Genomic DNA, 113,750 nt, shown 5'->3' with positions numbered 1-113,750 from the left:
CGCGGCGACCACACCCGCCTCCCGCTCCTGGGGGGTGAGCGAGTCGAGGAACAGGTGGGCACCGCGCAGCTTGTAGGAGCGCACGGACTGCAGGTCCTCGCGCTTGAGCCATACCGGCACCCCGGCGATGTCGCTGAGGCGCTGGCTCAGGTGCACGGGCGTGCGTCGCAGCACCGACTCCAGCCGCTCAGCTGCCTCCTCCACCTCGCCGGCGCTCAGGGGCAGTACGGGATCGACGGTCGTCATCAGGTCTCCTGCAACGTCAGCTGTCCTGCGGAATCACGAGCGCCGTGGCGATCGCCGCGATGCCCTCGCCCCGACCCGTCAGGCCCAGGCCGTCGGTGGTGGTGCCGGCCACCGAGACGGGCGCACCGGCGGCCTCGCTCATGCGAGCACAGGCCTCCTCGCGGCGGCGTGAGAGCCTTGGCCGGTTGCCCACCACCTGCACCGAGATGTTCCCGATCTCGAACCCTGCCTCGCGCACCAGGCGCGCGGCCTCGGCCAGCAGCGCGGCACCGGAGGCGCCGGCCCACTCGGGACGGCCGGTGCCGAAGTGCGTTCCCAGATCACCGATGCCCGCGGCCGCGAAGAGCGCGTCGCAGGCCGCATGGCAGGCGACGTCGGCATCGGAGTGGCCCTCCAGGCCGCGCTCGCCCTCCCAGCGCAGGCCCGCGATCCACAGCTCACGGTCACTGCCCTCCGGCGCGACGGCATGCACGTCCACCCCGGTGCCGACGCGGGGAAGGGCGGTCATGCCGGATCTCCGGGACGGCCCGGATCGGTCCCGTCCGTCCCTGCGGTATCGATCCGGTCCAGCAGCGTGTCGATGTCCTGGTACGTCTGCTCCGGGCGGGTACCCAGCAGCAGCGGCATCCCGGACACGCGAGGAATGCCGAGCGCGTCGGGCAGGTCCACGGTGGAGACCACCAGATCAGCGGTGAAGTCGGGCGAGAGCAGGTCCATCACGGTGGCCTGGACGACTCGGAGGTGCGCACCGCGCGGGGCCACGTGCTCGCGAACGCGTTTCGCGAGCAGGGCGGAGGTGGCGATCCCCGCGCCGCACACGATGGCGATGGTGAGCATGGCGGACTCCTGAAGGGAAGAGTAGGAAGAGCGGGCATCGGAGACTGGCGAGGCGGAACCACGATTCTGACATGCTTCGGGTGCGGCGACTACGATGCGGGGGTGACCCATCCGCGCCGACTCCGCTCACCGCGCCTGCGCGGGAAGGCCGCCGGCATCGTCCTGGCCGGGGGGTCCGGCACCCGGGTGGGTGCCGGGATCAACAAGGCGTTCCTGCCGCTGTCCGGGCGCAGCATCGCCAGCTGGGGGATCAACACTCTGGCCTCCGTGGAGGGCGTGGGGACGCTGGTGTTCGTGGTGCGACCCGAGGATCGCGAGCACGCCCGCTTCGTCGCCGAGCGCGAGACCGCCCACCACCTCGAGATCATCATTGGCGGTGACACCCGGCAGGAGTCGGAGCTGATGGCGCTGCGGCACCTGGCCGACCGCATCGACTCCGGTGCGGTGGACACGGTGCTGATCCACGACGCCGCCCGGCCCCTGGTCTCGCACGGTCTCGCTGCGGCCGTGCTCCACGCAGCCCGGGAGCACGGGGGAGCGGTGCCCGGCATACCGGCCGCCGATGTCGCCCCCGTGGGCGGCACCGCCCACCTGGCGACGGGGGCCTTCGACCCCTCCCGCCTGGTGCGGGTGCAGACGCCCCAGGGATTCCGGGCCGCCACCATCCTGGACGCCTACGAGGCGGCCGCGCGCGACGGCTTCGTGGGGACCGACACCGCCTCGTGCGCCGAGGAGTACACGGACATCCCCGTGAGCTGGGTGCGCGGCGAGGAGACCAACTTCAAGATCACCTACGCCCAGGACCTGCTCCTGGCCCAGGACGTCGTGGCCGCGCTAGGTTTGAGGACGGGGTGAGGAGGAGAGGATGGCTGTCCAGGAGAGCTACCTGCGCTGCACCGCCTGCGAGCAGGAGTCGGAGCACCAGGTCGTCTACGCCGGTCGTTTCGTCTCCGAGATCCAGTGCGCCGGCTGCGGTGCCGTCACCCGTCTCGACGTCAGCGAGGACTACCTGCCGGATCTGCGCCAGCGGATCTCCAGTAAGCCCGGTCGGCTGGCGCGCCGCCTGCGCAGCGACCCGGGCGAGCTCGCCGCCAGCCTCCCCGTGCGCACTCTGTCCAAGCCCGTGAGGATGCTCCAGGAGTTCCGCGCCGTGTGGCGCAGCCGCAGCTGAGCAGATCCAGCGCGGCTGCGAAGGACAGCTCCTGCCGAGCGACCTGGCTGCCGCTGCGCGCGTCAGCCGCGACGGGACAGTCCGTGGCGGTGGGAGGTGTCCCGCGCCAGGCCCAGGGCGATCTGCGCCTGCCACAGCCCCAAGCGGTCCACCACCGCGAAGCCGGCGTGGGAGCCGGGCACGGTGCGTACGCGAGCTCCTCGCGCGAGGACCGCGAGGATCTCGTCCTGGTCATCGTCGACGGCTAATCGCACGGCGTTCTCGAGCACGGTGCGACGCAGCAGCCGTGGACTCTGCAGCCCGGCCAGCGTGGAGCGGTCCACGTTGCGCAGACCGTCGTGGGTGACGAGCTTGACCGAATCGGTCATGGGGATCACCGGCACCACCGCATCGACGTCGTCGCCGGCAGCCGCGAGCACCTCGGAGATGACCGATGCGGGGGTGAGGGCGCGTTCGGCGTCGAGGATCAGCACGGAGGTGCCGTCGAGCTCCGCCAGGGCCGCGATGATCGCCTGTGCCCGGCCGCCCTGGCTCGCGCGCACCTCCGCCCCGCGGCCAAGCGCGCGGCGCATCCGAGGCACAGCGGCCTCCGTGGTCATCACCAGCGGGGCGGGCAGCCCGACCTCGGAGAGAGTGGCGAGGAGCCGCCCGACCAGGCAGGTCCCCCCGAGCTCGGCCAGCGCCGGCACGTCACCGGGGCGCCCTTCCGAGGCAGCCGGGGCCAGGGCGAGCACGAGCGGGCGCGGGAACGCGCCGGCAGTCCCCGCGAAGGGGATCGGGCTGATGTCCGTCGCAGGCGCGTTCAGGACGCGAGGACCTCGTCCAGGATCGACTCCGCGTTGTCCTCGTCGGTCTTCTCGGCGAGGGCGAGCTCGGAGACCAGGATCTGGCGGGCCTTGGCGAGCATGCGCTTCTCACCGGCGGAGAGCCCGCGGTCCTGATCGCGACGCCACAGGTCGCGGACGACCTCGGCGACCTTCTTCACGTCGCCGGAGGCGAGCTTCTCGACGTTCGCCTTGTAGCGGCGGGACCAGTTGGTGGGCTCCTCCGTGTAGGGCTGGCGGAGCACCTCGAAGACCTCGGCGAGGCCCTCCTTGTCCACCACGTCGCGCACGCCGACCAGGTCGACGTTGTCCGCAGGGACCTCGATGGTCAGATCGCCCTGGGCGACCTTCAGCTTCAGGTAGGTGCGGTCCTCGCCCTTGATGGTGCGGGTCTTCACCTCTTCGATGAGCGCCGCTCCGTGGTGCGGGTAGACGACGGTCTCGCCGACGACAAAGTTCATGTGGCTGGTCCCCTTTCCGCAGTACAGTCTATCAGGGTGGGGTCGTGCTACACTACGCCGCCCTCCCGTCTGCTGCGGGCTTGCACGATGCCGCCGTACGCGCGTCCTGACGGGTGTCAGGTGCGGTACCCTGGCAGGGCCCTCCCCGAGGAACCGAACAGGAGCTCCACGTGCGTCGTCCCCGTCTCGCACTCACCGCTGCCGCGGTGGGTCTGGCCTTCGCCGCCTCCGGCTGCAGCTACATCAACCCTGTGCAGACCCACAACTTCTACCAGGCGGCGGACGGCACCAACGCGAACCTCGAGGAAGCCGGCCAGCTGATGGTCGGCGTGCGCAACGCCATCGTGGTCGTGCAGGACGACGGCTCCGCGGTGCTGATCGGCGCTGTCGCCAACTACACCACTGAGGAGGTCACGGTCGAGCTCGAAGGGCTCTCCGAGGGCACCGTGGTGTTCGCCGGTCGGGTCGCCGTGCCCGCCGAGTCCACCGTGAACCTCGGTGTCGGTGAGGACGCCCAGCAGATCCAGATCGGTCAGATCGATGTCCCCGCCGGGGCCGCCATGGATCTGTCGATCACCGCCAACGGGCAGTCCACCGAGATCACGCTGCCGGTGACGGACACCACGCTCGAGTACTACGAGGACGCCGTCCAGGGCGGCTCCGGCGAGGGTGCCAGCGACGGCGGGGGTTCCAGCCAGGACGAGAGCACCACCGGCGCCTGATGCGCGCCCGGTGCGTCGGTCGACGCCCCCTCGCCGTTGCCCGTCGTATGAGCGGCGCGGTGCCGCCCCCGTCCGCTCCCTGAGCCCCGCCCCGTCAGTGGGCGGCGGATTCGAACTTGTAGCCCAGCCCGCGCACCGTCACCAGGTGCACCGGGTTCTTGGGGTCGTCCTCGATCTTGGCGCGCAGGCGCTTGACGTGCACGTCGAGCGTCTTGGTGTCGCCCACGTAGTTGGCGCCCCACACCCGATCGATCAGCTGTCCGCGGGTGAGCACCCGGTCCACGTTGCGCAGCAGCATCTCCAGCAGCTCGAACTCCTTCAGTGGCAGCGCCACCTCCTGGCCGCGCACCTGGACCACGTGGCGCTCGACGTCCATCATGATGTGCCCGGCATGGAGGGTGGTGTCCTCCTGGGCATCGGCCGAGTCCTGGCCCCGACGCAGCACCGCCTTGATCCGGGCCAGCAGCTCGCGTGAGGAGTACGGCTTGGTCACGTAGTCATCGGCACCCAGCTCTAGCCCCAGCACCTTGTCGAACTCGTCGTCCTTGGCGGTCAGCATGATGACCGGGACGCTCGAGGTGCGGCGGATCTCCCGGCACACGTCGGTGCCGCTCATCCCCGGCAGCATCAGGTCAAGCAGCACCAGGTCGGCACCGTGGGCGGAGAAGATGCGTAGCCCGTCCGTGCCGTTGTCGGCCACGGCGACCTCGTAGCCCTCCTTGCGCAGCGAGTACGACAACGGGTCCGAGAAGGACTCCTCGTCCTCGACGATCAGGATTCTGGTCATCTCAACCTCCTACTCACGGACCCTCGTCCACGTCCACGGTACGCGATGCGGCACCGCCGACGGTGACGGCGCCGGTGCTCCCCATCTCGGGGATGCGCAGGGTGAACGTGGACCCCTGGCCCGCCATCGACCAGGCGGTGACCTCACCCCCGTGATCGGTGGCGATGTGCTTGACGATCGCGAGCCCCAGCCCGGACCCCCCGGTGTCCCGTGACCGTGCGCGATCCACCCGGAAGAACCTCTCGAACACCCGCTCCAGGTTCTCCTTGGAGATCCCGATCCCCTGGTCCTTCACCGACAGCTCCACCATCCCGCCGTCCCGACGCACGGACACCCCGATCCGGGTGTCCGCGTCGGAGTAGGTGATCGCGTTGGAGATCAGGTTGGACACGGCGGTGGTGAGCATCGAGGCGGAGCCGAACACCCGCAGCCCGGTGGTGCCGCCGACGGCGACGGTGATCCGGGAGCCCAGCGCGAAGTTGTGGTTCAGCGCCACGGCCTCCTCGATGATCTCGTCGATCTCCACCGGTTCCGCATCGGGGAGGGCGGAGGTGCCCTGCACGCGGGACAGCTCGATGATCTCCTGCACCAGGTGGGAGAGGCGGCGGGACTCGGTCTGCATGCGCTCGGCGAAGCGGCGCACCGCGTCCGGATCCTCGGCGGCGTCCTCCATGGTCTCCGCCAGCAGGGTGATCGCGCCGACCGGGGTCTTCAGCTCATGGGACACGTTGGCCACGAAGTCGCGGCGGGTCTCCTCCACCCGCACCGCTCGGGTGAGATCGTCCGCCAGCAGCAGGACCCCGTTCTCACCCAGCGCCCCGATTCGCACGTCGATCACGGCGTCGGAGTCACCCTGGCTGGAACGACGCAGGGTGAGCCGTTCGTCGCGGTAGCCGCCGTTGCGGCCCACATCGGCCGCCAGCTCCATCAGCTCGGAGTTCGCCAGCCGCGGGTAGTCCCCACCCGTGGCGCGCACGATCCCGTACGAGTAGGCCAGGGGGGAGGCACGCAGCACGTCCCCGCTGGAGTCCAGCACCACGTAGGCGGAGGAGAGGATCGCGAGCACCTCCGCGGCCGGCTCGGGCACCACCGGCTCCGGGGCGCCGACCGGGCCGCGACCGCGCCGCTCCGAACGCGCTAGTGCCAGTGCCGCCGCACAGCCGATCACCAGGCCGATGGAACCGGCCAGGAGCAGGATGATCGTCGAGGGCACCAGACAAGACTAGGACGTGCCCCGGGTAGGATCGGACACCAGACCGGTGAAGGGCGGCACGGTGCCGAGGAGTTCACCTCGGTTCTTCCCTCCGTTCACCGAGGCGCAACAGCTGTTAACCCGCTGTCGCCACACTCGAGAGCTGACGACCCCTGCGACGAAAGAAGAGTGCGGACCATGCGCGAGGCCTATCAGAGCGACCTTCGGCATCTCGTCGACGACCTGGTCAATATGGCATCGATGGTCGAGAGCGCCCTGTCGGACGCCACCGACGCCCTGCTGGACGGCGACCTCGCCCTGGCGGAGAGGGTGGTGGCCGCGGACCCCCACATCGACGAGCGCCAGCTCGATCTCGATGCGAAGTCCGTCGAGCTGCTGGCGCGGCAGTCCCCGGTGGCCACCGATCTGCGACTGCTGGTGGCATCCCTGCGCATGAGCTCCTCCCTGGAGCGGATGGGCGACCTGTGCGCCCACGTGGCCCTGGTGGCGCGCCGCAGCCACCCGGAGCTGGCCGTGCCCGAGCAGCACCGCGAGCAGATCCGCCGCATGTCCGACCTCGCGCTGGCCGCGCTGCGCGACGCGGCCCAGGTGATCTCCGATCGCGACCTGGCGCTGGCCGCGCAGGTGGAGAAGAACGACGACGAGCTCGACGAGCTGCAGCAGGAGATCGCGCGGGAGATCGGGAAGGGCGAGGGCTACACGAACACCCAGATCGTCGACCTCACCCTGCTGATCCGCTTCTACGAGCGCCTCGGCGACCATGCCGTCTCGCTGGTGCGCCGCGTGGGCTTCCTGGTCACCGGGGATGCCGTGGACACCCTCGGCCAGGCCACGGACGTCACGGAGTTCTGAGCGCGAACGCATGAAGCAGGGCCCCGGTGATCCGGGGCCCTGCTTCATGCATTCGTCGTGGCTCGGCTGCCTCAGCCGCGGTTGGGGCGGGGACGGCGCCGGGTGAGGCGGTCGGCGCCCTTCTTGGTGCCGTTCTGCGCGGCCGCGCGCAGCCCCTGCAGCAGGACGCCGGAGACGATCGTCCACAGGATCGCCTTCCACCACGGGACGTCCTCGGCCGGATCGCGGATCTCTGCGATCTCCGCCTTGGACAGGCCGTCCTTCTTGGCCTGCTTGCGGCGCTTCTTGGTCTCCTTCGCGGAGTCCTTGGCGTACTGCTCGCTGGGCGGATCCTCACCGAAGACCGCACCCCAGCCTGCTGAGGCCAAGCGGCGGCCGATCATGGCGGCGGCGATTCCGGAGCCGGTCACGGCGAGCTTCACGAGCGGGTTGGCCACGGTGTCCTCCAGTGGGTGAGGCGGGTGCGGACGGGGATCGGCGGGGCGGGGCCGCCGGCGGCGGGGCCGGTCAGTACTTCCCGGCGTTCTCAGCGTAGTAGGTGCCCATGTCGTCCTCGCGCAGGGCCTGTCGGAGCTTGTCCATCTCCCCCTCCTCGGTGGCCACCACGCTGGCGCCGCCGCTGGTGGTGTAGGGGCCGCCGTGGGGGACGGACAGGAAGTACAGGTCATCGCTGCGGATCGAGCGCATCGACAGCCCCAGCTCGACCATCGCCGAGGCGGTCAGCCCCTCGTCGGTGGTGAGATACGGGGAGATGGTGCCCACGGTGTCCTTCAGCTTCAGCGGATCGCTCAGGGTGTCCGCGCTGATCAGCTTGTCGGCGATCCCCATCAGCACCGCCTGCTGGTTGCGGTTGCGCTGGAAGTCGCCGTCGGCGAACTGCTTGCGCTGGCGCACGAAGGTGAGGGCCTGCTCGCCGTTCATGTGCTGAGTGCCCTCGGTGAACTGGTGGCCGTCAGCCTCGAAGCTCTGCGGGACCTGCACCTCGATCCCACCCAGGGAGTCCACCAGACCCTCGATGCCGTCGAAGTCGATCAGGGCGACGTGCTCGATCGGCACGCCTGTGTAGTTCTCCACCGTGGAGACCGCCAGCGGCACCCCTCCGAAGGCGAGCGCCGCGTTGATGCGGTCCTTGCCGTGACCGGGGATGTCCACGTAGAGATCGCGGGGGAAGGAGGTCACGTAGACCTCCTGGTTGTCATCGCTGATGTGCACCAGCATCATCACGTCGGAGCGCTGGCCGGTCACGCCGGAGGCAGCGGCCTCCTCCTCGGACCTCTTGTCGGAGCCCAGCAGCAGGAAGTTGCGGCCCGTGCCCTCGGCCTGCTCGGGGCGCTCGCCGTCGGAGGCGCCGCGGGTGATGGACACGGTGCTGCGCTTCTCGTACTGGTTGCGGACGGAGAGCAGGTAGCCGCCCACCACCACGCCGGCAGCCAGTACCAGGGCGGTGATCACTCCCAGTCCGATCAGCGCCATGCGGCGCGAGGAGCGCCTGCCGGGCTCGGGCTGGTCGCCGTCCTCCCAGTCGGAGGGGAGGCGGACCTCGTCGGAGGGGTTCATCCGTGCTCGTCCTCCTGATGACGGGGAAGCCGGGTGTAGGCGAGATCCCATACTAGACGCCCCGCCGCCTGTGCCTTGGACTCGAAGCTGGTGAGCACCCTGCCCTCGAAGCGGGGAGCCCAGCCGGTCTCGGGCAGGTCCCCGGGCACCTCATCACTGGTGGTGCCCTCGGGGCGGGGGCCATCGGGGTGCAGGGAGGCGAAGCGGGGATCCGCTCCCATCACGTGGTGCATATGGGCGGCGTAGTGCGCCCAGTCCGTGGCCAGGCGCACCGTGGCGCCTTCCGTCAGCAGCGGAGCCATGGCGTCGAGGAACGGGGGGTTGATCAGGCGTCGCTTGTGGTGCTTGGACTTGTGCCAGGGATCGGGGAAGAACACCCACAGCTCGGAGACGGAGTGCTCGGGAAGCAGCTGGGGGAGGCTGCGCTGGGCGTCCAGCGGCAGCAGGCGCACGTTGCGCGGTGACCCCGCCCGCTCGATCCGATCCAGGGTCTGGGCCAGGCCCGGTACGTAGACCTCCACCGCCAGGTGGTCGCGCTGCGGAGCGGCGGCGGCTGCCGCTGCGATGTTCTCGCCCTGGCCGCTGCCCACCTCGACCACCAGCTCGGCGCTGCGCCCGAACGCCTCAGCGAGGTCCAGTCGTGCGCCGTCGGCCGGGACCGTGTCGCGATCGCCGCGGGGGAGGTCCAGGACGTAGGCGTCGGACAGGCGGTCCCAGGAGTCCTGGCGGCTGCGCGTGAGGCGGGCGCCGCGGCGCACGAAGGAGACCACTTCGCGCTGTCGGCGGTGCGGGCCGGAACGGGGGCTCATGGGATCGGTGTCCGTGCGGCGCGCGGTTCAGGCGGTGCGCCGCACGTGGCCGTCCTCGACCACGACCGGGACCTCGGGCAGATGGATCGTGGCCGGGCCCACCAGCACCTCACCGGTGGTGGCATCGAAGCGGGAGCCGTGGCAGGGGCAGTCCAGCTCCTCGCCCATCTCCCGCAGGGCGCAGCCGTTGTGGGTGCAGTACCCCGAGTAGCCGGTGACCTCGTCCCCGGAGCCCCGGACGAGCAGCACGAAGGGGTGATCGCCGCCGAAGTTCACGAGGGTGCCGGTGTTCTCGGGCAGGTCCTCCAGAGGTATCGAGCCGCCCTCCGCGCGCACCGGCGCGCCGTTGCCGAAACCCTCGTCCTCCGGGGCGCAGCCGGCGACTGCGCTCACCCCCGCAGCGGAGACGGGCAGCATCAGGGCACGACGACGGGAGAGGCAGGGACGATCCATCCATCCAGGATAGACACTCCGGCGGGAGCTCAGACGTCCTCGGCACTCGTGAGTCGGGGATCCCACGTCAGCAGCCCCCGGGAGCGCCACCCGCGGGCGGAGACCGCATCGAGGGCTTCGCGACGGCGGGCGGGGGAGAGCCGATCGATGTACAGCGAGCCCTCCAGGTGGTCCACCTCGTGCTGCAGTGCCCGGGCCAGCACCCCGCCCTCGTCCTCGACCACGACCGGCGCGCCCTCCAGGTCGATGCCGTGCACCCGCGCGCCACGGTGGCGTGCGGTGGGGTAGCCCTCGCCGGGCACCGAGAGGCAGCCCTCGATGGTCTCCTCGTCGAGTTCGAGCCCGCCGAAGCGCTCCAGGCGAGGGTTGATCACGACGCCGCGGCGCAGGGTGTCGGAGGCATCCGGACACGAGTACACGAACAGCCGCCAGCGCGATCCCACCTGGGGCGCGGCCAGGCCGGCGCCGTCGGCCGCGTCATTGGTCTCGAACATGTCGGCCACCAGCTCGCGGATGTCCTCGGTGATCTCGCGCACCTTGCGGGTGCGCTGCTCGAGGGCGCGATGGCCGATGATCGTGATGGGGCGCACGCTCATGCGTCGTTCTCTCCTTCGGGTCGGGGAGGCGGGGAGCGGCCCGGGGCGCACCGCGAGCGGCTCCGGACTCGACGATCCAGGCGCTGCGTCGACGGCGCAGCGGCTGTCGGTGCGCGCCGAGTCGGCCACCGCCCGCCCGATCTCCTCGGCGGCGACGGCATCGGCAGCGAGGTAGTCGAGGCTGTGGGTGGCATGGGGGTCGAGCTCGATGGCGTGCCAGGCCTCGAGCCCGGCCGCGATCTGCCGGGCGCGCAGGAATTCCGCGTCCAGGGAGGCGCCGGCCACTATCACGATGTTCCCCACCCACAGCATCAGCAGGATCGCGATCAGGCCGTTCAGGGCGGTCAGCACCTCGGTGAAGCGCGTGGCGTACACCATCAGCTGCCCCACGGTCAGCGCCGACCCGAACAGGACCAGGACCGTCAGCGTCGAGCCCAGGGTGATGAGTCGGTACCGCGGCAGGCGCACGTTGGGGAACAGGTAGTAGGCCATCGACACCCCGATGATCAGGATGAACAGCAGGATCGGCCACTTCACGAGGTTCCAGCTGTCGAAGGCGATCTGGGGGATGCCGATCAGTTCCCCCAGTCTCTGGGAGGCCTCACCGCCGACCACCACCATCCCGATCGACAGCAGCACCACCGCGATCAGCAGCACGGTCTCGCCGAGGACGATGGTGCGGAACCACAGGAACGGCCGCCCCTCGCGGGTGTCGTAGACGCGGTGCATCGCACGGTGGAAGGCCGCCACCCCGTTGGAGGCGGAGATCAGTGCCCCCAGGGTGCCCAGGGCAAGGCCCCAGGCTCCGCCGTCGGTGTCGGCGACCGCCAGGATCGCCCGCGTGAACGGGCGGGGGTCCAGGGTCGGGAAGATCTCGTTGAGCAGTGTGGAGACAGTGCGGATGGTCTGGGCCTCCACTCCGATCATCGAGACCAGGGACACCATCGCCACCGCGCCCGGGAACACCGACAGCACGGTGTAGAAGGTCATGGTGCCGGCCACGTCCCACACCTGGATGTCCAGCAGGCGCATCCGCACCCGGTGCAGCACGTACAGCACACTCAGGCGGGGCCGCTCGTACTCGACGACAGGTCTGCGCTGCTGTCGACGTGACTCGCTCACCGCCGTTCTCCTTCACTGCGCCCCCGGGGCCTTCCGCCGTGACGGCTGGGCGTCATCGGCGTCTCCTCGGGGTGGGTGTCCTTCCGTGCCCGTTCCTGGGTCAGACGGACTCGATGATGTCGTCAGGATCCGTGTAGACGGGATACTCCCACGGGTCATCGGGATCCTTCGGCACGAACGAGGTCACGATGGAGCCGTCGGCGCGCTCGTCACCCAGCCCCACCGGGGAGGACAGCACCGAATCGTCCAGGATCGGCCCCTGGTCCGCCAGCTCCACGGCTGCCCCGCCCTCGGTGATCCTCACCGTCTCGCCGCGCACCGTCACCTCGAGCTCCTCCCCCTCCTCCAGCGTGAACGCGATCTGCTTGCGGGTGATGCGGACCCGGAACAGCGAGCCGCGCACCGTCAGCGGGAACGACAGCTCGGGCCAGGACTCCGGCAGCCGCGGGTCGAAGGACAGCTGGCCGTTCTCCTGCCGCATGCCGCCGAAGCCGTGCACCAGGGCGTTCCACACCCCGCCCGCGGAGGCGATGTGCACGCCGTCGGAGGTGTTGCCGTGCAGGTCGCTCAGGTCCACGAAGAGGCCGGCGCGGAAGTAGTCCAGGGCGGCCTTCTGGTGCCCCACCTCGGCGGCCATGATCGACTGCACCACGGCCGAGAGCGAGGAGTCGCCGGTGGTGATCGGGTCGGAGTACTCGAAGTCCGCGCGCTTCTCCTCTGCGGTGAACTCCGCCCCGCGCAGGAACAGGGCCAGCACCACATCGGCCTGCTTGAGCACCTGGAAGCGGTAGATCACCAGCGGGTGGTAGTGCAGCAGCAGCGGGAAGAACTCCTGCGGGGTGCTGGAGAGGTCCCACACCTCCCGCTCCAGGAAGCGGTCCTCCTGCAGGTGGATGCCGAGCGCCTCGTCCTTGGCGATGTGCATGCCGTCGGCGCACGCCTCCCACTGCTCCAGCTCCAGCATGTCCAGCTCGAGCTCGGAGACCAGTGCCTCCAGGCCGCCCGGGTCCGCATCGCGCAGCTCGCGCACCGCCCGGGCTGCGCGGCGCAGGTTGTACCGGGCCATCACGTTGGTGAACATGTTGTTGTTCACCACGGTGGTGTACTCGTCCGGCCCGGTCACCCCGTGGATGTGGAAGCTGGAGTCGCCCTCCGCCGTGACGCGCCAGAAGCCGAGATCGGACCACATGCGGGCTGTCTCCACCAGCACCCGCACCCCGTCGCGATGCTGGAAGTCCATGTCGCCGGTGATGTCGGTGTACAGGGAGAACGCATAGGCGACGTCGGCGTTGATGTGGTACTGGGCGGTGCCGGCCGCGTAGTACGCGGAGGCCTCGTCGCCGTTGATGGTGCGCCAGGGGAACATCGCACCGCGCTGGTTCAGCTCGCGTGCCCGCTCCCGGGCCTTGGGCAGCAGGTTCGATCGGAACCGCAGCGCGTTGCGGGCCCAGGAGGGGGAGGTGAAGATCAGGAACGGGACCACGTAGATCTCGGTGTCCCAGAAGTAGTGGCCCTCGTACCCGGAGCCGGTCACTCCCTTGGCGGGGATCCCCCACTGGTCCGAGCGGGCCGAGGCCTGTGCCAGCTGGAACAGGCACCAGCGGGTGGCCTGCTGCTCCACCGGCTGGCCCGGCAGCTGCACGTCCGATCTGCGCCAGAAGTCCTCCAGGTAGGCGCGCTGGTCCGCGTACTGCGGGGCGAAGCCCTCGGAGCGGATGCGGTCCAGGGTCCGACGGCAGCGGTCGAACAGCTCGCGGTGGGGGACCGAGCGGGAGGAGTGGTAGGTGACGGCCTTGCGCACCGTGATCGACTGGCCCTCCTCCAGGTTCGCCCGGAACACGGCTCGGCCCAGATCGGGCATGGTGTCGATCAGCCGCTCCACCTCGGCCTCGGACTCCACCTCGTGGTCCGCGCCGACGGCCAGGGTCATCCCGGAGGCCGCGACCCGGTAGCCCAGCAGCATCCGGCGCTCGCTGTGCCAGTCCTGCTGCGGCTCGAGCACCCGATGGGTGAACGCCGTGGTCTGCCGCGGGTCGTGCTTGTCGGTGACCGGGCCGGTGCCGTGGCCGAACTCGTCGGTGGCGTCCTGCCGGTTGACGATCTGGGAGGAGATCGCCACCGGCGCGGAGCCGTCCAGCATCGTCACCTCCATCGTCATCAGCGCGAGATGGCGCTGCTCGAAGGAGACCATGCGGCTGGAGCGCACCCGCACGTGCTTGCCGGCGGGCGTGCGCCACACCAGGTCGCGCCACAGCACGCCCTCGCGGAAGTCGATCCACCGCTCGTACTCCACCAGGTCCGCGATCGACAGCAGCAGCGGCTCGTCGTCCACGTACAGCTTGATGGGCGAGGAGTCGGGCACCGAGATCATGGTCTGGCCCACCTTGGCGAAGCCGTAGGCGGATTCGGCGTGGTTGATGCGCCACGTCTCGTGGAAGCCGTTGAGGAAGGTGCCGTGGGAGCCCACGTCACGACCCTCCTCCGGAGTGCCGCGCATGCCCATGAAGCCGTTCGCGGTGGCGAAGAGGGTCTCCAGCAGCCCGAGATCCGCGCCCGGCCGGCTCTCGACCAGCCGCCATTCGTCCAGCGGCAGGTGGGCACGATCGACGGGATCGTGGGGGACCGAGCGCAGGCGGTTCATGCCAGCTCCTCCAGGTCCTGCACCACGACGGTGGCACCGGCACCGGCGAGGGTGTCCACGCCCACGCCGCGGTCCACTCCGATCACGGCACCGAAGTCACCGGCTGCCCCGGCCCGCACGCCGGAGACGGCATCCTCGTAGACCACCGACGCGGTGGTGGGCACCCCGAGCAGCGCGGCGGCATGCTGGAACGTGTCCGGGGACGGCTTGCCGGGCAGGCCCTCTGCGGCAGCCACGTTCCCGTCGACCACGAACTCGAAGCGGTCCCGCAGGCCGGCACCGCGCAGCACCTCCTCCGCGTTGCGGGAGGAGGAGACGATCGCCAGGCGGGAGCCGGCAGGCAGTGCGTCGAGGTAGCGGACGGTGCCTGGGTAGGGGGTCACGCCCTCCGTGCGGATCAGGGTGAGGACCAGGTCGTTCTTGCGGTTCCCCAGGCCCCGTACGGTCTCGGAGCCGGCGGTCTGGTCGCCGGGATCGGAGTCCTGACCCTCGGGCAGCTCGATGCCGCGGGAGGTCAGGAAGGTGCGCACGCCGTCGTACCGGGGGCGGCCGTCCACGTGCGCGAAGTAGTCGGCATCGGTGTAGGGCTCGCTGATCCCGCGCGCGGCGAGGAAATCGCCGAACATCTGCGCCCAGGCGCGCATGTGCACCTCGGCGGTGGGGGTGATCACACCGTCCAGGTCGAAGAGGTGGGCGGTGAAGTCGGCAGGCCGGAATGTCTTGTCGTCGCTCACGGCCGCCACTCTACGGGGCTCGGGTCCTTCATCCCGGATGCACGCTCCGAACCCGGCTGTGTGCTCCGAACGCGGCTGTACGCTCCGAACCCTGGTGCACGCTCGTACCCGCGCCCGGCACCGATGCCGGAGCGGCTCTCCGAGCGTGGCGTCGAAGGGCCGGGTCCGTTACGCTCAAGGCGTCCGCTCCCGCGCGCGTGCGCCGGTGCGGAGCAGTACGGCCCTTCCGAGGAGAAGATGACTGACACGGAGCCGCTGCCGTTCGTGGAGGCGGTGCGCCGCAGCCTCGAGATCGAGGAGCGGGGCGCGCATGTTCGCACTGCACTGACCCTCACCTGCAACCTTGCGCTCGCCCCTGCCCAGCTGTGGCCGCTGCTGGTGGACCGCTCCGAGCTGGCCCACTGGTACGGGCAGCTCAACGGGTCGCTGTCCGAAGGCGGTCGCTACCGCCTGGCCGATGGCACCCAGGGGCAGGTGCTCGAGCTCGTCGAGCCCCACAAGCTCTCCCTGACCTGCGAGAAGGATGGCGAGGCCGATCCTCTGCAGATCCGCCTGGACCCGGAGGACGACGGCACCACCAGCCTTCGCCTGACCCACACCACCCTGATCGACCGCGAGGACTTCGATCGCTACGGGCCCGGTGCGGCCGCCATCCACTGGGAGATCGCCGTGATGGCCCTGGCCTCTCGTACCGGCGGCTGGAGCACCTGCGGCGACTGCGTGCCGATGCCCACCCCGCAGTGGCTGGAGGGTCCTGACGGTGCCGCGCACCTGCAGGCGTGGTCGGTGCGTTGGGCCGCGGAGGCGCTCGCGGCCGGGGTCGACGAGGCATCGGCGCGCCGCGGCGAGCTGGCGACCTCCCGCGCCTGTCAGGAGGATCCCCCGGCCATGGCAGGCATGACGCCGGAGGGCTGAGCCCCCCTGGGGCCGCAGTTCAGGCGGTGACGGTGAGGATGCGCGGCTCCCTGCCCTCTGCGAGGGCCTGATCCACCAGCGCACGCGCCAGATCCTCCCGGGGCAGCGTCCGATCGCCCTGCTCCAGTGCGGATCCCACCACCTGCTCCCGGGTGCCCAGCAGGTCCGTGGTGCGGCCTGCGCGCAGCACGGTCCAGTCCAGTCCGCTGCCCGCCAGCAGTCGTTCCAGGCGGCGCAGATCCTGCAGCCCACCATGGTGCAGGCGCCGCCGCAGTGGGCCCCACAGGCGTGACGAGTCGGACAGCTCCGTGCTGGAGACCCCGACCAGGCGCTGGGCGCCGACGGCCCGCATGGCCCGCACGGCGGCGATCGCCGCATCGGTGGCCAGCATCGTCGCATCGTGCACCAGCTGCGGGGTGAGTGCCAGGACCACGCCGTCCGCGCCGCGCACGGCGGGTTCCAGATCCTCCTGGCTGCCGCTCTCGGCGCGCAGGACCTCCAGTTCGGGCGAGAGGCGGGGCACCCGACGCGGCAGCGGTGCGGTGGCACGCACGCGCAGGCCCCGCACCAGGGCCTCGCGCACCACGGCCTCGCCCAGGGGGTCGTCGGCTCCGATCACGGTGAGGGTCTGCTGTGCCATCGGGCCAATGTATCCGTCTGCTGGGCGGTGTGCGCTGCCCGCCCGCAGGCCACCACGGGGCGGCCGCGGGTGACCACGGGGCGACCGCTGGTGGCCATGGGGAGATCTGCCGGTACTGCCGTCCAGCAGAGGTGCCGACGTTTTTGGTGGGCCGGGTGACCGGTGGGAGACTCGATCGGTGACCGAGCCGCCCGCCACTGCCCAGGAGCAGCCCGGACGCAGCGCGTCCCAGGTGATCCGGGCACTGGCACCCTCGATCTACGTCCCCACCCTGCTGCAGTTCATCGGGCAGGCGGCCCTGATGCCCGTGGTCACCCTGCTGGCCCTGCGCCTGGACTTCAGCGAGGCGCAGGCCGCCTCCCTCACAGTGGTGTTCGGGCTGGCGGCGTTCCTGGGGCCCATCCCCTCCGGCAGGCTGATCGGGAGGGTCGGGGCCAGGACCGCACTGGTGGCCTCCGGCGGGCTCCTGGTGCTGGCGAGCCTGGCGGCGTATCTCGTGCTCACCCCGGCGCTGGAGGGCACCGGCGGAATCGCGCACAGGGCCACCCTGATCGGGATGCTGGTGGTGATGGCCGGCTGCTCCCAGGTGTGGATGCTGGGCAGGCAGTCGTACCTGGGCACCGCGCTGCCCGCCTCGATGCGGGCCCGCGGGATGACGATGTTCGGCGGCATGATCCGGGTGGGCCAGGTGATCGGCCCCCTCGGCGGCGCGGCGGTGCTCGCCGCAGGATCCATGACCGGGGTGTTCCTGCTGTACGCAGTGATGACCCTGGCCGCGACCGTGATGGTGGCCGTGTTCCTGCCCGCCGGTGAGAGGCGCAGCGCACCCGTGCGCCGTCATCGCGAGCACGTCCCGCGCAGCCCCACCCGGATCCGCCTCACCCGCGCCGTGCTGACGCGGATGCTGCTGGTGTGCGTGGGGATCGCGCCGGTGATGATGGCACGGGTGAACAATCCCGTGATCCTCCCGCTGCTGGGGGAGCGTCTGGGACTGGACGCCATGTGGATCTCGATCGTGTTCGGGGTCTCGGCCGTGGTGGAAATCCTGCTGGTGATCCCCGCTGGGGTGCTGATGGACCGCTTCGGCCGGGCGGCCGTGGCCGTGCCGTGTGCCGGGCTCATGGGCATCGGCTACCTCGCCCTGGCGGTCGCCGGTGGCGCTGCGGTGGGCGGCGGGCACACCACGGCACTGCTGGCACTGCTGCTGCCCAGCATGCTGATCGCCCTGGGCAACGGGCTGGGATCGGGCATCGTGATGACCCTGGGCATCGACGTGTCCCCGGTGCACGGCCGCACCCGCTACCTGTCCTGGTGGAACACCATGATGGGTGCCGGCGGACTGGTGGCGCCGCTGCTGGTGGCGGGGATCGTGCTGGTGGCACCGATGACCGCCGCGGCCGCAGTCACCGGTGCGCTGTGCCTGGGCGGAGCGGCGCAGCTGGCCCGGGTGCTGCCGCGGGCCACTCCGCCGGGGCGGGGGAGGGCTCCGGGGAAGGGCGATGGGCCCGCTCCCTGAGGAACGAGGGCACCGGGCGAATGCGGGACGTGGGGGGGCCGGGAAGCCCGGGTGCAGGTCTCCGGCGGTGCGCTCAGGCGGCCTGAGTATGCTCCGGAAGAGCGGCGTCGATCATGAGCTCGCGGGCTGATTCGATGTCGATGCCGCGGGCGATCGCGATCTCGGCTGCCAGAGGGGTGAGCGCGGAGCGCAGCAGGCGACGCTCGGACAGGCTCGAAGGCGTCGCGCCAGATTCGCGCAGGATCTGGCGCACCACGCCCACGCGCTCCGTGAGCGAGCGCGACTGTGCCCGCATCTCGAGCTGCTTCATCCGACGGGCCCAGGTCTCCTTGCGTGTCGGCGGGGGCGGGGACGGCTGGGCGAGCTGATCGAGCACCTCCAGGATCTGGTCCTCCGCCAGCAGGCTGCGCAGCCCCACGTCCACGGAGCGTCCCAGCGCGACCGAGATCCGCATGTCCTCGCCCACCACCTCCAGCTCGACGTAGGTCGTGGGTGTCCCGCGCACACGGCGCTTGCGCACGGAGAGCACGCGCACGGGTCCGTGCACGGGATGAGCGAGGACCGACCCCACCTCGAGGGAGGGGGTGTCGATGGGCTGACGGGCGGCGGTGGTTGCTGCGGGCACGAGAGAACCTCCTCGAAGGGACGAACGCTCCGTCGGCACTCCGGCTGCTGGGTCCGGGGCGGCCGATCGGGCTCCTGCGGGCGGCCCATGGGGCGGGGAGACAGGGCGGGATGGCGCGAATGTCTGTCGACCTGCGTGTTCAGGCCGACGACACTTGTGACGGAGCGTCATCATCATCCCATGTTTCTGACGTGAAATCCAGAGGGTGACATTTCTGAGTGCGCATGCACCCCCCTGGGGGCTGTCGACCTCGGTCGGGAATGTGTCGACCGAGGTCGGATCGCTCCGTGGACCGAATGGGGTGGAATGGGACCATGACCCCACCCAACCCCGACGCCGCCCGCCCTGACGGACCTGCCGTGCTGATCGACCAGGTCGGTGTGGTGTTCGACGGCGCGGTGCTGCTGGTGGAGGCCACCGGATCGGTCGATCCCGGCGGGATCCTCGCCGTGACCGGGCCGAACGGCGCCGGGACGACGCCGCTGCTGCGCACCATCGCCCGGATCCTCGAGCGCACCTCCGGGCAGGTGCTGGTCCGGGGCCGGGTGCCGGATGACCGGGACCGCTCTTTCCGCCGCAGCCTCGCCGCGCTGATCGGCCCCCCGCAGACAGCCCGGGACCTCACCATCGCCGAGCACCTGCAGTTCATCGCCGCGACCTGGGGTGTGCGGGCGAAGGACGCGAGCACCCGGTCCGAGGAGCAGCTGGCGGAGCTGGGCATCGCGCAGCTCGGCGCCCGGTACCCCCATGAGCTCTCCAGCGGGCAGAGCCAGCTGGTCGCCATCGCCCTCACGCTGGCGCGCCCCTTCGACGTGCTGGTGCTGGACGAACCCGAGCAGAGGCTGGATCCTGATCGCCTGGGACTGGTGATGGGTGCTCTGCAGCGGCGTGCACAGGACGGCGCCGCGCTGGTGATCGCCAGTCACAGCCCGCGCCTGGTGCAGGAGCTGGCCACCGAGGTGCTGGAGATCCAGGAGTGAGCTCCGCCGTCGACAAGCGCGAGCAGCGGGCCTCGCTGGAGGCGATCCGCAGCATCTGGGCCTCCCGCCGAGGGGCCCGTAGCCGCACCGACATCGCCTACCTGGTCTACCTGGTGGTGCTGAGCATCGCGGTGCTGGTCATCCCCGTGCTGAGGGCGATCGGCATGGGACTGGCCCGGCCGGACGTGGTCCCCGTGCTGCTTGCCGATGCCGCCCCGAGGACGGCCACTGCGGTGGCGCTGATGGCAGCGGCTGCGCTCCTGCTGGTCGGGGCCGTGCGCGGCCCGGCGCTGCTGGCGCCGTTCTTCACCACCACCCTTGCGGCAGGACCGATCCGTCGCCGTGCCGTGCTGTGGCGGCCGTTCGTGCGCTCTGTGCTGGTGCCGGTGACGGGGTGCACCACCGTGGCTGCGCTCATCGGCATCACCCTGCTCACGGTGGGGCGCACTGACCTGCAGGCAGCAGCCTGGTTCCTGCTCGCATCCGTGGGGACCGGTCTGCTGCAGGGCGCCTGCTGGTTCCTGGGGGAGCTGCTGAGGGGCACCCCGCGGCGGATCCTGGCGGTCGTGCTCGCCCTGCTGGGTGTGCTGTGCGCGGCGGTGCCCGTCCCCATCGGCCCCGGCGCCGCCTACCCACTGGCGGGCGGTGACTCCGCAGCCTGGGCGATCGGGCTGATCGCCATCGGAACCCTCGCGGTCGCGGCCTGCGTGCCGGGCCTGGACCGGCTGCGCGGCGCAGTGCTGCTGGAGCAGGCGATGCGCTGGGAGACGGCCTCCACCTCCGCCACCACCGGGGACCTCACCGCGGCCGCCGGCACCTTCCGGGCGCGGGCCAGCACCGGTCGTCGCCTGCCCGCGATAGGAGGGGGACCCATGGTCCTGCTCTACGCCCGACGCGACGCCGTCGCCTGGCTGCGCACCCCGGAGCGCTCGGTGATCGGCGTGCTCGGTGCGGGTCTGTCGGCCTGCGCACTCGGCTGGGGTCTGCTGGGGACCGGGCCGCTGGCCTGGACCGCGATCGCCGTCGGCACGCTCGGCGCCTGGGCCGCCAGCAGCTCCTTCGTCGACGGCATCCGGCATGCCGTCCACACTCTCGGCGCGCCGGCGCTGCTGGGGCAGAGCGCGGCGGTGCAGGCCGTGCTGCACTTCCTCGCGCCGACGCTGCTGCTCGGGGCGGTGGGCGCCCTGGGAGGAGTGGTGTCCCTGTGGTCGACCGGCGCTGCTGTCGGCAGTGATGGGGGCGGAGGCGCTGCGGTGCCGGCGGCTGTGCTGGTGCCGGTGGCGCTGGCACCCGTGCTGGTGGCGCTGCGGGTGCATGCCGCCGCCAAGGGGCCGATGCCGCTGCAGCTGGCCACCCCGATGCCCACTGCGCAGGGCGACCTCTCGGTGTTCCCGATGCTGGTGTGGCAGTCCGACGCGATCCTGCTGGCCCTGATGGCAGGCGGGCTGCTGGCGGTGGGAGGGACGATGGGCGCGCTGTGGCTGCTGCTCGGTGTCGTGCTGCTGGTGCTGGGGATCGTGCTGATGACCCGCTCCCGCTTCCGCGAGCTGCGCAGCTGAGAGGAGAGGCGATGGACCTCCGCACCACCCCGAATCCGTTGATCCGCGGTGCCGTCCGGTCGCTGAAGCGGCTGAACGACCGTCACCCGTGGGACCACAACCAGCACTTCCACCGGTGGATCCTGCGCGCCCTGCCGAGTCGGTGTGAGTCCGTGCTCGACGTCGGCTGCGGTCGCGGTGACCTGGTCGCAGTGCTCGCCGAGCGGATACCGAGGGTGGACGGCATCGACCCCGACCCGATGATGGCCGAGGTCGCAGATGCCCGTTTTCGGGGCGACCCACGGGTGCGCATCCACCGGGCGTCCTTCGAGGAGATCACCTGCGGCGGGGCGGGTGACAGCAACCGCGCGACCGCCCGCTACGACGCCATCACCATGGTGGCCTCGCTCCACCACATGGACCTGGAACGCGCTCTCGCCGCGGCTGATGGCCTGCTGCGCCCCGGCGGGCACCTGCTGGTCGTGGCGCTCACCGCCTCGCGCGGGCCCCTCGACACGGCCTGGGACGCCCTGAACGTTCTGGCGAACCCCGTCATCGGCCTGATCAAGCATCCCCGACCGGCCACAGCAGAATCGATCGACACCGACATGCCCGTTCGCGACCCCGCCATGGGGTTCGCGGAACTGCGCACGCGCACCCGTGCCGTGCTTCCTGGTGCGCGGCTGCGGCGCCGCGAGGGCTTCCGCGTGACGCTCGCCTGGCAGAAGCCACCGGAGCACCCGCATCGCCCTCGGGCGCGCTCGGGAGGTGGGGGACCTCGTTCTCAGAGGGGTGCGTAGAGCGCGGACGGAGCATCCGTGCGTGCGGCCCAGATCCGATCGCCGTAGGACCAGTGCCACCATTCCGGCTCGTAGTTCACGAAGCCGGCTGCGTCCATGGCCTCGGTCAGGATCTGCCGTGCCCGTCGGGCGCCCGGAGAGATGTTCTCGGCACTCATGACGCATGCGCCCGCGCTGTCCTCCGGCGTCTGGTTCACAGGGGTGCCCATGTCCACCTCGATGCCGTTCTCGGTCAGTGTCAGATCGACGGCGGCTCCGCACGGGTGCGGGGCGACCTCGACCGGCGAGATGTACTTGCTGGCCTCGATGCGGGCGGCGTGCTCGCTCAGGCCGGGATCCTGCGCCATGAGGTGGGACAGATACTCGCTGAAGTACTGGCTCTGGAGCCCGGTAGGGCGGTAGCCCTCGATGAACAGCAGGTCGAACCGATCGGGAAGCGCCCTGCGCGCGATCAGCAGTCGCTCGGCCACTTTCCGGCGGAGCCTGCGCCACGCGCCCTCCGGATCGGCCTTGCGGTCATCGATCCTCAGGTCGGAGACATCCGTGAGATCGATGAGCGGCTCACCGGTGTCCTCCACCGGTATCTCCAGCAGGCGAGGGTCTGAGAGGAGCAGCACGAGCCCACTATAGGTTTCGGTGCCCCTGGAGTGACTCCGTCCGCCGCGCGATGACCTCACCCAGGCGGGAGATCGCATCCGCGATCACCTCGGGGGAGTGCGTGACGAAGCTGAGGCGCATCGTGGAGCGGTCCGGATCGCTCGCGAAGAAGGACCAGCCCGGCAGGTACGCGACGCCGGCGTCGACCGCCTCGGCCAGCATGTCCTGGGCGTCGTACCCCTTCCCGAGGGCCGCCCACAGGAACATCCCGCCGTCGGGGTGGGTGATGTGCGCCCCGGCCGGGAGCAGTGGCGCGAGGGCCTGCGCCATCGCATCGCGCCGCTCCCGGTACACGGCGCTGACCTGCGCCACGTGCGCGTCGAGATCCGCGGTGGCCAGGTAGCGGGCCACGGTCAGCTGGTCGACCACGGAGGACTGCATGGAGATCGCCGCCTTCGCCACGGCCAGGGTGTCCAGGATGGGCCCCTCGGCGCGCATCCAGCCGATGCGCACCCCCGGGCTCATCAGCTTGCTCATCGAGTTCAGCAGCAGGGTGCGCTCGCTCATCCCCGGCAGGGCGGCGATGGGCGCCCAGGTGCTCCCGGTGAAGCTCAGCTCACCGTAGGGGTCGTCCTCCACCAGGGGGGTGCCGGTGCGCAGCAGCACCTCGGCCACTGCCTGACGCCGCTCCACCGGCATGGTGCGTCCGGTGGGGTTCTGGAAAGTGGGGATCAGGTACACGAACCGGGGATGGTGGGTGCGGATCGCCTCCTCGAGCGCATCGGGCACCACGCCGTGCTCATCGGTGTCCACCCCGATCATGTGGGCGCCGTGCACGGCGAAGGCCTGCACCGCGGCGAGATAGGTGGGGGACTCCACCAGCACCACGTCCCCCGGCTCCAGCATCGCCTGGGCGATCACGAACAGACCCTCCTGGGAGCCGGAGGTGACGCGGATCTGCGAGGCATCGGTGGGCACCGTGCGCGAGAGCCGCCGTGCCGCTTGCTCGCGCAGTTCCCTCTCGCCCTCGCTGACCCCGTACTGCAGGGCCCGGGTGCCCTGATGGGTGAGGACCCAGTCGTAGGCCTCCGCGATCGGCGACAGGTCGAACAGCTGCGGATCCGGGATGCCGCCCGCGAAGGAGACCACGTTCTCCCGAGCTGCGAGGGAGAAGATGTCCTTCAGCGGGGAGGACTCCATGCCCGCATAGCGGGCGGCGACGGGGAATCGGAACGGCGCATCGGTCATCTGGCCATCGTGCCACTGCGATCATGTGGAGCGGGTGAGCCCCACGCCCGCACACCCTGCCGGGGCGGTCGCCGGCGAGGCGCGGCCGTTCAATCCGCCAGCACGCCCTCCAGCCGCAGCAGCGCCAGCTTCGTCTCCACGCCACCCGCATACCCGGTCAGGGCCCCGTTCGAGGCCAGCACCCGGTGGCAGGGGACCACGATCGACAGCGGATTGGAACCGACGGCGGCGCCCACCGCCTGGGCCGCCCGCGGACTCCCCACCGAACGGGCGATCTGGCCGTAGGTGGTGGTGCCTCCGAACGGGATCCGCTGCAGCTGTTCCCAGACGCGGTGCTGGAACGGGGTGCCCACCGCGGCCAGCGGCAGTTCGAAGTCGGTGCGCTCACCGGCCAGGTACTGGCCCAGCTGGGTCGCGGCGGCATCGAGAACGGGGTGGGTGTGGCCGGCGGGATCGCCCAGCTGGGAAACCACCGGGAAGTGCTTCTGCTGCTGGCGCCAGACCCCGATCAGGGCATCGTCGCCCGCGGCGAGCACGTAGGTGCCCAGGGGCGTGTCGATCCTGCGGTGGCGGATGCCGGCCATCAGCGGTGCGGGCATGGTCGTGATGGATCCTTCGGCAGGACGGATGCGGGCGCGGTACCGGCCGGCCGGCCGGCCGCGCGCCACGGCGGCAGCAGCACTGGGCACGAACTCGACGCGGTCGCGGCCCGGGGTGCGCGAGGGGCAGGAGGGGCGGCAGAGATGCCGGTGGAGCGCACGCACGTGAAGGACACGCCGTCGGAACGGGCGTCCCTCGCCGTGATGGCGGCGTAGCGCTGGTCATCGGTGAGCTCCTGCATGCCCCCAGTGAACTCCTCGACGGCTCGCGGTGCCACCGGAATCCGGACAACGTGGTCGGGGCGGTTCCGGATCAGGGCGCGGCCAGGCCGCTCCGTGCGAGATCGTCAAGGCCCCGCCGATCCGCACCGGGGCGCACGGCGCTGACCCTGTACTCGCCTGCGCCGCGAATCCGCAGATCACCCACCGGCGCATTGGTCCCCGCCCCGGCGGTGACCCCCGGCAGCAGAAAAAACTGAGTCGCGACAGGTCTGTCAACCATGTCGCGACTCAGGACACGAGAGCGGATGACGGGAATCGAACCCGCGTAATCAGTTTGGAAGACTGAGGCTCTACCATTGAGCTACATCCGCATGACCTGCAGCGATGCCGGATTCTGGCCTGAATGCGGAACGCTGCGGCCCGCCTGGACCGGTGGCGATCCCCGGATGCTCGCATGGTCGCTGCAGGCGGGGATCGCAGACCATTGAACCAGATCCCGGCCTCAGGATCACGCCGCAGGACCCGGTTGGAAGCATGCATCTGCTCACAGCGCCATCGGGTGGGCACAGCGCACGGTGCCGCGAACGGGTAATATCCGGTGGGTTGCCCTCCGGGGTGTAGCTCAGCTTGGTAGAGCACCCGCTTTGGGAGCGGGAAGCCGCAGGTTCAAATCCTGTCACCCCGACTCCGCCTCCGGGTCGCTGCACCACCTGCGCCCCGCGGCGAACACGTAGACCACCTGAACGACTCATCCACAGGGAGACCTGACCAGTGAAGACCGCGTCCGAGAAGCTCAGCCCCACCCGGGTCAAGCTCACCGTCGAGGTGCCCTTCGACGAGCTCAAGCCCGCCGTCGAGGCCGCCACCAAGAAGATCGCCGACCAGGTTCAGATCCCGGGCTTCCGCAAGGGCAAGGTCCCCACTCGCCTCGTGGAGCAGCGCTTCGGCCGGCCCGCGATCATGCAGGAGGCCGTCAACGACGCCCTGCCGGACTTCTACCAGAAGGCCGCTTCCGAGGTCGAGCTCAAGCCGGTGGGCCGCCCCGAGGTGGAGGTCAGCGAGATCCCCGGCCTGGACGGCTCCGAGGACGGCAACCTCGTGTTCGTCGTCGAGCAGGACGTGCGCCCCGAGATCGAGCTGCCGGACTTCTCCTCCGTCGAGATCGAGATCGAGGAGCCCGCGGTCGACGACGATGCCGTCGAGGTGCGCCTGACCGAGCTGCGCGAGCGCTTCGGCACCCTGGTGGGCGTGGACCGCCCCGCCGAGGACGGCGACTTCGTGTCCCTGGACATGCTGGCCACCATCGAGGACGAGGAGATCGAGTCCGTCGAGGGTGTCTCCTACCAGATCGGCCAGGGCAACATGCTCGAGGGGCTGGACGAGGCTCTGGAGGGCCTGTCCGCAGGGGAGACCACCACCTTCACCAGCAAGCTCGCCGGTGGTGAGCACGCCGGTCAGGATGCGCTGATCAAGGTCACTCCGCAGTCCGTCAAGGTGCGCGAGCTGCCCGAGGCCGACGACGAGTTCGCCGAGATGGCCTCCGAGTTCGACACCATCGACGAGCTCAAGGACGACCTGCGCACCCAGGCCGCGAGGGACGCCGAGGGCAACCGCGTGGCCCTCGCCCGCAACGCCCTGCTGGAGAAGCTCCTGGAGGACATCGAGATCCCCGTGCCCGATCAGCTGGTGGAGGACGAGATCCTCGGCCACCTGCAGAACGAGGGCAAGGAGGCCGGCGATCCGCACGGCGAGGAGATCCGCGAGGACACCGTCAAGGCGATCCGCGCCCAGTTCCTGCTGGACGAGATCAATGCGACCCGCGAGGTCCAGGTCGGCCAGGACGACCTGATGACCTACATGACCCAGCTGTCGGCGCAGTACGGCATCGAGCCCAACCAGCTGCTGCAGATGCTGGCGCAGTCAGGACAGCTCGAGCAGATCTTCGCCGAGGTGCAGCGCTCCAAGGCGCTCGACGTGGCCCTCGCCGATGTGACGGTCAAGAACGAGAAGGGCGAGGCGCTGGACCTCGGCCTGAAGGCTGATCAGTCCGAGGAGGGCTCGGAGGACGAGGACCCCGACGAGGGTTCTGAGAAGACCCCGGCGAAGAAGGCACCCGCGAAGAAGGCTCCGGCCAAGACCGCCGCTGCGAAGAAGGTGGAGGCTGCTGAGGAGTCCGAGGACGCCGAGGAGAAGCCTGTCAAGAAGGCTCCCGCCAAGAAGGCCCCTGCCAAGAAGGCACCGGTGAAGAAGGCTCCGGCCAAGAAGGCCGACGAGGACGCCCCTGCCGAGAAGTGAGCTCGTGGCCTGGCCACGTGCTGGGTCTGAGCGATGAACGGGCTGTCATCCCCAACGGGGGTGGCGGCCCGTTCGCGTCGACCCATCCGTTCACCCCGCGGGCGCGTCCTCTCCAGTGGGCGTCCAAGCCGAATGGGCGTTCCGTTCCACGTTCGCGCTCGGGTGGAACAGAAAGGTCCATTCCGGGTTATCGGGGGCCTGTTCAGGAGGTGAGCATCCGGCCGCCGAACAGGGCGGGGCCGGTTGTGGACCGGCCTTTGCACCAGGACGACTGTCGGGCCTGACTGGCCCGCCGCGCCGGAACAGCGGCAGGCCCGGCTCCCGTGGTGGGAGCCGGGCCTGCCGGCGTGTGATCAGTGGCTGAGGATCAGCGGTAGGTCACGAAGGTGGGGTTGCCCCAGATCCCGCGCTCGGTGACGCGGTACTTGGAGCCGGAGGCGTCGATGACCTGGCCGTTGCCGGCGTAGATACCGATGTGGCCGGGCCAGGACACGATGTCACCGGGCTGGGCCTGGGACTGGGAGATGGTGCGGCCACCGTTGGTGATCTGGCTGCTGGTGCGGCCGTTGAGGTTCAGGCCGGAGCCCTGGTAGGCGTAGGTGACCAGGCCCGAGCAGTCGAAGCCGCTGCTGGGCGAGGAGCCGCCCCAGGTGTAGCCGGTGCCCACCACGGAGCGGGCGCGCTCGACGATCGAGCTGCTGGAGACGGAGCCGGAGGTCGGTGCGGACGTGCCGCCGGAGGGCACGGACGAGCCGCCGTTGAGGGCTCCACGGGTCTGGGGACCGACCACGCCGTCGACCTGCAGGCCGTTGGCGCGCTGGAAGTCCTTGACGGCCGCGTGGGTGCGGGGGCCGAAGATGCCGTCGACGGCCAGGCGTGCGCCGTTCTGGTTCAGGCCGCTCTGCAGGTCGGAGACGTTACCGCCGCGGGATCCCCAGCGCAGCTTCTCGGTGCTGTTGAGCACCAGGCTCGGGGCGGCGGCCTCGGGGGCGGCCGGGGCGGTGGCGGGTGCGGCGGGAGCCGCCCCCGGCGCCGCAGGAGCGGGAGCGCTGGGGGCGGCCTGCGCGGCGCCACCGACGAAGGCGGAGCCGACGAGGACGGTGCCCAGGACGGCCGCACCACCCATGCCACGGGCGGCCACGTGGGCGTTGCTGATCGGGGTGGTGGCGCGGCCTGCGGCGCGGTGGGTGTTGTGCTGTGCCATGGTGTGCTCTTCGTTCCTTCCAGCCTCGGTCGGGGGCTGCCGAGGGTGTCTGTTCTGTTCTGCGTCCCGTTCGCCGGGTGGCGACGGTCGGGCTCTGCGGTCCGGTGGGACCGGGCCCGAAATCCTCACGGGCTCCAGGCGGTGAAACCACCGTAGGAGCCGGTGGTGCCTGCGGTCAGCCTGCTTGGAAGGGCCGGGGAACGAACTTGACGATGCTTTTGCCGGGGAGCCATCGGACGTTACTCGAAGCGGGGACGACTTGACGTTCCCGGGGGTGAGGGCCGCGGGGGAGTGCGGTCCGTGTCACCCCCGGAGGTGCTCGCTGAGCTTCCGCGCCTTCGGGTGCTCTCGGCGCCTCGCAGTGCGCCCGCGGCGAACAGGGGACCGCTTCGTCGCACCCAGCGCCTAGAGTCATCTCATCGCCGATCCCACCACGAAGGAGACACCCGTGACCTCCACGCCCCATGACAACTCGCCCCGCAGCGCAACCGGGGAGTACCCGCTCGGGCTCGACGACAACGTCTACCAGCGGCTGCTTCGCGAGCGCATCGTGTGGCTCGGCTCCGAGGTGCGGGACGACAACGCCAATGCCATCTGCGCCAAGATGCTGCTGCTGGCCGCCGAGGACCCCACCAAGGACATCTACCTCTACATCAACAGCCCCGGTGGCTCCATCACCGCCGGCATGGCCATCTACGACACCATGCAGTACATCCAGCCCGACGTGGTCACGGTGGGCATGGGCATGGCGGCCTCGATGGGGCAGTTCCTGCTCTCCTCGGGCGCCAAGGGCAAGCGCTTCGCCACCCCGCACACCCGCGTGCTCATGCACCAGCCGCTCGGCGGGCTGGGCGGCACCGCCAGCGAGATCAAGATCCAGGCGGATCTGATCCTGTCCATGAAGCGTCAGCTGGCCGAGCTGATCGCCGAGCAGACCGGCAAGAGCGTCGAGCAGATCACTGCCGACTCCGATCGCGACAGGTGGTTCACCGCTGCGGAGGCCCTGGAGTACGGCTTCATCGACAAGATCGTCAACCGCGCCGGTGACGTCACGGGCGGTGGCGGCACGGAGGACTGACCTTCCGCCCCTCACCCCCTGCCACCGCACCTCTCACGCAAGGAGAACCCGTGACCTTCGATCCCCGCCCGTCCGCTTCCACGACCCCGGCGATGCCCTTCGCGCAGGCCGGCCCGATGCCCACGTCGCGCTACGTGCTGCCCCAGTACGAGGAGCGCACTGCCTATGGCTTCAAGCGGCAGGACCCGTACACCAAGCTGTTCGAGGACCGCATCATCTTCCTGGGCGTCCAGGTGGACGACGCCTCCGCCGATGACGTCATGGCCCAGCTGCTGGTCCTCGAGTCCCAGGATCCGGACCGCGACATCACCCTGTACATCAACAGCCCCGGCGGCTCGTTCACCGCGCTGACGGCCATCTACGACACGATGCAGTACATCAAGCCCGAGGTCACCACGGTGTGCCTGGGGCAGGCGGCCTCCGCCGCCGCCGTGCTGCTGGCTGCAGGAGCCCCGGGCAAGCGGCTCGCCCTGCCCAACGCCCGCATCCTGATCCACCAGCCCGCCATGGGTGGTCAGGGCGGAGGCCAGGCCTCGGACATCGAGATCCAGGCCAACGAGATCCTCCGCATGCGCGAGTGGCTCGAGGACACCCTCGCGCACCACTCGGGCCGCTCCAAGGAGCAGATCAGCCGGGACATCGAGCGTGACAAGATCCTCACCGCCCAGGGCGCGCTCGACTACGGTCTGGTGGACCAGGTGCTCGCCTCTCGGAAGGACGCCTCGCCGCAGATCTCACGGTGAGACGATGACGGCCGGTCGCATCGTGGATGACCCGCCCGATGCCAGATGCGACCGCTGGACGGATGACGAGGCCCGCCCTGGGGCAGATGCTGCTCGACGAGGACTGCGTCGTCGGCTACAATCTGGACGGCGGCGGCTCCAGCACCATGGTCTTCCAGGGGGAGCTGGTCAACAGGCCGCGTGGCAAGAATGAGGAACGCGGCACCTCCGACATCCTGTACGTGGCGGGGTGAGCGCCGTGCATGACTCCACCAGCCCCACCACGGCGCCCCCGAGCGCCCCGGTGCAACCGAACGCCCCGGTGCACCCTCTCTCGCCCGTGCCCGCCGTGGTGCTGCTGATACCGGTGCTGAACCCCTCCGTGGCCATGCCCGCTCTCCTCGCCCCCCTCCGCCAGGCGGTACGGCCGCTCGGCATCATCGTGGTCGACGACGGCACCGGTCCCGGCCCCGACGGCAGTGCGGACGTGCTCTTCGCGCTCCTGGAACGGCAGGGAGCCCATGTTCTGCGCAGTCCCCTCAACCGGGGCAAGGGCGCCGCGCTGAAGACTGGGATCGAGGCGGCTCGCACCCTGTTCCCGGGGTGCGGGGTGGTCACGGTCGATGCCGATGGCCAGCACCGACCCCGGGATGTTGCCGCCGTCGCCGCCGCGCTCACCCAGGCCCAACGCGATGACCCCGCCGCGCCCGCCCTGGTGATGGGGGTGCGGCGCTTCGGACCCGGCACCCCGCTGCGCAGTCGGGTGGGCAATCACGCCAGTTCCGTACTGCTGGCGACGGTGACCGGTCACTGGCTGCACGACACCCAGACCGGCCTGCGCGGAATCGACCCCCACCTGCTGGCGACGGCCGCCGCCACCCCCGGTTCCCGCTACGAGTACGAGATGAGGCACCTCATGACCCATCTGAAGCGCCGCCACCAGCTGATCCAGGTGCTGATCCGCGCCGTGTACACCGACGACAACGCCTCCAGTCACTTCCGCCCCGTGCGGGACTCCCTACGGGTGCTGGCACCGCTGTTCGCCTTCGCCCTGTCTTCACTCGGCGCGGCTGTCGTGGACACCGGACTGTTCCTGCTGCTGGCCGCTTCGGGCAATCCCCTGGTGGTGTCCCTGGCCGTGGCGCGGGCGGTCTCCGGCGCGCTGAACTGGTCGATCAACCGGTATCTGGTGCTGGGCACCGGTGGTGTGGGCTGGGCTCGCAGTCTGCTGCACTATGTGATGCTGGCCGGTGGCCTCGTGGTGGGCGCGGCCGTCGTCCTTCCGGTGCTGAGCGGCATCGGGATGCCGCTGCTGGCGGCGAAGGTCCTCACCGACCTGTTGCTGTTCGCGGTGTCCTTCGTCATCCAGCGCGCCCTGGCCCGGCCCAGTGCGCAGCCCGGCACCCTCGGCAGCCGAACCCGCCACCCCTCGGACACAGCGCCCGTGGGCCCATCGGACGCTGTGCTCGCCCACCGACGGGCACCGGTCCCGTGAGCGGCCGGGCAGACCGGTGACACCCCGGCCGGGTCAATGATCGGGGCCCACGCCAAGACGCGGGTAGCCTGGGTGCGTTGTCCGTACCGACCGGGAGGGAGCACATGGCGCGCACGAGCGAGAGTGCTGAGGTGTTCAAGTGCTCGTTCTGCGGGAAGTCGCAGAAGCAGGTGGAACGGCTGATCTCGGGGCCGGGCGTGTACATCTGCGAAGAGTGCATCGAACTGTGCAACGAGATCATCGCCGAGGAGATCCAGGCCGCCCAGCCTGCCCCGAGAAGCCCGCCGCCCTCCCCACCCCCGGGAGATCTTCGACTTTCTGGAGGAGTACGTCGTCGGCCAGGAGCCTGCCAAGCGGGGCCTGGCAGTGGCGGTGTACAACCACTACAAACGGATCAGGGCGCAGCCGGCCACGACCGCCGGGGCCGGTGCGAGACCGTCCGGGCCCACGGGCTCGACCCGGCCCGCCCCGAAGGGCGCGGATGCGGATCAGCCCGCCGAGCACGACGAGGTCGAGGTCGCCAAGTCCAACGTGCTGATCGTGGGACCCACCGGGTGCGGGAAGACCTACCTGGCCCAGACCCTCGCCAAGATGCTCGACGTGCCCTTCGCCATGGCCGATGCGACAGCCCTCACCGAAGCCGGATACGTGGGCGAGGACGTGGAGAACATCCTGCTGAAACTGTTGCAGGCCGCCGATTACGACGTGGAGCGGGCCCAGCGGGGCATCATCTACATCGACGAGGTCGACAAGATCGGGCGCAAAGCCGAGAACCCCTCGATCACCCGCGACGTCTCCGGCGAGGGCGTCCAGCAGGCACTGCTGAAGATCCTTGAGGGCACGGTCGCGGCGGTGCCGCCCCAGGGCGGGCGCAAGCACCCGCACCAGGAGTTCATCCAGATCGACACCACCGACGTGCTGTTCATCGTGGCGGGGGCGTTCACCGGGATCGAGGACATCATCGGTTCCCGCATCGGCAAGCGCGGCATCGGGTTCGGGGCGGAACTGCACACGCCGATGGAGCAGGAGCAGATCTATGCCGAACTGCTGCCGGAGGACCTGCTGAAGTTCGGGCTGATCCCCGAGTTCATCGGCCGCCTGCCCGTCATCACCTCCGTGGCCAACCTCGACCGGGAGGCGCTGATCCGCATCCTGACCGAGCCCCGCAACGCACTGGTCAAGCAGTTCCAGAGGATGTTCGCACTGGACGGGGTGGAACTGGACTTCGAGCGAAGTGCCCTGGAGGCCATCGCGGATCGGGCTATCGAGCGCGGCACCGGCGCACGCGGACTGCGGGCCATCATGGAAGATGCCCTGCAACCGGTGATGTTCGACGTCCCCTCCCGCGACGACGTGACCCGTGTAGTGATCACCGAGGGCGTGATCACCGAAGGGAGAGCCCCGATGATGCTCACCGGGAAGGACGCCGAGAAGGACAGCGAGCGCGGTTCACGGCGCGCGCGCGGCGAGAAGAGCGCCTGATGCCCGCAGACGACGCCGAGGCGCAGGCGGTCCCGACGGGCGCAGACGACGCGACCGAGGCGCAGGCGGTCCTGCTGGACGAGCGGCGCAGCATCGACAACATCGACGCGGCGCTGGTGCACCTGCTCGCCGAGCGCTTCCGGCACACCCAGCGCGTGGGCGTGCTGAAGGCGGAGCACGGGCTCCCGCCGGCCGATCCGGCCCGGGAGGAGCGCCAGGTGGACCGGCTGCGGGCCCTGGCCCGTGAGGCGGGCCTGGATCCCACCTTCGCCGAGGCGTTCCTGCGCTTCATCGTCACCGAGGTGATCCGGCACCACGAGCGCATCCGCGAGGACGGCTCACCCTAGGCATCTTGACCAGCGCCACCTGCCCCGCGCCGATATCCGCACCGTCGGCGTTGCGGAATTGAGGGGTTGTGCCGAGCCTTTGCGCAGGACAGAGGCCACTTTCGATCTGCCCGGTGCTATGGTGGATCCATGTCTACCCAGTTCCTTGACTGGCCGGTGATCCGGCAGCTGCGGGGTGCGGACAAGACCGGACGCGGCACCGCGGTCATGTCCCAGAAGACTCGCAGCACCACCTCGCGCACCGCCACCGCCGACGGTGTCGCCCAGAGCGTCTGCCCCTACTGCGCCGTGGGCTGCGGCCAGCGCGTCTACCACAAGGACGGTCGGGTCATCCAGATCGAAGGCGATCCGGACTCGCCCGTCTCGCGCGGGCGCCTGTGCCCCAAGGGCGCGGCCAGTGAGCAGCTCGCCAACTCCACCCTGCGCCAGACCAAGGTCAAGTACCGCGCCCCCTACGCCACTGAGTGGCAGGACCTCGACGCCGAGGAAGCGATGGACATGATCGCGGACCGCTTCATCGAGGCGCGGCGCAACCACTGGGAGGACGTCGACCCGGAGGGTCGGCCCGTCCGCCGCACGATGGGCATCGCCAGCCTGGGCGGTGCCACGATCGACAACGAGGAGAACTACCTCCTCAAGAAGTTCTTCACCGCCGCCGGGGCGATCCAGATGGAGAACCAGGCCCGCATATGACACTCGTCCACGGTTCCCAGTCTGGGAGCCTCGTTCGGACGTGGCGGCGCCACGCAGTACCTGCAGGACATGGCCAACGCTGACTGCATCGTCATCGAGGGCTCGAACATGGCCGAGGCCCACCCGGTGGGATTCCAGTGGGTGATGGAGGCCAAGAAGCGCGGTGCGAAGGTGATCCACGTGGATCCCCGCTTCACCCGCACCTCCGCCAATGCGGACAAGCACATCCCGATCCGCTCCGGCACGGACATCGTGCTGCTGGGCGGCGTGATCCGCTACGTGCTGGAGAACGACCTCTGGTTCGAGGAGTACGTCAAGACCTTCACCAACGCGTCCACGATCATCCGCGAGGACTTCGAGGACACCGAGGATCTCGATGGCCTGTTCTCCGGGTACGACCCGGAGACCGGCACCTATGACAACCAGTCGTGGGCCTACCAGGGCGAGAAGGACATGCTCCAGCGGGGCCTGCCGGATCGTGATGAGACCCTCCAGCACCCGCGCACGGTCTTCCAGATCCTCAAGCGCCACTACGCCCGGTACACGCCGGAGATGGTCCAGGCCGCCTGCGGCATCTCGCAGGAGGACTTCGAGTACCTGGCCAAGGCGGTCACCGAGAACTCCGGCCGGGAGCGGACCACCTGCTTCGCCTATGCACTGGGCTGGACCCAGCATCAGGGCGGCCCGCAGATGATCCGCACCTCCGCGGTGCTCCAGCTGCTGCTGGGCAACATGGGCCGCCCGGGCGGCGGCATCATGGCCCTGCGTGGCCACGCCACCATCCAGGGATCCACGGACATCCCCACCCTGTACCACATCCTTCCCGGCTACCTGCCGATGCCGAAGGTCGGCCAGGACTCCTTCGCGGAGTACGCGCGGGCCATCGGCAAGAAGGAGCAGAAGGGCTTCTGGGCCAACGCCGACATCTACGCCATCAACCTGCTGAAGGCGTGGTGGGGCGACAATGCGACGGCCGAGAACGAGTGGGCCTACCACTACCTGCCCAAGCTCACCGGCGCCCATGGCACCTACCAGACCCTCATGCGCATGCTCGAGGACGGTGTGGACGGCTACTTCCTGTTCGGCCAGAACCCTGCTGTGGGCTCGGCCAACGGGCGGATGCAGCGACAGGGCCTGGCGCACCTGAAGTGGATGGTCGTCCGTGACTTCTACATGATCGAGACGGCCACCTTCTGGAAGGACTCCGCCGAGATCGAGTCGGGGGAGACCCGACCCGAGGACATCGGCACCGAGGTGTTCTTCATGCCGGCCGCCAACCACACCGAGAAGTCGGGCTCCTTCACCCAGACCCAGCGCATGGTCCAGTGGCGCGACAAGGCCGTGGACGCGCCGGGAGATGCGATCAGCGAGCTGGAGTTCGCCTACGAGCTGGGCAAGCGCGTGCGCGAGAAGCTCAAGAACTCCACCGATGAGCGCGACCGGCCGATCCTCGAACTCACCTGGGACTACCCGGTGGACGAGAACGGCGAGCCGGATGCCGAGGCGGTGCTGGCCGAGATCAACGGTCGGCACATCGCCGGTGAGAAGGCCGGTGAGCCCCTGAAGTCCTTCGGTGAGATGAAGGACGACGGCACCACCATCGGCGGCTGCTGGATCTACACCGGCGTGTACGCCGACGGCATCAACCAGGCCCGCCGCCGCAAGCCCGGCAAGGAGCAGCCGCAGGCAGCCCTGGAGTGGGGCTGGGCGTGGCCTGCCAACCGTCGCATCCTCTACAACCGCGCCTCTGCGGACGCCCAGGGCAAGCCCTGGAGCGAGCGCAAGAAGCACGTGTGGTGGGACGAGGAGCAGGGCAAGTGGACCGGGCTGGACGTCCCCGACTTCCCGCCCACCAAACGACCGGACGATCCGGGCGATCCATCCAAGGGCGGCGCCGCGGCTCTGGCGGGCACCGACGCGTTCATCATGCAGTCCGACGGCCGTGCCTGGCTCTTCGCCGGCACCGGCATGGTGGACGGGCCCCTGCCCACCCACTACGAGGGACCGGAGTCGAACGTCGAGAACCCGCTGTACTCGCAGCAGTCCAACCCCACCCGGGTGACGTTCACCAGCAAGGACAACCTGTCCTCGCCCGGTGCGTCCTCCGAGGGCGGCGACGTGTACCCGTACGTGTTCACCACGTACCGGATCACCGAGCCCCACACGGCCGGAGGCATGAGCCGCTTCCTGCCGTACCTGGCGGAGCTGCAGCCGGAGCTGTACTGCGAGGTCTCGCCGGAGCTGGCCGAGGAGCTGGGGCTGGAGCCGTACGGCTGGGCCACCATCATCTCGGCGCGCTCCGCGATCGAGGCGAAGGTGCTGGTGACCGAGCGGATGACGCCGCTGCAGATCGGTGATCGCACGGTCCACCAGATCGGCCTGCCCTACCACTGGGCGCGGGGCAAGGAGGCCGTGGTCTCCGGCGACGGGGTCAACGACCTCATCGCCATGAACCTCGACGCCAACGTGCAGATCCAGAACAGCAAGAACAGCGCCTGCGCGATCCGCCCGGGCCGCCGTCCCCATGGGGCCGAGCTCCGCGCGCTGGTGGACGAGTACCGCGACCGCGCCGGGCTGGTGCCCGCCGAGGAAGCCGAGGTCGACGGTGCCATGGGCGCCCCCGGTGAAGGCCCCGTGGACGGCTTCTCGCCGCACGAGGTCCGCGGCCCGGAGGAGGCCACCGCTGTTCCCGATGGCACCCCGTCGATGAAGGAGATGAACAACCGATGAGCCTGCTCGCCGGGTCCGCCGGCCCCGCCGCCTCCTCCGGATGGGGTCATGACCATGCCCGCAAGGGATTCTTCACGGACACCTCGATCTGCATCGGCTGCAAGGCCTGCGAGGTGGCGTGCAAGGAGTGGAACCGCAACCCCGTGGACGGGAACCTGGAGATCCTGGGCTCCAGCTACGACAACACCGGGGCGCTCGGTGCCAACACCTGGCGCCACGTCGCCTTCGTCGAGCAGGGCCAGGACCGCATCGAGGAAGCGCGCGAGTCGGGTCGGAAGCTGGTCGGTCTGGGGATGCCCACGATCGGCCCGAAGCCGGGCCGCCGCCGCGGTGATCTGCCCGAGGGCGATCTGGGTGGGGTGGACACCACCCCGCCGGACACTCCCGAGTTCCGCTGGCTGATGTCCTCGGACGTCTGCAAGCACTGCACCAACGCGGGCTGCCTGGACGTGTGCCCCACCGGTGCGATCTTCCGCTCGGAGTTCGGCTCCGTGGTGGTCCAGGATGACGTCTGCAACGGCTGCGGCACCTGCGTGGGTGCCTGTCCCTTCGGCGTGATCGAGCGTCGTGACGACGGCACCGTGTCCCCGCGGGTGGAGCACGACGGCGAGGTGCCCGGCATGGGCACCGCGAAGAAGTGCACCCTGTGCTACGACCGTCTGGTGGACGGCGAGCAGCCAGCCTGCTCGGCCACCTGCCCCACCACCTCCATCAAGTTCGGCGATCACGACGATCTGGTGGGAGATGCCCAGGAGCGCGTCCGTGAGCTGCATGAGCGCGGCATGACCGAGGCCCGCCTGTACGGCGCGAATCCGAAGGACGGCGTGGGCGGCATCGGTTCGGTGTTCCTGCTGCTGGATGAGCCGGAGGTGTACGGCCTGCCGCCGGACCCGCAGGTCTCCACCAAGTTCCTTCCGCAGATGTACCTGCGGGCCGGCGTGGCCGCCGCCGGCATGATCGCGGCCACGGCTCTGGCGTTCATGGGAGGCAAGCGGTGAGCATCTCCGATCTCGATTCCGATCGACCGCCCCAGGAGCCCCGCAAGGGACGCTCCGGGACGGGCCGCCGTCGGCGGCGGCGCGCGGGCCAGGTGGGAGCGGACGGCTCACGCGAGATGGCGCTGGTGGACGACGTCCAGTTCGACTCCTACTACGGGCGTCAGGTGGTCAAGGCTCCGCCGTGGCGAGGCCCGATCGCCGTGTACCTGTTCCTGGGAGGCCTGGCCGGTGGCTCCTCGCTGCTGTCCTATGGCGCCCAGCTGACGGATCGCCCGGCGCTGCGCCGCAACGGCCGTCTGCTGGCGCTAGGTGCGGTCGGCGTGGGCACGCTGGCCCTGATCGAGGACCTGGGCCGCCCGGAGCGCTTCCTGAACATGATGCGCACCGTCAAGATCAGCTCCCCGATGAGCCTGGGCACCTGGATCCTGGCTAGCTTCGGCACCATCTCCGGAGTGCTGGGCGCGGTCGAGGTGGATCGGATGCTGGGCGAGAAGGTCCCGCTGGGTGCGCTGCGTCCGCTGCTGAAGGCAGCGGAAGGGCCTGCTGCCCTGGGCCAGGCCGCCCTCGGCCCGGGACTCGCCTCCTACACGGGTGCGCTGCTGGGCGACACCGCAGTCCCCACCTGGTCCGCCGGTCGCAATCATATGTCCTACCTGTTCACCTCCTCCGCCTCGCTGGCCTCGGGGGGTGCCGCCATGATCACCACCCCGGTGGATCAGGCGCGTCCCGCGCGCGTGCTTGCCGCGGCCGGGGTGGTGGGAGATGTGCTCGCCTCCCGCGCCATGAAGGAGTCGATGCACCCCCTGGAGGCGGAGCCGCTGGAGACCGGCAGGCCGGGCCAGATGCTCGAGTGGGCGGAGCGCCTGGCGATCGGCGGCGGTGTGCTGGCCGTCCTCGGTGGCCGCAGCCGCGCCCTGTCGATGGCCGGCGGTGCTGCCCTGGTGGCTGCCTCGGTGCTCACCCGCTTCGGTGTGCTCGAGGCCGGGCTGGAGTCCACCAAGGATCCGCGCCGCGTGATCGAACCACAGAAGGCGCGCCTGGCCGCGCGGCGGGCCGCCGGCATCACCGACGACTCCATCACCACCTCAGGCTGAGCCGCCGGCTCTGTCGACGACGAGGGCGGTGGGAGCTCCTGGCTCCCACCGCCCTCGTTCGATCCGGTCTGCGCAGCGTCGTCGGCGTTCCGCACGGCCGGGGCGATCGATGCGCCCTCAGCGCACGTCGATGCCGGAGCCGACCACGGTCTCGCCGATCACCGGGTAGCCGGGCACCTCGCCGACCACCAGCAGGCCGCCAGAGGTCTGCGCATCGGCCAGCAACAGCAGATCCTCCTCGGCGATGCCGGACCCGGCGCGCACCTGGTCGCGCACCCAGTCGAGGTTGCGACGGGTGCCGCCGGAGATGTAGCCATCGCGGAGGGCCTCGGCCGCCCCGTCGATCAGCGGTACCGCGGCCCGGTCGATCACGGCTCCCACCCCGGAGGCCCGCACCATCTTGTACAGGTGCCCCAGCAGGCCGAAGCCGGTGACGTCGGTGGCCGCCTTCGCTCCGGCCTCAAGGGCGGCGACGGAGGCGTCACGGTTGAGCGCGGTCATGGTGTCCACGGCGGCCTGCGACACCTCGCCGGTGGCCTTCTGACGGTTGTTCAGCAGGCCCACGCCGATCGGCTTGGTCAGCGTCAGGGGCAGGCCTGCTTCCGCGGCGTCGTTGCGCAGCAGACGATCGGGGTGCGCGGTGCCGGTGACCGCCATGCCGTACTTGGGCTCGGGGTCATCCACCGAGTGACCTCCGATCACGGGGACACCGGCCTGGTTCGCGATCGCGAGGCCACCGCGCAGCACTTCGCGCAGCAGGTCGAAGGGGAGCACGTCCCGGGGCCAGCCCACCAGGTTGATGGCCACCACGGGAGTGCCGCCCATCGCGTAGATGTCCGAAAGAGCGTTGGCGGCGGCGATGCGACCCCAGTCGAAGGGGTCATCCACCACGGGGGTGAAGAAGTCCGCGGTGGACAGCACCGCCAGACCGTCCTGGACGCGCACGGCGGCGGCGTCGTCCCCGTCGTCCAGCCCCACGATCACCGAGTCGAACTGCTGACCGGCGAGGGCCGAGACAGCATCCTCCAGTTCACCGGGCGGGATCTTGCAGGCGCACCCTCCGCCGTGGGCCATCGTGGTGAGTCGGATCGTGTCAGCAGTCATGGATCGAGTCTAGAGTGCCTGTCATCAGGTCGGACGGGTCGATCGCCCCCCGTCAGCAGCAGGGGCCGTCAGGATCGGCACCGGACGGGTCGGTGCTGTACGCGCTCGCGGCCACCGACGGGGTATCGGCCGGGGACGGCGAGCAATGGCGGGGATTCGACCTTCCCGCCTGACCATCGGCCACGACCTGGTATTTTGGTTCTCGGAGGCGTACGTGTCCTGGTGGGCGCCCCGGTCTTCAAAACCGGTGAGACCGAGCATCTCGGTCTGGCGGGTTCGATTCCCGTCCGCCTCCGCCAGCATGCCCGCGCGCCGACGAGGAGGTCCGATGGTCGCCGACGAACAGGATCCGCGCCGTCGGATTCCCCGCACCGACCAGCTGCTCGGGCACCCGCAGGTGCGTGCCGCCGGGGAGGCCATGAGCGAGCGTGTGGTGCGCGGCATCGTCCGCGCTGCACAGGATCGGGCGCGCCGCGGCGACATCCCCCCCGAGCAGGTGCTGGAGGAGATCCTGGCGGCCGTCGGGGAGCGCCCCGCCGGCTCCCTGCGCCCCGTGCTGAACGCCACCGGTGTCATCGTCCACACGAACCTGGGGCGAGCGCCCCTGTCCGAGGTGGCCCGCCGGGCAGTGTCCGACGCGGCCGGGTACACCGATGTTGAGTTCGACCTGGCCACCGGTGCCCGTTCCCGACGCGGTGCCGGGGCGCGCGCCGCCCTGCTCGCCGCCTGCCCGCAGGCCGAGGACGCCCTGGTCGTCAACAACGGCGCAGCTGCCCTGGTGCTGGCCACCACAGCTCTGGCCGGCACCGGTGAGGTGGTGCTCAGCCGTGGCGAGATGATCGAGATCGGCGCCGGATTCCGCCTGCCGGACCTGATCGCCTCCGCCGGTGCACAGCTGCGCGAGGTCGGCACCACCAACCGCACCCACCTCGCCGACTACACCGACGCCCTCGGTGCGAACACGGGGTGCGTGCTCAGCATCCACACCAGCAACTACCGCATCATCGGCTTCACCAGCAGCGTCCCGATCGCCCAGCTGGCACCGGTGTGCCGGGAGGCCGGGGTGCCGCTGGTGGCGGACCTCGGCAGCGGCCTGCTGCAGCCTGAGCAGGCCCTGCCTGAGGAGCCCGACGCCGGCACCGCCCTGCGGGAGGGGGCGGACCTGGTGATCGCCAGCGGCGACAAGCTGCTGGGAGGCCCCCAGGCCGGGATCCTGCTGGGCAAGCGCGAGATCATCGCGCGCCTGGCCCGCCACCCCCTGGCCCGTGCCGTCCGGGCGGACAAGCTGGCCCTGGCCGCCGTGGAGGCCACCCTGACCGGTCCCACGCCACCAGTGCTCGCGGCACTGCGCACCGATCCCCGTCAGCTGCGTGCGCGGACCGAGCAGGTGGCGGCGCGCCTGGGCGCGCCCGTCGTCGAGCACGACGGCCGCGTGGGCGGCGGCGGTGGGGCGGAAGTGCCGCTGCCCGGCTGGGCGATCCAGCTGGAGGAGCAGCTCGCAACGGCGCTTCGCAGCGCAGACCCTGCCGTGGTGGGGACCGTGAAGGACGGCGCCTGCCTGCTCGACCTGCGCTGCGTGCCCCAGGCCCAGGACGACACGCTGACCCAGGCAGTGATCGCCGCTCGTGAGCGCCTGGCAGGCGCGCCAGGTCCCGGAGCGCACTCGAGGGCCGGAGCAGAACCGACGACCGGAGAAGAGCAGGAATGATGCAGGTCATCGCCACCGCCGGCCACGTCGACCACGGCAAGTCCACCCTGATCCGCGCGCTCACCGGCATCGAGCCGGACCGCTGGGCGGAGGAGAAGCGCCGTGGTCTCACCATCGACCTCGGCTTCGCCTGGACCACCCTGCCTTCGGGGCGCGAGGTCTCCTTCGTGGATGTCCCCGGGCATGAGCGGTTCCTGGGCAACATGCTCGCCGGCCTGGGTCCGGCCCCGATCGTGTGCTTCGTGGTCGCGGCCGATGCCGGCTGGCAGGCCCAGTCCGACGATCACCGCGATGCCGTCGCCGCCCTCGGCATCGACCAGGGCATCATCGCGATCACGCGCGCCGATCTGGCACCCGAGAGGATCGACGAGGTGGCGGCCCAGGTGCGCTCCGAGTTCGCAGGGACACCGCTGGCCGAGGCGCCTGCGGTCGCGGTCTCCGCCGTCACCGGCCAGGGGGTGGACGAGCTGCGGTCCGCCCTCGACGAGGCGGTGGAGCGCGCGCGCGTACCGGATGTCGGGGAGCGCGTGAGGCTGTGGGTGGACCGCTCCTTCACCATCTCCGGTGCCGGCACCGTGGTCACCGGCACCCTGGCCGCCGGCACCCTCACGAAGGGACAGCGCCTGGACCTGCACGGCGCCGAGCCGCGCGCACAGGTCGTCGTCCGGGGCCTGCAGAGCCGTGGGGGCCAGGTCGACAGTCTCGGCCCCGTCAGCAGAGCCGCGGTGAACCTGCGCGGTGTGGACCACGAGCAGGTCTCGCGCGGTGACGCGCTGCTGACGCCCGGCGCCTGGGAGCTCACCGACCTGGTCGACGTGCGCGGCATGACCGGGCAGGCCCTGGGCGACGCCCCGGAGGAGCTGACGGCGCACGTCGGGACCGCGGCGGTGGCCGCACGCGTGCGGCCCCTCGGCCGGCAGCATGCCCGGCTCACTCTGGACCGTCCGCTGCCGCTGACGACGGGGGACCGGATGGTGCTGCGCGGCAGCGGCTCCCACGCGGTGTACGCGGGCGTGCATGTGCTGGATGTGGACCCGCCCGCACTGGACCGGCGCGGCGACGGGGCCCGTCGTGCGGCTGTGCTCCAGCAGATGCCGCTGTCCGGGGACGCCCTCCTCGAGGTGCAGCGGCGAGGCGCGATCCCGGAGCGGGTGCTGCGGCGTCGTGGCATCCCGGTGCCGGACCCCCTGCCCGCGGGCGTCCGGCGTGTGGGGGAGTGGCTCGCGGACACGGACGCTCTCACCCGCTGGACCGAAGCGCTCAGCGCCGCTGCCGAGGCACATGCGCGCGCGAACCCGCTGGCAGCGGGACTGCCCGCGCGGGCCGCGCTGGACCTGCTGACGCTGCCGGACGAGTCACTGCTGGGACCTGTGGTGGCCGCGGCCGGGCTCGAGCATGTCGACGGTCGACTGCGCGCCCCGGGATCCGCTGCAGGACTGGGCGCTGCAGAGTCCGGGATCGCAGCGCTCGAGCAGCGGCTGCGCGACACCCCGTTCCAGGCACCCGAGGCGGAGGACCTCGCCGCGCTGCGTCTGGGGCCGCGGGAGCTGGCGGCCGCGGAGCGGCTGGGGCGTGTGCTGCGTCTGCCCGACGGCGTGGTCCTGCTGCCCACCGCTCCGGCCCTGGCGATGAGGGAGCTGGCCGCTCTGACCCAGCCGTTCACCACCAGCCAGGCCCGGCAGGCACTCGGCACCACCCGCCGCGTGGCGATCCCGCTGCTGGAGCACCTGGACGCACGTGGCTGGACCCGCCGCGTGGACGCCGGCCACCGGGAGATCGTGCGCTGATCCAGCATCACCCCGGTACCCCGCGGTGCTGCTGGTAGGTTCGCACGCCGTTCGCGCGCACAGCGACGCAGGCCGGTGCTCGGTACCGGGCATCGCCCGGGTGCGGCGTCCCGGTGTGAATGCTCAACTGCGGGGCTTCGTCCTGGTCGGACTCCGCATGGGGAGTACTCCCCATGGGCTGGAGGTGCTCGCCCACGTACCGTGGTGCCCATAGCGAGGCGATCAGGGAGAGGCTTCACCATGGCAGGGTTCTACGGGGGCGACACCGAGCAGATGCGTTCGCAGGCACAGGCCTGCGAGCTGGGCGCCCAGCGCATCCACGACATGACCAGCATGATCAGTGCTGCCATCGACGCGGTGCCGTGGTTCGGCCCCGATGCCGTTGCCATGCGTGCTCTGTGGCACGGCACGGTCAAGCCCGGCATGATCGCCAAGGCCGAGGACATCCGCGCCAAGGGCGTGGAGCTCGATCAGCACGCCACCGAGCAGGACCGCGCCTCCGGGCCCACCGATCTGGCCGGTCTCATCGACGTCGTCGGCGACATCCTCCGGGACATCCTGCCTCTGCCCACCAGTTCCGGTCTGCCGATCGGGCCGCACGTGCTGGACAACCTCAGGGACGGCCTGGGGGATCTGTTCCGCGGCGGCGGGTCGGGCGAGCAGGAGTTCTACGGTGGCCCCGGCTACGGGTCGCGCGGCCAGATGTTCGGTGAGGACCGCCCGGTGGGAACCCAGTTCGAGTGGAACCCCACGATCTGGGACGGTCCTGGCTTCTCCCGCGACGGCATCTCGATCGACCCGTACGGTGGCTTGAACTACAGCGCCGGCACCAACGTGACCACGGACGACTTCGGCAACACCACGGGCACCTTCGGCGCTCGGGGCAGTGGTGAGCTGGGCATCACCACTGACTACGATCTTCCCTTCGGCTTCGGGATGGACTCCACGCACCGCATCGGGATGGAGGCCTACGGTGAAGGCGGAGGCACCATGGGGCCGGACGGGTTCAGTGGTGGTGCCCGCGCAGGATCCGGCCTCTATGCAGAGCAGAACGTGGGGATCACCCACGACTCCGGAGCATCCGCCGCGATGACGACCAGCGGATGGGTGGGCGCGGACGCACACGCCAATGCTCACTCCCACGCCACCCGCAACGCCGACGGCAACGTCAACGGATGGACCTCCGGGTTCGACGTCGGTGCCTTCTCAGGTGCGCAGGTCACGCAGAAGTACGAACTCACCTCTCCCGGTGGATGGTTCACCGGCTCCACCTCGATCAGCGAGAAGGCCGGTGCGGGTGCCGGCCTGAGCTCGGGCTACACCGTCTCCACGGATGAGGTGTCCTTCTCCATCGGCGGTCATGCGGCGAAGGTGCTCGGGCTGGGTGGCTCCACCAGCATCGGCATGAACCCGAATGCGATCGTGGATTCGTTCACGCCGGGTGACTACAACCTCGATGACGCCCTCCGCGATGGCGGAGCCTTCATCGGTGACCTCGGTGACGCCACCTCGAAGTACAGCCCCTTCTGGTGAGCAGGAGCGCGCAGCGGGGGTCAGCCGCGCTCTGGCTGATCCCCTGATCGCTGCCCGGTGCTTCCGTGCTCTGATCTAGTCAGTGCCGGTGGGGCTGCGACAGCCACTGCTGGTGGGCCTCCTGCAGCGCTGCACCGGCCCTCAGATACCACGGCGACAGCCCGGTGCTCTCATCGGCGGACTGCATCTTCCGCAACGGCGTGACCGGAACGATCCTACCGTCCCGCAGCTGAAGCGCGACAGCGGAGCCGGGGTCGGCGGCGCCGGGCACGACGACCCGCGCAATCTGCTGCCAGGGCACGCTGGTGCGGGATCCCAGCCCGGAGGACCAGGAGACTCCCTGGCCGTCGACTCGAGCGCTGGTGCGCCATCCGACCATCGCTATCGCCACCCCGACCAAGGCGATGAGCGCGCCGATGAGCACGAAGATCAGCCCAGCCACGATCGAGCCGCGCGTCAGGGGCGCCAGGCCGTACAGCCCGGTGAACGCGCCGAACAGCATGATGATCGCTCCGATCCACATCAGGATCGTGCTGTTGCTGGAACGGACGGTCCGCGCAGGCATAGGTCAGCCCTTGGCGCGCGGCTGCTTGACCGGGGGTTCACCGAGCTCGGCGTGCTCGGCGGTCACCGAGTCGACGTCGCCGCCGCTCACGGTGAGGTCCTCGATGCGACCCAGGGCCACCAGGTCCGAGCGGGCCGCCTCCAGGTGCGAGGCCGATGCCCCGGGCGCCACCAGGGTGACCCGCAGGATCGGGGTCTTCTGGGACACCTTCGCATCGGACTTGATGCGCCGCACCGCGATCACGGCCTGGGAGAGCGCATCCAGCAGCGCGGCGTCCTGACCGGCTGAGGCCTCACGCAGCGGCGCGGCTTCCGGCCAGGGCTGCGTGTGCACGCTGCCCTCGCGCCACCAGGACCACACCTCCTCGGTGGCGAACACGATCACCGGGGCGAACAGGCGCAGCAGCACCTCCAGCGTGATCGCCAGAGCCGCTCGGGCCGAGGCCGCGGCCTGCTCCCCGGCCTGGCCGTGCGCACGCTCCTTCACCAGCTCGATGTAGTCGTCGCAGAACATCCAGAAGAACGGCTCGACCACGTTCAGGCTGCGCGCGTAGTCCATGTCGTCGAACGCCACCGTGGCCTGCTCGACCACCTCGGCCAGCCGCGCCAGCAAGGCGCGGTCCAGCGGCTCGGTCACGGCCGACGGGTCCGCCGCCAGGCGCCCGGCCGGATCGGCGGGGGCCGGGCCGAAGCCGAGCGCGAACTTGGAGGCGTTGAGGATCTTGATCGCCAGGCGGCGGCCGATCTTCATCTGCCCCTCGTCGAAGGCGGTGTCCACGCCCTGACGGGCACTGCCGGCCCAGTAGCGCACGCCGTCGGAGCCGTGCTGCTGCAGCAGGCCGATCGGGGTGACCACGTTGCCCTTGGACTTCGACATCTTCTTGCGGTCCGGGTCCAGGATCCAGCCGTTGATCGAGGCGTGCTTCCACGGCAGGGAGTCCTGCTGCAGGTGGGAGCGCACGATGGTGGAGAACAGCCAGGTGCGGATGATGTCGTGCCCCTGGGGGCGAAGGTCCATCGGGTAGACCTTGGCGAACAGGTCCTCGTCGTGGCCCCAGCCGCCGGCGAGCTGCGGGGTCAGGGAGCTGGTGGCCCAGGTGTCGAGGATGTCGGGGTCCGCGGTGAACCCGCCCGGCTGATCGCGCTGAGACTCCTCGAAGCCGCTCGGCACGTCGATGGTGGGGTCGATCGGCAGGGACTCGACCGGGGGAGTGAGCACACGCTCGTAGTCCGTCTCGCCGTTCGCATCGACCGCGTACCAGATCGGGAAGGGCACCCCGAAGAAGCGCTGGCGGGAGATCAGCCAGTCACCGGTCAGGCCCTCCACCCAGTTGCGGTAGCGGGACTCCATGTGACCCGGGTGCCAGGCCAGCTCGCGGCCCCGCCCGATCAGGCGCGAGCGCAGGCCGTCCTGCGACTGGTCGCGGCCACCGTTGGCCAGGTACCACTGGCGACTGGTCACGTACTCCAGCGGCTTGTCACCGTTCTCGTAGAACTTCACCGGGTGGCTGATCTTCTTCGGCTCCCCCACCAGGTCACCGGTCTCGGTGAGCATCTCCACCACGCGCTTCTGGGCGCTGAACACGGTCAGCCCCGCCAGCTCGGCGTAGCGGGCGATGCCCTCCCGGGAGGTGATCCAGGGAGCGTCGGCCACGAAGCGACCGTCGCGGCCGATCACCGAGCGGGTGGGCAGGTCCAGCTCGCGCCACCAGATCACGTCAGTGGAGTCGCCGAAGGTGCAGATCATGGCGATGCCCGCGCCCTTGTCGGCCTGCGCCAGGGGGTGGGGGTTCACCGGCAGCTCCACCCCGAACAGGGGAGAGGTGACGGTGGTGCCGAACAGGTGCTGGTAGCGCTCGTCGTCCGGGTGGGCCACCAGGGACACGCACGCCGGCAGCAGCTCGGGGCGGGTGGTCTCGATGAACACCGTCTCCCCGGAATCGCCGGTGCGGGAAAAGCCGATGCGGTGGTAGGCGCCCTCGCGGTCGCGGTCCTCCTGCTCGGCCTGCGCCACGGCAGTGCGGTAGGTGACGTCCCACATGGTGGGGGCCTCCGCCTGGTAGGCCTGGCCGGCCTGCAGGTTCTCCAGGAACGCCCGCTGGCTCACCGCGCGGGAGCGGGAGTCGATGGTCTGGTACGAGTAGTCCCAGTCCACCGAGAGGCCCAGGGTGCGGAACACCTCCTCGAAGGACTTCTCGTCGATCTCGGTGAGCTTCTCGCACAGCTCGATGAAGTTGCGACGTGAGATCGGCAGCTGGTTGGCGGCCTTCGCGGACTTGTTGTCGCCGCCCTCCTGCGGGGGAGTGAAGTCCGGGTCGTACGGCAGGGAGGGGTCACAGCGCACCCCGTAGTAGTTCTGCACTCGGCGCTCGGTGGGCAGGCCGTTGTCGTCCCAGCCCAGCGGGTAGAAGCAGTTCTTGCCGCGCATGCGCTGGTAGCGCACGATCATGTCGGCCTGGGAGTAGCCGAACACGTGGCCGATGTGCAGGGACCCCGAGGCCGTGGGCGGCGGGGTGTCCACGCTGAACACCTGCTCTCGCGTGGTGTCCCGGTCGAAGGCGTAGTCCTTGCGCTTGCTCCATACGCCGTCCCACTTCGCCTCCAGGCCCTCCAGGGAGGGGCGATCGGGGACAGTGGATCCGGGGGGGGACCCGGGGGCGGTGCCGGCGGTCGTGCCGGCGTCCGGGCGCGCAGAGGTTTCGGTCATGGCCGCCATTGTTCCAGGATGAGCGCGCAGGTGCACGACGGGCCGGTGTCGGTGCCATCACGCCGGGCAGCAGGGGCCCGTAGCCTGGAGACATGGCTCCGGATCGCATCGCTGTCGTCTCCGACGTCCATGGGAACGTGACCGCCTACGAGGCGGTGCTCGCCGATATCACCGATCGCGGCATCGATGTGGTGGTGAACCTGGGGGACGTGGCGGGCAAGGGGCCGCGGGGCTCCCACGCCGTGGCCCTCACCCGCCAGCGCTGCGCGGCGACGGTGCGCGGCAACTGGGAGGGCTACCTCACCGCCGAGGATCCGCCCCGCAACCCGGCTCTGCACTGGTGGCGCAGTGAGCTGACCGAGGCCGACAAGGAATGGCTGGGCGCCCTGCCCGCAGTGATCGACCTCGAGCTGAGCGGGCGCGGTGTGCGGCTGCTGCACGCCTCGGCGGTCGACGAGTTCACCCGGGTGCGCCACGACCACTCGGACGAGGAGTTCGCGGGCATGTTCGCCAGCACCCCCTTCACCCGGGACCGGGAGGTGCTGGGGTCGGGCCCCGGCGATGTCGGCGGTTTCTCGCCGACGGTGGTGGTGTACGGCGACATCCACGATGCCTACCTGGAGGTCCGCTCGGGCCGCACCCTGGTGAACGCCGGCAGCGTGGGCAACTCCCTGGACGGCGACACCGCTGCGTCCTACGTGATCCTGGAGGGACGGCTCGACGCCGCCGATGCCCCCTTCGGGATCCAGTTCGTGCGGGTCCCCTATGACATCGAGGCCGAGATCGCAGTGGCCCGGGAGCTGGACATGCCTGACTGGGAGCCCTACGCGATCGAGCTGCGCACCGGGGTGTACCGGGGGCTGCATGCCCAGCTGGGGCTGACGGTGGAATGAGCGGTCGCGACATCGTCTGCCGTGATGACGCGGGGACGGCTGCTACCGGGCGGGAGGTCGACAGTGGTGCGCATGTGTGCATCGCAGGTGATGCACACGTGATGAGGAAGGTGCTCACGGCACCCGCGCGGTCCACTCCTCGGTGCCGAACTTGGTCTCCACCAGCTCGCGTGCGCGGCCCAGCTCCTCCTCGGTGTAGGTGGCGGGACGGGTGTCGTAGCGGCCGCGGAAGTACTGCAGGAACCCATCGATGATCTGCTCGCGGGCAAGGCCCGTCTGCGACCGCATCGGGTCCACCCGCTTGTTGGCGCTGCGGGTGCCCTTGTCCGAGAGCTTCTCCCGGCCGATCCGCAGCACCTCACCCATCTTGTCGGCGTCGATGTCGTAGGCCAGGGTCACGTGGTGCAGCAGCACACCGCCGGCGAAGCGCCGCGGGGCGGCCCCGCCGATCTTGCCCTGCTCGGAGGCGATGTCGTTCAGCGGCACGTACCGGGCGTTGACCCCGATCTCCGCGAGCGCGCCCATCACCCAGTCGTCGAGGTAGGCGTAGGCCTGCTCGAAGCTGAGGCCCTCCACCAGGGAGGTGGGCACCACCAGGGAGTAGGTGAGGCAGTTGCCGGGCTCCATGAACATCGCGCCACCGCCGGTGATGCGCCGCACCACCCCGATGCGGTGCCGCTCCGCGCCCTCGGCGTCGATCTCGTTGCGCAGCGACTGGTAGGAGCCGATCACCACCAGGGGGGAGTCCCAGTCCCAGATGCGGAACATCGGGCCGCGGCGGCCGGCCACCATCTCCAGCGGCAGCACCTCGTCGAGCGCCACGTGCAGCACCGGCTCCATCACCACCGGCTCGAACACCTCGAACGTGAGCTCGTCCCAGCTGCTCGCGTGACCGAGCGCCCGCCGCACGGCGATCGCCACCGCCTCGGCGTCGAAGCCGATCATCTGCACCGGCTCCGGGCGGGCGTCGAGGCGCGCTGTGATCGCAGCAGCCAGCTCGGCCGCAGTGGCCTCGATGGGCATGCCGGTCAGCGCGTCGCCGATGTCCTCCAGGGCCTCATCGGGCTCCAGGAAGAAGTCGCCGAACACGTGGACGGTGCTGATCTTCTCGTCGTTGGCCTCGACATCGACGGAGACCAGCTTGCCTCCGCGCACCTTGAACTCTCCGCGCATGTGCGGCTCTCCTTCTCGTGGTCGTCGTTCGTATGGTGAGGCCCGAGGCTGACTCAGGGCTTAGTGGCCAGGGACAGCAGCGCCGCATGGACCGCGCTGACCAGGTCCTCGGGGGTGTCGCCCTTGGCGGCCTGGATGACGTAGGTACGGCCGTCGAACTCGCGGGTCACCCGCGGCAGCAGGGTCTTCCAGTTCTTGGAACCGCCCACGGACACCAGGAACGTCCCCGCACGGGGATCGCCCTCGCGGCGCACCCGGACGCCGAGCATGTCCGCCTCCAGGTCCGGCTGGCGGCGGGCCACCAGGGGGAACCCGGCGGCGGCCAGCAGATCGGGATCGAACACGTCCCACAGCAGGGCCCGCACCTCCTCGAAACCCACCGAGGCGGGCTCGCCGATGAACTCCGGCAGGTTCGGCACGTAGGCCGCGTCGTTGCGCCAGCGCTCGCCGGAGCTGATCGCCCGCAGCCTGCGCACGGCGCGGTCGCGGGTCTCGTCGTCGGTCAGGGACCCGATGTTCAGGGCGAAGGTGCGGTGCGGCCGCGTGCCCACCAGCCACACGGGCGAGCCCTCCTCGACGGCGTCGAACTCCAGGCCCAGACCGGTGCCGCTGGCCCCGACCTGCAGCCAGGCACCGGGCCCGCGCCGTGAGGTGCTGAACCGCACTGGCCGCCCGTACAGCTCATCGGCGGCCAGGCGCAGGGTGTCCAGGTGGGAGCGGAACTCCGCGACCAGGTCCTGGTCCAGCAGGCGGCGGGGGGAGCCGGCCCGGAACACCGAGGTGGAGGGGGCGTCCTCGCTGAGCTCACCGATGAGCCGCCAGAACTCCGCGCGCTTGGGGTCCTTCTTGACCAGTCGCTTCGTGAACGTCGCCCAGGTGGTGCGGATCAGGCGCTCGTCGGTCACCTCGAGGTTGCTCTTGCGGTGTTTGGGCATCAGCAGCACCAGGCGGCTCTCTGGTGTGGGCAGGGCCGCCAGGGCATCGCCCACCTGAGCGTCATCGACGGGCCCGTCCACCGTGATGTCGATGGCGATGCGGGCAGCCGGATCGGCATCGACCGATGCCTCCAGGTCGAACTGCTCGCTGCCGGTGCGGGAGGAGGTGCGGAAGGCGCTCAGCCCGTCCTCGGACCGCAGGATGACCTCGCCGAACGCGGAGCGGGCCTTCGGATCGCGCAGCACGTACTCGAGCATGTGCCGCACCAGCTCCTCGCGCTTGGTGCGCTTGGTGATATCACCGGTGCCGGATCCGCCGGCCACGGCGCGCTGGGACATGTCGAACGCGTAGGAGATCATGCGTCCGGTGGACAAGGACGAACGTGCCACGGCGTGCTCCTTCTTTCGGCGGGCGCGAACGCGCCACCTGCTCACTCTACGGAACCGGGGCCCCGGGCATAGATCTGTCGCACCAGATCCTCGATCGCGGGCTCGGCCAGGGACAGGTCCCGCACCTCGGCCTGCGCGCCGATCGCCGACAGCAGGGCGGGCACGGTCAGCCGCGCACCCTGGAAGCGGATCCGGTGGCGGATCCCCTCCGCCTCCACGGCCGCCGGCTCGGCACCGGCCGGCAGCTCCAGCACCTGCCGCGGCTGGGCGAGATCGACCACCAGTTCACGGGGAGCCCCGAGGCTCTGGCGGAACCCCGCCAGGGCCCCGTCGTAGGCGATGGTGCCGGAGTTCACCACCACGATCCGTTCGCAGAGGCGCTCCACGTCGCTCATGTCGTGGGTGGTGAGGAACAGGGTGGTGCCGCGCTCTGTCCGATCCTCGCGGAGGAACCGCCGCAGTCCCTCCTTGGAGACCATGTCCAGGCCGATGGTGGGCTCGTCCAGGATCACCAGCGCAGGGGAGTGCAGCAGCGCGGCCGCGACCTCGCCGCGCATCCGCTGGCCCAACGACAGCTGCCGCACCGGCTGGTCCAGGAACGCAGTCAGGTCCAGCCCCTCGGCCAGGCGCTCCAGACGGGCGTCCCGGGCGGCGTCGGTGAGGCGATGCATGGCGGCCAGGATCCGGTAGGAGTCGCGCAGCGGCAGGTCCCACCACAGCTGGGAGCGCTGCCCGAACACCACCCCGATCTCGCGGGCCAGCAGCCGGCGCTCGGGCACCGGCTGCCTGCCCAGCACCCGCACCTGCCCGGAGGTGGGCTGCAGGATCCCGGTCATCATCTTGATGGTGGTGGACTTCCCGGCCCCGTTGGCACCCACGAAGCCCACTGCCTCACCGCGCTCGACGGTGAGGGTGATGTCGTCCACCGCCCGCACCACGCGCCTGCGGCGCAGGCGGGAGCCGTCGGCCTTGGCACGCACCACGTAGTCGCGCCGCAGCGCCGAGAGCTCGACGGCGGGGCCTGACGTCGACGGGGCGGGCCCGGCCGGCTGATCGGGCGCGCTCGGCTGATAGGGCCCGCCCGGCTGCGCGGGGTCGGTGTGCTCGTTCATCCGCCTGCTCCTGTGTACGTGCGGATCCCCGCGCGCCACAGCAGCGCAGCGAGGGCCCAGGTGAGGATCGCCGCCGGCACGCCCATCCAGCCGGTCCACTGCGGCAGCAGCATCGGCCCAGGCAGGTCCAGCAGCACGAGGGTGGGGGCGTAGGCCACCAGGGTCGCCGGGATCACGAAGGTGAAAAAGGCCCGCATGGGCAGGGCGAACACCGCACCGGGGGTGGAGGCCACGTAGTTGCCGCCGTAGGTGAAGGCGTTGGCGAACTCGCGGCCGTCGATCAGCCAGAACTGCATGGCACCGGCCATCGTCAGCAGTGCGCCGAAGATCGCGGCGCCCGCCAGCGGAGCGATCACCGCCAGCGCGAGGGTGGTTGCCGTGGGGGTGAAGCCGGCGATCCCCAGGGCCACCACGTACATGCCCAGGCCCACCAGGATCCGCCCGATGCGCCGCAGGGACAGGTCCAGGCTGGAGATCTGCAGCAGCATCGGCACGGGCCGGATCATCAGGGTCTCCAGCTTCCCGGACTTGATGTACGTGGAGAGCCCGTCGATCTCCCCCAGCAGCAGATCAGCGATCCCGAAGGCCAGGGAGCCCAGGCCGTACACCACCGCGACCTGCGGCAGTGTCATCCCGCCCAGGGTGCCCACGTTGGCCAGGATCACCCACAGCTCCAGGAACTCCACGCCCACCATCAGGGCCTGCCCCAGCAGGTCGGAGACGAAGCTGGCGCGGTAGCTGGCCTGGGAGCGGATGCGCGACCCGTACAGGGTGCGCACCATGCGGGCGGTGGACACGGGCCGGTGCGCCCGCGGCTCGGAGGGCCGGGATCTCGAGGTCTCAGCCACCCTGCACCTCCAGTGAGCGCACCCCGGCGCGCAGCATCAGCACCGACGCACCGCCGAGCACCACGACCCATACCACCTGCACCCCGATCAGCGGCAGTGCGTCGAGTGGCGCTACCCGCCCGGACAGCGCGTCGATCGGGGTCTGGACCATGGAGGGGAACGGGGTGGCGCGGGCGATGGCCAGCAGCCAGTCCGGGAACCACACGATCGGGATCAGGAAGCCCGAGAGCAGGTTCATCACTGCTGTGTACACCGTGGTCAGGCCCCGGTTCTCCACCAGCCAGAACGCCGCCAGGTTCACCATCGCATCGGCCAGGAACGCCACCGTGATTGCCAGCATCACCGCGACCGCCCCCAGCAGATGGGACAGCGGATCGGGGGGCAGCGCGATCCCGGTGACGACGGCCCCGATCAGCATCGGTGGGATCCCGCGGGCCAGCAGCAGGTAGGCCGAGCGGCCCAGCTTCGCGGCATAGAGCTGCCCCAGCAGGTCCACGGGTCGCAGCAGGTCGATCGCGACGTCGCCCTGGCGGATCCGCAGGGCGAGCTCGCGGGTGCCGAACACCTCGATCGGGGCCAGCAGCGCCTGGCCCAGCCACACGTAGGTGGCGGCCTGCAGGGCGTCGTAGCCGTTCAGCTCCCCGCCGGCGGTGCCGATCGCGGCCAGCATGATGGAGGCGCGGATGAACCCGAAGATGGTGTTGGTGAACACGCCGGCGGCCGTGGCCATGCGGTACGTGGAGTACTGCCGGAAGGATGCGGCGGCAATCCTCCGGTATGCGAGCACTCGCGCGAGCCTAGTCCCGTGGTGACCTGCGAACAAGGGCCAGGCCGTGGAAGAGTCGCAGGTGGCCCGCTAGCGTGTGTCCATGCCGTCCTACGTGCATCGTGTCCCGGGGGCACTGGCACCGTACGTTCGCTCCTGCGTGGGGTACGACTACCGCCTCGCACCGGAGGCCGCCCACCACGGGCTGCCCTCCACGGGCATCACCGTGATCATCGCGTTCGACGAGCCCTTGGACTGCTCCTGGCTCGACGGTGCGCAGCGGGCGCGATACGACACGCTTCTGGCCGGTCTGCACACCCGGCCGTCCCTGATCCGCACCCACGGGCATCAGCACGGGATCCAGCTGTCGGTGACGCCCCTGGGGGTGCGCGCCCTGTTCGGGGCCCCGGCCGGTGCCTTCGCTCAGGTTCTCGTGGACGGCGACGACGACTCCCGCATCCCGGCCGACCTGCAGCGCCGACTCCAGGACATTCCCTGGCGCGACCGGTTCCGCCTGGTGGACGAGCACCTGCTGCGTCGCATCGATCCAGCAGGGGCCAGCATCCGTCCCGAGCTCGCTCGAGCCTGGCACCTCCTGGGAACACGCGCCGGTGCGATCAGGGTGAAGGACGTGGCGGGGGAGGTGGGCCTCTCGCGCAGGCAGCTGCTCACCACGTTCCGCCACGAGTTCGGCGTGACTCCCACGCAGGCCCGGCGCCTGGCGCGGTTCGACGCGGCGCAGCAGCTGCTGAAGACCGGGTGGCAGGCCGCCGAAGTCGCTGCCCGGGTGGGGTATGCCGATCAGCCCCACCTGAACCGTGAATGGAGAGCGCTGGCCGGGGTCACGCCGAGCCAGATGCTCGACGACTTCCCCGTCGTCCAAGACGAGGTGCCCTGACCGCGCGCATGCTGGTCACATGACCACACCACAGCTGTACCACTGCCTCCGCTCCACCGACGCCGATCGCACGATCGCCTTCCTCACCGCACTGGGCTTCACCGAGAAGCTGGTGTTCCGCGACCCCGAGGACCCGACGATCGTGCACCACGCCCAGTTCCAGTGGCGGGACCACGGCGGGCTCATGCTCGGGTCCGTCCGCGGCGACGAGGAGGAGACCGCTCCCTGGTTCCGGCCCGGCGCATCCGTGTGCAACCTGGTCGTCCCCTCCGACGAGCAGGTCGACGAGGTCCTGCGCCGGGGCGTCGAGGCCGGTGGACGCGTGGCCGCCGAACCCAGCGAGCCTCCGCATGGCGGCCGCACCGCCGGGCTCCTCGACCACGACGGGAACTACTGGAACATCGACTCCTACCCCGGGGAGTGAGGGCGCGCCCCCCGCGTAGGCTGGGCACATGACCGATGCTGCGCCCCTCACCGCCGTCGTCACCGGAGCCTCCTCCGGCATCGGCCGTGCCACCGCCGTACGTCTCGTCGCCGACGGCTGGCGGGTCCTGGCCGTCGCCCGCCGCGAGGAGAAGCTCGCCCAGCTCGCGGAGCAGACCGGCTGTGAGGTGCTGAGCGTCGACGTCACCGACGACGACTCCGTGGCCCGCCTGGCCGAGCGTTCGCGGGAGCTGTTCGGCGAGACCCTCAATGCCGTGGTGCACGTGGCCGGCGGCGCCCTGGGGGTGGAGCCGGTCGCTGAGGCGGACCTGTCCAAGTGGCAGGGCATGTACGACATGAACGTGCTCGGGGCCCTGCGGGTCACCCGCGCCCTGCTGCCCGCCCTGCGGGAGAGCGGCCGCGGCGACGTCCTGTTCGTCACCTCCGTCGCCGCGCACGAGGCCTACCCGGGCGGCTCCGGGTACAACGCCGCCAAGGCGGGTGAGCACATGTTGGCCCGCGCCCTGCGCCTGGAGCTGAACGGGGAGAAGGTGCGGGTCATCGAGATCGCCCCCGGCATGGCGCACACCGAGGAGTTCTCCCTCACCCGCCTGGGCGACCAGGCCGCTGCCGACAAGGTGTACGAGGGCGTTCAGAAGCCGCTGACCGCCGAGGACTGCGCCGACGTCATCTCCTACGCCCTGAACGCCCCGCACCACGTGAACCTGGATCTCGTCACGGTGCGCCCCCTCGCGCAGGCCGCCGCCCACGCGGTGGCCCGCGGGAAGGGCGTGTGATGGCCGCAGGCCCCGGCGGGGGCGGCCGCGGAGGCGGCGGGAGAGGGCACCACGGGATGCCCGAGATCACCCTGCCGCCCGGCCAGAAGCCCGACACCCGCCGCGTGATGCGGCTGTTCACCCCGTACCGCGGCACCATCGCTGCAGTGCTGCTGCTGATCGCCGTGGGCGCCGCCGCCGGGGTGATCTCCCCGTTCCTGGTGCGCGAGATCGTGGACGTGGCCCTGCCCGAGCAGCGCATGGACCTGCTGGCCTGGTGCGTCGGCGGACTGATCGCCGTCACCGTGGTCTCCAGCGCCCTCGGGGTCACCCAGTCGATGCTGTCCACCCGCGTGGGCCAGGCCGTCATGCACGACCTGCGGGTCGCCGTGTACGGGCACCTGCAGCGGATGGGGCTCGGCTTCTTCACCCGCACCCGCACCGGTGAGATCCAGTCCCGCATCTTCTCCGACATCGGGTCCATGCAGGCCGTGGTCACCAACGTGATGACCCAGATCGTCTCCAGCGCCGCAGGCATCGTGATGGCCCTGGTGGCGATGGTGGCCCTGGACTGGCGGCTGACGCTGTTCTCCTTGATCTCCATGCCGTTCGCGGTGTGGATGAACCGTCGCGTGGGCCGTCGGCGCCGCGAGATCGTCAAGGCCCGCCAGGAGAAGGCCGCAGACCTCTCCGCCGGGATCCAGGAGTCGCTGTCCGTCTCCGGGATCCTGTTGGGCACCACCATGGGCCGCACCCGCGCCCTGACCGAGAGCTTCGCCGTGGACTCCCGGGGCCTGGCGGACCTCGAGATCCGCTCCGAGATGGCCGGCCGCTGGCACATGGCCGTGTTCAGCACGCTGATGGCGATCTTCCCCGCGCTCACCTACCTGCTGGGCGGGTACCTTCTGTTCACCGCCGATGAGCCCGGCACCCTCGGCGGCGTGGGCGGGACCGGGGTCACCATCGGCACCCTGGTCGCCTTCATCTCCCTGCAGACCGGTCTGTTCCCCCAGGTGAACGGGCTGCTGCGGGTGGCCACCCAGGTCAACAGCTCGCTGGCCCTGTTCACCCGGGTGTTCGAGTACCTGGATGCCCCGATCACCATCGACGACGCCCCCGGCGCCCGCGCGCTGGACCCCGAGCAGGTGCGCGGCGAGATCCGCTTCGAGGACGTGGACTTCACCTACCCCGGCGCCGACGAGCCCACCCTGCACGGCATCGACCTGGTGGTCCCGGCGGGCAGGCACACCGCCCTGGTGGGTGCCACCGGCTCCGGGAAGACCTCCACCGGCTATCTGATGGCCCGGCTCTACGACCCCACCGGCGGGCGCATCACCCTGGACGGGCACGACCTGCGCGAGGTGGCCATGGAGTCCCTGGCCGCGTGCCTGGGCGTGGTCACCCAGGAGACGTACCTGCTGCACGCCACCATCGCGGACAACCTGCGGTTCGCCCGGCCCGACGCGACCGACGAGGACCTGATCGTCGCCTGCCGGATCGCCCAGATCCACGACCACATCGCGGCCCTGCCCGAGGGCTACGGCACCGTGGTGGGCGAGCGCGGCTACCGCTTCTCCGGTGGGGAGAAGCAGCGCCTGGCGCTGGCCCGCACCATCCTGCGGGACCCCCCGGTGCTGCTGCTGGACGAGGCCACATCCGCCCTGGACGTGGCCACCGAGCGGGCCATGAGCGGCGCGCTGGATGCCGTGGCGCGCGGCCGCACCACCGTCTCGATCGCCCACCGCCTCTCCACCGTGCGCCACGCCGACCAGATCGTGGTGCTGGAGAAGGGCGACATCGTCGAGCGCGGCACCTACGAGGAGCTCATCGCGGCCGGAGGGGCCTTCGCGGCTCTGGCCGCCCAGGACGCGCGCGAGGGCGAGCACGGGGAAGGGGCCGAGCTCGAGGAGCGCGCCGAGCGGGAGCTGGAGGAGCAGCGCGAGGACCGCGCCCGGCGTGAGGAGCAGGCCCTGGAGAAGAACATGACCATCGAGGGGGCCTTCCGGGTCGAACCCTGACCGATCTCATACCAAAGTCAGGGTCGAGTACACCCATGGCGGGATGCAGTGCGCCGTGATCCGCGGAACCATGGAGTCAACGCCCGGCGGGATCCCGCCGCGATGGACTCTCATGGGAGGAGCGGACATGACGACCACCACTGATCATCACCGAGGCACCGCCGCCCCCCACCGCTTCCCGCGGAAGCCTGCTGTGGGCCGTCCGGTGCTGTTCGCCGTGATGCTCAGCGTCGCGGCCCTGTTGCTGCTTGCCGTGCTGATCGCCGGACCCTCACTGCCGATCCCGCTGATGATCGCCGCCGCCGTCGGCGCGCTCGGCCTGGTGGTGCTCAGCTGGACGGTGGCCGGTCCCCGGCTCTGAGGAACCGGTTCTCAGACGTCGATCTCGATCTCGCCCTCCCCGCGCGAGACGCAGGTGATCATGTTGGAGTCCTTCTCGTCGTCCATGAGGAATTCGTCCAGGTGCTCCACCTCGCCGCTGACCAGTGGGACCATGCAGGTGCCGCACACGCCGCCCTCGCAGGAGTAGTCCATGGAGATCCCTGCGTCCAACAGGGCCTGCAGCAGCGATTGGCCCTCCGCGACCTCGACCGTGATGCCGGACTTCAAGCACTTGGCGGTGAACGGTTCTCCGAACAGGGACATGCTCGCTCCTCGGGTGGATCAATGGCGCAGGCCGACGGTTCGGGCCCGATGCACCACCCAGGATGTCACGGCCACCCGGTGAGGTGACAGGACCCGTTCAGCCGCGTGAGCGCCGTTACACGGATGAGGCCGCCGCCCCGCCCCAGCACTGACCCCCCGCTTACGCCCACCGCCGGTGCCTGGCTACACTGACCGCATCGGCATCGACCCGGCCATCACCGGTGAGCCGCGGGAAGAACAGCCGCCACCCCCACCTCGGCGCCGAGTCGCAGCGGGGGAGTCGGCCCAGTAGAACCCGCCGGGACCAGCCCGTCACAGCTGAGGAACAAGGGGATCCCCCGCGCCGGCCCGCTGGCGAGAGGGTCAACCGAGGTGGTACCGCGCAGGCCGCGCCCGCAGGGGCAGCGGCGGCGTCCTCGGGCAGCACAGCCGCAGTCCGCCACCCTCTGGAAGGTCCCCCATGGTCTACCCGGTCACCGGAGCCGCCCTCGTCCCCTCCCCGAACCTGCCCGAGCTCGAGGAGCGCATCCTCGCGTTCTGGCGTCAGGACGACACCTTCCGCACCTCCATCGCCCAGCGCGACGGCGCCGACGAGTACGTGTTCTACGACGGCCCGCCCTTCGCCAACGGCCTGCCGCACTACGGGCACCTGCTGACTGGCTTCGTCAAGGACGTGGTGCCGCGCTTCCGCACCATGTGCGGCCAGAAGGTGGACCGCCGCTTCGGCTGGGACACCCACGGCCTGCCCGCGGAGCTGGAGGCCATGCGAGAGCTCGGCATGACCGAGAAGCACGAGATCGAGCAGATGGGGGTTGGCCAGTTCAACGCCGCCGCCGAGGCCTCGGTGCTGACGTACACCAAGGACTGGGAGGAGTACGTCGAGCGGCAGGCCCGCTGGGTGGACTTCGAGAACGATTACAAGACCCTGGATGCCTCCTTCATGGAGTCCGTGCTGTGGGCGTTCAAGACCCTGTACGACCGCGACCGCGCCTACGAGGGCTACTCAGTGCTGCCGTACTGCTGGAAGGACCAGACCCCGCTCAGCTCCCACGAGCTGCGCATGGACGACGACGTCTACCAGATGCGGCAGGACCCCTCGGTCACCGTCCCCTTCCCCTTCACCGGGGACAAGGCCGCCCAGCTGGGCATCGAGGGCGTGCGGGCGATTGCCTGGACCACCCCCCCGTGGACCCTGCCCACCAACTTCTCCCTGGCCGTCGGCCCCGAGGTCACCTACGTGGTGGTCCCGGCCGGCCCCGAGGGCGCGGCCGACGGCGCCGCCGCCGGTGAGGTCCGCTATCTGCTGGCCGCCGAACTGCTGGCCGCGCATGCGAGCCTGCTGGGCTACGCCGACGCCGAGGCCGCCCAGGCCGCGGTCGAGGAGCGCAGCTTCGCCGGTGCGGAGCTCGAGTACGTGACCTACCAGCCGCTGTGGGACGTGTACTCCGCGGACCGCGAGCGCTGGGGCACCGAGAACGCGTGGATCGTGACCGTCGCGGACTACGTCTCCACCGAGGACGGCACCGGCGTGGTCCACCAGGCCACCGCCTACGGTGAGGAGGACCAGAAGGTCAACGCCTCCTACGGGATCCCGGTGATCGTCTCGGTCGACGAGGGCGCCCAGTTCCTCGACCTGTTCCGCGGCACGGCCCTGGATGCCATCGCCGGGGTGCAGGTGTTCGAGGCCAACCGGCCCATCATCCGCACACTCAAGGCCGATGGCCGCCTGCTGCGCGAGGCCAGCTACGAGCACTCCTACCCGCACTGCTGGCGCTGCCGGAACCCCCTGATCTACAAGGCCGTGGGCTCCTGGTTCATCAAGGTCGCCGACATGCACGAGGACCTGCTGCGCCTGAACGAGCAGATCACCTGGGTGCCCGGCAACGTCAAGCACGGCCAGTTCGGCAAGTGGCTGGAGGGCTCGCGCGACTGGGCGATCTCCCGCAACCGCTACTGGGGCTCCCCGATCCCGGTGTGGAAGAGCGATGACCCGAACCACCCGCGCATCGAGGTGTACGGGTCGCTCGCGGAGCTGGAGGAGGCCTTCGGGCGACTCCCGGTGGACGAGAACGGTGAGGTGAACCTGCACCGCCCCTACATCGACGAGCTCACCCGCCCCAACCCCGATGACCCCACCGGACGCTCCATCATGCGCCGTGTCACCGACGTGTTCGACGTGTGGTTCGACTCCGGGTCCATGCCGTTCGCGCAGGTGCACTACCCCTTCGAGAACACCGAGTGGTTCGAGTCCCACAACCCGGCCGACTTCATCGTGGAGTACATCGGGCAGACCCGCGGCTGGTTCTACGTGATGCACGTGCTGGCCACGTCCCTGTTCGACCGGCCCGCGTTCTCCAGCGTGATCTGCCACGGCATCGTGCTGGGCGACGACGGCGAGAAGATGTCGAAGTCGCGCCGCAACTACCCCGATGTGCGGGAGATGTTCGACAAGTACGGCGCCGATGCCATGCGCTGGTACCTGATGAGCTCGCCGATCCTGCGCGGGGGCAACCTGGTGGTGGCCGAGCCGCAGATCCGCGACGCCGTGCGGCAGACGGTGCTGCCGCTGTGGAACGTCTGGTACTTCCTGGGCATGTACGCCAACGCCGCCGGTGCCAAGGATGCAACCGGCCGCCCCACCGGGTATCGCGGCCAGGCTCGCTACGAGTCCGACGACGTCATGGACCGCTACCTGCTAGCCCGAACCGGGCGCCTGGTGCGCGAGGTGCGCGAGCAGATGAGCGAGCTGGCGATCGCCGATGCCGCCGCGTCCATCCAGTCCCACCTGGACATGCTCACCAACTGGTACGTGCGCCGCTCCCGCGACCGTTTCTGGGAGGGCGACGAGACCGCGATCGACGTGCTCTCCACCTGCCTGGAGACGCTGTGCCGGGTGGCGGCGCCGCTGCTGCCCATGGTCACCGAGGAGATCTGGCAGCAGCTCACCGGCGGCCGCTCCGTGCACCTGACCGACTGGCCCGACGACTCGCTGTTGCCCGCCGGGGAGGAGGCGGATGCACTGATCGCCTTCATGGACGACGTGCGCGCCGTGGCCAGCGCCGGCAACGCCCTGCGGAAGAAGGAGGGACTGCGCGCTCGGCTGCCCCTCGCGGAGCTGACCGTGGTGCACGCCGAGCCGGCCGCTCTGGAGCCCTTCGCCGGCATCCTGCGCGATGAGCTGAACGTCAAGGCAGTGCGCCTGCTGGACGTCGCCAGTGAGGAGGCCCAGGGCATGGGCGTGGAGCAGCGCCTGAGCGTGAACGCCCGCGCCGCAGGACCCCGCCTGGGCAAGCAGGTGCAGCAGGTCATCAAGGGTGCCAAGTCCGGCGACTGGTCCGTGGCAGGCGACGGCACCGTCACCGCCGGCGGCCTGGAACTTGTCGATGGCGAGTACACGCTGGACCTGGTGGCGGGGGAGTCCGCAGCGCTGGAGGGCCGGGCCGTGGGCGTGCTGCGCGGCGGTGACTTCCTGGTGCTGGACACCCGGGTCACCCCGGAGCTGGAGGCCGAAGGCACGGCCCGCGACGTGGTGCGCGCCATCCAGGCGGCCCGCCGCGACGCCGGCTTCGACGTCTCGGACCGCATCCGCCTCACCGTGGACGGCGACGCACAGGTGGTGGAGGCCGTGGCCGCGCACCGCGATTTGGTGGCCGGCGAGGTGCTGGCCATCGAGGTGCAGGTCCCCGCTGCTCCTGCCGAGGGCGCGCACGCGGCGGCCGAGAAGGTCGCCGGAGGGTCGGTGACGGTGTCGGTCGCGAAGGCCTGATCAGTTCCATCCACGACGGCGGGCCGGGGGGGATCCACCGGCCCGCCGTTCGTCTTCGTCCCGTGCTTCCCGCGGCCTGCCGGCTCCCGGCGGCGCTGTTCCCCGTGCCGGGAGGCCGTTGGCCGGGGCTCAGCCGATCCCGTAGTGCTCGTAGAAGTGGGACATCGTCGTCGGCACGGGTTCCTCGTGTTCGAGCAGTTCGTAGGCGGGGATCTCTGTGCCATCGGAGATGACGCCTCTGACTGCGACATCGATGGCCTGTCCGGGATCGAACATCTCGTGAATCACCTCGACGCCGCGCCTCCAGGCTTCCTCGAAGGCGTCGGGCAGCTCATCGGCGGTGACGTCCAGGGTGATGGTGCCGCTGACGGTGGTACCCAGCCCGCCGCCGGGTCCGCCGATGATGTCGGCTCCGGTGACTCCGGGAGCGGACTGGATCTCGCGGTTGACGTCGCTCCAGCCGGGCTTGGAGAACCCGCTGCATCCAGTCACCAGGGAGAACAGACCCATCGCGCCTGCTACCAGGACATGGCGACGCCTCGGTGCCATCGCTGCTCCTCCTGTCGTGTCACGCCTTGTGTGAGAGTAGGTGATCCGGACCAGATCGCGCTCACCTGGGGGACGTCCACGGTCAACGTGGCATGCTGGCCCTGGTGACTATCGGGCAGGGAGGCATGTGCGGTGATGAGCAGACGAGGAATCCTCGGCGGCGTGGGGGCGCTGGCCGCAGCAGCACTCACGGGATGCTCCGTACTCCGAAAGGACCGCGCCGAGCTGATCACGGAAGCCGTGCTCGAGATCCCGGGCGTCACAGGAGCGTCGTTGCGGACGGGGACCAACAACAGGTTCCTGCAGTACGTCGCGGGTGACGTGGAGATCGATGCAACGTCAGCATCGACCGGGCTCGGCATCTACGACGACGTGATGCGTACGGCAGTCACCATTCTTCATGAGCGGGACGAGCCCGATACGAGGGTCGGTGGGATCACCGGTCGACTTCCCGACGGAACCGAGCTCACCGCACTGGAGCTGCATCCCGAGTTTCCTACTGAAGACCACAGGCTCGACTACGTGGGCGCTTCATCGCTCTATTCGCGGTACGGCCTGAGCTGACCCGGAAGGGCAGGACATGCGCTTGATCGCACTGTTCGCGTTTTGGCCTGGCATGGCTGCTGCCGTCGGTATGTCGAGTCAGGACCTGTGCTCACGCCCAACGGTCACTACGTGTGATTCTGCGACGTAGGTGCCATCCCCCAGATAGATCCCGGTCAGGTCGTTCTGCAGGGGTCCGAGTACGGGGTGGCTTTCGGTGGAACGCCCGACTGTTCCGGCATAACCAAGGTGTGGTTCCCCGTCCGGGCCCACGGAGTCATGGTTGACGTGCAGCCATTCCGCCCCGGACGTCGGAGCTGCTGTGCCGGGTAGGACCACTTCATGCAGGTTCGGAGCCTGAAGGCGCCCCCCACCGATCTGTGTCCCCTGCAGGTCGAGGTGCGCGATGTGGTCCCCAGTCGAGGACGGCCATCCCAGGGAGGCGGGTCCGTGAGTCACGTTGACCACCTCGGTGCCGCCCTGGGCTGGTAGGACCGTCTGCACCGGTGAGCCCACGGAGAACGCATGGGTGACGTTATAGGTGCCGTCGGCCCCGGAGGCCGAGTTGAAGCTCGGGTCCGATGCCAGGTGCGATCCCACGATCCCACCCTGTGAGTGACCCACCAGCATCACGTTCGAGCCCGGAGGGATGCCCGCCGCGTCCATCGCGGCGCGCACGTCGTCCATCGCGGCCGGGTGCTGGCCGGCCACCAGACGCAGGTTCGATGCCCAGTCCCGTGAGTTCCCCTGTGAACCCCAGGCATCCCAGGTGTCGATGTCCGCACCTTCGGTGGGCGGGATCTGCACAATGTAGACCGGGTCGCCCCCCTGGGAGTTGTGGACTTCCTGAATGCCGATCTGACCGGATTCCAGCGGAGCGTCGTCGGGGTTGGGGAGGCGGAGTTGGTTGTTCTCCAGAATCAGGTCCTGCAGAGTCTGCGGCCCTTCGACCGGGCCGGTGGTGATCTCGACGCCGTGCACGATCCCGCCAGGCCTGTCGTCGAAGAAGTCGGTCCCGGGTGAGCCCGGCACCATGTCGTACAGCGCTGCCGCGCCCGAAGCGGTGGTGACCGCGGCGCCGGCGACCAGCTCGGCGATCGTCGGAACCCGCTGCCCGGTCATCCAGCCCGTGAAGGTTTCGCCCAGATGCTCGGCATCTCGGCGGAACACCTCGAAACCGCTCATGTCCATGCCGAGCCCGTTGCCCATCGTGCTGATGCCGTCCATCAGGAGGTCGCTGCCCCAGCCGATGCCATCGCTGATCAGCCCGGCCGTATCGGAGAACAGCTGCTCGGCCGGGTTCTCCAACCAGTTCGGGATCCACGGGTTGTCCTCGTGGAGGTAGCCGCGGTCCATCCGGTCCGTCGGGGCGTCCGGGACGGTGCTGGGGCGGGTGCCGGGGCCGGATTCGGTGCCGTCGCGGTCAGAGACCACGTCCTGCTGATCGGCCTCGCCCTCCAGCTGGGAGGCCTGGTCCTCGAGCTCTGCGAGCAGGCCGCTGATCCGCCCACTGGAGAGCTGGAGCCACTCGTCCCGGAAGCTGTCCGCGTCCGGTCCCTCCCAGGTCACAGAAGTGACAGCACCGTCCAGTGCGCCGCGCAGCTCCTCGATGCGGTTCATCCCGGTGCGGCAGGCGGCGCTGTGGTCGCGCACCTGCTGGGTGTCCATCCCGTAGAAGCCGCTCATGACCGGGCCCCCTCACCGCTCGTACCTGCGGGGTCCTCGTCCCCGGGCGTCGGTGGCAGGCCGGAGGCGAAGCGGATCGACTCCTCCAGCAGGGGGATCACGGTGCCTAGGACGTCACCGGGCTCCACCGCCACCACCTCGATCTGCGAACGGTCCGGGGTGTCGGTGCGGTAGATCCCCAGCTGCCCGCAGTTCCACAGCCGTGCGATACTCACCGGCTGTGCCAGGCGGGCCGGATCGGGGGAGTGGAGGGTCAGGCTGAGGGAAGCGCGGTCCCCCCGGGCGGTGAGGGCGTCCTGCAGGCGAGGGTCCAGCCCATCGAGGCGGGAGAACGCGGTCTCGGCGTCGGCCCCGGCGACGAGCAGCTCTCGCAGATGCGCGAGCTGGGCGGCATCCAAACGAAGGGTGTCGGGCTTGTTCTGCACTGTCAGACGGGGCGGCGTCCCCAGGGCGCTGCCGTCAGGCAGCACGTCGGCGAACAGTCGCGGGAGGTCCTCGAGAACACACTCCGACCACCGCGAAGCGCCGGGCTCCTCGTCAGTGGGCACCTCGGAGTGCTCCACCGTGGCACCGTCGGCATGGACGCCCACGCGCACCCGGTGTGCGAGACCGCCTGCCTCCACTGCCAGCACCATCACCGCGGGGGCGGTCATCTGGCGCACCAGGAGGTCCAGTTCCGGGCCTTCCAGCGAGCTCTTCACCGCCTCCGTCCTCACCCCGTTTGCCTCATCGGCCGTTAGGGCTCGGTAGATCGGGTTCAGCGCGCGCTCGGGTGTGCCGGCGGCGCGGACGGCGCCGATCGCCTCGGGCACGTCCTGGGTCAGCGTGGTCATCTCGAACCTCCCGTGAGCGGTGCCTGCCCCGTTCAGCTCCGATGGCGAACAGGGCGCTGGTGTGGCCTGGTCCGTTCACCGTACGAGCACCCCACGGTGGTGACCATGGGTAGAACTGCCCATGTGGACGAGAACTAGCTGGGGAGGAACCGCGCGACCGGCGACGCCCGGGTGCATCTCAGGGAACCCCTGCGATGCGCTGGGGCCGGATATCCTGAGAGATGGCCGGGCAGCCCGGTCCACTTCCCGGAGGTCCCTGTGCCCACTGAATCCCCTGGCGCATCACGCGCCACTTCGCTCCTCAGCCGTCGTCCGCTCCTGGCCGCGATCATCGCGCTGCTGCTGGCGGCCAGTACCCTCGCTGTTCCGGCCCACGCGGGGCCCACCCCCGCAGGACTCGGTGGTTTCGATCCCGGCGCTCTCATCAGCGACGAGGTGATGTTCGACGGAAACCGGATGTCGGCCTCCGAGGTCGATCAGTTCCTCCGCGACCAGGGAGCGAACTGCCGCACCGCGCGCGGTGGCGCGCCCTGCCTCAAGGACGTCCGCATGGACACCCCGCAGCGAGCCGCAACCGACGTGTGCGAGGCGGTTCCGGCCCGCACCCAAGGCACAGCCGGCGAGATGATCACCGACGTCTCGCGCGCTTGTTCCGTGAACCCGCAGGTGCTGCTGGTGATGCTCCAGAAGGAGCAGGGCTTGATCACGACAACTTCGCCTACCTGGACCAAGCTCGACCAGGCCTTGGGGTTCCGCTGCCCGGACTTCGAGGCCTGCGATCCGCGATATGCCGGACTCGGCCATCAGCTCTACCATGCTGCGAAGCGCCTCCAGGAGTACGGCGATGCCTCTCGTGGCTACCGCTACCAGGTCGGGGCCAACCTGATCCAGTACAGCCCCTACCCGTTCTGCGGCGAAGCTTCTGTGAACATCGCCAACCGGGCCACTGCCGCCCTGTACAACTACACGCCGTTCACCCCCACCCAGGCCACGCTCGATGCCGGGGCCGGTGCTGTTGCGGACGACGTGTGTGCCACCTACGGCAACCGCAACTTCTTCCGGAACTTCTCGCTCTGGTTCGGTTCTCCCAATGGCACCTCGGCACATGCGTACCCGGTGGCCGCACCGATGGGGCGCACCCCCCAGGCGCCGTTCCGGGACGTCAACCACGGCGACCTCGTGTTCTTCACCGAGATCGCATGGATGAAGCACGCGGGACTGGCCAACGGGTGGTCCGACGGAACGTACCGGCCCTTCGAGCCGATCAAGCGCGATGCCATGGCTGCGTTCCTGTACCGGGCCGCCGGCTCGCCCGCGTACACACCGCCTGCCGTCTCACCGTTCAAGGACGTCTCACCCACCCGAGAGGTCTTCTACAAGGAGATCACGTGGGCGCATTCCGAAGGCATCGCCGAGGGCTGGCCCGATGGCACCTTCCGTCCTTACGAGCCCGTCAAGCGCGATGCGATGGCCGCCTTCCTGTATCGCGCGCAGGGATCGCCTCCGTTCACGGCCCCGGCCGTCAGCCCGCTGAAGGACATCAGCGTGCGCGACACGATCTTCTACAAGGAGATCAGCTGGGCATACTCCGAGGGCATCACCACGGGCTGGCCCGATGGCTCGTACCGGCCGTACTCGCCGATCCTGCGCGATGCCATGGCGGCGTTCATCTACCGAGTCGAGGTGGACTGAGACGGCCGGGCGCAGCCGTCGCCACTGAGCAGCGCGCCGGCTGCGACACCTGCCACCCCGAACCTTCCCGGAGACGTTGCGTCGGAGGCGCCCTCCGTAGACTGACCAGCGCCCCGTCCGCGCCCCCGTAGGAGACCCCGTGCCCCGTCCGTCCCGTCCGGCCATGTCGCCGCAGCTGCGCGAGGTGTACGCCGCCCTCCTCGAGCGCGCGCCGGAGAACCGCATCGAACCGGACCTGTCGCGGATCCGCCGGGTGATGGAGCTGATGGGGGACCCCCAGCACTCCTACCGCTCCATCCGCATCGCCGGCACCAACGGCAAGACCACTACCGCCCGCATCCTGGAGCGGATCCTGCGTGAGGCGGGCCTGCGCACCGGACGCACCACCAGCCCCCACCTGCACTCGCCGGTGGAGCGCATCGCGATCGACGGCTCCCCGATCGACGAGGACGGCTTCGTCCAGGCGTACCGCGACGTCGAGCCGTTCGCCCGGATCGTCGATGAGGAGTCCCTGGCGGCCGGGGGAGTGCGGCTCACCTACTTCGAGTACCTCACCGCCATGGCCTACCAGGCCTTCGCCTCCGCCCCCGTGGACGTTGCGGTGGTGGAGACCGGCCTGGGCGGCACCTGGGACGCCACCGGTGTGGTCGATCCGGACGTCGCCGTGATCACCGTCATCGGCCTGGACCACCAGGAGTACCTCGGCGAGACCATCGCCGAGATCGCCGCGGAGAAGGCCGGGATCCTGACCGCCGGCGCCACCGCCGTGATCGCGGCCCAGCCCGAGGGGGACGCCGCCGACGTGCTGCGCGAGCGGGTCATCGAGCTCGGTGCCGAGGCCGCCTTCGAGGACGAGCAGATCGGGGTGCTCTCCCGCACTCCTGGCGTGGGCGGGCAGATGCTCACCCTGCAGGGGATCGCCGGTCGCTACGAGGACCTGTTCCTCTCGCTTCTCGGCGAGCACCAGGCGCACAACGCACTCCTCGCCGTGGCCGCGGCCGAGGCCCTCCTGGGCGGCGACTCGCCGCTGGATGCTGGCCTGCTGACGGCCGCACTGGGATCGGTCACCTCCCCGGGCCGGGCCGAGGTGGTGCGCCAGTCGCCCACGATCCTGCTGGATGCGGCCCACAACCCCTCCGGAGCCGAGACCCTGGTGGCCACGGTCCGGGAGAACTTCCGCTTCACGCGCACCATCGGACTGGTGGGGATCCTGCAGGAGAAGGACGCCGAGCAGCTGCTTGCCACCCTCGAGCCCCTGCTGGACTCCGTGGTGATCACCCACTCGTCCTCACCACGCGCCATCCCCTCCCATGAACTGGCAGACCTCGCCCGCGACGTGTTCGACGACGAGGACCGCGTGCTCGAGGCCGCCTCGCTGCCGGATGCGATCCAGCAGGCGGTGGATCTGGCCGAGGCCGAGGGGGAGATGTTCGGCGGTGTGGTGGTGGCCGGATCGGTGACGCTGGCCGCCGAGGTGCGGGACCTGCTGGGCCTGCCGGAGGAGGAGTGAGAGTGACCCGTTTCCTCGAACCCTCCTCCCGCGCGCACGGGGCGCAGCGCATCCTCGGTGCGACCGTGCTGGTGGTCGAGGCCTTCGTGGTGCTCTTCGCGGTGCTGGTGGCCCATCAGCTGGTTCCCGACCAGCGTGCGTTCACCTGGAGCTGGGGGCTGCTCACCTCGGTGGCACTGGTGGCGTGCTCCGGGATGCTCAAGCGCGGGGCCGTTCCCTACTACATCGGGGCGGTGCTCCAGGTCCCCGTGATCCTGCTGGGAGTGCAGGTCCCCGCGATGTGGGCGGTGGGCGTCATCTTCGCGATCCTCTATGTGTACAGCGTCGTCAAGGGCCATCAGCTGGATGGGGAGAAGGACGCGATCGACGCCGCCCACTGGCGCGCAGAGGCCTCTGCGGAGGGGAGTGCTGCGGGGCCGGGTCCCGATGCATCGGCCAGCGGGGGCGGGGCGACGGAGGCCGAACGCAGCCGGCAGTCCCATCGCCCGCCGAGGGCCTGAACCCGACTCGCACCGCGGACCGCGCGCCGTTAGGCTCGCGGCTATGACCCCACAGCGCACTCTCGTCCTGCTCAAGCCCGACGCCGTCAAGCGCGGCCTGCGCGGGGAGATCATCCGCCGCATCGAGGCCAAGGGCTACACCATCTCCGCCCTAGGCCAGCGCACTGCCACCGACGAGGAGCTCTCCGCCCACTACGCAGAGCACGAGGGCAAGCCCTTCTATCCCGGTCTCGTGGAGTACATGGGGGCCGCACCTCTGGTCGCGCTGGTGCTCGAGGGGGAGGGTGTCATCGCAGGCTTCCGCTCCCTGGCCGGTGCCACCAACCCCACCGAGGCCGCTCCGGGCACCATCCGCGGCGATCTGGCCCGCGAATGGGACCTGCCGGTGATCCAGAACCTCGTCCACGGCTCCGATTCCGAGGAGTCCGCCGCCCGCGAGATCGGCATCTGGTTCCCCGAACTGGACTGATCAGTACCGCCGTCGTTCGGTCCCGGCAGGCGCATCGCGTCTGTTCCCGCTCTTCTTCGCTATGAGCTGTCGAACCGGCCAGTCGCGCATCCGCCGGCGTGGAGCCCCCTGGGGCTCCTCGGAGGCCGAGACGATGATGGTGATGAGGCCCACCATGCGCCGGCACCTGCTGCGACAGCCACGGGAAGAGGTGCCCGTCTGCTGCTCGTCGTGGCGCGCCGCACAGAGGACGTAGCACGCCTCGGCGCGGATCGCCGTGCAGAATGGAGCCATGGGCATGGGTCTGGGTGTGGTAACGGTCGGGTTCCTACTGCTGGCGCTGCTGGCCGCCGTCGCGATCCTCGCAGCCGTCGCCGCTCCCAACGTGCGCCGGGCACGGCACGGCGAGCAGACACCGCTGCGCACGCCGCGCCACTCCTCGCGCACGCGGCGCGACACCTGAGGCCGCGGACCGCGCATGGCCGCTGACCGCGACCGTCTGGGCTGACAGCCCGCCCCAAAGGTGTGACCATCCCGAGGTACGACCCCCCCGTCGCCCCCCACCGGCGTCCTGACCGGGTGCACCTAGACTGGCCCATGGCCCCGCCGCATCGCCGGCTCCTGCGACCTCGGAGGTGACCCGTGGATCCCAATGACATTCTCGTCCTGCTCGTCGGTGGAGCCGGTGGTATCGGTGTGATCGGCGCGGGGGCATGGGCCTATCTGCGCAGCAGGGGGAAGACCCCGACCGATCCCAAGGACCAGCGCCGTGATCCGCAGGACAGCAGCACCGGATCTCGCCCCGCAGGCACCGCGGTCAAGGAGCGGCCAGCTGCCCCCACCTGGGCCGACACCCTCTCCGCCCCTCCCGGCCCGCCGATCAGAAGCCAGCACAGCAGAAGCCGGGCGAGGCCGCACCGGCCGGAGAGGAGCAGGCCCACGGCGCCCCTGAGGACAAGCCCGTCCGGCGGGCGCCGGAGACGGACGGTGGCCGCCAGGCACCCGCGGCCACCGCCGTCCCGACAGACGACACCGTTGCCGCCCCTGCCGATGCGCCGGCCGCCCCCGCCCCGTCGGTCCAGGCCCCCGCCCGTCGGTCCAGGCCCCCGCCCCGTCGGTCCAGGCCCCGGCTCCCTCGCCTGAGGCGCCTGCCCAGCCGGTGGAGGCACCGCCTGCCCCCACGGAGGAGACCACCACCGAGGATGCCCCTGGCCCGGTCATCGACACCCCGAGGCGCCCGCCGACCGGATGCTGCGGCTGCGCGAGCGCCTGGCACGCTCCGGCTCCATCGGCCGCGGCATCCTCACCCTCCTCACCCGCGGCGCCGTGGACGAGGACACCTGGGACGAGATCGAGGAGACCCTGCTGCTGGCGGACCTCGGGCCGGACGCCACCGATGAGCTGATGGAGGCCCTGCGTCGACGCATCCAGGTGCTGGGCACCGATGATGCCGCAGCGGTGCGGGAGGTGCTGCGCGAGGAGCTCGTCACCCTGGTGAACCCGGACCTCGACCGCCGCCTGGCCGCCACCGTCCGCACCGCACCGGACGGCACCGAGGTGCCGTCGGTGATCCTCATGGTGGGTGTCAACGGCACCGGCAAGACGACCACCGTCGGCAAGCTCGCCCGGGTCCTGGTCGCCGCCGAGCGCACCGTGGTGCTGGGTGCCGCCGACACCTTCCGCGCCGCGGCCGCCGACCAGCTCGCCACCTGGGGCTCCCGCGTGGGTGTGGACACGGTGCGCGCCGACCGCGACGGGGCCGATCCCGCCGCCGTCGCCTTCGACGCCGTCAAGGAGGGCGTCGCACAGGGTGTGGACGTCGTCATCATCGACACCGCCGGTCGCCTGCAGAACAAGAAGGGTCTGATGGACCAGCTCGGCAAGGTGCGCCGCGTCGCCGAGAAGGGACTGCACGGTGACACCGTCGCTGAGGTGCTGCTGGTCATCGACGCCACCACCGGCCAGAACGGCATGCAGCAGGCCCGGGTCTTCTCGGAGGCCGTGAACATCACCGGCATCGTGCTGACCAAGCTCGACGGCACCGCCAAGGGCGGGATCGTGGTCAACGTGCAGCGCGAGCTCGGAGTGCCGGTGAAGATGGTGGGCCTGGGCGAGGGCATGGACGACCTCACCCCCTTCGACGCCTACGGCTTCGTGGACGCCCTGCTGGGGGACTGAGCGCACGCCCTTCGGGGGCGGACCCGCAACGGTCCGCACCGCGAACCCTTCGATCACGGAATGATCACGGCGGCCCTATGACCTGGTCGGTCACCGGCGCCCACCGCACGATGGCGGCACGGCCCACCACGGACCGTGCCCGCCCCGGGGCGGGCACCACCGACCACAGGAACCGCCATGGACCCCTTCACCCTCGACACAGGGGCGACCGCCTGGATCCTCGTCAGCGCCTCCCTGGTGCTGCTGATGACACCCGGGCTGTCCCTCTTCTACGGAGGCATGGTGCGGTCCCGCACCGTGCTGAACATGATGCTGATGTCCTTCAGCGCGATGGCCGTCGTGGCCCTGGCCTGGACGGCGGCCGGCTATTCGATCGCCTTCGGCGACGACCACGGCGGCGTGCTCGGCAGCCCCTTCCAGTTCATGGGACTGAACGGCACTGACGAGCAGTCGCTGCTGGCCGGCTCCGGCGTGCCCTTCCTGACCGCCGCCGGCTTCCAGATGACCTTCGCGATCATCACCGTGGCCCTCATCTCCGGTGCGATCGCCGATCGCGTCCGTTTCGGCACCTGGCTGACCTTCACCGCCGTGTGGGTGCTGGCCTGCTACGCGCCGATGGCCCACATGGTGTGGGGCGGCGGCCTGCTCTCCGGGGACGGACCCTTCGCCGCGATCGCCGAGCCGGTCGACTTCGCCGGCGGAACCGTCGTGCACATCAACGCCGGCATCGCCGGTCTCGTGCTGGTGCTGGTCGTCGGCCCCCGCCTGGGCTTCGGCAAGGACCCCATGAAGCCCCACAACCTGCCGCTGGTGATGCTGGGAGCGGCACTGCTGTGGTTCGGCTGGTTCGGCTTCAACGCCGGATCCGCGGGCACCGCCGACGCCACCGCGGGTCTCGCCTGGGTCAACACCGCCGTCGCGACCGCCGGGGCGATGCTCGGCTGGATGCTGGTGGAGCGGATCCGGGATCGTCATGTGACCTCACTGGGCGCCGCCTCCGGCGTGGTGGCCGGCTTGGTGGCGATCACGCCGGCGGCCGCCGCCGTGGACCCCCTGGGCGCGATCGTGCTGGGCGCGGTCGCCGGGATCTGCTGCGCCCTCGCCGTCGGCCTGAAGCACCGCATCGGGCTGGACGACTCGCTCGACGTGGTCGGCGTGCACCTGGTGGGCGGACTCGTGGGGACCGTGCTGATCGGCGTGCTCGCCGTCGACGGCGGGCTCCTGCACGGCGGCGGCGCGGCCCTGCTGCTGGTCCAGGCCCTGGTGGCCCTCGCTGCGATGGGCTTCTCCGGACTCGTCACCCTGGTCATAGCCCTCGCGCTCAAGCACACCCTGGGCTGGCGCATCAGCGCCGAGGACGAGGCCGCCGGCATCGACCTCAGCCAGCACGCCGAGGCCGGTTACGATCTGGTCGGTGCCTCCGTTCGCCGACGGTACGGGCCCGATGCACCCGTGCCCGACGCCCTGGTGGCCGAGGTGCCGGACATCGTCCGCACCACCCCGGCGCCCGCCCCGACCGCAGCCCCCACCGGCGCCCCGCCCCCACGGTGCGGGTGCCCGCACCGACGCCGCCACCACGACAGGAGAGCTGCGATGAAGCTCGTCACCGCCGTCATCCAGCCCCATGCCCGTCAGGACGTGATCGAGTCGCTGCGCGAGTACGGCGTCACCGGCATCACCCTCACCGAGGTGGCCGGCTACGGCCGCCAGGGCGGCCACACCGAGGTGTACCGCGGAGCCGAGTACCGCATCGACACCATCCCCAAGGTCAAGCTCGAGATCCTGGTGGACGACGCCGCCGAGGCCGACGTGGTGGACCTGATCGTCGCGGCCGCCCATACGGGCCGCATCGGCGACGGCAAGGTGTGGACCACCCCGGTGGACTCCGTGGTCCGGGTGCGCACCTCCGAGCGGGACGCCGATGCCCTCTGACGGGCCCCGGGCGGGCAGTGCCTCGGCCACGACCGCCGAGGGGCTGCCCACCCTCCGTCTGGACCACGCCCTCGACGCCGGCGTCGGCGACCCCGCTCACGGCCCCCTGCGCAGGGCCGAGCACACGGCCCTGATCGACCAGTGGCTGCGCACCCAGTGGCGGGAAGCGGGCGCGCCCCCGCGCGGGGCAGCGCTGGCCGCCGTCGGCTCCGTGGGGCGGCGCGACCCGGGACCGGCCAGCGACCTCGACCTGGTGCTGCTGCTGGACCCTGAGCTCGCGGGATCCGAATCCGCCTCAGGCCTGGCCTCCGCCCTCTGGTACCCGGTATGGGACTCCGGCACCTCCCTGGACCATTCGGTGCGCACGTCCGCGCAGTGCGAGCAGGTCGCAGCGGAGGATCTGCGCACCGCCGTGTCCCTGCTGGACCTGCGCCCCGTCGCCGGGGAGGAGCGGCTCGTCGCCGACGCCGCCACCCGGGTGCGGCGCGCCTGGCGCACCGGAGCCCGCACCCGCATCGAGGAGCTCGGGGAGCTGGTCGAGGATCGCACCGGGCGCTACGGCGTCCTGGCCCACTCCACCGAGCCCAACCTCAAGTCCGACCGCGGGGGCCTGCGGGACGTGACCCTCATCCGCGCGATCGCCGAGTCCTGGCTGGCCGACCACGACCATGTGGTGGTGGACCGCGCGGCCGATGTGCTGCTGGAGGTGCGCGATGCCCTGCAGCTGGTCACCGGCCGGGCCAGCACGCGCCTGAGCCGCGCCGACCAGGACGCGGTGGCGGGCCTGTGCGGGTACGGACAGGCCGACGACCTGCTCGCCGCGCTGGCGGAGGCCTCCCGTGCCGTCGGCTGGCAGCTGCACCGCAGCCTCGCCGCAGCCCGCTCCGCCGCCGCCCGGGGCGGCCGCGCCACCTACGGTGCGGGGGCCATGCGCCGACCGGCCCTGCAGCGACTCGACCACGGCGTCATCGTCCAGGCCGGGGAGATCTCCGTGGACCTGGAGGACCCCAGCCCCCTGCGGGACCTGGCCGCCGTCCGGCACGCGACCACCACCGGCCTGCCGCTGACCGGGGCGACCCTCGCACGCCTCGCCTCCGGGCGCTGCCCCCGACTGCGCCCGGCCCAACGTGACATGCTGGTGGACGCCCTGTCCGGGGAGCACCTGGCCGAGGTGTACGAGGCGCTGGACGTGCACGGCGCGGTGGCTCGGCTCGTGCCTGGCTGGCAGAGCATCCGCAACCGCCCTCAGCGCTCGCCCGTGCACCGCTACACCGTGGACCGCCACCAGGTCGAGACCGTGCTGGAGGCGCAGAAGCTGCTGGGCACGGTGGATCGCCCCGACCTGCTGCTGGTCACCGCCCTGCTGCACGACCTCGGCAAGACCCCCGAGGCCGAGGACCACAGCCTCGTGGGCGCGCCGCTGGCCCACAGGGCCGCGACGGAGCTCGGATTCGATGCAGCCGACGCAGAGGTGATCGCCGCCCTGGTGCGCGAGCACCTCACCCTGGCGGAGCTGGCCACCGGTCGCGACCATGCGGACCCCGCCACCGTCGACGCACTGCTGAATGCCGTGGATCACGATCCCTCCCGGCTGGATCTGCTGCGTGCCCTCACCGAGGCCGATGCCCGCGCCGCCGGCCCCGCCGCCTGGACCACCTGGCGGGCAGAGCTCGTCGAGCACCTCGCGGCGCAGGCCCGCGACACCCTCACCGGCGTCGTCCGCCCGCCCCGCGAGATGCTGGCCCCGCAGCGCTCCGCCCAGGTCACGGTGCTGGATGCGGTGCGATCCACCAGTGGCTGTGCGGTCCTCTACCCGGCGCCGGGGGAGGACGCCCCCATCACCGAGATCTGCATGGGAGCCCCCGACGGTCCCGGGGTGTTCGCGGCTCTGGCACGGGTGCTGGTGCGGCTGCGGTTCCAGGTGCGCTCGGCGGTGGTCGCCACCGTCGACGGGGTGGCCGTGACCACCTGGTGGGTGACGGGCCGAGCCGGGGACCTGCCCCACCCCACGACCGTGCGCACCGCGATGGAGCGCGAGCTGGCGCGTCGCGAGGACCCTGCTGCCCGGGTCCTCGAGACCGGGCCGCAGGCACCGATGCGGCGCAGTGAGGACACGCCCGTGGTGGCGCTGCTGCCCTCCGCGCCCGGCAGGCCCACGCCGCTGCAGATCAACGCACGCAACCGCCCCAGCCTGCTCGCGGACATCGCCGAGACGATCACCGGTCACCGCCTGCTGGTGAGCGGGGCGCACGTGATGACCCTGGGTCGCCGCGCCGTGGACGTGCTCTACCTGACCGATCTGCGAGGGCGCCCGCTGGACGAGGAGACGGCCGCCCGGGTGGCCGAGGCTGTCGCGGAGGCCGCCGCCTGAGCGTGCGAGGCGCGCGTGCAGGCCGCCGGTCGCGTGCGCGAGGTGCGCGTGCGAGCTGCGCCGACGCCGAGCCCCACCGCCTCGACGGCGCCGGCATGCTGGCCGTCCCGGGACTCCTGAACACCCACGCCCACGTGGACAAGTCCTGAACACCCACGCCCGCGTGTACAAGTCCTGGTGGGGCCACCCCTGGCAGTCCTTCGGGGGGCCGCCCGGGACAACATCCCCGACCTGTGGAGCTCCTACGGCACCGGGGACATGGTCAAGATCGCCCGCCAGCACGCACGCATCACCGGTGCCCGGTACGACGAGGAGCTGCTGCACGTGCTCGCCCAGACCTCCTCGCCGTCGACTCCCGCGCCTCCTCGCCGTCGACTCCCGCGCCGAGATCGTGCTGCTGGACGCTGAGAACCCGATGGACGCCTTGGTGCGCGCTCCCGCGCGGCAGCTGGTGCTCGTCGGCGGAGAGATCGCCCACGACGCGCGCGGCTGAACCCTCCTGCCCCTGCCCGGAGCCCACGGTGCCCGGTAGTGTGGCCTGCGCCGAGGACTGCCGTCACCGCCCCGGACCGATCTGAAGGACCATCGCCCCGTGTTCAACAACCTGTCCGACCGCATCACAGCCTCGCTCAAGGGACTGCGCGGCCATGGCCGTCTCACCGAGGCCGACGTCGACAAGACGATCCGCGAGATCCGCCGCGCACTGCTGGACGCCGACGTCGCGGTGTCCGTGGTGCGCGAGTTCACCGGTCGCGTGCGCGAGCGCGCCCTGGGCGAGGAGGTCTCCAAGGCCCTCAACCCCGCCCAGCAGGTCGTCAAGATCGTCCACTCCGAGCTGGTCGAGGTGCTGGGCGGTGCCACCGGTGAACTCTCCTGGGCCAAGCATCCGCCCACGGTGATCATGCTGGCCGGCTTGCAGGGCGCCGGCAAGACCACCCTGGCGGGCAAGCTCGCGACGTGGATGAAGGGGCAGGGCCACACCCCGCTGCTGGTCGCAGCCGACCTCCAACGTCCCAATGCCGTGGGCCAGCTGCAGATCGTCGGCGAGCGGGCCGGGGTGCCAGTGTTCGCGCCGGAGCCCGGCAACGGCGTGGGCAACCCCGTGCTGGTCGCCATGAACGGTGTCTCCACCGCGCAGTTCCAGCAGCACGACGTCGTCATCGTCGACACCGCCGGACGTCTCGGCATCGACGAGGAGATGATGCAGCAGGCCCGCGAGATCCGCGACGCCGTCAACCCCCACGAGACCCTGTTCGTGGTCGACGCGATGATCGGCCAGGATGCCGCCCGGGTCGCCGAGGCGTTCCGTGACGGGGTGGGCTTCACCGGTGTGGTGCTCTCCAAGCTCGACGGCGATGCCCGCGGCGGTGCCGCCCTGTCCATCACCGGTGTCACGGAGCGGCCCATCCTGTTCGCCTCCACCGGTGAGAGCCTCGACGACTTCGAGCGCTTCCATCCCGACCGCATGGCCAACCGCATCCTCGACATGGGTGACGTGCTCACCCTGATCGAGCAGGCGGAGAAGGCCTTCGACCAGAAGGAGGCCGAGAGGGCCGCCCAGAAGCTGGCCTCCGGGGAGGACTTCACCCTCGACGACTTCCTGGTACAGATGCAGCAGCTCAAGAACATGGGCTCCATCAAGAAGATGCTGGGCATGCTGCCCAACATGGGCCAGTACCGCGAGCAGCTCGAGAACTTCGACGAGAGCGAGCTCGGTCGCGTCGAGGCGATCATTCGCTCCATGACCCCTGCCGAGCGCAACGATCCGAAGATCCTCAACGGTTCGCGCCGCAGTCGCATCGCCAAGGGCTCGGGCACCACCGTCCAGCAGGTCAACCAGCTGCTGGAGCGGTTCAAGCAGGCGCAGACCATGATGAGGCAGATGGGTCGCGGCATGGCCGGCGGTGGCATGCCGGGGATGCCGGGCGGCCCCGGCATGGGCATGGGCAAGAAGTCCCGCGGCAAGGCGCAGCAGCAGCCCCGCGTGAAGAAGGCCAAGTCCAAGAACCCCGCCAAGGCGGCGCGCGAACAGGCCGAGGCCGCCAAGCGCGCAGCCGAGGGCGCCGGTTCAGGGGGTTCCGCCTTCGGTGCCGGAGCACTCGGTTCCGGTGGCAAGGGCGGTGCGGGTCAGGGCGCGATGCCGGACCTCTCCGACTTCGACGCCAGCCAGCTCCCGCCGGAGATGCAGAAGCTCTTCGGCCAGGGACGCTGACGCGCGGCCGGCGTCGGCCCTGGCCGGGGTGCTGAGGCGGGGCTGGCATCGGCACGGGTGCTGAGGCGGGGCCGGCGTCGGCACGGGTGCTGAGGCGGGGCTGGCCGTTGCGCTGCACCCCGGTTACGGGTGGGCACGTTCCAGTTCGTGGAAGCTGGCCGCCCGGTAGCGCGGTGGTGGGGTGGTGGCTCGTGGTTACGGGTGGGTACGTTCCAGCTCGCGGAAGCTGGCCGCCTGGAACGCCCGTCCGACCGGCGTCCCTGCGCTCGTGCGGCCCGTGGAATCACCCGGTTCGACTCGCCGCTGGGGCCTCCCTCTCCGCCATGCTCGGGCGACTGATTCGGCTCCACCGGTGAGGACAGCAGAGTTACTCCCCATCTCTCGCCCGTGCACAATCGGCGCATCATTCCCCGTCCTGGACCGCGGAGATCCATAGCGTCGGTACATGGCAGAACGACTGAACAGCGCAGAACAGCTCAGGCCAGGCAAGCTCTACACCCGCACCGGGCTGCTCCAGGCAGGGATGCACCCGCGCGTGCTGGCGTCCTCGGCCATCGTCATGCCGCTTCCGGGTATGTGCGCCCGGGCGGATTCGCCGGTGGAGCTCATCTCGGCGGCGCGTGCGCTGCAGAACCGGGTTCGCCCCGGGACGGTCATCAGCCACACCACGGCCCTGGAACTGCTGGGCCTTCCCCTGCCGCGTCGACATCGCTGGCAGCACGGGGAGCCGCTCCACAGCAGGGCTGCGAGCGACCAGGGCCGAAGCCGGACCAGACGGATCATCGTCCACGGCCCCAGGTCAGCTCCGCGATTCCGCTGGAAGGGCGTCGAGCTCTACCATCCGCTGATCGCTCTGCAGGACTGCGCGAGGCTCCTGAGCAGTGACGATCTCGTCGTCTGCATCGATGCCCTGGCAGGCTCGAAGGCAGAGCTGACGATCCCGCTGCCCGAGATCAGGGCGTTCTCCCAGCGGCTTCGAGGGCGCGGCGGTGAGGCGGTCAGGCAGGCGGCGCAGTCGGCGGTGGAGAACGTCTGGTCACCGATGGAGACGAGGGCGCGCCTGTTCCTCACGCGGCGGGGGTATCCGCTCCCCGTGGCGAACCTGCGGGTCGACGACCCCGACACCGACTGGCACGGCTACATCGATCTCGCCTATCCGCAGTGGAGGATCGCCATCGAGTACGACAGCGAAGCTCACCGGCTGGACCGCGCCCAGTGGCAGAAGGACCTCCACAAGAACCAGGTGCTCCACCAGCAAGGATGGAGCGTGCTGCGCATCAGTGTGGCGGACCTGGTGGCTCCGGAGCATTTCCTGCAGAGGCTCGATGCGGCGATCAGTCGTGCCGGGGCACCGATCAGTCGTGCCGGGGCGCCGATCAGTCGTGCCGAGGCACCGATCAGCCCTGCTGACGCCGCATGACCGCAGCCTCAGCCACCTCCAGTGCCTGCTGTGTCGAGGCGAGCGGTGCCGGGTCCCCGCCTGCGCGCAATTGCGCTGCGCGGCGGAAGTCCTCCACGGCACGTTCGGGGTGGCCGGCGGCCAGGAGCGTCTTGCCACGATGCTGTCTCATCATGGCCTCACGAGGGGTCCCCATCGTCTCCGCCACCAGCGCGTCATACGAGTCCAGGGCACGATCGTGGCGGCCCAGGTCGCGATGGCAGTCAGCGGTGAGCGCCCGGACCCGCACGGTCTCGGGGAAGGACGAGAGATGCTGCAGCGCCTCGGCCGGCCGCCCGGACCACAGCAGCTCCAGCACGTCCACCAGTTCGTCCTCGGCATGGGACCGCCGGAACATCGCCGGATCGGTGATCGAGGGGCGCAGATCCTCGCCGCGGATCACCCATCCGGGCCCGCCCTCCACGTCAGAGGTCATGCCCCCATCATCGGGCCATGCCCCCGGTGCGCGGGACGTCGGTGCGCTCATGCGCTGAAGGACGGGGCGGTGCACCCCGGCGGGCGCGCGAGGTCGACGGCCCGCTAGGGTCAAAGCATGCTCAGCGCCGACAGCGACACGCCCGTTCTCCACCTGACCGGACCGATCCTGTTGGGACCGGAGCAGGAGATCACCGAGGCCTGGGTGCACCAAGGCCGCATCCATCACCAGCGGCCCGAGCTCCCCACCGGCACCGAGGTGCGCACACTCGCGGGCTTCACCGTCCCCGGCCTCGCGGATCTGCACTGCCATCTCGGCATCGGCGACGACGGCAAGGGCACCACCCTGGAGCAGGCACGGGAGCAGGCGCTCACCGACCGTGACACCGGGGTGCTGCTGATCCGTGACGCCGGCCCCATCATCGACACCTCGCCGCTGCAGCAGCGGGCGGCCCTGCCTCGCCTGATCCGATGCGGTCGGCACGTGGCTCGTACCCGGCGCTACCTCATCGGATACGCAGAGGAGGTCGAGCCCGAGGACCTGCCCGCCGCGATCACCCATGAGGCAGGCCGCGGTGACGGGTGGGTGAAGCTGGTGGGCGACTGGATCGACCGCGGCCTCGGGGACCTCACTCCCTGCTGGGACGCGGCGACCTTCCGTGCCGCGGCTGATGCCGCTCACGCCGCCGGCGCCAGGATCACCACCCACCCCTTCGCCGAGGACACCCTGCCGATGGCGCTCGACGCCGCCTTCGACTGCCTCGAGCACGCCACCGGCCTGACCGACGACACCATCGCCCGGGCCGCCGAATCCCGCACCCCGGTGGTGACCACACTGGTGAACGTGGGCGAGTTCGAGCAGTACGCCGCCCAGGGGGAGAAGAAGTTCCCCACCTACGCCGCACACATGCGCCGCCTGCGCGAGGGTCGCTACGACCGCACCCGCGACGCCCTCGAGGCAGGCGTGCCGCTGCTGGTGGGCACCGACGCCGGGGGAGTGCTGGGCCATGGCATCATCCACGACGAGCTCGACGAACTGGCCAGGGCGGGCATGACGGGTACGCAGATCCTGCAGGCCGCCGCCTGGGGGCCCCGCACGTTCCTGGGTGTGCCGGCACTGGAGGACGGGGCACCCGCTGACCTGCTCGTCGTCCATGACGATCCGCGAGCCGATCACCGGGCCCTGCGCGATCCCGGCGTCGTGGTGCTGGGAGGACGGGTGGTGAAGGGATGAACGCTGCCGAACCACTGGTGAGCCTGATCCAGGAGGCACGGTTCACCACCGCGCGCTTCCGCCCCGGCTACCGCACGGCCGACGTCGACGACTTCCTCGACGAGATCGTGACTCTCCTCCAGGGCACCGCAGATCCCCGCCGGTCACGGGAGGACGCCGCCGTACGGGTGCGCGAGGCGGCGTTCGCCACCGAGACCTTCCCGCACACCTACGACATGCAGGACGTGGACGCGTTCCTGGAGGAGGTGCTCCTGCCCGCACTCACCGACCATCATCCCCACCCCGCTGCGCCCGCGAGCGAGGACCGGACACTCACCGCCGGGAGCGAGGACGGCCAGGTGAACGGCACCGCGCACGCCCCGGGCGCCTCGAAGACCTCGACGCAGGGCTGGGAGGCGAGCTTCCCCGAGGACGAGGACCGGGTCGAGGACCCCCTGATCGCTCAGCTGCGAGGCGCGCGGTTCCCGACAGCCTCCCGCTTCACCGTCAACTATCCCGTCGGCGAGGTCGACTCGCTGCTGGACGAGATGATCGCGACACTCGAAGGAGCATCGGACCGTACCTCCGGTCGGCGAGAGGCGCGCGCCGTTCTCGTGCGCGGCTCTCTCGACCGTTCCCGCAAGGCCCGCGACTCCTACCGCGCCGAGGACGTCGACATGTTCCTGCTCGAGGTGTACAACCGTCTGCAGGGAAGCCGCTGAACCGTTCCTCCTCCAGGGCTGCGCCCCGGGAGCGGACCGCTGCCGTGTGCCGCTCGGCACACGGTCCCCGCTGGAATCCGGGGGCCGCGTGCTGGCATACTCGTTTCCTGTATGTGCCCTGGCCGGCCCTCTACCCGCCAGGCATGACACCCCGAGGACCGTCTGCGCCCGCATCACCCCACAGGCTGCGGCGGGACTCACCCGAACATCCTGAAGGAGAGTCCACCCACGTGGCTGTCAAGATCCGCCTGAAGCGCATGGGCAAGATCCGTGCACCGTTCTACCGCGTCGTCGTGGCCGATTCGCGCAAGAAGCGCGATGGCGCCGTGATCGAGGAGATCGGCAAGTACCACCCCACCGAGGATCCCTCGGTGATCGAGATCGACTCCGATCGTGCGCAGTACTGGCTCGGCGTGGGCGCTCAGCCCACCGAACAGGTCTCGGCGCTGCTGAAGGTCACCGGCGACTGGCAGAAGTTCAAGGGCGAGGGCGACTCCGCCGGCTCCCTGAGGACTGCTGAGGAGAAGAAGTCCGCCGAGGAGCTCATCGCCGAGGCCGACAAGGCCGCTGCGGAGTCCCGTGAGGGCGCCAAGAAGTCGAAGGACGCCGAGAACAACGAGTCCGAGGAGGGCGACGTGTCCGACGAGAAGAAGAACGAGGCCGAGGAGGCCGCATCTGAGGTCGAGCCGGGTTCGGAGGAGGGCGACGCCAAGGGCGAGTCCACCGAGGACGCCGAGGCGCAGACCACCGACGAGGCCTGAGATGAGCGCTCGCGCCGAAGCTCTCGACCAACTCGTGCGCGGCATCGTGGATGACCCGGACGCCGTGCGCGTCACCGAGAAGTCCACGCGCCGTGGCCCGCTGCTCGAGGTGCGGGTCAGCCCCGCGGACCTCGGCCGCGTCATCGGTCGCTCCGGTCGCACCGCCCGAGCCCTGCGCACGGTCACCGCGGCCCTGTCGGACGACGACGTGCGCGTCGACATCGTCGACGTCGACCGGCGCTGAGGTGCCCGGCACGAACGAACACTCCGAGAGCGGCACTGTCCAGCAGTGCCGCTCTCGGCGTACCCGCACCCTCGTCACGGCTGGTGCGGCCCTGCTGCTGGCCGCCTGCGCCTCCGGACCCGCGGCACCCACGGACCCCGAGGCCACCGATGGTGCGCAAGGAGAGACCGCGACGGACACTGCCGGGAGCCCGGACCCCGCACTGGCCTCGGCCTGCGGCGAGTTCTGGGGCGACCCCGACTACGCCGCCCCCCTGTCCCGCGTGGTGCTGGACCGGGCGGCCACCGCCCCCGAGGCCGGCCCCTCGGACCCCTTCTTCTACGCGATGACCGGAGACGACATCGAGGCCGTCTTCGGTGATGCCCCCGAACAGCTTCGCACCGCCGCCACGGATCTCGCCCAGTGGTTCCGAACGCAGCCCGAGAAGGGCTCCGAGGCCGATCGGGACGCGTTCGGCGATCTGTGGCAGGGACTGGCCGCCGAGTGCGCGGACGTCTCCGCCGCGGCCTCCTGGGCCGCCGACCCCGAGCAGGAGGGCGACAAGCCCGCAGCCCTGGTGTGCGCCGACGTGTACGACACCCCCGGCACCTTCACCCACTTCGGCAACGCCAATGTGCTGACCTCGAACATGTTCAAGCTCGTGGGGCTGAGCGCCCAGCAGGTGCCGGCGGACAGGCTCGAGGACGTCCAGGCCACCGCCGACCTGCTGGAACGGGAGATCGACCGGGTCGACGACGACGCCGTCCGTGCCGGGCTCGAACAGGTCCGCGCCCCCTTCCAGCAGGCGCTCGAGGGCGACCTGTGGTCCGAGGGGCTGCGGGAGCCGCTGACCGAGCTCGGCAGCGCCTGCGATGACGCCGGGTACCGTGCCCCCGAGAGCGGCGAGCTCGGGGACGAGACGAACGACGAGGACGACGACGGAGGACTGGTATGACCGGCTTCGAGGTGATCGTGGCGACCATCGGCAAGGCACACGGGCTGCGCGGCGAGGTGGCGCTGAACCTGCGCACCGACCAGCCGGCCGAGCGCCTGGTCGCCGGAACGGTGTTCGACATCGACGCGCCCGCGAGCGGAGAGCGTGACACCCACGCCCGCGGCACCGCCCCCGGTGCCGCCGTACCTCGGCGCCTCACCCTGCTCTCCACGCGCACCCAGCAGGACCGCTGGTACGCCCGCTTCGAGGAGGTGCCGGACCGCACCGCAGCGGAGGCGCTGCGCGGCATCGAACTGGCCCTCGAGCTCGACCCCGAGCAGGAGACCGAGGAGGATCCGGACGCCTGGTACGCCTCCCAGCTCGAGGGCCTCCCGGTCAGGCACGTGGACGGCCACGACCTGGGCGTGGTGGCCGGGCTGCAGCACTACCCCGCGCAGGACCTGCTGCTGGTGCACACGCCGGACGGCCGCCGCGTCCAGCTGCCCCTGGTGGCACAGCTCGTCCCCGAGGTGGACCTCGAGGCCGGGGTGATCCTGGCAGACCCGCCCGGCGGGCTGTTCGAGGAGCTGCCGGAGGACGACGCGAGCATCGAGCAGGAGCGCTGAGCCCGGGTGCGCATCGACGTCCTGACCATCTTCCCGGAGTACCTCGCGCCGCTGGAGCTGTCACTGATCGGGAAGGCCCGGCGCGAGGGCCTGCTGGACCTGCACCTGCACCATCTGCGCGACTGGACCCACGACCGTCACCGCACCGTGGACGACACTCCCCTGGGTGGCGGTGCCGGGATGGTGATGAAGCCGGAGCCGTGGGCGGAGGCCTTCGCCGCCGTCCGCGAGCAGGGACGAGCCGAGCTCGGGCCCGATGCTCGACCGCTGGTCGTGTTCCCCAACCCCGCCGGCACACCCTTCGCTCAGGCCACGGCCCGCGAATGGTCGAGGCGTGAGTGGATCGTGTTCGCCTGCGGGCGCTACGAGGGGATCGACGAGCGGGTGTACGAGCACCTCGCCGATGAGGGCTACGAGGTGGCCCTCGCCTCGCTGGGCGACTACGTGCTCAACGGGGGAGAGGTCGCGGTGCTCGCCATCACCGAGGCCGTGGTGCGCCTGGTGCCGGGCGTGGTCGGCAACGCCGAGTCCCTGGTCGAGGAGTCCCATTCCGATGGCCTGCTGGAGTACCCGCTGTACACACGGCCGGCCCGCTGGACCGACCCGTCGGGAACCGTTCGGGAGGCCCCGGAGGTCCTGCTGTCCGGCGACCACGGGCGCATCGCGGCCTGGCGGCGCGAGCTGTCACAGCAGCGCACCGCGCAGCGTCGACCCGATCTGCTGCCCCCGGGGTGACGGATCCGACACCCCTGGCTGGGCGTGACCTGCTGATCCGTCATGGCGGAGGCTTGCCGCGGGCAGTGTTGCGCTGGCAGAATGGTCGGCTGTGCATGCCGCGCGCCCCTCTGCCTCAGGGGAGGAGCGCACGACGCGGCCGGGCAGGTCCGTGGCGATGGGAGTCGCCGCCAGAGGCCCAGCACACCGGCACGAGGGGTCGCCCCTCGCCGGATCGACGGTTCATGACGGACCCGGGCCCCCGGGACCCAGCGAACGACGCCGTCCGACCTGAGGCGGAGGGCAGGAGAGAGACATGCAGAAGCTCGACGAGCTCGACAAGGCATCCCTGCGCGAGGACATCCCCGCGTTCCGCGCCGGTGACAACGTGAAGGTCCACGTGAAGGTCATCGAGGGCAACCGCTCCCGTATCCAGGTGTTCCAGGGCTACGTGATCGCCCGCCAGGGCCACGGCGTGGGCGAGACCTTCCGCGTCCGCAAGGTCTCCTTCGGCGTCGGCGTGGAGCGCGTGTTCCCCGTCCACGCCCCGACCATCGACAAGATCGAGGTCGTCACCCGCGGCGACGTGCGCCGCGCCAAGCTGTACTACCTGCGGGGCCTCACCGGCAAGAAGGCCCGCATTCGCGAGAAGCGCGAGCACTCCTGATCCTCTCGATGTGAGCCCTTCCGTGGCCCCCGGACGGCGGCGATCACCCCTCGTGGTGGTCGCCGCCGTCTGCGTGCTGGCACTGCTGCTGGCGGCAGCCGGGGTGCGGCACTTCGTCACTCAGCCCTACCGCGTCCCCTCCGCGTCCATGGAGCCCACCCTCCGCGCCGGCGACGTGATCCTCGCGGACCGTGCGAGCCGCGGCCAGGCCCAGCACGGTGACGTGGTGGTCTTCGACGGCACCGGCTACTTCGCCCCGTCGGCCGAGGGCGGCGGACGCTACTGGGTCAAGCGCGTGATCGCCGTCGGCGGAGAACGAGTGACCTGCTGCAGCGATTCCGGAGCGCTCATGATCGACGGGCAGGAGCTCGATGAGCCGTACCTCGCGCCCGGCACGGAGCCCAGTGCGATCGAGTTCGACCTGGAGGTGCCGGACGGCCGCATGTTCGTCCTCGGCGACAACCGCGCCGACTCCACCGACTCGCGCTCCATGCTCGGTGCGCCCGGTGGCGGCATGGTCCCCGTCGACCGGGTGGTGGGGACCGTCGACCGGATCGTGTGGCCTCTCACGCGAGCCGGAGCCGTCCGGTGACCAGGACGAGTCGATAGGATCACCGCGATGAACCAGACCGTCCCGCCCAGCAGCGCCGTCCCCAAGAACGAGGGCACGGCGCGCGTTGAGAGCCACCCCGGCGGCGAGCACCCGACGGAGGAAGCCGGGTCGGAGACGCACGAGCGCAGCGGGCGCCGCCGCGCGGAGAGCAGGCAGCGCCTGCCGCTGTGGCTGGACACCGTGCTGACCATGGTGGTCGCCCTGATCATCGCCGTGCTGGTCAAGACCTTCCTGATCCAGCCGTTCTTCATCCCCTCCGCGTCGATGAACCCCACCCTGCTGCAGGACGACAAGATCATCGTCTCCAAGCTGTCCCCGGGGGTGTTCGACCTCGAGCGGGGCGATGTGATCGTGTTCGAGGACCCGGGGGACTGGATCCCCGGGGACGCCACCGAGAACCCCACCCCGCGGGTGCGGCTGATGATGGCGCTGAGCCTGGTGGGCCTGGCCCCGGATCCCTCCCAGGACCACCTGGTCAAGCGGCTGATCGGCTTGCCGGGGGATCGGGTCGTGTGCGAGAGCGAGGGCGCGGCCCTGCAGGTCAACGGCACCGAGGTGCAGGAGCCCTACATCAACCCCGAGACCTCCGCCTGCCAGACGGCGTTCGACGTCACCGTGCCCTCGGGACACGTGTGGGTGTTGGGCGACAACCGTCACGCCTCGGCCGATTCCGCCTACCACCACGTCCACGACGGCGACGGCTTCGTCGCGGAGTCCGACATCACCGGACGCGCCGAGGTCATCTTCTGGCCCGCCGGCCGCTGGTCCGGGCTGGGCGGCGGGGACGAGGCCTTCGCCGATGTCCCCGACCAGCCGTGACCATCCAGACCCTCCCCTCGGCGATCCCCACTCTCGATCTGGAGCTCGCTCTGGCCACCCGGTGCGGGCCCGGGCCGCGGATCGTCGTCGGCATCGACGAGGTGGGGCGCGGGGCGCTGGCCGGGCCGGTCGCCGTCGGCGCCTGCGCGATCGAGGTGACCGGCGGTCGAGCCGTGGCTCTCCCCGAGGGCGTGCGGGACTCGAAGGCGCTGACGGCCCGCCGTCGTGAACTGCTGGTCGAGCCGATCCGCACTGCCGCTCGCAGCACCGCGGTGGGCTGGTCCGAACCGGCGGAGATCGACGAGCTGGGCATCATGCGAGCCCTCACCCTGGCCGCCCTGCGGGCGATCGACGCGCTCGAGGTGACGGCCGATGCGATCATCCTGGACGGCTCCGTGGATGTCCTCACCCCAGATCTCTCCCGAAGGGCGGTCCCCTGCCCGAGGGTCGAGCTGCGGGTGAAGGCCGACAGGGACTGCGCCAGCACGGCTGCCGCGAGCATCCTCGCGAAGGTGGCCCGCGACCAGCGCATGACCGAGCTGGATGCGCTGGCGCCGGCCTACGGGTGGGCCGCGAACAAGGGGTACGGCTCCGCCGTGCACCGCCGGGCCATCCAGGATCACGGCCCCACGGCCCACCACCGCCGCAGCTGGAACCTGGGCGGTCGGGCACCCGTGCTGCCTGGCGTACTGTGGGACGACCAGTCGAGCCCGCAGCCCGGGAAGGAGCGCCGGTGAACGTGCAGGACCTCGAGAACTACGAGTCCGACCTCGAGCTTCAGCTCTTCCGCGAGTACCGCGACGTGGTGAGCCTGTTCACCTACGTGGTGGAGACCGAGCGCCGCTTCTACCTGGCCAACCAGGTGGATCTGCAGGTGCGCTCGGCCGGGGGAGAGGTGTTCTACGAGCTGCGCCTGGCCGACGTCTGGGTATGGGACATCTACCGCTCCAACCGCTTCGTGCGGTCCGTGCGGGTGGTGACGTTCAAGGACGTCAACATCGAGGAGCTCAACAAGCAGGACATCTCCCTGCCCTGAGCTCGGTCACCGAGCTCGCCAGGTGAGGTCACGGGCTGAGTTCCCAGGCTGAACTCGCCGGATGTGGTCGCGAGGCCCGCTCCACCGGGTGAGGTTCCTCCCCAGCCGCCACTCGTGCACATTCCTGAACCCGATGGTGCGGCGGGGGTGCGCGGACGGCCACGCTGATCGGCATGAGCGATCACACCGCCACCCGATCCCGCAGCACAGGCCAGGCCCCGAGCCGCGCTCCGTCCCGGCCCTCGCCCCGCCTCGCTCACGAGCCCGCGCCAGGTGCCGCGCCCCGTCCCGATGGTGCCGCCGGCCGCCAGGACCCGGCTCGCATGACGGCGGCGGAGCTGGGACGAGCGGGGGAGCAGCTCGCCGCCACCTACCTCGAGCGCGTCGGCTTCACCGTGCTGGAGCGCAACGTGCATCTGCGCACCGGGGAGATCGACATCGTGGCCCTGGACGGCACCACCCTCACCTTCATCGAGGTCAAGACCCGTCGCACCCTGGTCACCGGGGTTCCGCAGGCCGCGGTCACCCCCGCCAAGCTGCGTCGACTGCGCAGGCTCGTGGGGGCCTACCTGATGGATGCCTCGCCGCCGCACCGGGACATCCGCATCGATGTGCTGGCCGTCCTCGCCCACGCCGACGGCACCTTCGCCGTCGAGCACCTGCGCGGAGTGGGCTGATGGGGCACGCACGCACCCTGTCGATCGGTCTGCACGGGCTGCGCGGCACACTGGTCGAGGTGGAGAGCGACGTCTCCACCGGCCTGCCCGCCTTCTCCGTGGTAGGGCTGCCGGACTCCTCCACCCTGCAGGCCCGGGACCGAGTGCGCGCCGCCGCGGCTCGCAGCGGCATGCACCTGGCCCAGCGCCGCATCACCACCAACCTCAGCCCGGCTTTCGTCCCCAAGCACGGATCCGGCTTCGACCTCGCGATCGCCGTGTCCGTGATCGCCGCGCAGGGCGACATCGATCCTGGGGGCCCCTCCCGCACCGTCCACCTCGGTGAGCTCGGGCTCGACGGGCAGATCCGGCCGATCCCCGGCGTGCTCCCCGCCCTGGTCGCAGCACGCGACTGCGGGATCCGCCGTGCCGTGGTGCCGCAGGAGAACCTCGCCGAGGCCAGGCTGGTCGACGGGATCGAGGTCACCGGGGCAGCGCACCTGAGCAGCGTGCTGCGCCGGTGGGGTGCGGATGTGGCCGTGCAGGCTCATCATCCCACGCTGCGCATCGCTCCAGAGGCGGAGCCCGAGACCGGTGCCGACGCGGACTTCAGCGATGTGATCGGCCAGCAGCAGGCCCGCCGGGCTGCGGAGGTCGCGGCGGCCGGTGGCCACCACCTGCTGATGACAGGACCGCCGGGCGCGGGCAAGACGATGATCGCCTCCCGCATTCCCACGATCCTCCCGGATCTCGACGACGAGCAGGCCCTGGCGGTCTCCGCCATCCATTCCGTGGCCGGGAGGTTCGACGCGCGCCAGGGCCTTCGCCGCCGCCCTCCCTTCGAGAACCCCCACCACACCGCCACCACCGCCGCTGTGGTGGGTGGGGGAGCGGGCCTGGCAGCACCGGGCGCGATCTCCCGCGCCCACGGGGGAGTGCTGTTCCTGGACGAGGCACCCGAGTTCCCCTCCCGGGTGCTCGAGGCGCTGCGGGAACCCCTGGAGACCGGCGACATCACCCTGCACCGGGCCCGTGGCGTCACCAGGTACCCGGCCCGCTTCCAGCTCGTGCTGGCAGCCAACCCCTGCCCCTGCGGGAAAGCCTGGGGGAAGGGGACCGACTGCAGCTGCAGCCCGCAGCAGCGCCGCACCTACCTCACCCGGCTGTCCGGCCCCGTTCTGGACCGGATCGACATGCGGATCGCCGTCGGGCCGGTGGACGTGAACCGGGTCGATGCCGTGCCGTCGGAGTCCAGTGCGCAGATCGCCCAGCGTGTACGCACGGCCCGCGACCGCCAGCGTGCGCGCTACGCCGATCACCCCTTCAGCATCAACGCCCAGCTGCCCGGTTCGCTGCTGCGCACCGCCTTCTCACCGGCGCCGGCTGACCAGCGCCTGCTGGACCACGCCCTCTCCCAGGGCCGCCTCACCCTGCGCGGTCACGACCGCGTTCTGCGCCTGGCCTGGACCCTCGCCGATCTCGAGGGTGCGGAGCGTCCCACTGCCGAGCACATCGGCACCGCCCTCACCCTCCGCGAAGGAGACCACCGATGACCGCGTCGAGCTCCCGTCCACCGTCGCTGGGCACGGCGGGGACGATCCGTCCCGGCCCGGCCCCGCCCCGCCATCGGGCGGCGCCAGGAGGAGGCTCCGCAGCACCGCAGCGCATGCATCACCTGGTCGCTGATCGCCGAGCCCACCGACTCCGTTGCCCTGGCCCTGTGCGCGGCGCTGGGCCGCGTGGACGCCCTCGCCCTGGCCCGGGACGGCAGCGCCGATGACCTCGTGGACCACCTGAAGGGTGATGTGCCGGTCGAGTTCGCGGACCCGAAAGCGGTCAGGAGGGACCCCCACCGGCTGGCGGGGCGCGCACTTGCCCGATGGCGGGAGCGCCTCGGGAGCATCAGGGCCGACGAGGTGCTCGATGCCGCCGCAGCGCGGGGGATCCGGGTCCTGACCCCAGGGCATCCGCACTGGCCGCCGGGTGTGGATGACCTCGATGCCACCACGCCACACTGCCTCTGGGTCCATGGGCCCGGCGATCTGGCGGACCTGGTGGGGCGGCGCTGCGTCGCCATGGTCGGCTCCCGTGCTTCCACCCCGTACGGGGAGGACACCGCGTCCTCGTTGGCCGCGTCCTTCGCTCGCTCCGGGGGGACCGTCGTCTCCGGCGGGGCGTACGGGATCGACGCCGCTGCCCATCGCGGTGCGCTTGCTGCGGGTCAGGGTGCCACCATCGCCGTCCTCGCCGGGGGCCTGGACTCCCTCTACCCCCGGGGCAACACCCGGCTGCTCGAGGCGATCCGGGATCGTCACCTGCTGGTCACCGAGGCCCCACCGGGGACCGCCCCCACCCGATGGAGGTTCCTGGCGCGCAATCGCCTCATCGCGGCCCTGTCCCAGGCGGTGGTGGTGATCGAGGCGTCCTGGCGCTCCGGCGCGCTGTCCACCGCACGCCAGGCCGAAGGGCTCTCCCGGCACATCGGAGCTGTACCGGGCCCTGTCACCTCCGCCGCCAGCGCCGGCTGCCACCGGCTGATCCGGGACAACGGAGCTGTGCTCATCACTGAGCACTCCGAGGTGCTGGACCTCCTGCCCGGCGGCCCGCCTGCCGGTGACAGCAGCTACGCCCAGCAGGACGAGCTCGATCTGCTCGCCCCTGCGGACCGCCGAGTGCTGGATGCGGTGCCGCCGCGCTCCAGCGCCTTGACGGCGGTGATCGCCCGGGAGGTCGGGATCGGGGAGGAGGAGGCGCGCTCCGCCCTGGCCAGGCTCGAGCTGCTGGGCATGGTCGTGGTCCGGGACGGCCGCGCTCGCCGGTCGCGCCAGGATCGGCGCACCCGGTGAGCGCCGCGCCCAAGAGTGCTCCTGACTCGCCCTGCGCCGCGGGTGGGGCGAGACTAGGGGGATGACGAGCCGGCCGCGACAGGACCAGGAGCACCCGGGTGACGGAGAGCTGCTCCACGCCTTCGCCGAGCATCTGCGGCTGGAGCGGGGGCGCTCCGCCCACACCGTGCGTGCCTACCGCCGCGAAGCCTCGGACCTGCTTCACCACCTGCGCCACGTTGAGCGCATCGACGTGGCGGACCTCGACGTGAACGCCCTGCGGTCCTGGCTGGCCGCTCGCGCGGGGACGGGAGCCGCCGCCAGCACCCTGGCGCGCTCCGCGGCTGCAGCGCGCACCTTCACCACGTGGCTCGCCGCCACCGAGCGCATCACCCATGATGTCGGCGGTCGCCTGCGGGCGCCCAAGCGGGGCAGGCACCTGCCCACCGTCCTCTCCGCCGCACAGACCTCCCAGCTGCTGGATGCCATCCAGCACGACCCGGGAACCGCCCCTACAAGTGACGAGCCCGATCAGGACCGGACCGCTCGTGCCGTCGACCTGCGCGACGCCGCCGTGCTCGAACTGCTGTACTCCTCTGGGCTGCGGGTCTCCGAGCTGGTTGCACTGGACTCCACCGGCATCGACCACGTGCAGGGCACGGTGCGGGTCAGGGGCAAGGGCGACAAGGAGCGCATCGTCCCCGTCGGCGCACCGGCACTGGATGCGATCCGGCGCTGGGAGTCCGAGGGCCGCCCCGTCCTCGCGGCGGCCGGCCGCGATCCGTCCTCAGCGGCACGCGACGCGCTGTTCCTCGGCGTGCGCGGCGGCAGGCTGGGCGACAGAGCCGTGCGCACACTGCTGGACAAGCGCACCGCCGCCTCCGGCATCCCACGGCATCTCAGCCCCCATGCCCTGCGGCACAGCGCCGCCACGCACCTGGTGGAGGGCGGCGCGGATCTGCGCACGGTCCAGGACTTCCTGGGGCACTCATCGCTGGCCACCACGCAGATCTACACCCACGTGAGCTCCGAGCGGCTGCGCAGCACCGTCGAGCAGGCGCACCCCCGCGCCTGACCACCCCGCCGCACATCCAGTGCCCAGCTGTCGTCAGTCCAGGAGCGCGCGCCGCAGGCCATGCCGCGGAGCCCCGCTGGCAGCGGCCGCTGGGGCGCTGCTCGCCCGTGACCCCTTGGGGGAGGAGACCGGCCGGGTGCGGCTGGCCTCAGCCTGCTCCGCCCCGCCCCACGGCAGCAGCACACTGGGACCGCGCGCTCCGAGCAGCAGCAGCGGATCCAGGTAGTCCTCTCCCCGTCGAGCGCCCAGGTGCAGGCACGGGCCCTCCGGGCAGTGCGGACCTCCCGTACCGGCAGGGGCGAGATCCCCGAGCAGATCGCCGACCGCCACCGACTGCCCGGCTCGGACCTTCGCCGTGACGGGCTCGTAGGTGGAGATCAGACCGTCGGCATGCATCACGGAGACCACGCCACGCCCTGCGACGTCACCGGCGAAGCGGACCGTGCCGTCCTCCACTGCTCGCACCGGGGCACCCACACCGCCGTGCACCATGAGGTCCACCCCGCGGTGCCCGGCCGCATAGCGGTGCTCAGGCTGCTCGAAGCCGCGCAGCACCTGATGCGGCGGCGCGATGGGCCACTGCCATCGGCTCGCGGCGGGTTTGGCGGCCACCGGGGACGCCCCGAGCACCATCACCCACAGCACCAGTGCCACCACGGCCAGCAGCGCCGCACCGGGGTCACTGGACCGGCGCCCGACGGTCGGAGCGGGAGGTTCACTCATGCCCCCACCGTGCCGGACCGCCCGAGCCCGCCGACATCCTCCGGCCCTGGCGGTGGATGACCCCCAATGGGGAGGAACCTCACGCGGGGCCGCCTTCGCGGTCGCGGCTGTCCCGGACCGGGCGCGGGTCGGACGAGCAGGACCGCCGGCGTGACGCATCCCGCGCCGGAGAGGGCGGGGGCGTCGGCTAGACTGACGCCAGCATCCGGTCCGTCCGGATGACTTCGCGTGCCCACCAGGGCTCGTCGACCATCGGTCCTCCCGGGCCCGCACCCGTGCGGGAGCAGGTGGCGGTCGGCAACCCGGGCGCCAGGCCCCGAGCCGTCCGGCTGCGGGGGAAGAACCGAGAATGCAGGTCCTGCGCGATGACCGCGGACGCCCCACCCGGGTGCGCCGTGCGAGCCCAGGGCCGAGGAAAAGGACACCATCATGGCAGTCGTCACCATGCGCCAGCTCCTGGAGAGCGGCGTCCACTTCGGGCACCAGACCCGTCGCTGGAACCCCAAGATGCGCCGTCACATCTTCACCGAGCGCAACGGCATCTACATCGTCGACCTGATGCAGACGCTGACCTACATCGACAAGGCCTACGAGTTCGTCAAGCAGACCGTCGCCCACGGCGGCACCGTGCTGTTCGTCGGCACCAAGAAGCAGGCCCAGGAGTCGATCCAGGAGCAGGCCACCCGCGTGGGCATGCCCTACGTGAACCAGCGCTGGCTGGGCGGCATGCTCACCAACCTGCAGACGGTGTCCGCGCGCGTGAACCGCCTCAAGGAGCTCGAGCAGATCGACTTCGACGATGTGGCCTCCTCCGGCCGCACCAAGAAGGAGCTGCTGATGATGCGCCGCGAGAAGGAGAAGCTCGAGCGCACCCTCGGCGGCATCCGCGACATGTCCCGCGCCCCCAGCGCGGTGTGGGTCGTGGACACCAACAAGGAGCACCTCGCCGTCGACGAGGCGCAGAAGCTGAACATCCCCGTCGTCGCGATCCTGGACACCAACTGCGATCCCGACGAGGTCACCTACCCGATCCCCGGCAATGACGACGCGATCCGCTCCGTCACCCTGCTGACCCGGGTGGTCGCCGACGCCGTGGCCGCCGGCCTGCAGGAGCGCCACGCCAAGAGCACCGGCGGCGAGAAGAACGTCTCCGCCGTCGACGCCGAGCCGCTGGCGGAGTGGGAGCGCGAGCTCCTGGCCCAGTCGGAGGTCCAGCAGCAGGATGCCCCGGCCGAGCAGTCCGTCGCCGCTGATTCCGGCGAGTCCGCTGGTTCCGGCGAGCCGACCGAGGCCGCCGAGGACGCCGTCACCGCGCAGGAGGCGGCCGAGACCGAGAAGACCGAGTCCGCTGAGGCCCCCGCGGCCGAGTGATCACGGGGCCCGGGCGGCATCGCTGCCCGGGCCACCCCTCGGGGCTGCACCCGCCCCGACCCCGCAAAGCATCTCCCACAAGGAAGAGGAACATGGCCAACTACACGGCAGCCGACATCAAGGCGATCCGCGAGTCCACCGGCGCGGGCATGCTCGACGTGAAGAAGGCCCTGGACGAGGCGAACGGCGACACCGCCAAGGCGGTCGAGCTGATCCGAGTCAAGGGTCTCAAGGGCATCGCCAAGCGCGAGGGCCGCACCGCGTCCGAGGGCCTGATCGCCGTCGACGTGCGCGACAGCGAGGGCGGCCAGACCGGCACCCTGGTCGAGCTCAACTCCGAGACCGACTTCGTCGCCAAGAACGACAAGTTCGTGGCCCTGGGCGACGAGGCCGTGGCAGCGGCCGTCGAGTCCGGTGCCACTGAGCCCGAGGAGCTCGCCAGCACCCCCTTCGGCGAGGCGCTCACCAACGCCGGCGCCACCATGGGCGAGAAGATCCTGGTGCGCCGCATCGGCCGCGTCACCGGCGAGGTCGTCTCCTCCTACATGCACCGCACCAACAAGGACCTGCCCCCGCAGGTCGGCGTGCTGGTGGCCACCGACAAGGCCGGCGCCGAGGTGGCGCGCGACATCGCCATGCACATCGCCGCCTACTCGCCGCAGTACCTCTCCCGCGAGGACGTCCCCGCCGACGTCGTCGAGAACGAGCGCCGCATCGCCGAGGAGACCGCGAAGAACGAGGGCAAGCCCGAGCAGGCGCTGCCCAAGATCGTCGAGGGACGCCTGAACGGCTTCTTCAAGGAGAACGTGCTGCTGGAGCAGGGCTTCGCGAAGGACCCGAAGCAGACCGTCGGCAAGATCGTCGAGGAGGCCGGCGGCACCGTCACCGGTTTCGTCCGCTTCCGCGTCGGCAACTGATCCCTTCGGCGTCCCGGCGCTCGCGCCCGGGTCGCCACCCGACGGTGGCCGCGCGTGAGCGCGGCCACCTGATCGCGGCCCCGCACCATCGGTGCGGGGCCGCGCCGGTATCATCGCCCAGGACCACGCGCGCGGAAGGACTGCCATGACCCAGACCATCACCTCCCCGATCCCCGTGATGCCGAGGCGGGCCGACGGTCGGCGAGTGCTTCTGAAGCTCTCCGGCGAGGCCTTCGGCGGCGGAGCCGTCGGTGTGGACCCCGATGTCGTCTCCCGCATCGCCGGCGAGATCGCCGAGGGCGTCGCCCAGGGCGTGCAGTGCGCGATCGTGGTGGGTGGCGGCAACTTCTTCCGGGGGGCCGAGCTCTCCCAGCGCGGCATGGACCGTCGGCGCGCCGACTACATGGGCATGCTGGGCACGGTCATGAACTGCCTGGCCCTGCAGGACTTCCTGGAGCAGCGGGGTGTGAGCACCCGGGTGCAGACCGCGATCGAGATGGGGCAGGTCGCCGAGCCGTACATCCCCCTGCGCGCCGTGCGTCACCTCGAGAAGGGCCGTGTGGTGATCTTCGGCGCCGGCGCCGGCATGCCCTACTTCTCCACCGACACAGTGGCCGTGCAGCGCGCCCTGGAGATCGGCTGCGAGGAGGTGCTGATGGCCAAGAACGGCGTGGACGGCGTCTACACCGCCGACCCCCGCACGGACCCTCAGGCCGAGCGCCTCGCGGCCGTCACCTACAGCGAGGCCCTCCAGCGCGGCCTCAAGGTCGTCGACGCCACCGCCTTCAGCCTGTGCATGGACAACAGCCAGCCGATGATGGTGTTCGGGCTCGATGAGCCGGGCAACATCACCCGGGCCCTGCGCGGCGACCGCATCGGCACCGTCGTCACCGGCGGCTGAGTCCCGCCGCCGCCCGCTCCTTGCGGGACAATGGACCCACCACCCCAACGATTCGAGGAGCACACCGTGAGCGACGACATCGCAAGCATCCTGAAGGACGCCGAGAAGAAGATGGCCAAGTCGGTCGAGGTCACCAAGGAGGAGTTCACCACCATCCGCACGGGCCGTGCGAACGCGGCGATGTTCCAGGGGATCAACGTGGAGTACTACGGCGCTCCCACCCCGCTCAACCAGCTGGCCTCCCTGAACTTCCCCGAGGCGCGCACCGTCATCGTCACCCCCTACGACAAGACCGCCATGGCAGCGGTGGAGACCGCCCTGCGCGAGTCCGACCTGGGCGTGAACCCCACCAACAACGGTGACAACCTGCGCATCGTGCTGCCGGCCCTGACCGAGGAGCGCCGCAAGGAGTACGTGAAGCTGGCCCGCACCAAGGCCGAGGACGGCCGCGTCTCCGTTCGCGGCACCCGCGGCAACGCCAAGAAGGCCCTCGAGAAGCTGGTCAAGGACAAGCTGGTGGGCGAGGACGAGGGCGTGCGCTCGGAGAAGGACCTCGACGTCCTCACCAAGAAGTACGTCGAGCAGGTGGATCAGGCCCTGGCGGCCAAGGAGACCGAGCTCGAGACCATCTGACGGCGCTGCCCGTCGTCGTCCTGAGCCGCCCTGTGACCCCCGACTCGCGCCGTGAGGCCGCCTCGAGCACCCTCGAGGCGGTCCCGGCGGCGACGGCGGGCGATCCCGCGGGACCGCTCGGGTCGCCGGCCGGGCTGATCGCGCCCCGGACGGACCCCGAGGTGCCGGCGGTCCACGCCAAGCGGCGCGGCCCGGGCCGCAATCTCCCGGCCGCGATCGCGGTGGGACTGGTCATGGGAGGCATCCTGCTGGGCGCTGTGTTCGCCGTGCCTCGGGCCTTCCCGGTGGTGGTGGCGATCGCACTGTGCCTGGGCATGCTGGAGCTGACCCGCGCCCTGTCCCACGGGGGGCTGAGGGTCCCCGCTGTCCCCCTGTTGGTGGGGGTGATCGGCATGGTGGTCTCCACGGTCTCCTACGGTGTGGGCGGGCTGATCGTCTCCACCGCCGCTGCCGTGTGCGTGCTGATCCTGTGGCGGGTCAGCGAGTCGATGGGCCTGACCGCTCTGCGCGACGTGACCGGTGGCGTGTTCGCGCTGGCCTGGGTGCCGTTCCTGGGCTGCTTCATCCTGCTGCTGTTCGCCCAGGAGGGCGGGCCGTGGCTGGTGCTGCTGGCGGTGCTGGTCCCGGTGGCCAACGACACCGGCGGCTACGTCGCCGGAGTGCTCTTCGGCTCCCACCCGATGGCGCCGAGCATCAGCCCCAAGAAGAGCTGGGAGGGCTTCGCCGGCTCCCTCGTGGCAGGGGCGGCCGCCGCGATCATCATGACGGTGACCGTGCTGGATGAGGCATGGTGGATCGGCGCGATCCTGGGACTGGTGCTGGTGGTCGTCTCCACCGGCGGCGACCTCGCCGAATCCCTGCTCAAGCGCGATCTGCGCATCAAGGACATGGGGCACCTGCTGCCCGGGCACGGCGGCATGCTGGACCGGCTCGACTCGATCCTGCTGGCCGCGCCGACCACCTACATCATGCTGGAGATCCTGCTTCCGTGAACGCTCAGCCCCCGACCTCCTCCACCGCTGCCGACCCCGGTGCGCCCCGCGAGCCCGCCGGACCGCCGCGCACCTCCTCGGCCCGGAACCCCGATCTGTCCCGTGAGGCGATCCCCGGGCAGAAGGTCGCCCTGGCGCCCGGGCAGCTGCAGCTGCGGCCGGCCCGTCGCGGGAAGCCGCCGGCCCACCTGGCCGACCTCACGCTCGAGGAGCGCATCGAGGCCGTGAAGGAGATGGGCCTGCCGGGCTTCCGCGCCAAGCAGCTCTCGGTCCACTACTTCGAGCACTTCACCACCGATCCGGAGCTGATGACGGACCTCCCCCGGGAGCGTCGCGAGGAGCTCGTCGAGCGGTTCTTCCCGACCCTGCTCACCCCGGTCTCCCGCCAGTCCGCAGATCACGGCGCCACCCAGAAGATCCTGTGGCGCCTCTTCGACGGCTCCATGGTGGAGTCGGTGCTGATGCGCTACTCGGACCGCATCACCCTGTGCATCTCCTCCGAAGCGGGATGCGGCATGAACTGCCCCTTCTGCGCCACCGGACAGATGGGCCTGACCCGCAACCTCTCCGCCGCCGAGATCATCGAGCAGGTGCGGATCGCCAACCGCATGCTCGCCGCGGGCGAGATCCCCGGTGGCACCGGCCGCGTCTCCAACATCGTGTTCATGGGAATGGGGGAGCCACTGGCCAACTACCGTCCCGTGGCCACCACCTGCCGTCGCCTCAACGCCCCGGCCCCCGAGGGCTTCGGCATCGGCGCCCGCCACATCACCGTCTCCACGGTGGGACTGGCCCCCGCGGTGCGCAAGCTGATGGCCGAGAGGATCCCCGTGACCCTCGCCGTGTCCCTGCACGCGCCGGACGACGCACTGCGCGACGAACTGGTGCCGATCAACACCCGATACGACGTGGACGACATCCTCTCCGCCGCCCACGAGTACTTCCAGGCCACCGGGCGCCGCGTCAGCATCGAGTACGCGCTGATCCGCGACATCAACGACCAGGCCCACCGTGCCCAGCTGCTGGCCGACAGGCTGATCGCCCACGGCGGTGCCCACTGGGCCCACGTCAACCCCATCCCCCTGAACCCGGTCAAGGGATCGAAGTGGACGGCCTCGGACCCGCTGGTGGAGAAGAAGTTCGTGGAGACCCTGCGGGACAACGGCATCTCCGCCACCATTCGCGACACCCGCGGTTCGGACATCGACGGTGCCTGCGGGCAGCTGGCCGCCGAGGTGATCGAGACCGACGAGCACCGCGCCGATCGCGAGGCCCGGGTGGCTCGGGTCGAGGCCGTCGCATCCCGGCCGGAATGACCCGCCCGCCCTGCACGAACCGCGCCCCCACGCCGCTACAGTGGGACCGCGACCCCGCCGAGGAAGGACCCACTGGTGAGCACATCGTTCGAACGCGTCTCCCGCTTCAGCGTCGGCTACGACACGCACGAGGTGGACGAGTTCCTCGCGCGCGCCCGCACCGCCTACGAGGGCCGCGACGCCGGTTTCTCCGGCAACGACATCTCCTCGGTCAGCTTCGGCACCGAGCGCGGCGGCTACGACATGCGGGTGGTCGACGAGGCCCTGGACCGGCTCTCCGACGCCTTCGCCCTGCAGGCCCGTGACGACGCCATCGCCGAGCGCGGCGAGGAGGCATGGGTGGCGGAGCTGACCCGCCGCGCCGAATCGCTCAAGGAGCGCCTCGAGCGCCCCGCGGGGGAGCGGTTCTCGCCTGCGGCCGAGGGCGAGCCCGCCTACGACAGGACCGACGTCGACGCCCTGTGCGACCAGCTGATCGCCTACTTCACCGAGGGCCACCCGATGAGCGTGGACGACGTGCGCCGTGCCGCCTTCCGCCGCCGGCGAGGGGCCGAGGGCTACCGCGAGGCCGTGGTGGACGTGTACCTCGACCACGTGGCGGACGTGATGGCCTCCGTGCCGTGACCGGCAGCCCTGTCCGGCGCCTGGTGCTGCTGGGCTCGACCGGGTCCATCGGGACCCAGACCCTCGAGGTCCTCCAGCGCTACCGGGACGTGGCCCATCTGCACGGCATCGCCGTGGGAGGAGGCCGCCCCGAGCTCGCCGCGCAGCAGGTGCTCCTGCACCGCCCCGAGCACGTCGCGGTGGCCGATGCCGCCCGCGCCGAGGTCGTCGAGGACGCCATCGCAACGGCCTGCCGTGATGCCGGGGTGCCCGCCCCTGCGATGAAGGCGGGCGAGGAGTCCGTGGTGGAGCTGGCAGGCTCCCTGGGGCCCGGTGACGTGGTGCTGAACGCCGTCACCGGCTCCATCGGACTGCTGCCCACGCTGGCGGCGCTGGACTCCGGTGCCCGCCTCGCGCTGGCGAACAAGGAGTCCCTGGTGGTCGGCGGGGCCCTGGTGACCGCGCGCGCAGCCGAAGGGCAGATCCTGCCGGTGGACTCCGAGCACACCGCGATCGCTCAGGCCCTGGCCGGGGTGCGATCGGACCAGGTGGACCGGTTGGTGGTCACCGCCTCCGGCGGCCCGTTCCGCGGCCACAGCCGCGAGCAGCTCGCCCGGGTCACCCCCGAGCAGGCCCTGGCCCACCCCACCTGGGCGATGGGCCCGGTGATCACCACCAACTCGGCGACCCTGGTGAACAAGGCCCTCGAGGTGATCGAGGCGTGCTTCCTGTTCGACCTGCCCGAGGACCGCGTGGACGTGGTGATCCACCCGCAGTCGATCGTGCACTCCATGGCCACCCTGGTGGACGGCTCCACGATCGCCCAGGCCAGCCCCCCGGACATGCGCCACGCGATCGGCTGGGCGCTCGCCCACCCCGAGAAGCTGCCGCGCCTGGCCCAGCCGCTGGACTTCACCACCGCCCAGTCCTGGACCTTCGAGCCCGTCGACGAGCAGACCTTCCCCGCGATCCAAGTGGCGCGCGGAGCCCACCGCGAGGGAGGGGGCGCGATGGCCGTCCTCAACGCCACCAACGAGGAGGCCGTGACCGCCTTCTTCGAAGGCGAGCTCTCCTTCCTCGGCATCGTGGAGACCATTCAGGCGGTGCTGGCCGATCCGGCGCGCCCCCGCGTCGAGCCGGCCGACGGGGTCCCGGCGCTGCTGGACCTTGAGCGGTGGGCCCGTACCGCCGCCCGCACCGCGATCGCTGCTCGCGCCGCGGAGTCCCGCCCATGACGGTGGCCCTGTCCCTGCTGGGTGTGGTGATCATCGGCCTGGGCCTGGCCGCCTCGATCGCCCTGCACGAGATCGGGCACCTGGTGCCCGCCAAGGCCTTCGGCGTGCGCGTGACCCAGTACATGATCGGCTTCGGGCCCACGGTCTGGTCCCGTCGTCGTGGCGAGACCGAGTACGGGATCAAGGCGATCCCCCTGGGCGGCTACATCCGCATGATCGGCATGTACCCGCCGCACCGCGGGGACGCCCCCGGCACCGTGCGCGAGGACTCCACCGGCTTCGTCCAGCAGATGGCGCAGGATGCCAAGGAGTACGAGGCCGCCCAGTACGACCCGGCCGAGGTGCACCGCACCTTCGTGTCCCTCTCCGTGCCCCGCAAGATCGTCGTGATGCTGGGCGGGCCGGCGATGAACCTGCTGCTGTCGGTCCTGCTGATCGGGGTGCTGGCCTGCGGCATCGGCCTGCCCGCGGTGACCCCCGCGGTGCAGGCGGTCTCGGAGTGCGTGCTGCCGGCCGACGCCCCTGAAGGCACCTCCTGCGAGGGCCGCCCCGCAGCGCCCGCACTCGCCGCCGGGATCCGGCCCGGTGACACCCTGATCGAGATCGACGGCCACCAGATCCGCCGCTGGGAGGATGTCACCGCGGCAGTGCGCGCCGCGGGCGATCGCACCGTGCCCGTGGTCGTGGAGCGGGACGGCGAGGAGCTCACTCTCCAGGCCACGCCCATCGTCGATGCCCGCCCGGTGCTGGACGAGAACGGTGCGGTGGTGCGCGATGACAGCGGTGCGATGCTCACCGAGCAGGTGGGCTTCCTCGGTGTCTCCGGCACCCCGGACCTGGTGCGGCAGTCCCCGGCGGCGGTGCCGGAGCTGGCCTGGTCCACCCTCTCCCAGACCGCCCGACTGGTGATCGCCCTGCCGGCTCGTCTGGTGGACGTCGCCAAGGCCGCGTTCGGCCCGGCGGAGCGAGACCCCAACGGCCCCATCGGCGTGGTGGGGGTGACCCGTCTGGCCGGGGAGGTGGCCGCCGCGGACCAGCCGGGATTCGAGCTGCGGGAGAAGACCGGCACCATGATCTCCATGCTGGCCTCGCTGAACATGGCCCTGTTCGTGTTCAACCTGCTGCCACTGCTGCCCCTGGACGGCGGGCACGTGGCCGGCGCCCTGGTGGAGGGGGTGCGACGCTGGATCGCGCGGCTGCGCGGCAGGCCCGATCCCGGGCCGGTGGACATCTCCCGCATGCTGCCGCTGACCAATGCCGTGGCGATCGTGCTCCTGGTGATGACGGTGCTGCTGCTGTACGCGGACATCGTCAAGCCCATCCGCCTGTTCCCCTAGGCGCGTGCCTGCCCCGCAGCTGGGCCCGCCACCGCGGTGCTGGACCTGCCTCTGCGCTGCGGCCTGCCGCTGTGCAGGTGCGGTGGAGGTGTCGAAGCTCGCCACCCGCACCCAGGTGCCCGCGGTCATAATGGGACGGTGACTTCAGTGAGCCTCGGCATCCCGTCCGTCAAGCAGCCGCCGCCCGTCCTCGCGCCGCGTCGGCAGACCCGCAAGGTGCGCCTCGGCGACATCGCCGTGGGCGGCGACGCACCGATCACCGTGCAGTCGATGACCACCACCCCCACGCACGACATCAACGCGACCCTGCAGCAGATCGCGGAGCTCACCGCTGCAGGCTGCGACATCGTGCGCGTGGCCTGCCCGCGCCAGGAGGATGCCGACGCCCTCAAGGCGATCGCCGCGAAGTCCCCCATCCCGGTGATCGCCGACATCCACTTCCAGCCCAAGTACGTGTTCGCCGCGATCGAGGCGGGCTGTGCGGGCGTGCGGGTGAACCCCGGCAACATCCGCCGTTTCGACGACCAGGTGGGGGACATCGCCCAGGCCGCGAAGGACCACGGCACCGCCCTGCGGATCGGCGTGAACGCCGGCTCCATCGACCAGCGCATGATGAAGGGCGACCGTGTCACCCCGGAGGCCCTGGTGGCCTCCGCCGTGTGGGAGGCCGGCCTGTTCGAGGAGCACGACTTCCACGAGTTCGGCATCTCCGTGAAGCACAACGACCCAGTGATCATGGTGGAGGCCTACCGCCAGCTCTCCGAGAAGGGCGACTGGCCCCTGCACCTCGGCGTCACCGAGGCCGGCCCCGCCTTCCAGGGCACCATCAAGTCCTCCGTCGCCTTCGGCATCCTGCTGAGCGAGGGCATCGGTGACACCATCCGCGTGTCCCTCTCCGCCCCTCCCGTGGAGGAGGTCAAGGTCGGGAACCAGATCCTGCAGTCGCTCAACCTCAAGCCGCGCAAGCTGGACATCGTCTCCTGCCCCTCCTGCGGTCGCGCCCAGGTGGACGTGTACACCCTCGCCGACAAGGTCACCGAGGGGCTCAAGCACCTCGAGGTCCCGCTGCGTGTGGCCGTCATGGGCTGCGTGGTCAACGGCCCCGGGGAGGCCCGTGAGGCCGATCTGGGCGTCGCCTCCGGCAACGGCAAGGGGCAGATCTTCGTCAAGGGCGAGGTCATCAAGACGGTGCCCGAGGCCGAGATCGTGGAGACCCTGCTGGCCGAGGCCAACCGCATCGCGGCCGAGATGGAGTCCGCCGAGGCGGGCGGGGCCCCGTCGGTCTCGGTGGGCTGATCCAGGTCATGTTCCGGCGCGGTGCGCGCGTGCGGCCCCTGCGCCCGTCCGCTTGGAACCCCTCCCTCGCCCTCGCCCGGCGCGACCGCGTGGTCAACGCCCTGGGCGGCGCACGCCTGGTGGAGCTCGCCCGTGCCGGAGCACTGGGGCGGGAGTTCCAGATCGCCGGGGAGGACCATGATCCCGAGGGCATCCTGTGGGACGGCGTGAACCTGTCCCCGATGAGCGCCTCGGAGGAGGCGATCGACCTCTTCGGCCGCTACGTCGTCGCCCGCCCGCGCCGCGCCAGCTCCGTGGTGGGCCCGCGGGCGGCCGTCGAGCAGCTGTGGCCCCACCTGGAGCCGCTGTGGGGAGCGGAGGTGCGCGAGCACCGCTGGAGTCAGCCCCTGCTGATGGCCAGGGGAGAGGCGGGCGCGCCGACGGGCGCAGGTCTCCGTGCAGCGGTCCCGTCCCAGATCGACCGCGTGTTCCCCGCCTCCGTGGCCATGTTCCGCGAGGAGGTGGGGGCGGACCCGCTGCGCGGTGACGGCGGCCGCGGCTACCGCGCGCGGGTCACCGAGCTGCTCCACCAGCAGCGCACCTACGTGGTCCTCGAGGGCACCGAGGTCGTGTTCAAAGCCGATGTGGGGGCGCTGTTCGAGGACGTCGCGCAGATCCACGGGGTGTGGGTGAAGCCCTCGCACCGCTCCCGGGGCCTGGGCCGCGCCGCCATGGCGGAACTGGTCCCGCTGGTGCGCCGCGACCACGCGCCCCACGTGTCCCTGTACGTCAACGACTACAACGAGCCCGCCCGGCGTGCCTACGCCGCCGCTGGCTTCGAGCAGGTGGCAGAGCTCTCCACGATCCTGTTCTGATCTTCTCGGTTCTGGTCTGCTCTGTTCTGTTCTGGTCTGGGCCGATCGGTGGTGGTCCGCGGTGCTCTCCCGCAGCGCCGCTCGGTCATCCCAGTTGGCACGGTTCTGCTCGATCCAGCTCTCACGTCCGTCCATGCCGCCCACCGTACTGATGATCCTCGGCGTCCCTACACTGCATCCATGACGTCCTCGCGCCGCGACTCCGCCCCCCCACCGGCGAGGGTGCCCCCGCCTGCCTGTACCTGCTGGTGGGCCCGCCGGCTGTCGGCAAGCTGACCATCGCTCGCGAGCTCGCCTCCCGCTGCGGCGCGATCGTGGTGGACAACCACCTCGTCAACAATGCCGTGTTCGTGCCCCTCGGGCTGAACCGCGGCGAGGAGGTGTCCCTCGCGGACACCGATGCCCTCCGCGCCCGGGTGCTCGACGTGGTGCTCGAGGCCACCGAGGCGGCCCCGGCCCGTTTCAGCCACGTCTTCACGATCTGGCTGCCGGAGGGACCGGGCAACGCCGCCTACGTCGAGCGGCTGCGCGATCTCGCCCATCGCCGCGGGGCACGGTTCGTCCCGGTCTGGCTCACGGCCGATGCGGGCGCTCTGCTCTCACGGGTGGACGCCCCGGAGCGCGCCCAGCGCAGCAAGCTCACCGATGCCGCCGTCCTTCAGGACCTGCTCGAGGTCCCCCTGCTGGCGGCGCCCGAGGATGGCCTCACGATCGACACCACGAAGATCGCACCCGCGCAGGCGGTGACGCAGATCCTCGAGTCACTGCGCTGAACGGCCCGACCGGGCGGTGCCGCCGGGAGGTCGATGCCCGTCACCTGGGAGGTGCTGCGGCCCCGGTCAGAGCGCGTCGATCGCGAGCAGCACGTTCGCTGCCGTCCACGCCAGCGGAGCCACCTCCGCGGGTCGGCCGTCGAACAGCACCTTCTCGGGCAGCGACCCCACCTGGGTGCGATGGCCCGCCAGCCAGCGGAGCACCTCGTGAGCATCGGCGTGATCGCCGGCTCGTGCCAGTGCGAGACCCAGCAGGCTGGTGGACGGTGTCCAGCTGACCCCGTCCTGCCGCCAGGACTCACCGGGGGCGATGCCTCCTCCGGGACGCGAGAGCCGTGAGCGCAGGGACCGCAGCTGCCGGGCGGGCACGACGCCCGGCATGCCGGAGGCGTCGAACAGTGCCAGCGCCGAGTCCTCGCCCCCGCCGGTGCGGTACCGCTGGTACCCGGCCGCGCCGAAGCTGCCGTGCAGGAGCGCCTCGAAGCTCTCGGCCGCGCGGGAGACGGGGGACTCCGCGGTGAGCGCGGCCGCCGCACGCAGGCCCCGCAGCGTCGCCGCCATGGTCCACAGGGTGACGTGCTTCTCCCGCACCTCCCAGTAGTCGGGGGTGGCGGGCGGCAGGGCGGTCCCGGCCTCGGTCAGCTCCACCAGCAGGGAGGTGGAGCGATCGACGAGGTCCGACAGGGACCCGGCCAGGTCGACGCGGTCCCTCGGCCCCACGGCCTCCAGCACCTCCTCCACCGCCCAGAGCAGCAGTCCCGTCCCGTCGAGCTGGCGGGGCCGGGAGTCCGGCCGGGCTCCCGTGGACGGCTCGTACCGTGCCTCGAACCATCCGTCGCGCGCCTGCAGGGACTGCAGGTGCAGCAGGATCTGGGCGGCCCGTTCCGCATGCCCCACCCGTGCCAGGGCGACCGCGCAGAAGGCGGCGTCCCGCGGCCAGACGTACCGCCAGGAGGGACTCCATGCCGCGACCGGGGCCGGCATTCCCTCCGAGAGCACCCACAGGTCCTGCAGGGCGGAACGGGCGAGGTCGCGCAGGTCCTCGGGCACAGCGGTCAGCCATGGCCGTGCGGCCTTCGTGAACGCATCGGAGGCGAGGACGATCGGGTGGGTGGCGCCCAGTCCGCGCACCAGGCGGGTGCCCGGCTGCAGTGCGGAGACGGGCATCCCGCTCGCGCCACGGGCCACCGGCGTGCCCGGCATCGCCCCGGCCCCGGGTGCCGCGGCTGATCCTCGCGCCCCCACCAGCACCCGTTCACCGGCGCCGTCGAAGGCCACGGTCTGGGACCACAGGGAGATCACAGTGCGGGAATCAGTGCCCGGGCGCGAGACCGCCGCGACACCACCGGTGCCCAGCACGCCCATCGCCCCCAGCAGTCCCGCGCCGCGCAGAAGCCGACGCCGGTCAGGGAGAGTGCGACCGGCGCCGCCGTTGGCCGGGGCGCTGGAACGGCCGAGCGGGCCGTGGCGAAGAGCGTCGGGGCTCAGAGCATCCTCCGTTGCGGGTGCGATGCGTGAATCGGTGCCTGCGCCCATGGTCGCATGAGACGGACGGATCCGTGCGGCGGCGCGGCTAGCATGGACCCGGCTCCGTCCGCCGCACCGAAAGGCCTGCCCCATGATCCGTCTGTCCTCCTCGTTCATCCGCACCCTGCGCGAGGACCCGGCGGATGCCGAGGTCGCCAGCCACCGCCTGCTGGTGCGCGCCGGCTACATCCGCCGCAGCGCCCCGGGCGTGTACACCTGGCTGCCGCTGGGACTGAAGGTGATGCGCAAGGTGGAGCAGATCGTGCGGGAGGAGCAGGACGCCATCGGCGGTCAGGAGCTGCTGTTCTCCGCCCTGCAGCCCCGCGAGCCCTACCAGGCCACCGGCCGCTGGGACGAGTACGGTCCCACCCTGTTCCGGCTGCAGGACCGCAAGCAGGCCGACTACCTGCTGGCCCCCACGCACGAGGAGATGTTCACCCTCGCGGTGAAGGACCTGTTCTCCTCGTACAAGGACCTGCCCTCGATGCTGTACCAGATCCAGACCAAGTTCCGCGACGAGGCTCGCCCCCGTGCGGGCCTGCTGCGGGTGCGCGAGTTCATCATGAAGGACGCCTACTCCTTCGACATCGACGATGTCGGCCTGGACGTCTCCTACGAGAAGCAGCGCGGCGCCTATCAGCGCACCTTCGACCGCCTGGGGCTGCCCACCGTGATCTGCCAGGCCGATGCCGGCGCCATGGGAGGATCCCGTTCCGAGGAGTTCCTGCATCCCACCCCGATCGGGGAGGACACCTTCGTGGTCTCCGACGGCGGCTACGCGGCCAACGTCGAGGCCGTCACCACGCTGCCCCCGCAGGCCCTCACGGAGGAGCAGATCGCGGCTCTACCCGCGATGCACGTCGAGGACACCCCCGGTGCCAGCACCATCGCGGCGCTCACCGACTTCTCCAACCAGGCGTTCCCCGGCCGGGGACCGATCGCGGAGTCGGGGGAGTGGACCCGCTACGAGATGCTCAAGCACCTGGTGTACCTGCTCACCCATCCCGACGGCTCCACCGAGCCGCTGGTGATCGCGATCCCGGGCGACCGTGAGGTGGACGAGAAGCGCTTGGAGGCTGCCCTGGCCCCGGCGGTGGCCGCGCCCTTCACCGACGAGGACTTCGCCGCGCACCCGGTGCTGAAGAAGGGCTTCATCGGCCCCGAGGGTCTGGGCCTGGAGGGTGCCAGCGGTATCCGCTACCTGGTGGACCCCCGCGTGGTGCCCGGCAGCGCATGGGTGGCCGGTGCCGGTGAGAAGGACAAGCACGTCTACGACCTGGTGTACGGCCGCGACTTCACCGCCGACGGCACCATCGAGGCCGCCGAGGTGCGCGACGGGGACCCCGCCCCCGACGGCTCGGGCCCCCTGCGCCTGACCCGAGGCATGGAGATGGGCCACATCTTCCAGCTGGGCCGCAAGTACGCGGAGGCGCTGGACCTGAAGGTGCTCGACGAGAACGGCAAGGCCCAGGTGGTCACCATGGGCTCCTACGGGATCGGCGTGACCCGCGCCGTGGCCGCCATCGCGGAGCTCTACCACGATGACAAGGGCCTCGCCTGGCCGCGCGAGGTCGCCCCGGTGGATGTCCATCTGGTCGCCACCGGCAAGGACCAGGCGGCGTTCGAGGAGGCCGAGCGCATCGCGACCCAGCTCGAGGACCGCGGCCTCACCGTGATCTACGACGATCGCCCCAGGGTCTCTCCCGGGGTGAAGTTCAAGGATGCCGAACTGCTGGGCATGCCCACCATCGTGGTGGTCGGCAAGGGCCTGGCTCAGGGCGTGGTGGAGGTGCGGGATCGTGCCTCCGGGGAGATCCGCGAGGTCTCCCCGCTGGACGTGGTCCAGGCCGTGGTGGAGCAGGCACGTCCCGCCTGAGCCCTCGGGCACGGACGGGCCCCGCTCTCGGGGCCCGTCCTCACTCCTCGGCAGCCCCCTCCGGGGCCATGGACGGCAGCGGCTCCAGCCTGCCCACCAGGGACGCGAGCACACCCGCCTCCGCCATCGCCGCCTCGATCGAGACGGCGCGCCGCTCGAACGGCGCTGCGCCCACCAGCGAGACGTGCCCCACCAGCAGAGCCTCCGAGAGGAGACTCGGCAACTGTGCTGCGCTGCGGCCGGAGAGCGTGCCGCCCGGCAGCGGGTACACCGCCTGCCGCTCCACCGGCGGGGCCCCATCCTCCGTCGCGATGGTCAGCAGCGCATCGGCCCGGGCGCGATGCTCCTCCACCGCTGTCAGGTGGTCCTCGCGCGCGGTCCCCTCGGCGCTCGCCGCGAGCACCTCGTGGACGTAGGCGGTGTACCACTCCTGCTCCTGGGCCGCCTCGATGTACTGGTGGTAGTCGCTCTCGGCACCGATCGAGGGCGGATCCTGCTGCGGGACCGCACGCGTGGGCGCGATGTCCTCCGCCGCCCGCGGCCCGGGGACCTCGCCCTGCCCGCTGGTCCGGTGCAGTCGCGCCGCCGCCCACGTGGTGTGGGCGCCGAGTGCGCACACGGGGCGGGCCAGGGATCCGGAGACCTGACGAGCCGCGTCCACGCACAGCTCCCTCAGCTCCACCAGCAGTGCGATCAGACCCGCCAGGTCGGTGGCCGTGGCGGTGGGAGCGGGCGCTGTAGTGGCGTGGGGATCCGGGTCCTCCGCCTGCTCCGACTCCCGCTCGGCCTGTGCGCCGGTCAGCAGCGCCTCGCGCTGCACCGGCAGTGCGCGGGACAGCGCCGCCAGGGCATCGGTGACCCCGACGTCCGGGGGCACCGGGGCCGGCTCGCCACCTCCGTCGCTCGCGCCGGTCCCGGCCCCGGCCCGATCCCGCAGCGCCTCCGTCGAGGCGACCGTGCGGTCCAGCAGCGCGAGCAGGTCGACCCGGTACAGGTCATCGATGCCGGGCGGGGGAGGCGTGTACTCGGCTGGGCCTCCCACGCGCACGGGACCGCAGGCCGTGATCCCCAGGACGCTCCCTGCTGCCAGCGCGAACACCGTGCGCCGACTCATCGCTGGAAAGGGGCGAGAGGCGGCGGAGGCAGGACGGGACGTGTTGGGCACCAGCTGATTCTCGCATCGAGCCCGCCAGTCACGCCTGAGGGCCGCAGCACAGGGGCCGCGAGGGAGCGGAACCCGGCCCGGCGCACTATCCTGGATCGTGCCCACCCCGGCCACCGGCGGTGGGGACTGACAATCGAGCCGCGGCCGTGGTGTGCGTGGAGGAGGGGGATCGAGCGATGAGCACGTCCGAGGAGCACTCCGCACTGCGGCAGGCCGCCACCGAGGTCCTGGAGCGCTTCGATCTCGTGCTGGAGGACCTGGTGGTACGGCCCCGCAGCGGCACCACCCAGGTGCGCCTGGTGGTGGACCTGCCCGAGGACCGCACCGGCAGCGCCGATCTCGACACCGTGGCCGAGGCCTCCAGCGCCCTCAGCGAGCTGATCGACGCCGACGGCTCCCTGATCGGATCAGGACCGTCCGTGCTCGAGGTCACCACCCCCGGCGTGGACCGGGCCCTCACCACCGCACGTCACTTCCGCCGCGCCCGCGGCAGGCTGGTCCTGCTGCGCACCGCCGACGGCACGGAGCATCGAGCCCGGGTGCTCGCCGTGCGGGAGCAGAGCTCCGCTTCCGCGCCGAGCTCCGGCACCGCTGAGGGCGAGCCCGTGATCGTGCTGCGTCCCGAGCCCGGCACCGACGACCGTGGCCGCCCGCGCCGGCTGCCCGCGGGCACGCCCGCACAGCTGCTGATCCCCCTGGCCGAGGTGGCCTCCGCCCGGGTGCAGATCGAGTTCGACCCACCGGCGGACCTCGACCAGCTGATCGCGGAGGCCGACACGATCACCACCGGCTCGGAGGGCGTCGACGAGGTCGACGTCGATCCGGCCGCCGCACCGAAGGAGAGCTGAGATGGACATCGACATGGGCGCCCTGCGCGCGCTCGAACGTGAGAGGGACATCCGCCTGCCCGTCCTGCTGGACGCGATCCGCCAGGCGCTGCACGCCGCCTACATGCACACCGACCACCCGGTGCGCACCTCCGAGGTGGTCATCGACGAGAAGACCGGCCAGGTCTCGGTGATCGCCCGGGAGTTCGCCGAGGACGGCACCGTGGTCGAGGAATGGGACGACACCCCGGAGAACTTCGGTCGCGTCGCCGCCTCGACCGCCCGCCAGGTGATCTTCCAGCGCATCCGCGACCTCGAGGACGAAGCGGTGCTGGGGGAGTTCGCCGATCGCACCGAGGACATTGTCTCCGGAATCATCCAGCAGGGCCGGGACCCGCGCATGGTGATGGTGGACCTGGGCGACGTCGAAGCGGTCCTGCCCCCGCACGAGCGGGTGCCCGGTGAGGAGTACCCCCATGGCAGGCGGCTGCGCGCGTACGTGATCGAGGCGCGCCGCGGCCCGAAGGGTCCGCAGATCACGCTGTCCCGCTCCCACCCCAACCTGGTGCGGCGCCTGTTCGCCCTGGAGGTGCCCGAGGTCGCCGACGGCACCGTCGAGATCGCGGGCCTGGCCCGGGAGGCCGGCCACCGCACCAAGATGGCGGTGCACGCCGCGGTCCCGGGCGTCAACGCCAAGGGCGCCTGCATCGGACCCATGGGCGCCCGGGTGCGCGCGGTGATGAACGAGCTGGGCGGCGAGAAGATCGACATCGTCGACTTCGACGAGGATCCGGTTGCCTATGTGGCCAACGCCCTCTCGCCCGCCCGTGTGACCTCCGTGACCGTGGTGGACGAGGTGGGCAGGGAGGTACGTGCCCTGGTGCCGGAGAACCAGTTCTCCCTCGCCATCGGCAAGGACGGCCAGAACGCCCGCCTCGCCGCGAAGCTCACCGGTTGGAAGATCGACATCGGCCCCGACTCCTCGGGCGCGGCCTGATCCCGGACGCTCGCGCCTGCCCGTGTGGGACGGGGCGCACCCGCCGGGCACCGCCGACTGTGTCCCACACCTCCCCGGTGAGGTCGCGCCGGAGCCCTTCCGCTACACTGGAGAGGCTGTTCAGCCGGTGGTGGCACAGCGGGGGTCCGTCCCGGGTCGCCGTGATGGCATCGCCGGTCGTGCTCGCCGAGGTCAGGGACGATCGGCACTCGTACGGGAGCAGCGAGTACGCCAGTGATGTCATCGAGATCCACGAGCGTGCTCACACCCAGGAACGGCTGAGAGTCCTCGGTGTCCACGACGTCGC

The 113,750-nt window shown here is 70.9% G+C and carries 106 protein-coding genes, 3 tRNA genes and 5 pseudogenes (1 of these 114 running past the window's edge); 75 read left to right on the top strand and 39 right to left on the bottom strand.

Going from position 1 to position 113,750, the window contains the following annotated elements; genetic code table 11:
• The 3 genes in view from ilvA to IOE58_RS05895 are tightly spaced (at most 16 nt apart) and all read right to left on the bottom strand, a layout consistent with a single transcriptional unit that may run on beyond the window.
• Nucleotides 1–246: the 5' end (the start) of a threonine ammonia-lyase IlvA gene (gene ilvA / locus IOE58_RS05905; RefSeq protein WP_193865479.1), read on the bottom strand. 1,029 nt of this gene lie to the left of the window's left edge; only the first 246 of its 1,275 coding nucleotides appear in the window; its start codon is at nt 244–246; its stop codon lies off the left edge, out of view.
• 16 nt (nt 247–262) lie between these two features.
• Nucleotides 263–754, bottom strand: coding sequence for a 2-C-methyl-D-erythritol 2,4-cyclodiphosphate synthase (gene ispF / locus IOE58_RS05900; RefSeq protein WP_193865478.1), 492 nt, complete (start codon nt 752–754; stop codon nt 263–265).
• Nucleotides 751–1,083: a PTS sugar transporter subunit IIB gene (locus tag IOE58_RS05895; protein WP_193865477.1), complete on the bottom strand. Its 333-nt coding sequence runs from the start codon at nt 1,081–1,083 to the stop codon at nt 751–753. Before IOE58_RS05895 ends, ispF begins: the two co-directional genes overlap by 4 nt.
• 102 nt (nt 1,084–1,185) lie before the next feature.
• Between IOE58_RS05895 and IOE58_RS05890 the strand changes: the two genes are divergently transcribed.
• Nucleotides 1,186–1,938 (top strand): IspD/TarI family cytidylyltransferase, encoded by a 753-nt coding sequence (locus IOE58_RS05890; protein WP_193865476.1) that lies wholly within the window; start codon nt 1,186–1,188, stop codon nt 1,936–1,938.
• A 10-nt stretch (nt 1,939–1,948) separates the two neighbouring features.
• On the top strand, nt 1,949–2,254 hold the full coding sequence (locus IOE58_RS05885) for a hypothetical protein (protein WP_193865475.1): 306 nt from the start codon (nt 1,949–1,951) through the stop codon (nt 2,252–2,254).
• A gap of 62 nt (nt 2,255–2,316) precedes the next feature.
• On the opposite strand, the gene IOE58_RS05880 is transcribed toward IOE58_RS05885, so the two are convergent.
• Together IOE58_RS05880 and IOE58_RS05875 are read right to left on the bottom strand one after the other, a co-directional pair.
• Entirely contained in the window at nt 2,317–2,988 is a 672-nt protein-coding gene (locus IOE58_RS05880; RefSeq protein WP_193865474.1) for a 2-C-methyl-D-erythritol 4-phosphate cytidylyltransferase, read from the bottom strand.
• A gap of 68 nt (nt 2,989–3,056) precedes the next feature.
• Entirely contained in the window at nt 3,057–3,539 is a 483-nt protein-coding gene (locus IOE58_RS05875; RefSeq protein WP_193865473.1) for a CarD family transcriptional regulator, read from the bottom strand.
• 170 nt (nt 3,540–3,709) lie between these two features.
• Between IOE58_RS05875 and IOE58_RS05870 the strand changes: the two genes are divergently transcribed.
• Entirely contained in the window at nt 3,710–4,261 is a 552-nt protein-coding gene (locus IOE58_RS05870; RefSeq protein ID WP_193865472.1) for a hypothetical protein, read from the top strand.
• 94 nt (nt 4,262–4,355) lie between these two features.
• Here IOE58_RS05870 and IOE58_RS05865 read toward each other — a convergent pair whose 3' ends face one another.
• The gene (locus IOE58_RS05865; RefSeq protein ID WP_193865471.1) at nt 4,356–5,048 is read right to left on the bottom strand and encodes a response regulator transcription factor; all 693 of its coding nucleotides are present in this window, start codon (nt 5,046–5,048) and stop codon (nt 4,356–4,358) included.
• Nucleotides 5,049–5,061: 13 nt separating this feature from the next.
• Nucleotides 5,062–6,261, bottom strand: coding sequence for a sensor histidine kinase (locus IOE58_RS05860; RefSeq protein ID WP_193865470.1), 1,200 nt, complete (start codon nt 6,259–6,261; stop codon nt 5,062–5,064).
• Between the two features lie 177 nt (nt 6,262–6,438).
• Between IOE58_RS05860 and phoU the strand changes: the two genes are divergently transcribed.
• Nucleotides 6,439–7,113 carry a phosphate signaling complex protein PhoU gene (gene phoU, locus IOE58_RS05855; RefSeq protein WP_193865469.1) on the top strand — a complete coding sequence of 225 codons (675 nt, stop codon included), beginning with the start codon at nt 6,439–6,441 and terminating at the stop codon, nt 7,111–7,113.
• A gap of 71 nt (nt 7,114–7,184) precedes the next feature.
• Here the strand turns inward: phoU and IOE58_RS05850 are convergent, their stop codons facing one another.
• The 8 genes and pseudogenes from IOE58_RS05850 to IOE58_RS05815 all read right to left on the bottom strand — a co-directional run bounded on the left by IOE58_RS05850 (nt 7,185) and on the right by IOE58_RS05815 (nt 15,025).
• Entirely contained in the window at nt 7,185–7,550 is a 366-nt protein-coding gene (locus IOE58_RS05850) for a DUF4235 domain-containing protein (RefSeq protein ID WP_193865468.1), read from the bottom strand.
• A gap of 70 nt (nt 7,551–7,620) precedes the next feature.
• Nucleotides 7,621–8,670, bottom strand: a complete 1,050-nt coding sequence (locus IOE58_RS05845) for an LCP family protein (RefSeq protein WP_193865467.1) — start codon at nt 8,668–8,670, stop codon at nt 7,621–7,623.
• On the bottom strand, nt 8,667–9,479 hold the full coding sequence (gene trmB / locus IOE58_RS05840) for a tRNA (guanosine(46)-N7)-methyltransferase TrmB (RefSeq protein ID WP_193865466.1): 813 nt from the start codon (nt 9,477–9,479) through the stop codon (nt 8,667–8,669). Before trmB ends, IOE58_RS05845 begins: the two co-directional genes overlap by 4 nt.
• Nucleotides 9,480–9,506: 27 nt before the next feature.
• Nucleotides 9,507–9,932: a Rieske (2Fe-2S) protein gene (locus IOE58_RS05835; protein WP_193865465.1), complete on the bottom strand. Its 426-nt coding sequence runs from the start codon at nt 9,930–9,932 to the stop codon at nt 9,507–9,509.
• 29 nt (nt 9,933–9,961) lie between these two features.
• On the bottom strand, nt 9,962–10,528 hold the full coding sequence (gene def / locus IOE58_RS05830) for a peptide deformylase (RefSeq protein ID WP_193865464.1): 567 nt from the start codon (nt 10,526–10,528) through the stop codon (nt 9,962–9,964).
• A gap of 315 nt (nt 10,529–10,843) precedes the next feature.
• Nucleotides 10,844–11,518: pseudogene (locus IOE58_RS05825) on the bottom strand (YihY/virulence factor BrkB family protein); the annotation flags it as partial.
• A 232-nt stretch (nt 11,519–11,750) separates the two neighbouring features.
• Nucleotides 11,751–14,291, bottom strand: coding sequence for a glycoside hydrolase family 65 protein (locus IOE58_RS05820; RefSeq protein ID WP_193865463.1), 2,541 nt, complete (start codon nt 14,289–14,291; stop codon nt 11,751–11,753).
• On the bottom strand, nt 14,288–15,025 hold the full coding sequence (locus IOE58_RS05815; protein WP_193865462.1) for an HAD family hydrolase: 738 nt from the start codon (nt 15,023–15,025) through the stop codon (nt 14,288–14,290). The genes IOE58_RS05820 and IOE58_RS05815 overlap by 4 nt, the downstream gene beginning before the upstream one ends.
• Before the next feature lie 237 nt (nt 15,026–15,262).
• Here IOE58_RS05815 and IOE58_RS05810 point away from each other — a divergent pair, with 237 nt between their 5' ends.
• Nucleotides 15,263–15,940 (top strand): SRPBCC domain-containing protein, encoded by a 678-nt coding sequence (locus IOE58_RS05810; protein ID WP_193865461.1) that lies wholly within the window; start codon nt 15,263–15,265, stop codon nt 15,938–15,940.
• Nucleotides 15,941–15,959: 19 nt separating this feature from the next.
• Here IOE58_RS05810 and IOE58_RS05805 read toward each other — a convergent pair whose 3' ends face one another.
• Nucleotides 15,960–16,580: an NAD(P)-dependent oxidoreductase gene (locus IOE58_RS05805; RefSeq protein ID WP_193865460.1), complete on the bottom strand. Its 621-nt coding sequence runs from the start codon at nt 16,578–16,580 to the stop codon at nt 15,960–15,962.
• Between the two features lie 178 nt (nt 16,581–16,758).
• Here IOE58_RS05805 and IOE58_RS05800 point away from each other — a divergent pair, with 178 nt between their 5' ends.
• Nucleotides 16,759–18,096 carry an MFS transporter gene (locus IOE58_RS05800; RefSeq protein WP_348981889.1) on the top strand — a complete coding sequence of 446 codons (1,338 nt, stop codon included), beginning with the start codon at nt 16,759–16,761 and terminating at the stop codon, nt 18,094–18,096.
• A 73-nt stretch (nt 18,097–18,169) separates the two neighbouring features.
• Here IOE58_RS05800 and IOE58_RS05795 read toward each other — a convergent pair whose 3' ends face one another.
• Complete coding sequence (locus tag IOE58_RS05795; protein WP_228019065.1) at nt 18,170–18,721, bottom strand: CarD family transcriptional regulator; 552 nt, start codon at nt 18,719–18,721, stop codon at nt 18,170–18,172.
• Nucleotides 18,722–19,035: 314 nt separating this feature from the next.
• Here IOE58_RS05795 and IOE58_RS05790 point away from each other — a divergent pair, with 314 nt between their 5' ends.
• From IOE58_RS05790 to IOE58_RS05780, 3 genes are read left to right on the top strand one after another with little or no spacing between them, the layout of a single operon-like run.
• Nucleotides 19,036–19,701: an ABC transporter ATP-binding protein gene (locus tag IOE58_RS05790; protein ID WP_193865459.1), complete on the top strand. Its 666-nt coding sequence runs from the start codon at nt 19,036–19,038 to the stop codon at nt 19,699–19,701.
• Complete coding sequence (locus IOE58_RS05785; RefSeq protein WP_193865458.1) at nt 19,698–21,260, top strand: hypothetical protein; 1,563 nt, start codon at nt 19,698–19,700, stop codon at nt 21,258–21,260. Before IOE58_RS05790 ends, IOE58_RS05785 begins: the two co-directional genes overlap by 4 nt.
• Before the next feature lie 11 nt (nt 21,261–21,271).
• Nucleotides 21,272–22,039 carry a class I SAM-dependent methyltransferase gene (locus tag IOE58_RS05780; protein ID WP_193865457.1) on the top strand — a complete coding sequence of 256 codons (768 nt, stop codon included), beginning with the start codon at nt 21,272–21,274 and terminating at the stop codon, nt 22,037–22,039.
• On the opposite strand, the gene IOE58_RS05775 is transcribed toward IOE58_RS05780, so the two are convergent.
• From IOE58_RS05775 to IOE58_RS05755, 5 genes and pseudogenes are all read right to left on the bottom strand, one after another.
• Nucleotides 22,024–22,656, bottom strand: coding sequence for a M15 family metallopeptidase (locus tag IOE58_RS05775; protein ID WP_348981888.1), 633 nt, complete (start codon nt 22,654–22,656; stop codon nt 22,024–22,026). The genes IOE58_RS05780 and IOE58_RS05775 overlap by 16 nt on opposite strands.
• A gap of 7 nt (nt 22,657–22,663) precedes the next feature.
• Nucleotides 22,664–23,884, bottom strand: a complete 1,221-nt coding sequence (locus IOE58_RS05770) for an aminotransferase-like domain-containing protein (protein WP_193865455.1) — start codon at nt 23,882–23,884, stop codon at nt 22,664–22,666.
• A gap of 89 nt (nt 23,885–23,973) precedes the next feature.
• On the bottom strand, nt 23,974–24,483 hold the full coding sequence (locus IOE58_RS05765) for a methylated-DNA--[protein]-cysteine S-methyltransferase (RefSeq protein ID WP_228019115.1): 510 nt from the start codon (nt 24,481–24,483) through the stop codon (nt 23,974–23,976).
• A gap of 117 nt (nt 24,484–24,600) precedes the next feature.
• Nucleotides 24,601–24,725, bottom strand: a pseudogene (locus tag IOE58_RS05760) (Ada metal-binding domain-containing protein); the annotation flags it as partial.
• Between the two features lie 280 nt (nt 24,726–25,005).
• Nucleotides 25,006–25,076, bottom strand: a tRNA-Gly gene (locus IOE58_RS05755).
• A gap of 240 nt (nt 25,077–25,316) precedes the next feature.
• On the opposite strand from IOE58_RS05755, the gene IOE58_RS05750 reads away from it, so the two are divergent.
• Nucleotides 25,317–25,390 (top strand) — tRNA-Pro (locus IOE58_RS05750).
• 86 nt (nt 25,391–25,476) lie between these two features.
• The gene (gene tig, locus IOE58_RS05745) at nt 25,477–27,000 is read left to right on the top strand and encodes a trigger factor (RefSeq protein ID WP_193865454.1); all 1,524 of its coding nucleotides are present in this window, start codon (nt 25,477–25,479) and stop codon (nt 26,998–27,000) included.
• A 367-nt stretch (nt 27,001–27,367) separates the two neighbouring features.
• Here tig and IOE58_RS05740 read toward each other — a convergent pair whose 3' ends face one another.
• Nucleotides 27,368–28,204: a C40 family peptidase gene (locus IOE58_RS05740; RefSeq protein WP_193865453.1), complete on the bottom strand. Its 837-nt coding sequence runs from the start codon at nt 28,202–28,204 to the stop codon at nt 27,368–27,370.
• A 448-nt stretch (nt 28,205–28,652) separates the two neighbouring features.
• On the opposite strand from IOE58_RS05740, the gene IOE58_RS05735 reads away from it, so the two are divergent.
• The 9 genes and pseudogenes from IOE58_RS05735 to nrfD all read left to right on the top strand — a co-directional run bounded on the left by IOE58_RS05735 (nt 28,653) and on the right by nrfD (nt 38,843).
• The gene (locus IOE58_RS05735; protein ID WP_193865452.1) at nt 28,653–29,282 is read left to right on the top strand and encodes an ATP-dependent Clp protease proteolytic subunit; all 630 of its coding nucleotides are present in this window, start codon (nt 28,653–28,655) and stop codon (nt 29,280–29,282) included.
• Nucleotides 29,283–29,374: 92 nt separating this feature from the next.
• Nucleotides 29,375–30,025 carry an ATP-dependent Clp protease proteolytic subunit gene (locus IOE58_RS05730; RefSeq protein ID WP_193865581.1) on the top strand — a complete coding sequence of 217 codons (651 nt, stop codon included), beginning with the start codon at nt 29,375–29,377 and terminating at the stop codon, nt 30,023–30,025.
• Between the two features lie 62 nt (nt 30,026–30,087).
• Nucleotides 30,088–30,258 (top strand): annotated as a pseudogene (locus tag IOE58_RS05725) (phosphodiester glycosidase family protein); the annotation flags it as partial.
• Nucleotides 30,255–31,499, top strand: a complete 1,245-nt coding sequence (locus tag IOE58_RS05720) for a glycosyltransferase (protein WP_193865450.1) — start codon at nt 30,255–30,257, stop codon at nt 31,497–31,499. The pseudogene IOE58_RS05725 and the gene IOE58_RS05720, both read left to right, overlap by 4 nt.
• 104 nt (nt 31,500–31,603) lie before the next feature.
• Nucleotides 31,604–32,981, top strand: a pseudogene (clpX, locus tag IOE58_RS05715) (ATP-dependent Clp protease ATP-binding subunit ClpX).
• Nucleotides 32,981–33,328, top strand: a complete 348-nt coding sequence (locus IOE58_RS05710; protein WP_193865449.1) for a chorismate mutase — start codon at nt 32,981–32,983, stop codon at nt 33,326–33,328. Before clpX ends, IOE58_RS05710 begins: the two are co-directional and overlap by 1 nt.
• Before the next feature lie 129 nt (nt 33,329–33,457).
• Nucleotides 33,458–36,751, top strand: coding sequence for a formate dehydrogenase-N subunit alpha (gene fdnG / locus IOE58_RS05700; RefSeq protein WP_228019056.1), 3,294 nt, complete (start codon nt 33,458–33,460; stop codon nt 36,749–36,751).
• Entirely contained in the window at nt 36,748–37,749 is a 1,002-nt protein-coding gene (locus IOE58_RS05695; protein WP_193865446.1) for a 4Fe-4S dicluster domain-containing protein, read from the top strand. The genes fdnG and IOE58_RS05695 overlap by 4 nt, the downstream gene beginning before the upstream one ends.
• Nucleotides 37,746–38,843 carry an NrfD/PsrC family molybdoenzyme membrane anchor subunit gene (nrfD, locus tag IOE58_RS05690; protein WP_193865445.1) on the top strand — a complete coding sequence of 366 codons (1,098 nt, stop codon included), beginning with the start codon at nt 37,746–37,748 and terminating at the stop codon, nt 38,841–38,843. The genes IOE58_RS05695 and nrfD overlap by 4 nt, the downstream gene beginning before the upstream one ends.
• A gap of 117 nt (nt 38,844–38,960) precedes the next feature.
• On the opposite strand, the gene selD is transcribed toward nrfD, so the two are convergent.
• The gene (selD, locus tag IOE58_RS05685) at nt 38,961–39,947 is read right to left on the bottom strand and encodes a selenide, water dikinase SelD (protein WP_193865444.1); all 987 of its coding nucleotides are present in this window, start codon (nt 39,945–39,947) and stop codon (nt 38,961–38,963) included.
• Between the two features lie 204 nt (nt 39,948–40,151).
• Here selD and IOE58_RS05680 point away from each other — a divergent pair.
• The 4 genes from IOE58_RS05680 to IOE58_RS05665 all read left to right on the top strand — a co-directional run bounded on the left by IOE58_RS05680 (nt 40,152) and on the right by IOE58_RS05665 (nt 44,975).
• Nucleotides 40,152–40,246: transfer RNA gene (locus IOE58_RS05680), tRNA-Sec, on the top strand.
• A gap of 29 nt (nt 40,247–40,275) precedes the next feature.
• Entirely contained in the window at nt 40,276–41,655 is a 1,380-nt protein-coding gene (gene selA, locus IOE58_RS05675; protein WP_193865443.1) for an L-seryl-tRNA(Sec) selenium transferase, read from the top strand.
• Entirely contained in the window at nt 41,655–43,442 is a 1,788-nt protein-coding gene (selB, locus tag IOE58_RS05670; protein WP_228019111.1) for a selenocysteine-specific translation elongation factor, read from the top strand. The genes selA and selB overlap by 1 nt, the downstream gene beginning before the upstream one ends.
• Before the next feature lie 240 nt (nt 43,443–43,682).
• Nucleotides 43,683–44,975: a hypothetical protein gene (locus IOE58_RS05665; protein WP_193865441.1), complete on the top strand. Its 1,293-nt coding sequence runs from the start codon at nt 43,683–43,685 to the stop codon at nt 44,973–44,975.
• Between the two features lie 79 nt (nt 44,976–45,054).
• On the opposite strand, the gene IOE58_RS05660 is transcribed toward IOE58_RS05665, so the two are convergent.
• Together IOE58_RS05660 and valS are read right to left on the bottom strand one after the other, a co-directional pair.
• The gene (locus IOE58_RS05660) at nt 45,055–45,540 is read right to left on the bottom strand and encodes a hypothetical protein (RefSeq protein ID WP_193865440.1); all 486 of its coding nucleotides are present in this window, start codon (nt 45,538–45,540) and stop codon (nt 45,055–45,057) included.
• A gap of 3 nt (nt 45,541–45,543) precedes the next feature.
• Complete coding sequence (gene valS / locus IOE58_RS05655) at nt 45,544–48,246, bottom strand: valine--tRNA ligase (RefSeq protein ID WP_193865439.1); 2,703 nt, start codon at nt 48,244–48,246, stop codon at nt 45,544–45,546.
• A gap of 92 nt (nt 48,247–48,338) precedes the next feature.
• On the opposite strand from valS, the gene IOE58_RS05650 reads away from it, so the two are divergent.
• A complete protein-coding gene (locus tag IOE58_RS05650; RefSeq protein ID WP_193865438.1) occupies nt 48,339–49,139 on the top strand; it encodes a metallophosphoesterase family protein in 801 nt (266 codons plus the stop codon).
• 114 nt (nt 49,140–49,253) lie between these two features.
• On the opposite strand, the gene IOE58_RS05645 is transcribed toward IOE58_RS05650, so the two are convergent.
• Genes IOE58_RS05645 through IOE58_RS05625 form a run of 5 tightly spaced genes read right to left on the bottom strand, consistent with a single transcriptional unit; the run spans nt 49,254 to nt 54,384 of the window.
• The gene (locus IOE58_RS05645; RefSeq protein WP_193865437.1) at nt 49,254–50,312 is read right to left on the bottom strand and encodes a lipoate-protein ligase LplAB; all 1,059 of its coding nucleotides are present in this window, start codon (nt 50,310–50,312) and stop codon (nt 49,254–49,256) included.
• Between the two features lie 53 nt (nt 50,313–50,365).
• Nucleotides 50,366–51,637: a hypothetical protein gene (locus IOE58_RS05640; protein WP_193865436.1), complete on the bottom strand. Its 1,272-nt coding sequence runs from the start codon at nt 51,635–51,637 to the stop codon at nt 50,366–50,368.
• A gap of 41 nt (nt 51,638–51,678) precedes the next feature.
• Nucleotides 51,679–52,749 (bottom strand): ABC transporter ATP-binding protein, encoded by a 1,071-nt coding sequence (locus tag IOE58_RS05635; protein ID WP_193865435.1) that lies wholly within the window; start codon nt 52,747–52,749, stop codon nt 51,679–51,681.
• The gene (locus IOE58_RS05630) at nt 52,746–53,597 is read right to left on the bottom strand and encodes an ABC transporter permease (protein WP_348981887.1); all 852 of its coding nucleotides are present in this window, start codon (nt 53,595–53,597) and stop codon (nt 52,746–52,748) included. Before IOE58_RS05630 ends, IOE58_RS05635 begins: the two co-directional genes overlap by 4 nt.
• Entirely contained in the window at nt 53,590–54,384 is a 795-nt protein-coding gene (locus IOE58_RS05625) for an ABC-2 family transporter protein (RefSeq protein WP_193865434.1), read from the bottom strand. Before IOE58_RS05625 ends, IOE58_RS05630 begins: the two co-directional genes overlap by 8 nt.
• A gap of 82 nt (nt 54,385–54,466) precedes the next feature.
• On the opposite strand from IOE58_RS05625, the gene IOE58_RS05620 reads away from it, so the two are divergent.
• The 5 genes from IOE58_RS05620 to IOE58_RS05600 all read left to right on the top strand — a co-directional run bounded on the left by IOE58_RS05620 (nt 54,467) and on the right by IOE58_RS05600 (nt 58,839).
• Nucleotides 54,467–55,261, top strand: a complete 795-nt coding sequence (locus IOE58_RS05620) for a helix-turn-helix domain-containing protein (RefSeq protein ID WP_193865433.1) — start codon at nt 54,467–54,469, stop codon at nt 55,259–55,261.
• 19 nt (nt 55,262–55,280) lie between these two features.
• Complete coding sequence (locus IOE58_RS05615; protein WP_193865432.1) at nt 55,281–55,685, top strand: VOC family protein; 405 nt, start codon at nt 55,281–55,283, stop codon at nt 55,683–55,685.
• A gap of 28 nt (nt 55,686–55,713) precedes the next feature.
• Nucleotides 55,714–56,481, top strand: coding sequence for an SDR family oxidoreductase (locus tag IOE58_RS05610; RefSeq protein WP_193865431.1), 768 nt, complete (start codon nt 55,714–55,716; stop codon nt 56,479–56,481).
• Between the two features lie 56 nt (nt 56,482–56,537).
• Nucleotides 56,538–58,478 (top strand): ABC transporter ATP-binding protein, encoded by a 1,941-nt coding sequence (locus IOE58_RS05605; protein ID WP_228019053.1) that lies wholly within the window; start codon nt 56,538–56,540, stop codon nt 58,476–58,478.
• Nucleotides 58,479–58,605: 127 nt separating this feature from the next.
• Nucleotides 58,606–58,839 carry a hypothetical protein gene (locus IOE58_RS05600; RefSeq protein WP_193865430.1) on the top strand — a complete coding sequence of 78 codons (234 nt, stop codon included), beginning with the start codon at nt 58,606–58,608 and terminating at the stop codon, nt 58,837–58,839.
• A gap of 11 nt (nt 58,840–58,850) precedes the next feature.
• Here IOE58_RS05600 and IOE58_RS05595 read toward each other — a convergent pair whose 3' ends face one another.
• Nucleotides 58,851–59,123 (bottom strand): 2Fe-2S iron-sulfur cluster-binding protein, encoded by a 273-nt coding sequence (locus IOE58_RS05595; RefSeq protein WP_193865429.1) that lies wholly within the window; start codon nt 59,121–59,123, stop codon nt 58,851–58,853.
• 460 nt (nt 59,124–59,583) lie between these two features.
• Between IOE58_RS05595 and ileS the strand changes: the two genes are divergently transcribed.
• Nucleotides 59,584–62,889, top strand: a complete 3,306-nt coding sequence (gene ileS, locus IOE58_RS05590; protein WP_193865428.1) for an isoleucine--tRNA ligase — start codon at nt 59,584–59,586, stop codon at nt 62,887–62,889.
• A 129-nt stretch (nt 62,890–63,018) separates the two neighbouring features.
• Here the strand turns inward: ileS and IOE58_RS05585 are convergent, their stop codons facing one another.
• Nucleotides 63,019–63,438, bottom strand: a complete 420-nt coding sequence (locus IOE58_RS05585) for a hypothetical protein (protein WP_193865427.1) — start codon at nt 63,436–63,438, stop codon at nt 63,019–63,021.
• Between the two features lie 162 nt (nt 63,439–63,600).
• Between IOE58_RS05585 and IOE58_RS05580 the strand changes: the two genes are divergently transcribed.
• A complete protein-coding gene (locus tag IOE58_RS05580; RefSeq protein ID WP_193865426.1) occupies nt 63,601–64,002 on the top strand; it encodes a hypothetical protein in 402 nt (133 codons plus the stop codon).
• A gap of 78 nt (nt 64,003–64,080) precedes the next feature.
• Here the strand turns inward: IOE58_RS05580 and IOE58_RS05575 are convergent, their stop codons facing one another.
• Both IOE58_RS05575 and IOE58_RS05570 read right to left on the bottom strand, forming a co-directional pair.
• Nucleotides 64,081–65,667, bottom strand: a complete 1,587-nt coding sequence (locus IOE58_RS05575) for a WXG100 family type VII secretion target (RefSeq protein ID WP_193865425.1) — start codon at nt 65,665–65,667, stop codon at nt 64,081–64,083.
• Entirely contained in the window at nt 65,664–66,500 is an 837-nt protein-coding gene (locus tag IOE58_RS05570; protein WP_193865424.1) for a hypothetical protein, read from the bottom strand. The genes IOE58_RS05575 and IOE58_RS05570 overlap by 4 nt, the downstream gene beginning before the upstream one ends.
• A 258-nt stretch (nt 66,501–66,758) precedes the next feature.
• On the opposite strand from IOE58_RS05570, the gene IOE58_RS14770 reads away from it, so the two are divergent.
• From IOE58_RS14770 to IOE58_RS05510, 12 genes and pseudogenes are all read left to right on the top strand, one after another.
• A complete protein-coding gene (locus IOE58_RS14770) occupies nt 66,759–68,192 on the top strand; it encodes an S-layer homology domain-containing protein (protein WP_259792043.1) in 1,434 nt (477 codons plus the stop codon).
• Between the two features lie 163 nt (nt 68,193–68,355).
• Nucleotides 68,356–69,702: a bifunctional folylpolyglutamate synthase/dihydrofolate synthase gene (locus tag IOE58_RS05560; RefSeq protein WP_193865578.1), complete on the top strand. Its 1,347-nt coding sequence runs from the start codon at nt 68,356–68,358 to the stop codon at nt 69,700–69,702.
• 2 nt (nt 69,703–69,704) lie between these two features.
• A complete protein-coding gene (locus IOE58_RS05555) occupies nt 69,705–70,202 on the top strand; it encodes a DUF4233 domain-containing protein (protein ID WP_193865423.1) in 498 nt (165 codons plus the stop codon).
• A gap of 43 nt (nt 70,203–70,245) precedes the next feature.
• Complete coding sequence (ndk, locus tag IOE58_RS05550) at nt 70,246–70,671, top strand: nucleoside-diphosphate kinase (protein WP_193865422.1); 426 nt, start codon at nt 70,246–70,248, stop codon at nt 70,669–70,671.
• Between the two features lie 271 nt (nt 70,672–70,942).
• A complete protein-coding gene (locus IOE58_RS05545; protein ID WP_193865421.1) occupies nt 70,943–71,113 on the top strand; it encodes a hypothetical protein in 171 nt (56 codons plus the stop codon).
• A 785-nt stretch (nt 71,114–71,898) separates the two neighbouring features.
• A complete protein-coding gene (gene ftsY, locus IOE58_RS05540; RefSeq protein WP_193865420.1) occupies nt 71,899–72,828 on the top strand; it encodes a signal recognition particle-docking protein FtsY in 930 nt (309 codons plus the stop codon).
• A gap of 177 nt (nt 72,829–73,005) precedes the next feature.
• Nucleotides 73,006–74,256: pseudogene (locus tag IOE58_RS05535) on the top strand (ammonium transporter); the annotation flags it as partial.
• A gap of 165 nt (nt 74,257–74,421) precedes the next feature.
• Entirely contained in the window at nt 74,422–74,760 is a 339-nt protein-coding gene (locus IOE58_RS05530; RefSeq protein ID WP_193865577.1) for a P-II family nitrogen regulator, read from the top strand.
• Entirely contained in the window at nt 74,750–77,131 is a 2,382-nt protein-coding gene (locus IOE58_RS05525; protein WP_193865419.1) for a [protein-PII] uridylyltransferase family protein, read from the top strand. Before IOE58_RS05530 ends, IOE58_RS05525 begins: the two co-directional genes overlap by 11 nt.
• A 177-nt stretch (nt 77,132–77,308) precedes the next feature.
• Nucleotides 77,309–77,539, top strand: a complete 231-nt coding sequence (locus IOE58_RS05520; RefSeq protein ID WP_193865418.1) for a hypothetical protein — start codon at nt 77,309–77,311, stop codon at nt 77,537–77,539.
• A gap of 184 nt (nt 77,540–77,723) precedes the next feature.
• Nucleotides 77,724–79,343, top strand: a complete 1,620-nt coding sequence (ffh, locus tag IOE58_RS05515) for a signal recognition particle protein (protein ID WP_193865417.1) — start codon at nt 77,724–77,726, stop codon at nt 79,341–79,343.
• A gap of 445 nt (nt 79,344–79,788) precedes the next feature.
• Nucleotides 79,789–80,763 (top strand): DUF559 domain-containing protein, encoded by a 975-nt coding sequence (locus IOE58_RS05510; protein ID WP_193865416.1) that lies wholly within the window; start codon nt 79,789–79,791, stop codon nt 80,761–80,763.
• On the opposite strand, the gene IOE58_RS05505 is transcribed toward IOE58_RS05510, so the two are convergent.
• Nucleotides 80,741–81,217, bottom strand: coding sequence for a tetratricopeptide repeat protein (locus tag IOE58_RS05505; protein ID WP_193865415.1), 477 nt, complete (start codon nt 81,215–81,217; stop codon nt 80,741–80,743). The genes IOE58_RS05510 and IOE58_RS05505 overlap by 23 nt on opposite strands.
• Nucleotides 81,218–81,334: 117 nt before the next feature.
• On the opposite strand from IOE58_RS05505, the gene IOE58_RS05500 reads away from it, so the two are divergent.
• The 16 genes from IOE58_RS05500 (at nt 81,335) to IOE58_RS05425 (ending at nt 94,100) form a co-directional block, all read left to right on the top strand.
• Nucleotides 81,335–82,450, top strand: a complete 1,116-nt coding sequence (locus tag IOE58_RS05500) for an amidohydrolase family protein (RefSeq protein WP_193865414.1) — start codon at nt 81,335–81,337, stop codon at nt 82,448–82,450.
• Complete coding sequence (locus IOE58_RS05495; RefSeq protein ID WP_193865413.1) at nt 82,447–83,151, top strand: DivIVA domain-containing protein; 705 nt, start codon at nt 82,447–82,449, stop codon at nt 83,149–83,151. Before IOE58_RS05500 ends, IOE58_RS05495 begins: the two co-directional genes overlap by 4 nt.
• Nucleotides 83,152–83,381: 230 nt before the next feature.
• Nucleotides 83,382–83,912 (top strand): 30S ribosomal protein S16, encoded by a 531-nt coding sequence (gene rpsP, locus IOE58_RS05490; RefSeq protein ID WP_193865412.1) that lies wholly within the window; start codon nt 83,382–83,384, stop codon nt 83,910–83,912.
• A 1-nt stretch (nt 83,913) separates the two neighbouring features.
• Complete coding sequence (locus tag IOE58_RS05485; RefSeq protein ID WP_193865411.1) at nt 83,914–84,156, top strand: RNA-binding protein; 243 nt, start codon at nt 83,914–83,916, stop codon at nt 84,154–84,156.
• 1 nt (nt 84,157) lies between these two features.
• Nucleotides 84,158–85,090: a hypothetical protein gene (locus IOE58_RS05480; protein WP_348981886.1), complete on the top strand. Its 933-nt coding sequence runs from the start codon at nt 84,158–84,160 to the stop codon at nt 85,088–85,090.
• Complete coding sequence (gene rimM, locus IOE58_RS05475) at nt 85,087–85,695, top strand: ribosome maturation factor RimM (RefSeq protein ID WP_193865410.1); 609 nt, start codon at nt 85,087–85,089, stop codon at nt 85,693–85,695. Before IOE58_RS05480 ends, rimM begins: the two co-directional genes overlap by 4 nt.
• Before the next feature lie 6 nt (nt 85,696–85,701).
• Nucleotides 85,702–86,430, top strand: a complete 729-nt coding sequence (gene trmD / locus IOE58_RS05470) for a tRNA (guanosine(37)-N1)-methyltransferase TrmD (protein WP_193865409.1) — start codon at nt 85,702–85,704, stop codon at nt 86,428–86,430.
• Between the two features lie 295 nt (nt 86,431–86,725).
• Complete coding sequence (gene rplS, locus IOE58_RS05465) at nt 86,726–87,076, top strand: 50S ribosomal protein L19 (RefSeq protein ID WP_193865408.1); 351 nt, start codon at nt 86,726–86,728, stop codon at nt 87,074–87,076.
• Nucleotides 87,077–87,086: 10 nt separating this feature from the next.
• On the top strand, nt 87,087–87,668 hold the full coding sequence (lepB, locus tag IOE58_RS05460) for a signal peptidase I (RefSeq protein ID WP_348981885.1): 582 nt from the start codon (nt 87,087–87,089) through the stop codon (nt 87,666–87,668).
• Between the two features lie 27 nt (nt 87,669–87,695).
• Nucleotides 87,696–88,508, top strand: coding sequence for a signal peptidase I (lepB, locus tag IOE58_RS05455; protein WP_193865407.1), 813 nt, complete (start codon nt 87,696–87,698; stop codon nt 88,506–88,508).
• Nucleotides 88,505–89,245, top strand: coding sequence for a ribonuclease HII (locus tag IOE58_RS05450; protein ID WP_193865406.1), 741 nt, complete (start codon nt 88,505–88,507; stop codon nt 89,243–89,245). Before lepB (IOE58_RS05455) ends, IOE58_RS05450 begins: the two co-directional genes overlap by 4 nt.
• On the top strand, nt 89,242–89,544 hold the full coding sequence (locus IOE58_RS05445) for a DUF2469 domain-containing protein (RefSeq protein ID WP_017822807.1): 303 nt from the start codon (nt 89,242–89,244) through the stop codon (nt 89,542–89,544). The genes IOE58_RS05450 and IOE58_RS05445 overlap by 4 nt, the downstream gene beginning before the upstream one ends.
• 173 nt (nt 89,545–89,717) lie before the next feature.
• Nucleotides 89,718–90,221, top strand: a complete 504-nt coding sequence (locus IOE58_RS05440) for a YraN family protein (RefSeq protein WP_228019052.1) — start codon at nt 89,718–89,720, stop codon at nt 90,219–90,221.
• Nucleotides 90,221–91,753, top strand: coding sequence for a YifB family Mg chelatase-like AAA ATPase (locus tag IOE58_RS05435; RefSeq protein WP_193865405.1), 1,533 nt, complete (start codon nt 90,221–90,223; stop codon nt 91,751–91,753). The genes IOE58_RS05440 and IOE58_RS05435 overlap by 1 nt, the downstream gene beginning before the upstream one ends.
• A 186-nt stretch (nt 91,754–91,939) precedes the next feature.
• The gene (gene dprA, locus IOE58_RS05430; protein ID WP_348981884.1) at nt 91,940–93,046 is read left to right on the top strand and encodes a DNA-processing protein DprA; all 1,107 of its coding nucleotides are present in this window, start codon (nt 91,940–91,942) and stop codon (nt 93,044–93,046) included.
• A 61-nt stretch (nt 93,047–93,107) separates the two neighbouring features.
• A complete protein-coding gene (locus IOE58_RS05425; protein ID WP_193865404.1) occupies nt 93,108–94,100 on the top strand; it encodes a tyrosine recombinase XerC in 993 nt (330 codons plus the stop codon).
• A 33-nt stretch (nt 94,101–94,133) separates the two neighbouring features.
• Here IOE58_RS05425 and IOE58_RS05420 read toward each other — a convergent pair whose 3' ends face one another.
• On the bottom strand, nt 94,134–94,823 hold the full coding sequence (locus IOE58_RS05420) for a murein hydrolase activator EnvC family protein (protein ID WP_228019051.1): 690 nt from the start codon (nt 94,821–94,823) through the stop codon (nt 94,134–94,136).
• Nucleotides 94,824–95,252: 429 nt separating this feature from the next.
• On the opposite strand from IOE58_RS05420, the gene rpsB reads away from it, so the two are divergent.
• From rpsB to IOE58_RS05360, 12 genes are all read left to right on the top strand, one after another.
• Nucleotides 95,253–96,194: a 30S ribosomal protein S2 gene (gene rpsB, locus IOE58_RS05415; protein WP_193865403.1), complete on the top strand. Its 942-nt coding sequence runs from the start codon at nt 95,253–95,255 to the stop codon at nt 96,192–96,194.
• Between the two features lie 92 nt (nt 96,195–96,286).
• Nucleotides 96,287–97,111, top strand: a complete 825-nt coding sequence (gene tsf, locus IOE58_RS05410; RefSeq protein ID WP_193865402.1) for a translation elongation factor Ts — start codon at nt 96,287–96,289, stop codon at nt 97,109–97,111.
• Between the two features lie 145 nt (nt 97,112–97,256).
• Nucleotides 97,257–98,012: a UMP kinase gene (gene pyrH, locus IOE58_RS05405; RefSeq protein ID WP_193865401.1), complete on the top strand. Its 756-nt coding sequence runs from the start codon at nt 97,257–97,259 to the stop codon at nt 98,010–98,012.
• Between the two features lie 66 nt (nt 98,013–98,078).
• A complete protein-coding gene (gene frr / locus IOE58_RS05400) occupies nt 98,079–98,645 on the top strand; it encodes a ribosome recycling factor (RefSeq protein ID WP_193865400.1) in 567 nt (188 codons plus the stop codon).
• A gap of 32 nt (nt 98,646–98,677) precedes the next feature.
• Complete coding sequence (locus IOE58_RS05395) at nt 98,678–99,637, top strand: phosphatidate cytidylyltransferase (protein WP_193865399.1); 960 nt, start codon at nt 98,678–98,680, stop codon at nt 99,635–99,637.
• A complete protein-coding gene (rlmN, locus tag IOE58_RS05390) occupies nt 99,634–100,953 on the top strand; it encodes a dual-specificity RNA methyltransferase RlmN (RefSeq protein WP_431831693.1) in 1,320 nt (439 codons plus the stop codon). The genes IOE58_RS05395 and rlmN overlap by 4 nt, the downstream gene beginning before the upstream one ends.
• 75 nt (nt 100,954–101,028) lie before the next feature.
• A complete protein-coding gene (locus IOE58_RS05385) occupies nt 101,029–101,577 on the top strand; it encodes a DivIVA domain-containing protein (protein ID WP_193865398.1) in 549 nt (182 codons plus the stop codon).
• Nucleotides 101,574–102,791, top strand: coding sequence for a 1-deoxy-D-xylulose-5-phosphate reductoisomerase (gene dxr, locus IOE58_RS05380; RefSeq protein WP_193865397.1), 1,218 nt, complete (start codon nt 101,574–101,576; stop codon nt 102,789–102,791). The genes IOE58_RS05385 and dxr overlap by 4 nt, the downstream gene beginning before the upstream one ends.
• Nucleotides 102,788–104,128: a M50 family metallopeptidase gene (locus IOE58_RS05375; protein WP_193865396.1), complete on the top strand. Its 1,341-nt coding sequence runs from the start codon at nt 102,788–102,790 to the stop codon at nt 104,126–104,128. Before dxr ends, IOE58_RS05375 begins: the two co-directional genes overlap by 4 nt.
• A gap of 138 nt (nt 104,129–104,266) precedes the next feature.
• On the top strand, nt 104,267–105,424 hold the full coding sequence (gene ispG / locus IOE58_RS05370) for a flavodoxin-dependent (E)-4-hydroxy-3-methylbut-2-enyl-diphosphate synthase (protein ID WP_193865395.1): 1,158 nt from the start codon (nt 104,267–104,269) through the stop codon (nt 105,422–105,424).
• 29 nt (nt 105,425–105,453) lie between these two features.
• Nucleotides 105,454–106,278, top strand: a complete 825-nt coding sequence (locus IOE58_RS05365; protein ID WP_348981883.1) for a GNAT family N-acetyltransferase — start codon at nt 105,454–105,456, stop codon at nt 106,276–106,278.
• A 248-nt stretch (nt 106,279–106,526) separates the two neighbouring features.
• Entirely contained in the window at nt 106,527–107,051 is a 525-nt protein-coding gene (locus IOE58_RS05360) for an AAA family ATPase (protein ID WP_193865393.1), read from the top strand.
• A 66-nt stretch (nt 107,052–107,117) separates the two neighbouring features.
• On the opposite strand, the gene IOE58_RS05355 is transcribed toward IOE58_RS05360, so the two are convergent.
• Nucleotides 107,118–108,587 carry a glycoside hydrolase family 15 protein gene (locus IOE58_RS05355; protein ID WP_193865392.1) on the bottom strand — a complete coding sequence of 490 codons (1,470 nt, stop codon included), beginning with the start codon at nt 108,585–108,587 and terminating at the stop codon, nt 107,118–107,120.
• A gap of 82 nt (nt 108,588–108,669) precedes the next feature.
• On the opposite strand from IOE58_RS05355, the gene IOE58_RS05350 reads away from it, so the two are divergent.
• Nucleotides 108,670–110,454, top strand: a complete 1,785-nt coding sequence (locus IOE58_RS05350) for a proline--tRNA ligase (RefSeq protein WP_193865391.1) — start codon at nt 108,670–108,672, stop codon at nt 110,452–110,454.
• Between the two features lie 40 nt (nt 110,455–110,494).
• Here the strand turns inward: IOE58_RS05350 and IOE58_RS05345 are convergent, their stop codons facing one another.
• Entirely contained in the window at nt 110,495–111,619 is a 1,125-nt protein-coding gene (locus IOE58_RS05345; RefSeq protein ID WP_348981882.1) for a DUF4439 domain-containing protein, read from the bottom strand.
• Between the two features lie 176 nt (nt 111,620–111,795).
• Between IOE58_RS05345 and rimP the strand changes: the two genes are divergently transcribed.
• Both rimP and nusA read left to right on the top strand, forming a co-directional pair.
• On the top strand, nt 111,796–112,467 hold the full coding sequence (rimP, locus tag IOE58_RS05340; protein ID WP_193865390.1) for a ribosome maturation factor RimP: 672 nt from the start codon (nt 111,796–111,798) through the stop codon (nt 112,465–112,467).
• 1 nt (nt 112,468) lies between these two features.
• Nucleotides 112,469–113,443, top strand: coding sequence for a transcription termination factor NusA (gene nusA / locus IOE58_RS05335; protein ID WP_193865389.1), 975 nt, complete (start codon nt 112,469–112,471; stop codon nt 113,441–113,443).
• Nucleotides 113,444–113,750 lie beyond the last annotated feature (307 nt).

This window comes from Brachybacterium epidermidis (genome assembly GCF_015209585.1).
Taxonomy (GTDB): domain Bacteria; phylum Actinomycetota; class Actinomycetes; order Actinomycetales; family Dermabacteraceae; genus Brachybacterium; species Brachybacterium epidermidis.
Note: the sequence above shows the minus strand (reverse complement) of the source record. Positions and strands in the feature narration are given on the sequence as shown.

Excerpts from the sequence above, each read along its gene's own strand:
- rimP (WP_193865390.1), top strand. The coding sequence starts at position 111,796 with ATGAGCACGTCCGAGGAGCACTCCGCACTGCGGCAGGCCGCCACCGAG.
- IOE58_RS05610 (WP_193865431.1), top strand. The coding sequence starts at position 55,714 with ATGACCGATGCTGCGCCCCTCACCGCCGTCGTCACCGGAGCCTCCTCC.
- IOE58_RS05495 (WP_193865413.1), top strand. The coding sequence starts at position 82,447 with ATGAACGCTGCCGAACCACTGGTGAGCCTGATCCAGGAGGCACGGTTC.
- IOE58_RS05600 (WP_193865430.1), top strand. The coding sequence starts at position 58,606 with ATGACGACCACCACTGATCATCACCGAGGCACCGCCGCCCCCCACCGC.
- IOE58_RS05730 (WP_193865581.1), top strand. The coding sequence starts at position 29,375 with ATGCCCTTCGCGCAGGCCGGCCCGATGCCCACGTCGCGCTACGTGCTG.
- IOE58_RS05575 (WP_193865425.1), bottom strand. The coding sequence starts at position 65,667 with ATGAGCGGCTTCTACGGGATGGACACCCAGCAGGTGCGCGACCACAGC.
- selB (WP_228019111.1), top strand. The coding sequence starts at position 41,655 with ATGCAGGTCATCGCCACCGCCGGCCACGTCGACCACGGCAAGTCCACC.
- selA (WP_193865443.1), top strand. The coding sequence starts at position 40,276 with ATGGTCGCCGACGAACAGGATCCGCGCCGTCGGATTCCCCGCACCGAC.
- IOE58_RS05845 (WP_193865467.1), bottom strand. The coding sequence starts at position 8,670 with ATGAACCCCTCCGACGAGGTCCGCCTCCCCTCCGACTGGGAGGACGGC.
- IOE58_RS05500 (WP_193865414.1), top strand. The coding sequence starts at position 81,335 with ATGCTCAGCGCCGACAGCGACACGCCCGTTCTCCACCTGACCGGACCG.
- IOE58_RS05780 (WP_193865457.1), top strand. The coding sequence starts at position 21,272 with ATGGACCTCCGCACCACCCCGAATCCGTTGATCCGCGGTGCCGTCCGG.
- lepB (WP_193865407.1), top strand. The coding sequence starts at position 87,696 with ATGAACCAGACCGTCCCGCCCAGCAGCGCCGTCCCCAAGAACGAGGGC.
- IOE58_RS05740 (WP_193865453.1), bottom strand. The coding sequence starts at position 28,204 with ATGGCACAGCACAACACCCACCGCGCCGCAGGCCGCGCCACCACCCCG.
- ispF (WP_193865478.1), bottom strand. The coding sequence starts at position 754 with ATGACCGCCCTTCCCCGCGTCGGCACCGGGGTGGACGTGCATGCCGTC.
- IOE58_RS05425 (WP_193865404.1), top strand. The coding sequence starts at position 93,108 with ATGACGAGCCGGCCGCGACAGGACCAGGAGCACCCGGGTGACGGAGAG.
- IOE58_RS05820 (WP_193865463.1), bottom strand. The coding sequence starts at position 14,291 with ATGAACCGCCTGCGCTCGGTCCCCCACGATCCCGTCGATCGTGCCCAC.
- IOE58_RS05710 (WP_193865449.1), top strand. The coding sequence starts at position 32,981 with ATGCCCGCAGACGACGCCGAGGCGCAGGCGGTCCCGACGGGCGCAGAC.
- ileS (WP_193865428.1), top strand. The coding sequence starts at position 59,584 with ATGGTCTACCCGGTCACCGGAGCCGCCCTCGTCCCCTCCCCGAACCTG.
- IOE58_RS05525 (WP_193865419.1), top strand. The coding sequence starts at position 74,750 with ATGCCCTCTGACGGGCCCCGGGCGGGCAGTGCCTCGGCCACGACCGCC.
- IOE58_RS05530 (WP_193865577.1), top strand. The coding sequence starts at position 74,422 with ATGAAGCTCGTCACCGCCGTCATCCAGCCCCATGCCCGTCAGGACGTG.
- IOE58_RS05865 (WP_193865471.1), bottom strand. The coding sequence starts at position 5,048 with ATGACCAGAATCCTGATCGTCGAGGACGAGGAGTCCTTCTCGGACCCG.
- IOE58_RS05570 (WP_193865424.1), bottom strand. The coding sequence starts at position 66,500 with ATGACCACGCTGACCCAGGACGTGCCCGAGGCGATCGGCGCCGTCCGC.
- trmB (WP_193865466.1), bottom strand. The coding sequence starts at position 9,479 with ATGAGCCCCCGTTCCGGCCCGCACCGCCGACAGCGCGAAGTGGTCTCC.
- tsf (WP_193865402.1), top strand. The coding sequence starts at position 96,287 with ATGGCCAACTACACGGCAGCCGACATCAAGGCGATCCGCGAGTCCACC.
- IOE58_RS05595 (WP_193865429.1), bottom strand. The coding sequence starts at position 59,123 with ATGTCCCTGTTCGGAGAACCGTTCACCGCCAAGTGCTTGAAGTCCGGC.
- IOE58_RS05615 (WP_193865432.1), top strand. The coding sequence starts at position 55,281 with ATGACCACACCACAGCTGTACCACTGCCTCCGCTCCACCGACGCCGAT.
- IOE58_RS05375 (WP_193865396.1), top strand. The coding sequence starts at position 102,788 with ATGACGGTGGCCCTGTCCCTGCTGGGTGTGGTGATCATCGGCCTGGGC.
- IOE58_RS05695 (WP_193865446.1), top strand. The coding sequence starts at position 36,748 with ATGAGCCTGCTCGCCGGGTCCGCCGGCCCCGCCGCCTCCTCCGGATGG.
- IOE58_RS05355 (WP_193865392.1), bottom strand. The coding sequence starts at position 108,587 with ATGGGCGCAGGCACCGATTCACGCATCGCACCCGCAACGGAGGATGCT.
- phoU (WP_193865469.1), top strand. The coding sequence starts at position 6,439 with ATGCGCGAGGCCTATCAGAGCGACCTTCGGCATCTCGTCGACGACCTG.
- IOE58_RS05505 (WP_193865415.1), bottom strand. The coding sequence starts at position 81,217 with ATGACCTCTGACGTGGAGGGCGGGCCCGGATGGGTGATCCGCGGCGAG.
- IOE58_RS05645 (WP_193865437.1), bottom strand. The coding sequence starts at position 50,312 with ATGCGCGGAGAGTTCAAGGTGCGCGGAGGCAAGCTGGTCTCCGTCGAT.
- IOE58_RS05810 (WP_193865461.1), top strand. The coding sequence starts at position 15,263 with ATGACTGACACGGAGCCGCTGCCGTTCGTGGAGGCGGTGCGCCGCAGC.
- ftsY (WP_193865420.1), top strand. The coding sequence starts at position 71,899 with ATGCTGCGGCTGCGCGAGCGCCTGGCACGCTCCGGCTCCATCGGCCGC.
- ndk (WP_193865422.1), top strand. The coding sequence starts at position 70,246 with ATGACCCCACAGCGCACTCTCGTCCTGCTCAAGCCCGACGCCGTCAAG.
- IOE58_RS05440 (WP_228019052.1), top strand. The coding sequence starts at position 89,718 with ATGAGCGATCACACCGCCACCCGATCCCGCAGCACAGGCCAGGCCCCG.
- IOE58_RS05350 (WP_193865391.1), top strand. The coding sequence starts at position 108,670 with ATGATCCGTCTGTCCTCCTCGTTCATCCGCACCCTGCGCGAGGACCCG.
- valS (WP_193865439.1), bottom strand. The coding sequence starts at position 48,246 with ATGACCGAAACCTCTGCGCGCCCGGACGCCGGCACGACCGCCGGCACC.
- IOE58_RS05650 (WP_193865438.1), top strand. The coding sequence starts at position 48,339 with ATGGCTCCGGATCGCATCGCTGTCGTCTCCGACGTCCATGGGAACGTG.
- IOE58_RS05605 (WP_228019053.1), top strand. The coding sequence starts at position 56,538 with ATGCCCGAGATCACCCTGCCGCCCGGCCAGAAGCCCGACACCCGCCGC.
- IOE58_RS05765 (WP_228019115.1), bottom strand. The coding sequence starts at position 24,483 with ATGCCCGCACCGCTGATGGCCGGCATCCGCCACCGCAGGATCGACACG.
- IOE58_RS05885 (WP_193865475.1), top strand. The coding sequence starts at position 1,949 with ATGGCTGTCCAGGAGAGCTACCTGCGCTGCACCGCCTGCGAGCAGGAG.
- IOE58_RS05665 (WP_193865441.1), top strand. The coding sequence starts at position 43,683 with ATGGCAGGGTTCTACGGGGGCGACACCGAGCAGATGCGTTCGCAGGCA.
- IOE58_RS05660 (WP_193865440.1), bottom strand. The coding sequence starts at position 45,540 with ATGCCTGCGCGGACCGTCCGTTCCAGCAACAGCACGATCCTGATGTGG.
- IOE58_RS05485 (WP_193865411.1), top strand. The coding sequence starts at position 83,914 with ATGAGCGCTCGCGCCGAAGCTCTCGACCAACTCGTGCGCGGCATCGTG.
- pyrH (WP_193865401.1), top strand. The coding sequence starts at position 97,257 with ATGACCCAGACCATCACCTCCCCGATCCCCGTGATGCCGAGGCGGGCC.
- IOE58_RS05790 (WP_193865459.1), top strand. The coding sequence starts at position 19,036 with ATGACCCCACCCAACCCCGACGCCGCCCGCCCTGACGGACCTGCCGTG.
- IOE58_RS05835 (WP_193865465.1), bottom strand. The coding sequence starts at position 9,932 with ATGGATCGTCCCTGCCTCTCCCGTCGTCGTGCCCTGATGCTGCCCGTC.
- rimM (WP_193865410.1), top strand. The coding sequence starts at position 85,087 with ATGACCGGCTTCGAGGTGATCGTGGCGACCATCGGCAAGGCACACGGG.
- IOE58_RS05805 (WP_193865460.1), bottom strand. The coding sequence starts at position 16,580 with ATGGCACAGCAGACCCTCACCGTGATCGGAGCCGACGACCCCCTGGGC.
- IOE58_RS05895 (WP_193865477.1), bottom strand. The coding sequence starts at position 1,083 with ATGCTCACCATCGCCATCGTGTGCGGCGCGGGGATCGCCACCTCCGCC.
- rplS (WP_193865408.1), top strand. The coding sequence starts at position 86,726 with ATGCAGAAGCTCGACGAGCTCGACAAGGCATCCCTGCGCGAGGACATC.
- rpsB (WP_193865403.1), top strand. The coding sequence starts at position 95,253 with ATGGCAGTCGTCACCATGCGCCAGCTCCTGGAGAGCGGCGTCCACTTC.
- IOE58_RS05770 (WP_193865455.1), bottom strand. The coding sequence starts at position 23,884 with ATGACCGATGCGCCGTTCCGATTCCCCGTCGCCGCCCGCTATGCGGGC.
- selD (WP_193865444.1), bottom strand. The coding sequence starts at position 39,947 with ATGACTGCTGACACGATCCGACTCACCACGATGGCCCACGGCGGAGGG.
- IOE58_RS05510 (WP_193865416.1), top strand. The coding sequence starts at position 79,789 with ATGGCAGAACGACTGAACAGCGCAGAACAGCTCAGGCCAGGCAAGCTC.
- IOE58_RS05420 (WP_228019051.1), bottom strand. The coding sequence starts at position 94,823 with ATGAGTGAACCTCCCGCTCCGACCGTCGGGCGCCGGTCCAGTGACCCC.
- IOE58_RS05635 (WP_193865435.1), bottom strand. The coding sequence starts at position 52,749 with ATGAACGAGCACACCGACCCCGCGCAGCCGGGCGGGCCCTATCAGCCG.
- nusA (WP_193865389.1), top strand. The coding sequence starts at position 112,469 with ATGGACATCGACATGGGCGCCCTGCGCGCGCTCGAACGTGAGAGGGAC.
- IOE58_RS05560 (WP_193865578.1), top strand. The coding sequence starts at position 68,356 with ATGTCGCCGCAGCTGCGCGAGGTGTACGCCGCCCTCCTCGAGCGCGCG.
- IOE58_RS05620 (WP_193865433.1), top strand. The coding sequence starts at position 54,467 with ATGCCGTCCTACGTGCATCGTGTCCCGGGGGCACTGGCACCGTACGTT.
- IOE58_RS05435 (WP_193865405.1), top strand. The coding sequence starts at position 90,221 with ATGGGGCACGCACGCACCCTGTCGATCGGTCTGCACGGGCTGCGCGGC.
- IOE58_RS05585 (WP_193865427.1), bottom strand. The coding sequence starts at position 63,438 with ATGGCACCGAGGCGTCGCCATGTCCTGGTAGCAGGCGCGATGGGTCTG.
- IOE58_RS05545 (WP_193865421.1), top strand. The coding sequence starts at position 70,943 with ATGGGCATGGGTCTGGGTGTGGTAACGGTCGGGTTCCTACTGCTGGCG.
- def (WP_193865464.1), bottom strand. The coding sequence starts at position 10,528 with ATGAGCGTGCGCCCCATCACGATCATCGGCCATCGCGCCCTCGAGCAG.
- IOE58_RS05875 (WP_193865473.1), bottom strand. The coding sequence starts at position 3,539 with ATGAACTTTGTCGTCGGCGAGACCGTCGTCTACCCGCACCACGGAGCG.